This window comes from Sphingobacterium sp. UBA5789 (assembly GCF_002418355.1).
GTDB lineage: Bacteria > Bacteroidota > Bacteroidia > Sphingobacteriales > Sphingobacteriaceae > Sphingobacterium.
In genome coordinates, this window is the sequence record NZ_DIDX01000003.1 from 365,044 (window position 1) to 480,386 (window position 115,343).

General features: G+C 41.2%; 90 protein-coding genes (1 of these 90 running past the window's edge). 71 read left to right on the plus strand and 19 right to left on the minus strand.

Annotation, left to right across the window (positions count from 1 at the left end):
- Positions 1–209 precede the first annotated feature (209 nt).
- The 36 genes from B4B65_RS07925 (at position 210) to B4B65_RS08100 (ending at position 36,574) form a co-directional block, all read left to right on the plus strand.
- Complete coding sequence (locus B4B65_RS07925; protein WP_293914902.1) at positions 210–1,349, plus strand: acyltransferase family protein; 1,140 nt, start codon at positions 210–212, stop codon at positions 1,347–1,349.
- A 206-nt stretch (positions 1,350–1,555) separates the two neighbouring features.
- Positions 1,556–2,212, plus strand: a complete 657-nt coding sequence (locus B4B65_RS07930) for a hypothetical protein (protein WP_293914904.1) — start codon at positions 1,556–1,558, stop codon at positions 2,210–2,212.
- A 288-nt stretch (positions 2,213–2,500) separates the two neighbouring features.
- On the plus strand, positions 2,501–3,556 hold the full coding sequence (locus tag B4B65_RS07935) for a S66 family peptidase (RefSeq protein WP_201680224.1): 1,056 nt from the start codon (positions 2,501–2,503) through the stop codon (positions 3,554–3,556).
- 150 nt (positions 3,557–3,706) lie between these two features.
- Positions 3,707–4,090: a hypothetical protein gene (locus B4B65_RS07940; RefSeq protein ID WP_293914907.1), complete on the plus strand. Its 384-nt coding sequence runs from the start codon at positions 3,707–3,709 to the stop codon at positions 4,088–4,090.
- A 121-nt stretch (positions 4,091–4,211) separates the two neighbouring features.
- A complete protein-coding gene (locus B4B65_RS07945) occupies positions 4,212–5,750 on the plus strand; it encodes a sulfatase (protein WP_293914909.1) in 1,539 nt (512 codons plus the stop codon).
- Between the two features lie 109 nt (positions 5,751–5,859).
- Positions 5,860–6,471, plus strand: coding sequence for a DNA alkylation repair protein (locus tag B4B65_RS07950; protein WP_293914911.1), 612 nt, complete (start codon positions 5,860–5,862; stop codon positions 6,469–6,471).
- Between the two features lie 244 nt (positions 6,472–6,715).
- On the plus strand, positions 6,716–7,414 hold the full coding sequence (locus tag B4B65_RS07955; RefSeq protein WP_293914913.1) for a response regulator transcription factor: 699 nt from the start codon (positions 6,716–6,718) through the stop codon (positions 7,412–7,414).
- Positions 7,398–8,780: a sensor histidine kinase gene (locus B4B65_RS07960; RefSeq protein WP_293914915.1), complete on the plus strand. Its 1,383-nt coding sequence runs from the start codon at positions 7,398–7,400 to the stop codon at positions 8,778–8,780. The genes B4B65_RS07955 and B4B65_RS07960 overlap by 17 nt, the downstream gene beginning before the upstream one ends.
- Positions 8,781–8,859: 79 nt before the next feature.
- On the plus strand, positions 8,860–10,062 hold the full coding sequence (locus tag B4B65_RS07965) for a porin (RefSeq protein WP_293914917.1): 1,203 nt from the start codon (positions 8,860–8,862) through the stop codon (positions 10,060–10,062).
- Positions 10,063–10,108: 46 nt separating this feature from the next.
- The gene (gene ureA / locus B4B65_RS07970) at positions 10,109–10,411 is read left to right on the plus strand and encodes an urease subunit gamma (protein ID WP_003010203.1); all 303 of its coding nucleotides are present in this window, start codon (positions 10,109–10,111) and stop codon (positions 10,409–10,411) included.
- 18 nt (positions 10,412–10,429) lie between these two features.
- Complete coding sequence (gene ureB / locus B4B65_RS07975) at positions 10,430–10,801, plus strand: urease subunit beta (protein WP_236582259.1); 372 nt, start codon at positions 10,430–10,432, stop codon at positions 10,799–10,801.
- A 19-nt stretch (positions 10,802–10,820) separates the two neighbouring features.
- On the plus strand, positions 10,821–12,677 hold the full coding sequence (gene ureC, locus B4B65_RS07980) for an urease subunit alpha (RefSeq protein ID WP_293914921.1): 1,857 nt from the start codon (positions 10,821–10,823) through the stop codon (positions 12,675–12,677).
- Positions 12,677–13,207 (plus strand): urease accessory protein UreE, encoded by a 531-nt coding sequence (locus tag B4B65_RS07985; protein ID WP_293914923.1) that lies wholly within the window; start codon positions 12,677–12,679, stop codon positions 13,205–13,207. The genes ureC and B4B65_RS07985 overlap by 1 nt, the downstream gene beginning before the upstream one ends.
- The gene (locus tag B4B65_RS07990; protein WP_201680216.1) at positions 13,173–13,859 is read left to right on the plus strand and encodes an urease accessory protein UreF; all 687 of its coding nucleotides are present in this window, start codon (positions 13,173–13,175) and stop codon (positions 13,857–13,859) included. Before B4B65_RS07985 ends, B4B65_RS07990 begins: the two co-directional genes overlap by 35 nt.
- Before the next feature lie 11 nt (positions 13,860–13,870).
- Entirely contained in the window at positions 13,871–14,482 is a 612-nt protein-coding gene (gene ureG, locus B4B65_RS07995; protein WP_002993342.1) for an urease accessory protein UreG, read from the plus strand.
- Positions 14,483–14,489: 7 nt separating this feature from the next.
- Positions 14,490–15,401 carry an urease accessory protein UreD gene (locus B4B65_RS08000; protein ID WP_293914927.1) on the plus strand — a complete coding sequence of 304 codons (912 nt, stop codon included), beginning with the start codon at positions 14,490–14,492 and terminating at the stop codon, positions 15,399–15,401.
- A gap of 10 nt (positions 15,402–15,411) precedes the next feature.
- Positions 15,412–15,765, plus strand: coding sequence for a hydrogenase maturation nickel metallochaperone HypA (locus tag B4B65_RS08005; protein WP_293914929.1), 354 nt, complete (start codon positions 15,412–15,414; stop codon positions 15,763–15,765).
- Positions 15,758–16,474, plus strand: coding sequence for a hydrogenase nickel incorporation protein HypB (gene hypB / locus B4B65_RS08010; RefSeq protein ID WP_293914931.1), 717 nt, complete (start codon positions 15,758–15,760; stop codon positions 16,472–16,474). The genes B4B65_RS08005 and hypB overlap by 8 nt, the downstream gene beginning before the upstream one ends.
- Positions 16,475–16,479: 5 nt before the next feature.
- The gene (locus B4B65_RS08015) at positions 16,480–16,938 is read left to right on the plus strand and encodes an urease accessory protein UreE (RefSeq protein ID WP_293914933.1); all 459 of its coding nucleotides are present in this window, start codon (positions 16,480–16,482) and stop codon (positions 16,936–16,938) included.
- Positions 16,935–17,954, plus strand: a complete 1,020-nt coding sequence (locus B4B65_RS08020) for an ABC transporter substrate-binding protein (protein ID WP_293914935.1) — start codon at positions 16,935–16,937, stop codon at positions 17,952–17,954. Before B4B65_RS08015 ends, B4B65_RS08020 begins: the two co-directional genes overlap by 4 nt.
- Positions 17,936–18,961: a FecCD family ABC transporter permease gene (locus tag B4B65_RS08025; protein WP_293914937.1), complete on the plus strand. Its 1,026-nt coding sequence runs from the start codon at positions 17,936–17,938 to the stop codon at positions 18,959–18,961. Before B4B65_RS08020 ends, B4B65_RS08025 begins: the two co-directional genes overlap by 19 nt.
- The gene (locus tag B4B65_RS08030) at positions 18,961–19,740 is read left to right on the plus strand and encodes an ABC transporter ATP-binding protein (RefSeq protein WP_293914939.1); all 780 of its coding nucleotides are present in this window, start codon (positions 18,961–18,963) and stop codon (positions 19,738–19,740) included. The genes B4B65_RS08025 and B4B65_RS08030 overlap by 1 nt, the downstream gene beginning before the upstream one ends.
- The gene (locus B4B65_RS08035; protein ID WP_293914941.1) at positions 19,733–20,236 is read left to right on the plus strand and encodes a GNAT family N-acetyltransferase; all 504 of its coding nucleotides are present in this window, start codon (positions 19,733–19,735) and stop codon (positions 20,234–20,236) included. Before B4B65_RS08030 ends, B4B65_RS08035 begins: the two co-directional genes overlap by 8 nt.
- Positions 20,237–20,278: 42 nt before the next feature.
- Positions 20,279–22,714: a TonB-dependent receptor gene (locus tag B4B65_RS08040; protein ID WP_293914943.1), complete on the plus strand. Its 2,436-nt coding sequence runs from the start codon at positions 20,279–20,281 to the stop codon at positions 22,712–22,714.
- A 169-nt stretch (positions 22,715–22,883) separates the two neighbouring features.
- Positions 22,884–24,113: a hypothetical protein gene (locus B4B65_RS08045; RefSeq protein WP_293914945.1), complete on the plus strand. Its 1,230-nt coding sequence runs from the start codon at positions 22,884–22,886 to the stop codon at positions 24,111–24,113.
- A 119-nt stretch (positions 24,114–24,232) separates the two neighbouring features.
- Positions 24,233–25,147, plus strand: coding sequence for an alpha/beta hydrolase (locus B4B65_RS08050; protein ID WP_293914947.1), 915 nt, complete (start codon positions 24,233–24,235; stop codon positions 25,145–25,147).
- Positions 25,148–25,323: 176 nt separating this feature from the next.
- Positions 25,324–26,694, plus strand: coding sequence for a phosphatidylinositol-specific phospholipase C domain-containing protein (locus B4B65_RS08055; protein WP_293914949.1), 1,371 nt, complete (start codon positions 25,324–25,326; stop codon positions 26,692–26,694).
- Between the two features lie 226 nt (positions 26,695–26,920).
- Positions 26,921–27,325, plus strand: a complete 405-nt coding sequence (locus tag B4B65_RS08060; protein WP_293914951.1) for an HYC_CC_PP family protein — start codon at positions 26,921–26,923, stop codon at positions 27,323–27,325.
- A 163-nt stretch (positions 27,326–27,488) separates the two neighbouring features.
- Positions 27,489–27,839, plus strand: a complete 351-nt coding sequence (locus B4B65_RS08065; protein ID WP_293914953.1) for a heavy-metal-associated domain-containing protein — start codon at positions 27,489–27,491, stop codon at positions 27,837–27,839.
- Between the two features lie 169 nt (positions 27,840–28,008).
- Positions 28,009–29,316, plus strand: a complete 1,308-nt coding sequence (locus B4B65_RS08070; RefSeq protein ID WP_293914955.1) for an efflux RND transporter permease subunit — start codon at positions 28,009–28,011, stop codon at positions 29,314–29,316.
- Between the two features lie 111 nt (positions 29,317–29,427).
- Positions 29,428–31,365, plus strand: coding sequence for an efflux RND transporter permease subunit (locus B4B65_RS08075; RefSeq protein WP_293914957.1), 1,938 nt, complete (start codon positions 29,428–29,430; stop codon positions 31,363–31,365).
- A gap of 181 nt (positions 31,366–31,546) precedes the next feature.
- A complete protein-coding gene (locus B4B65_RS08080; protein ID WP_293914958.1) occupies positions 31,547–32,815 on the plus strand; it encodes a TolC family protein in 1,269 nt (422 codons plus the stop codon).
- Positions 32,793–34,148, plus strand: coding sequence for an efflux RND transporter periplasmic adaptor subunit (locus B4B65_RS08085; RefSeq protein WP_293914959.1), 1,356 nt, complete (start codon positions 32,793–32,795; stop codon positions 34,146–34,148). Before B4B65_RS08080 ends, B4B65_RS08085 begins: the two co-directional genes overlap by 23 nt.
- Positions 34,149–34,176: 28 nt before the next feature.
- The gene (locus tag B4B65_RS08090) at positions 34,177–35,385 is read left to right on the plus strand and encodes an efflux RND transporter periplasmic adaptor subunit (protein WP_293914960.1); all 1,209 of its coding nucleotides are present in this window, start codon (positions 34,177–34,179) and stop codon (positions 35,383–35,385) included.
- A 127-nt stretch (positions 35,386–35,512) separates the two neighbouring features.
- Positions 35,513–36,052, plus strand: a complete 540-nt coding sequence (locus B4B65_RS08095; protein WP_293914961.1) for a DUF3347 domain-containing protein — start codon at positions 35,513–35,515, stop codon at positions 36,050–36,052.
- 132 nt (positions 36,053–36,184) lie between these two features.
- The gene (locus B4B65_RS08100) at positions 36,185–36,574 is read left to right on the plus strand and encodes a DUF1398 domain-containing protein (protein ID WP_293914962.1); all 390 of its coding nucleotides are present in this window, start codon (positions 36,185–36,187) and stop codon (positions 36,572–36,574) included.
- A gap of 36 nt (positions 36,575–36,610) precedes the next feature.
- Here B4B65_RS08100 and B4B65_RS08105 read toward each other — a convergent pair whose 3' ends face one another.
- Positions 36,611–37,060, minus strand: coding sequence for an acetyltransferase (locus B4B65_RS08105; protein ID WP_293914963.1), 450 nt, complete (start codon positions 37,058–37,060; stop codon positions 36,611–36,613).
- Between the two features lie 209 nt (positions 37,061–37,269).
- Here B4B65_RS08105 and B4B65_RS08110 point away from each other — a divergent pair, with 209 nt between their 5' ends.
- The 3 genes from B4B65_RS08110 to B4B65_RS08120 are packed head-to-tail and all read left to right on the plus strand — an operon-like array spanning position 37,270 to position 40,152.
- Positions 37,270–38,070, plus strand: a complete 801-nt coding sequence (locus tag B4B65_RS08110; protein ID WP_293914964.1) for an alpha/beta hydrolase — start codon at positions 37,270–37,272, stop codon at positions 38,068–38,070.
- Position 38,071: 1 nt separating this feature from the next.
- Positions 38,072–39,253, plus strand: coding sequence for a copper amine oxidase (locus tag B4B65_RS08115; protein ID WP_293914965.1), 1,182 nt, complete (start codon positions 38,072–38,074; stop codon positions 39,251–39,253).
- 17 nt (positions 39,254–39,270) lie between these two features.
- Complete coding sequence (locus tag B4B65_RS08120) at positions 39,271–40,152, plus strand: hypothetical protein (protein ID WP_293914966.1); 882 nt, start codon at positions 39,271–39,273, stop codon at positions 40,150–40,152.
- On the opposite strand, the gene B4B65_RS08125 is transcribed toward B4B65_RS08120, so the two are convergent.
- Entirely contained in the window at positions 40,146–41,387 is a 1,242-nt protein-coding gene (locus B4B65_RS08125) for an ROK family protein (protein ID WP_293914967.1), read from the minus strand. The two genes, B4B65_RS08120 and B4B65_RS08125, sit on opposite strands and share 7 nt — an antisense overlap.
- 155 nt (positions 41,388–41,542) lie before the next feature.
- Here B4B65_RS08125 and B4B65_RS08130 point away from each other — a divergent pair, with 155 nt between their 5' ends.
- The 11 genes from B4B65_RS08130 to B4B65_RS08180 all read left to right on the plus strand — a co-directional run bounded on the left by B4B65_RS08130 (position 41,543) and on the right by B4B65_RS08180 (position 57,548).
- Positions 41,543–43,372 carry an FAD-dependent oxidoreductase gene (locus B4B65_RS08130; protein WP_293914968.1) on the plus strand — a complete coding sequence of 610 codons (1,830 nt, stop codon included), beginning with the start codon at positions 41,543–41,545 and terminating at the stop codon, positions 43,370–43,372.
- A gap of 122 nt (positions 43,373–43,494) precedes the next feature.
- Positions 43,495–46,692 (plus strand): SusC/RagA family TonB-linked outer membrane protein, encoded by a 3,198-nt coding sequence (locus B4B65_RS08135; RefSeq protein WP_293914969.1) that lies wholly within the window; start codon positions 43,495–43,497, stop codon positions 46,690–46,692.
- Between the two features lie 23 nt (positions 46,693–46,715).
- Positions 46,716–48,554, plus strand: coding sequence for a RagB/SusD family nutrient uptake outer membrane protein (locus B4B65_RS08140; RefSeq protein ID WP_293914970.1), 1,839 nt, complete (start codon positions 46,716–46,718; stop codon positions 48,552–48,554).
- Positions 48,555–48,569: 15 nt separating this feature from the next.
- Positions 48,570–49,508 (plus strand): DUF5017 domain-containing protein, encoded by a 939-nt coding sequence (locus B4B65_RS08145; RefSeq protein WP_201680195.1) that lies wholly within the window; start codon positions 48,570–48,572, stop codon positions 49,506–49,508.
- A gap of 1 nt (position 49,509) precedes the next feature.
- Entirely contained in the window at positions 49,510–50,895 is a 1,386-nt protein-coding gene (locus tag B4B65_RS08150; RefSeq protein WP_293914971.1) for a DUF5009 domain-containing protein, read from the plus strand.
- A 33-nt stretch (positions 50,896–50,928) separates the two neighbouring features.
- Positions 50,929–52,761 carry a sodium:solute symporter family protein gene (locus B4B65_RS08155; RefSeq protein WP_293914972.1) on the plus strand — a complete coding sequence of 611 codons (1,833 nt, stop codon included), beginning with the start codon at positions 50,929–50,931 and terminating at the stop codon, positions 52,759–52,761.
- 3 nt (positions 52,762–52,764) lie between these two features.
- Positions 52,765–53,451, plus strand: a complete 687-nt coding sequence (locus tag B4B65_RS08160) for a GDSL-type esterase/lipase family protein (protein ID WP_293914973.1) — start codon at positions 52,765–52,767, stop codon at positions 53,449–53,451.
- A 2-nt stretch (positions 53,452–53,453) separates the two neighbouring features.
- Complete coding sequence (locus B4B65_RS08165) at positions 53,454–54,122, plus strand: GDSL-type esterase/lipase family protein (RefSeq protein WP_293914974.1); 669 nt, start codon at positions 53,454–53,456, stop codon at positions 54,120–54,122.
- Positions 54,123–54,156: 34 nt separating this feature from the next.
- Complete coding sequence (locus B4B65_RS08170) at positions 54,157–55,095, plus strand: DUF4434 domain-containing protein (protein WP_293914975.1); 939 nt, start codon at positions 54,157–54,159, stop codon at positions 55,093–55,095.
- Positions 55,096–55,111: 16 nt separating this feature from the next.
- Complete coding sequence (locus B4B65_RS08175; protein WP_201680189.1) at positions 55,112–56,260, plus strand: AGE family epimerase/isomerase; 1,149 nt, start codon at positions 55,112–55,114, stop codon at positions 56,258–56,260.
- Between the two features lie 28 nt (positions 56,261–56,288).
- Entirely contained in the window at positions 56,289–57,548 is a 1,260-nt protein-coding gene (locus tag B4B65_RS08180; RefSeq protein WP_293914976.1) for an MFS transporter, read from the plus strand.
- Positions 57,549–57,631: 83 nt separating this feature from the next.
- On the opposite strand, the gene B4B65_RS08185 is transcribed toward B4B65_RS08180, so the two are convergent.
- Positions 57,632–58,738 (minus strand): YARHG domain-containing protein, encoded by a 1,107-nt coding sequence (locus B4B65_RS08185; protein ID WP_293914977.1) that lies wholly within the window; start codon positions 58,736–58,738, stop codon positions 57,632–57,634.
- 112 nt (positions 58,739–58,850) lie between these two features.
- Here B4B65_RS08185 and B4B65_RS08190 point away from each other — a divergent pair, with 112 nt between their 5' ends.
- The 4 genes from B4B65_RS08190 to B4B65_RS08205 all read left to right on the plus strand — a co-directional run bounded on the left by B4B65_RS08190 (position 58,851) and on the right by B4B65_RS08205 (position 65,874).
- Positions 58,851–60,188: a dihydroorotase gene (locus B4B65_RS08190; RefSeq protein WP_293914978.1), complete on the plus strand. Its 1,338-nt coding sequence runs from the start codon at positions 58,851–58,853 to the stop codon at positions 60,186–60,188.
- A gap of 24 nt (positions 60,189–60,212) precedes the next feature.
- Entirely contained in the window at positions 60,213–61,268 is a 1,056-nt protein-coding gene (locus B4B65_RS08195) for a S66 peptidase family protein (protein ID WP_293914979.1), read from the plus strand.
- On the plus strand, positions 61,269–62,732 hold the full coding sequence (locus B4B65_RS08200) for a M14 family zinc carboxypeptidase (RefSeq protein WP_293914980.1): 1,464 nt from the start codon (positions 61,269–61,271) through the stop codon (positions 62,730–62,732). It abuts the gene before it with no gap.
- A gap of 163 nt (positions 62,733–62,895) precedes the next feature.
- Entirely contained in the window at positions 62,896–65,874 is a 2,979-nt protein-coding gene (locus B4B65_RS08205; protein WP_293914981.1) for a glycoside hydrolase domain-containing protein, read from the plus strand.
- A 73-nt stretch (positions 65,875–65,947) separates the two neighbouring features.
- Here the strand turns inward: B4B65_RS08205 and B4B65_RS08210 are convergent, their stop codons facing one another.
- The 4 genes from B4B65_RS08210 to B4B65_RS08225 form a co-directional block, all read right to left on the minus strand.
- On the minus strand, positions 65,948–67,414 hold the full coding sequence (locus tag B4B65_RS08210) for a RagB/SusD family nutrient uptake outer membrane protein (RefSeq protein WP_201680182.1): 1,467 nt from the start codon (positions 67,412–67,414) through the stop codon (positions 65,948–65,950).
- A gap of 17 nt (positions 67,415–67,431) precedes the next feature.
- On the minus strand, positions 67,432–70,638 hold the full coding sequence (locus tag B4B65_RS08215; protein WP_293914982.1) for a SusC/RagA family TonB-linked outer membrane protein: 3,207 nt from the start codon (positions 70,636–70,638) through the stop codon (positions 67,432–67,434).
- Positions 70,639–70,704: 66 nt separating this feature from the next.
- Positions 70,705–71,760 carry a dipeptide epimerase gene (locus B4B65_RS08220; RefSeq protein ID WP_293914983.1) on the minus strand — a complete coding sequence of 352 codons (1,056 nt, stop codon included), beginning with the start codon at positions 71,758–71,760 and terminating at the stop codon, positions 70,705–70,707.
- Positions 71,761–71,821: 61 nt separating this feature from the next.
- Positions 71,822–73,051, minus strand: a complete 1,230-nt coding sequence (locus B4B65_RS08225) for a C40 family peptidase (protein WP_293914984.1) — start codon at positions 73,049–73,051, stop codon at positions 71,822–71,824.
- 322 nt (positions 73,052–73,373) lie between these two features.
- Here B4B65_RS08225 and B4B65_RS08230 point away from each other — a divergent pair, with 322 nt between their 5' ends.
- The 6 genes from B4B65_RS08230 (at position 73,374) to B4B65_RS08255 (ending at position 82,560) form a co-directional block, all read left to right on the plus strand.
- On the plus strand, positions 73,374–74,396 hold the full coding sequence (locus B4B65_RS08230; RefSeq protein ID WP_293914985.1) for a N(4)-(beta-N-acetylglucosaminyl)-L-asparaginase: 1,023 nt from the start codon (positions 73,374–73,376) through the stop codon (positions 74,394–74,396).
- 141 nt (positions 74,397–74,537) lie between these two features.
- Positions 74,538–75,053, plus strand: coding sequence for a peptide-methionine (S)-S-oxide reductase MsrA (msrA, locus tag B4B65_RS08235; RefSeq protein WP_293914986.1), 516 nt, complete (start codon positions 74,538–74,540; stop codon positions 75,051–75,053).
- Positions 75,054–75,753: 700 nt separating this feature from the next.
- Entirely contained in the window at positions 75,754–76,311 is a 558-nt protein-coding gene (locus tag B4B65_RS08240; protein WP_201680176.1) for an RNA polymerase sigma factor, read from the plus strand.
- Positions 76,312–76,406: 95 nt separating this feature from the next.
- Positions 76,407–77,489 carry a FecR family protein gene (locus B4B65_RS08245; RefSeq protein WP_293914987.1) on the plus strand — a complete coding sequence of 361 codons (1,083 nt, stop codon included), beginning with the start codon at positions 76,407–76,409 and terminating at the stop codon, positions 77,487–77,489.
- Positions 77,490–77,644: 155 nt separating this feature from the next.
- Complete coding sequence (locus B4B65_RS08250; protein WP_293914988.1) at positions 77,645–80,947, plus strand: SusC/RagA family TonB-linked outer membrane protein; 3,303 nt, start codon at positions 77,645–77,647, stop codon at positions 80,945–80,947.
- A 14-nt stretch (positions 80,948–80,961) separates the two neighbouring features.
- On the plus strand, positions 80,962–82,560 hold the full coding sequence (locus tag B4B65_RS08255) for a SusD/RagB family nutrient-binding outer membrane lipoprotein (RefSeq protein WP_293914989.1): 1,599 nt from the start codon (positions 80,962–80,964) through the stop codon (positions 82,558–82,560).
- An 87-nt stretch (positions 82,561–82,647) separates the two neighbouring features.
- On the opposite strand, the gene B4B65_RS08260 is transcribed toward B4B65_RS08255, so the two are convergent.
- Positions 82,648–85,371 carry a DNA gyrase/topoisomerase IV subunit A gene (locus B4B65_RS08260; RefSeq protein WP_293914990.1) on the minus strand — a complete coding sequence of 908 codons (2,724 nt, stop codon included), beginning with the start codon at positions 85,369–85,371 and terminating at the stop codon, positions 82,648–82,650.
- Between the two features lie 263 nt (positions 85,372–85,634).
- Here B4B65_RS08260 and B4B65_RS08265 point away from each other — a divergent pair, with 263 nt between their 5' ends.
- Genes B4B65_RS08265 through B4B65_RS08275 form a run of 3 tightly spaced genes read left to right on the plus strand, consistent with a single transcriptional unit; the run spans position 85,635 to position 91,375 of the window.
- Positions 85,635–86,783 (plus strand): efflux RND transporter periplasmic adaptor subunit, encoded by a 1,149-nt coding sequence (locus B4B65_RS08265; RefSeq protein ID WP_293914991.1) that lies wholly within the window; start codon positions 85,635–85,637, stop codon positions 86,781–86,783.
- 21 nt (positions 86,784–86,804) lie between these two features.
- Complete coding sequence (locus B4B65_RS08270) at positions 86,805–89,963, plus strand: efflux RND transporter permease subunit (RefSeq protein ID WP_293914992.1); 3,159 nt, start codon at positions 86,805–86,807, stop codon at positions 89,961–89,963.
- Positions 89,963–91,375, plus strand: a complete 1,413-nt coding sequence (locus B4B65_RS08275; RefSeq protein ID WP_293914993.1) for an efflux transporter outer membrane subunit — start codon at positions 89,963–89,965, stop codon at positions 91,373–91,375. Before B4B65_RS08270 ends, B4B65_RS08275 begins: the two co-directional genes overlap by 1 nt.
- A 155-nt stretch (positions 91,376–91,530) precedes the next feature.
- Here B4B65_RS08275 and B4B65_RS08280 read toward each other — a convergent pair whose 3' ends face one another.
- Positions 91,531–92,286: a LytR/AlgR family response regulator transcription factor gene (locus tag B4B65_RS08280; RefSeq protein WP_293914994.1), complete on the minus strand. Its 756-nt coding sequence runs from the start codon at positions 92,284–92,286 to the stop codon at positions 91,531–91,533.
- Positions 92,276–93,412, minus strand: a complete 1,137-nt coding sequence (locus tag B4B65_RS08285; protein ID WP_293914996.1) for a sensor histidine kinase — start codon at positions 93,410–93,412, stop codon at positions 92,276–92,278. Before B4B65_RS08285 ends, B4B65_RS08280 begins: the two co-directional genes overlap by 11 nt.
- Before the next feature lie 255 nt (positions 93,413–93,667).
- Here B4B65_RS08285 and dinB point away from each other — a divergent pair, with 255 nt between their 5' ends.
- Both dinB and B4B65_RS08295 read left to right on the plus strand, forming a co-directional pair.
- Positions 93,668–94,849 (plus strand): DNA polymerase IV, encoded by a 1,182-nt coding sequence (gene dinB / locus B4B65_RS08290; protein ID WP_293914998.1) that lies wholly within the window; start codon positions 93,668–93,670, stop codon positions 94,847–94,849.
- Entirely contained in the window at positions 94,849–97,767 is a 2,919-nt protein-coding gene (locus tag B4B65_RS08295; protein WP_293915000.1) for a DNA polymerase III subunit alpha, read from the plus strand. Before dinB ends, B4B65_RS08295 begins: the two co-directional genes overlap by 1 nt.
- 35 nt (positions 97,768–97,802) lie before the next feature.
- Here B4B65_RS08295 and B4B65_RS08300 read toward each other — a convergent pair whose 3' ends face one another.
- From B4B65_RS08300 to B4B65_RS08310, 3 genes are read right to left on the minus strand one after another with little or no spacing between them, the layout of a single operon-like run.
- On the minus strand, positions 97,803–98,993 hold the full coding sequence (locus tag B4B65_RS08300; RefSeq protein WP_293915002.1) for an AI-2E family transporter: 1,191 nt from the start codon (positions 98,991–98,993) through the stop codon (positions 97,803–97,805).
- Between the two features lie 39 nt (positions 98,994–99,032).
- The gene (locus B4B65_RS08305; protein ID WP_293915004.1) at positions 99,033–100,223 is read right to left on the minus strand and encodes an MFS transporter; all 1,191 of its coding nucleotides are present in this window, start codon (positions 100,221–100,223) and stop codon (positions 99,033–99,035) included.
- A complete protein-coding gene (locus B4B65_RS08310) occupies positions 100,220–100,972 on the minus strand; it encodes a TrmH family RNA methyltransferase (protein ID WP_293915006.1) in 753 nt (250 codons plus the stop codon). Before B4B65_RS08310 ends, B4B65_RS08305 begins: the two co-directional genes overlap by 4 nt.
- Positions 100,973–100,977: 5 nt before the next feature.
- Here B4B65_RS08310 and B4B65_RS08315 point away from each other — a divergent pair, with 5 nt between their 5' ends.
- Entirely contained in the window at positions 100,978–103,326 is a 2,349-nt protein-coding gene (locus B4B65_RS08315) for a BamA/TamA family outer membrane protein (RefSeq protein ID WP_293915008.1), read from the plus strand.
- On the opposite strand, the gene B4B65_RS08320 is transcribed toward B4B65_RS08315, so the two are convergent.
- Positions 103,323–103,820, minus strand: coding sequence for a hypothetical protein (locus B4B65_RS08320; RefSeq protein WP_293915010.1), 498 nt, complete (start codon positions 103,818–103,820; stop codon positions 103,323–103,325). The genes B4B65_RS08315 and B4B65_RS08320 overlap by 4 nt on opposite strands.
- Positions 103,821–104,006: 186 nt before the next feature.
- Between B4B65_RS08320 and B4B65_RS08325 the strand changes: the two genes are divergently transcribed.
- Complete coding sequence (locus B4B65_RS08325; RefSeq protein ID WP_002993473.1) at positions 104,007–104,240, plus strand: hypothetical protein; 234 nt, start codon at positions 104,007–104,009, stop codon at positions 104,238–104,240.
- Positions 104,241–104,451: 211 nt separating this feature from the next.
- Here the strand turns inward: B4B65_RS08325 and B4B65_RS08330 are convergent, their stop codons facing one another.
- The 3 genes from B4B65_RS08330 to B4B65_RS08340 form a co-directional block, all read right to left on the minus strand.
- Positions 104,452–104,865 carry a hypothetical protein gene (locus tag B4B65_RS08330; RefSeq protein ID WP_201680160.1) on the minus strand — a complete coding sequence of 138 codons (414 nt, stop codon included), beginning with the start codon at positions 104,863–104,865 and terminating at the stop codon, positions 104,452–104,454.
- A gap of 100 nt (positions 104,866–104,965) precedes the next feature.
- Positions 104,966–106,624 (minus strand): M28 family metallopeptidase, encoded by a 1,659-nt coding sequence (locus tag B4B65_RS08335; RefSeq protein WP_293915014.1) that lies wholly within the window; start codon positions 106,622–106,624, stop codon positions 104,966–104,968.
- 41 nt (positions 106,625–106,665) lie between these two features.
- Positions 106,666–107,289, minus strand: coding sequence for a SprT-like domain-containing protein (locus tag B4B65_RS08340; protein WP_293915016.1), 624 nt, complete (start codon positions 107,287–107,289; stop codon positions 106,666–106,668).
- Positions 107,290–107,449: 160 nt separating this feature from the next.
- Between B4B65_RS08340 and B4B65_RS08345 the strand changes: the two genes are divergently transcribed.
- The gene (locus B4B65_RS08345; RefSeq protein ID WP_293915018.1) at positions 107,450–108,310 is read left to right on the plus strand and encodes a DUF4835 family protein; all 861 of its coding nucleotides are present in this window, start codon (positions 107,450–107,452) and stop codon (positions 108,308–108,310) included.
- An 87-nt stretch (positions 108,311–108,397) separates the two neighbouring features.
- Positions 108,398–110,059 carry a DNA repair protein RecN gene (recN, locus tag B4B65_RS08350; protein WP_293915020.1) on the plus strand — a complete coding sequence of 554 codons (1,662 nt, stop codon included), beginning with the start codon at positions 108,398–108,400 and terminating at the stop codon, positions 110,057–110,059.
- Positions 110,060–110,145: 86 nt separating this feature from the next.
- On the opposite strand, the gene B4B65_RS08355 is transcribed toward recN, so the two are convergent.
- A complete protein-coding gene (locus tag B4B65_RS08355) occupies positions 110,146–110,559 on the minus strand; it encodes a hypothetical protein (RefSeq protein ID WP_293915022.1) in 414 nt (137 codons plus the stop codon).
- Between the two features lie 147 nt (positions 110,560–110,706).
- Positions 110,707–113,256 (minus strand): ATP-dependent Clp protease ATP-binding subunit, encoded by a 2,550-nt coding sequence (locus tag B4B65_RS08360; RefSeq protein WP_003010490.1) that lies wholly within the window; start codon positions 113,254–113,256, stop codon positions 110,707–110,709.
- A 187-nt stretch (positions 113,257–113,443) separates the two neighbouring features.
- On the opposite strand from B4B65_RS08360, the gene ettA reads away from it, so the two are divergent.
- Positions 113,444–115,126, plus strand: a complete 1,683-nt coding sequence (ettA, locus tag B4B65_RS08365) for an energy-dependent translational throttle protein EttA (protein WP_293915026.1) — start codon at positions 113,444–113,446, stop codon at positions 115,124–115,126.
- A 6-nt stretch (positions 115,127–115,132) separates the two neighbouring features.
- A protein-coding gene (locus tag B4B65_RS08370) for a PAS domain-containing sensor histidine kinase (protein WP_201680151.1) crosses the window boundary here: on the plus strand, positions 115,133–115,343 show its beginning. Its footprint extends 974 nt past the window's final position; 211 of the gene's 1,185 nt are visible here — the first part of the coding sequence; the start codon lies at positions 115,133–115,135; the stop codon falls past the right edge of the window.

Consider the following 115,343-nt stretch of genomic DNA (forward strand, 5'->3'; position numbering starts at 1 on the left):
CACAAGCACCGCTATGCTAATGCTTGCGCTAGAAGTGGGCAGCAACATACGCAGCTAGCGCATTTGCCTTCATCCTCTACTCTTAGGAGCAAGTGTCCGCTTGTAACATAAACATATTAATGGGATAAAGACTATATTGTCATTTGGTGGGTTGGTTTTAAATAATTAATTTTCAGTGTTATATACTTTCAAAATAATCAACCTTTTGTATGGCCAGCATAAATCGTTATTACAAACCCGAATTAGATGTACTTCGTTTTTTTGCATTTCTTTCTGTATTCTTTGTTCACAGATTAGATCTGGCGCCTGTAGATCCTGAAAAGTATTACTGGGGGTATCACCTTAGCCTCGTAGGTAATTACGGAGTACCTTTATTCTTCTTTTTAAGTGCGTTTTTAATTACTGAATTACTGACAAGAGAGCAACAGCAATTTGGGAAAATCAATGTCAGATCGTTTTATATGCGGCGTATTTTACGTATCTGGCCACTCTATTTCACATTCTTTTTCGGAATGGTTTTATTGACATCGACAACGGATCAGTTTGGTGCAAAGATTCCTTCGGATGCACAGTTGGCATTTACATTTTTCTCAGGAAATTGGTATATTACTTTTAACGAATGGCAATCCTATTGCATTAACCCCTTATGGAGTGTATCTGTCGAAGAGCAGCTCTATATTTTGCTTCCTTTGGTTTTGTTCTTTACCGGCAGGAATGGACTTAAGGCAGGCTCTTATGTAGCACTGGCAGGAGCTTATGCGACCATTGTTTATTATGCTTTGCAACCAACAGAGGGGTTTAACGGTCAGTGGACTAACAGCTTTGTACAATTTCAATTCTTTGCGGCCGGCATTCTTTTATCTGTTTATTTAAAAGGCTGGCAACCCGATTGGGGTTTCATTCCCAGAATCGGATTATTTATTGCAGGATATGCTTGTTGGTTGACCGCATCCATGGCCTGCAAAGTCACAGCAGATGCACCGCATCTGACAACCGTTTCGGAATCGATAACCGGCTGGTTGCTGATATTGACGGGTGTTATGTGTTTTTTCTTTTCCTTGTACGGTGCTTCTCCTAGATTCATGCCCAAGCCATTCGTGTATCTGGGGAGGATCTCCTATGGAATGTATGTCTTTCATATTACTGTTTATTGGATTATCTATACTATATTCAAAGAAGAACTTGCTTTTTTTAGTGAAAGGATTGGTTTGCCGGAATGGAAAAATAATGTGGGTGCAATCGTTGCTTTTATTGTTACGGTAACAATTGCTGCTCTCTCGTACAGGTTCTTTGAAAAACCTTTTCTGCGGTTGAAAAAGAGATTTACATTTATTCCATCGAGAGACTAATAAAAGCACAACCTGTAGTCGAAGATCGTAAGGATAACTGAGAGGTTAGCTGAAGTTTACCCTCTTTTAAACAAGTATCCGCTTGTGATCTCAAGGAAAAGCACAAGCACCGCTACGCTAAAGCTTGCGCTGGAAGTGGTTGTTTAGTTATCTTTAATGTAATAAAATATCGCTATATTCGGTTTTGTTAATTTTTATTTTTAATTATGGCTTTTAAATCTTTGTCGAACAGTAGAAAATTTTTGTATTACGTTGCTGTCGTTTTTGTATTTCTATCAAGTTGTTCTAAGGATACGGTAAAACCCGAAACTGATGAAAAGGATACCGATATTCACAAATATGAAGTTCAGAAACTCACCTATTTCCTGGCAGAAAATGATAAAATAGATACTGTAAGAGTAGGCTTTGCTGCTGAAGAGTTTAGTAATCCGTCTGCAGCACTTATAAATGTTCAGCACAAAGAAATATTTGAGGATCTTATCAAAACTTCCGTTTTTCAATTTGATAAAAATGGAAAAGAACTTCCCAAGGATTTTGAAAAAGCATATCTTGAAGTGAGTATACCCGAAATCTATTATGGTGATGGTAGATTTAGTTACTACGAAGATCAGTTTTCACTGACGGATAGTTTACTAACAAAACCGTACAACCACCGGATGTCATATACTATGGGACTTAATATCCCCGCAAAATCAAAACTGATTCTTGAAAAAACCATTGACAAGTATACTATGACCTGTTCCTTTGAATTAATTGCGCGAAATAAAAATACAGGTCAGCTATTTACTTTAAATGGTAAATGGAAGGGTGTTTTGCGTTACACAAATGAAAGTTTTAAAGTCAGTCAGAAAGATTTAGATTAATAAAAGTTTTTTGGTTTTATTCCTCCGGCATAAACATCAGTTTGTGACATAAGCACAGCATCGCTACGCTAAAGCTTGCGCTAGGGTATAGAATAGACTAAGCTAAAAGAATATCACATAGCCTGCGTCGGTTGGCGTCCCCGCCAACTGCTAACAGATACGGATGAGGTACTGGTGAATTCGCATAGTTACACAGATCACTAAAAGGATTGAAAACTAATTTTGGGCAATCTCTTGCGCTTAAATTATAGTAACTTTACCGTTCATCACCTGCAAATTTCATGTTGTATGCTTAATAATACAGATCTTATTGAACTAATTGTTCCGAAAGCGTTGTCAAAAGGAGATAAAGTTGCCACTATTTCTATGTCGTGGGGTGCTGCCGGCGAATTACCATACCGCTATCTGAAAGGAAAGGAACGCCTGAGCCAAATTTTTAATCTTGAGGTCACTGAAACCAGACATGCGCTACATTCTGCAGAATGGATCTATAATAATCCGGAAGCCCGGGCTAACGATTTAATGGAAGCCTTTTCAGACTCTTCTATCAAGGCTGTTATCTCCAATATTGGCGGAGATGACAGTGTACGGATGCTAAAGTATATCGATCTGAATATTATTAAAAACAATCCTAAGATATTTCTGGGATTTTCAGACAGTACCATTACTCATTTTATCTGTCTTAAAGCCGGTTTAAGTTCGTTCTATGGTACATCGCTGTTAGTCGGTTTTGCAGAAAATCAGGCTATGCATGATTACCAGATCAATGATATCAGGAAAACATTATTTTCCCCTGTAGCCATTGGACAAATTATTCCAAATAATGAAGGCTGGACTACCGAATTTCTGGACTGGTTTGATATTACTCTGCAGGATGTAAAGAGAACCTTATCACCTGTTGATAACTGGAATTTTATAAGAGGAAATACTCGTGTACAGGGACGCTTGATCGGAGGCTGTATGGAAGTGCTGGAAATGCTCAAAGGAACAGATTACTGGCCTGCTCCTGAAGTCTGGAGAGATAGCATTCTGTTTTTCGAAACTTCGGAAGACAAACCTAAGCCGGCGTATATCAGATGGTGGTTAAGAAATTATGCAGCAACGGGAATACTCCAGAGTGCTAAAGGAATTATCTTTGGAAGACCTTATGACAATATGTATACAGAGCAGTATGAAGCTGAAATTTTGAAAGTGCTGGATGAAGAAGGCCTGTATGATTTGCCGGTTATTACACGTATGGATTTTGGTCATACCTGTCCTACTTTTACTATTCCATACGGAAGATTAGCGGAAATCAACTGTGTAAATAAAACATTTTCGATACTGGAAAACGGAGTGAACTGATCTTTGAGAAAGTGGAAGAATATAGTAAAGATAAAGAGTTGTCCCATTTCCTCTAATTTAGTACTGCTTTAAGAATGTTTTTTCTTTAATTTAGCAGACTTAGTCAACACAAATGTGTTCATACCAAGACAAAATTACCTGAAATAAAAAATGAAATTCAAACCGTTCTCACAGACTAAATACGTGTGGATAATACTCATCCTGCTTGCTATAATTTCGATCATATTTAAATCAAGTTACAGACAATATATTTATACAAACCAGATCAATGATTTCGGAGTTGCTGACGCTTCACCGAATTTCTTTGCAGGGCTTATTCTGGTGATCTTCTATTTTACTCAATACCAGAAGATAAGTTTACAGAAGCACGCTCTATTTACTGCGGTAGGACTCTTAGGATATGAGTTAATACAAGGCACAGTTTTCAAAAACAACTACTTTGATTATAAAGATATAATTGCGTCCATTCTGGGTGCCTTTGCAGGATATCTTGTATGTTCAAAATTTAAATCATTCATGGCGAATGAAAAGTAGCTTTTAATCTCATGCTTTAGACTGAGAAAGACCAGTCCTCATTGGAGAAATAAATGTATCTTGCATATTGAAGTTCGGAGTATCCATTCATTACCAATATCTGATCTAGATTTCACTACTTATGATAAAATCTTACAGCACAAAATTAGCCTGGACTATTATTTTTTTAGTGTTGGCCTGGAAAGCAGAAGCTCAATCAGCACCACCTAATATTGTCGTATTTTTTGTCGATGATCTGGGTTGGCAGGATATGTCTGAGCCTTTCTATAAAGAAATTACTCCTATAAACAGGAAATTTCATACTCCAAATCTGGAAAAACTGGCCAGAGAGTCCGTAAAATTTACGAATGCCTATGCTACTCCTGTGTGTACGCCATCACGTGTCAGTTTTCTGACCGGTTTGAATGCGGCACGTCATCGGGTAACTAACTGGACGCATCCTGTAGCCAACCGTCCGACAGACAATAAGGATGAAATCTTGTCTCCACCAGACTGGAATATTAATGGTTTAAGCCCTGTGCCTGATATTGAACATACGGTGTTTGCGACTCCCTTACCTAAGTTGTTACGTGATCAAGGTTATTTTACCATTCACGTCGGTAAAGCACATTGGGGATCAGCCGGTACACCAGGTGCCAGCCCGTTAAATCTGGGATTTATGGTAAATATTGCGGGACACTCCGCAGGACATCCGCAAAGCTATTATGGCGAACAAAACTATGGCAACCTTCCCGGCAAAACGAGCTATCAGGCCGTTCCTGACCTGATGGAATATTATGGAACATCTACATTTCTCACAGAAGCACTTACCAGAGATGCCTTAAAGTCGCTGGAAGAACCTCTGAAAAGAAAGCAGCCCGTCTTTTTGAATTTTTCCAATTATGCCGTTCATGTTCCTATTCAGGCAGACCCTCGCTTTGTACAACGCTATCTCGATGCGGGGCTGGATAGTACAGAAGCAGCATATGCTTCTTTGATAGAAGGATACGATAAGAGTATTGGTGATATTGTCCGGTATTTAAAGGATCATGATGCCTATGATAATACTGTCATCTTATTTGTCAGTGATAATGGAGGATTAAGTCTTACTCCTGCGCGTTCGGGTGAAATGCATACTCAGAATCTACCTTTACGCGCAGGGAAAGGATCTGTTTATGAAGGTGGTATCAGAGTACCCTTGCTGATCAAAAATGTAAAGAGCCGTAAACCGAAAGTGGAAGATACACCCGTTATTATGGAAGATCTGTTTCCGACAATACTGGAGATCGCAGGCGTTCGGAATAGCAATATGGAACAAAAACAGATCGACGGACATAGTGTATGCGTTTTGCTGGAAGGAAAGGCTGATGATTCGTGGAACAGCAGAAGCCTGATCTGGCATGTGCCTAATAAATGGATCAATACAGACGGACCCGGAATCAATTTTTTCTCTGCCATCCGGAAAGGGGATTATAAACTTCTCTATGATATGAAACGAGGGAAACTGGAACTCTATAATATAACGGAAGATATAGGCGAAAAAAACGATCTGAACTTAAAGATGAGATCTAAAACCATTGAATTGAGTAAGCTGCTATCGGATGAGCTGCGGAGTCGGGAGGCCCAGATGCCAACGGACAAACGGACAGGTCAGTCAATAAAATACCCAGATCAACTGTGAGTCATAAACTGTTCCATACGCTAAATTTTAATTAACCTGCCGGAGTAAGATGACGGTGCAGCTGGCTCCGTTTTTTTTATAATTTTCCAATAGTAAAAGGAGAACAAAGATGAAAGAGTTTGACTTTATACAAAGAATAATAAAAACAGAACATGGATTTAAACCCTTTGAAGAAGAGGCCTCCAGGATATTTCGGTCTTACTCCTTAGAGGATTCTAAAAAGATAGCTCTCGAACTTTTGCGTCATGATTTTTATCAGGTCCGTTCGGTAGGAATCTTTATCCTCGGATATATCGCTTCGGAAGATAAGACGGTTCTTTCTGTGCTAAAGGAAATTGCCCGCAACGATGAAAGCTGGCAGGTACAGGAGATCATAGCAAAGGCCTTTGATCAGTTTTGCCGGGACAACAGTTATGAACATTCATTACCCGAAATCAAACAATGGTTAGACGAAAAGCACCCGAATATTTGCAGGGCAGTTACAGAGGGATTAAGAATCTGGACAAGTCGTCCTTACTTTAAAGAGCATCCGCAAGAAGCAATCCGATTGATTAGTCTGCACAAGGCAAGTGACAGTGAATATCTTCGTAAATCGGTTGGAAATTCTTTACGGGATATCCGTAAAAAACACCCTGAGTATGTTGAAAGTGAGATTTCTCAATGGGATTTGTCAGATGACAGGATTGCACATACATATAAGTCTGTTCTCAAAAAGCCGTAAGAATTGAACTGGAATTTTCCGGTTTAATTGCAACGTATATTTATCTGTTTTTGATCATTATCGCGTCATATTGAATGAAAAATTATTTCGTTTAAACTGATTAATAAAATTAAATTACAATATTTGTGATTGAGGAAATTTTTCACCCGGAGAATCCTGCGACAACATTTTGTAAACAAAATGTTCATTACTGCATAGCACACATAACTGTTATACTCTGGGCTTTCATTTTAATTAAGAAGATTTGGAAATATTATTGGTAGAGGATGACAGCGCTGTAGTTTCGCTAATTCGTCGGGGGTTATCCGAATTGAATTTCAACATTTCAGTAGCGCTCAACGGTCTTACAGGACTGGAAATGGCTGTTTCGGGTAGTTATGATCTGATTATTCTTGATGTTATGCTTCCGGGGATGGACGGATTAAAAGTCTGCCGTAATATCCGCCAGAAAAAGAAAAATGTTCCTATTCTTATCCTCTCAGCTCTTGATCAGCCCGAAGATATAGTTGACGGATTCAAAAGCGATGCAGATGACTACCTGACCAAGCCCTTCAATATGGAAGAGCTAAAAGCCCGTGTCAGTAGATTCTCCAGAAAAATAAGTCATACAGGAATAGTCGAAGAAAATACCAACTTACAGTTTGCAGATCTTACTCTGGATTACAGCAGCAAGATCGCAAAACGTCAGGATGCGGATATCGCTCTTACTGCTACCGAATTCCGCCTGCTTGAATTTCTTATGAAAAACCAAAAGCGGGTAGTATCCAGAATAGATATCCTGGAAGGTGTATGGGGGATGGATTTCAATCTCAGCACCAATGTAGTGGATGTGTATGTCAATTACCTGCGTAATAAAATTGATAAAGGGTATAACAAAAAGTTGTTACACACGGTTGTAGGTATGGGCTATGTCTTAAGAGATGTTGATGAGATTAAGAACTAAAATAATCCTTCTTTTTAACCTGATCTGCTGGACGCTCATCATTGGGTTTGCTCTCTATATATCATATTTCACACGTGATAGTTTACAGACCAAATTTTTCCACCGGCTGGAAGAGAATGCCAAAATTGTGGGAAAGCATACTATTGAAAAAGCCGAACACATAAATGAGTTATACTATGAGGTGATGCGCCCTTATCTTCGTCAGCTGACAGAAGGAAAGGATTACATCATACGGATAGATAAAGGTGAAAAACAAATCTATTCCAAGCCTGATCTCCCTGTGCCTGGCGATTTTTATAAGGAAGTAATTTCCTCCGGGCAGGCGCAGTATATGGATAAAGATACTGCATATTTTGCACTCTATTTTCATGGCCCGCCTGCTGAGAAAGATCTTATTATTGTTTCTTCAGGACGCGATGATTACGGATTGGGAGAGCAGGTCAGTCTGGACAGGACACTGATAAATGCAGGTTTGTTCAGCATTGTGATTGTAGCCCTTATTTCCTATCTCTTTGCCCGGCATATTATTAAACCTATTGCTACGATTAATAAAGAAATTGATAAAATCAGTATTTCTAACTTAAATCTCAGACTTGACAAACCTAATCAGGTCAATGATGAGGTCTCCATGCTTGTGGATAGCTTTAACGATATGATAAGTCGTCTGGAGTTATCTGTCAAGTCCCAAAAAAGTTTTATTGCCAATGCTTCTCATTCTTTTCGTACCCCACTTACTATTATAAAAGGAGAGGCTGAACTTACTTTGCGTGACAAGAGTCTGGGTGATGAATCGGTAAAGTCTTTGAAAAATATAATTGCAGAGACAGACAGCATTATCAGTATGATTAACAATCTGCTGATGATTGCACGATCCGGTTTGGAAGACAGCAAAAAGGATTACCATACTGTGCGTATGGATGAAGTGTTGTTCAAGGTAATCAGTTCCGAAAGACAGGCAGAAGATTATCAGTCCATTCACCTGGATTTTGAAGCTATGCCGGAGGACAGTTCGCTCATGGAAGTATATGGCAATGCGAATCTGTTGTTTATTGCGCTTAGTAATATAGTATCCAATGCCTGTAAATACGGCAAGGATCTCGATGTGCGTATATCCTTAAGTTCTGTAAGAAACAATGTGGTCATCAATATTCAGGATCAGGGAATAGGGATTCCGGATCAGGAACAGAAATTTGTGTATGATTCCTTTTACAGAGCATCCAATGTACAGAATATACATGGTACAGGATTAGGATTATTGCTTGCCAAAAATATTATTGATCTTCATGACGGAGATCTGATACTTCAATCTAAAGAAGGAGAAGGGACACACGTACGTGTAGTGTTACCCGGGAATAAAATATTCTAAGACTATTCTAATCTCATTCTTATGAGTTTCTAAATCGGTAGAGGTATCCTTGTTAAAATCAAGGTATCTCACTTCATTTATGAAACGTATAACATTTACATTTCTTCTTACAGGGCTAATTCATGTGGTTTGCGCACAGCAAAATCGTAGTTCTTTGTTAAATCCTTCTGGTCAGGCAGTAAGTAAAGACGATTCTTTGCAAAATGAGCTCGATCGGGCTCAACTTTTCAAGTTTGATGTCTTGCTACGTACGGCTTTTGATGCCGATAATCTGGGAAAAGAAGAGGCTTTAAGCCGCTTTAATCTGGAAGAAGCACGCCTTTACTTATATGGTGATTATAATGATCGTCTGTCTTATAAAGTAAGATTCCGGCTCAACAGGTCGTTTTCGCCTTTAGGTCTGGACAATTCTTCCCAAGCTTTGGACTATGCTGCCATAGAGTACAAATTCGGTAAAAAGCGAGACTGGTCTGTCACACTTGGAAAACAGAGTGCTATGGTAGGCTCCTACGAATTTGAAAACAATCCCATTTACGAATTTATGTTTACCGACTATGTAGACCGTATATTAAATCTGTTTGTGGTCGGAGGTAAACTTGCTTATAATGTAAATCCGGATCACAGTTTTCATATACAATTATACAATACAGTCAACAATACTTTTGATACTCATCTGGCCAATAATGGTTTTGTAATGGGGGATCTGAAACGAGCTAAAGCTCCTATAGGCGGGTATTTTACCTGGGTAGGTTCATTTGCCGACAAGCGTTTTCAGACCAAATGGTCTTATAATCTGGCACAGTTTGCAGAAGGAAGAGCTACTCAGGCGGTTTCACTGGCCAATAAATACAAGACAGATAAACAGATGATCTATCTGGATCTGCAATACTCTCATATGGGTGCGGATCATGCGCTTATTGGATCCAGAGCTATCAATGATTTCTATGCCCGGACAGGTGATCAGCGTCAGCTCGCAAAAAACGTGGTATACAAATCAGCGGTATTGCGTTATGATCAGTTTCTGGATGATAAATGGGAAGTAGCACTTAAAGGTGCTGTAGAAACTGCCGGAAGTAAGGATGATGAAACTGTCGGTAATAATTTCAGAACAAACTATACCTATTTCGCCGCATTACAACACAAGCCCTTCAAAAAACAGGATTTACGATTCTATGTAGGATATGTGGGCAATAGTGTGAGATATGCCGACCGGATGGCTATGGACAAAACACAGTTCAACAGATTGACTGTCGGAGGATACTTTACCATTCCTGTTTATTAGGTAATCAACAACTAAAAGAAGGTCTTATTTTAATATTCAAAACAGCATGCATTTAACACCAAGAGAAACAGAAAAGTTAATGTTGCATCTAGCAGGAGAACTAGCAGCAAAGCGATTAAAACGAGGAGTGAAACTTAATTATCCGGAGAGTATTGCATACATCAGTGCCGAACTAATGGAGAAAGCACGGGATGGGAAAAGTGTTGCGGAACTGATGGAATGGGGTACTAAATTACTGAAAAGAAAACAGGTGATGGAAGGTGTTCCGGAGATGATACACGATGTACAGATTGAAGTTACATTTCCGGATGGTACCAAACTGGTGACCGTTCATAATCCTATCCGATAACATTTAAAAAACAAATTTATGGTACCTGGAGAATACTTTTTGAAAGCCGGAGATATTAAAGCGAATGCCGGCTATAAGACAATACATGTGGTGGTTGCCAATACGGGCGATCGTCCGATACAGATCGGATCACACTATCATTTTTTCGAAGTGAATAAAGCTTTGGAGTTCGACCGTGAAAAAACCTTTGGTATGCGCCTGAATATTCCGGCCAGTACAGCGGTAAGGTTCGAACCCGGAGAAAAGAAAGAAGTCATTTTGGTAGAGATTGGCGGAGATAAGGAAATACACGGTTTCAATGGTCTGACCAATGGAAAGTATACCAGTGAAAAGGTTAAATCTGCCGCAATTTCTAAAATGAAAAAACAACAGTTTAAATCATCTCAATAACTTTTTAAAAGAACGTATTATGAGTGAATGGAATAGAAGAGACTGGATTAAGATCGTAGGTCTGGCTTCCGCAAGTATTGCAACGACTAAACTTAATGCCTTAGGTCTCGAAAAATTAGGACTTGATAAATCATCTATCCGTTATGATGAAGATGGCGGACTGTATATACCCCGCCATAAATATGCTTCACTTTTCGGACCAACGACAGGCGATAAAGTACGTCTGGCTGATACCGAACTGATGATCGAAATCGAAAAAGACTACGCGGTATACGGAGAAGAGAATAAGTTTGGTGGTGGTAAAACTATCCGTGATGGTATGGGACAGTCTGCGCGCGCCTTACGGGACGAAGATGTTCTGGATTTCTGTATCAACAATGTCATTATAATTGATCATTGGGGTATTGTAAAGGCCGATGTCGGTATCAAAGACGGTAAGATTGTAGGTGTTGGTAAAGCCGGTAATCCGGATGTACAGGATGGAGTTACCAAAGGAATGATCATTGGCCCGTCCACTGAAGTACACGGAGGAGCTGGTATGATCATGACAGCAGGAGGTATCGATACCCACATTCATTTTATCAGTCCTACACAAATCGAAACGGCTCTCTATAGCGGTGTGACTACCTTTATCGGAGGAGGAACCGGACCTGCTGATGGTACCAATGCTACTACAGTTACTTCCGGAAAGTGGTTTATCCATAAAATGCTGGAAGCATTCGAAAATCTTCCGATCAATGTCGGTTTCTTTGGTAAAGGGAACGTGTCTACAACCAGACCTATTGAAGAACAGATTGAAGCAGGCGCATTAGGTGTTAAGATACACGAAGATTGGGGAGCTACACCCTCTACTATTGATGCAGCTCTGAAAGTGGCTGACAAGTATGATGTACAGGTGGCGATCCATACCGATACCCTGAATGAGGCAGGTTTTCTTGAAGACACAGTAGCCGCTATCGATGGTCGTGTGATTCACACATTCCATACTGAAGGTGCCGGTGGAGGACATGCTCCTGATATTATCAAGATTGCGATGTATCCTAACATTCTTCCGGCATCCACCAATCCCACAAAGCCGTTTACAGTCAATACTGCAGAAGAACATCTTGACATGCTGATGGTATGCCACCATCTGGACAAGAATGTGAAAGAAGATCTTGCCTTTGCTGATTCCCGTATACGTCCGCAGACCATTGCTGCCGAAGATATTCTACAGGACATGGGTGTCTTTTCCATTATGAGTTCAGACAGTCAGGCTATGGGACGTGTAGGTGAAGTTATCTCCCGTACCTTCCAGACTGCGCATAAAATGAAAGTACAACGTGGTCCGCTGGATCGTGACAGCGGTACAGGTAATGACAATTTCCGTGTAAAAAGATACATTTCCAAATTTACGATCAATCCGGCCAAAGCCCATGGTATCGATAAATATGTTGGTTCTATTGAACCCGGAAAATATGCCGATCTCATTCTTTGGAAACCTGAATTGTTTGGAGTCAAACCCGAAATGATAATCAAAGCCGGAATGGTTCTGGGAGCAAAAATGGGAGATGCCAATGCATCTATCCCTACACCGCAGCCCATTATATACCGCCAGATGTTCGGTAATTTCGGAAAGGCTGTGTCTAATATTTGTTTCAACTTTGTGTCTAAAGTCTCTATTGAAAACGGAACGATCGATTCACTCAAACTGGCCAGAAAAAGCCTGCCGGTAGAAGGGTGTCGTAAAGTGATGAAGAAGGACATGGTACATAATGATGCGACCCCGAATATTGTGGTGGATCCTGAAACATATGATGTAACAGTAGATGGCGTATTAGCTACATGTGAGCCTATGGGTGAACTTCCAATGGCACAACGCTACTTCCTGTTCTAATGATTCGTTCACATAACATAGCAGGCAATATCTATCGTTCATCCGAATCGTTTCAAGAACTTGAAAAAGATTATCTGGAACTGGAATGGTATGAAACAGACAAAGGTATTTTACGTCGGTTTACAACCGGAGGACGTGAGATTGGCTTTCGTAATCAGACGGCCCAATCCCTGGAGAATGGTGATGTTATCTTCAGGGACACGTCCTTGTGTGTGGCGATCCGGATTTTGCCTTGTTTATGTTTAGTGATACATCCGGTAAATATGCTGGAAATGGCAAATGTTTGTTTCGAAATAGGAAACCGGCATTTGCCTGTTTCTATCCGCTCCTCATCCGAGGTAGTGATTGCTTATGAGGACCCATTATACCGGTTACTTGTAAAGCAGGGCTATCATACTGTAATTGAAGACCGGGTATTACAGCAGACACAGACGTTGCGTATCCATGAATGGACGCAGAAAACAAAATTTAAAATAACATTAGCAAGTAAGATAAATGAATCCTTTGTTGACCCTGCTGCAGATCAATGATTCTGTATTTCCAATCGGGAGTTTTACACATTCCTATGGCTTGGAAACGTATATACACGAACGTATCGTACACAACAGTGTGACGGCACAGGAATATGCAGAATCCATGCTGAGACATAGTGTGTTTTATAATGATGCTGCATTTTTTCATCAGGCCTGGACCTTGTGTGAAGGTAAGTTTAGTAAAACAGCATTGCTGAAGCTGGATAATCTGGTTACTTCTCTCAAATCTCCTGCTGAAATCAGAGAGGCAAGCCGTAAGCTGGCTATTCGTTTTCTAAAGGTGGTAGAGAGTTTTAAGTCCGTAAAACGATGCCGGACTTATCTGGAGGCGATACAATCAGGAGAGGCCGGAGGACATTATGCAATTGCACTGGCGATGTATGCACAGTCCCAGCAAATAGCATATTCCGATGCGTTAAGTGCATTTTATTACAATACCCTCAATGGTATGGTCACCAACTGCGCCAAACTCGTTCCTATCAGTCAGATGGACGGACAGAAAATGATGTTTAATCTTCAGGGATTGATACAGGAGCTCGTCGGAAAACAAAAAGATATGGATCCTGATATGCTTGGCAACTGTTGCGTGGCACAGGATGTACGCTGTATGCAGCATGAGAAACTTTATACCAGGATTTACATTTCATAAGAATAACAGACATGGATAGAAAATATGTGAAAATAGGAGTGGCCGGACCTGTAGGTTCAGGTAAGACCGCTTTAATAGAAAGACTGACCAGACAGATGGCTACGGATTACAGCATCTGTGTAGTGACCAATGATATATACACCCGTGAAGATGCACAGTTTCTGCAAAAAAACTCTACTCTTCCTGCAGAACGTATTTCAGGTGTAGAGACAGGAGGTTGTCCGCATACAGCAATACGGGAAGATGCTTCTATGAACATTGAAGCAGTAGAAGAGCTGGTTCAGCGTTTTCCGGATACGGAAATCGTATTTGTGGAAAGTGGAGGAGATAATCTTACCGCAACATTTAGCCCTGATCTGGCAGACATTACCATCTTCGTAATCGATGTGGCAGAGGGAGAAAAAATTCCACGTAAAGGTGGCCCGGGGATTACCCGCTCGGATCTGCTGCTGATCAATAAAATAGATCTTGCGCCTTATGTGCATGCAGATCTGTCTGTCATGGAGCGTGATGCAAAACGTATGCGCGGAGAAAGACCATTCATCTTTACCAATCTGATGACATTAGAAGGACTGGAAGATGTAAAAAGCTGGATAAAAAAATATGCACTGTTAGAAAACTAGACCCGGAATGGAAAGTAGTATTAAGATCAATGTCGAAAGAGAAGGTACCTATAGTGTGTTGAAGGAAAGTTATCATAATGCTCCTTACAAACTGACACATTATGGCGCTCCGCGGGCACAGGAACATCTGGAGATGATCATTATGAGTGCCTCGCCCGGTATTATGGACGAAGATCATTTGGCTATTGATATCCGTGTAAAGAAAGATGCCCGTTTCAAACTGTTTACGCAGTCTTTTAATAAACTGCATCCCATGAAAAAGGGAGCAACTCAGGATACGGTAATCAAACTGGAAGCAAACAGTATACTGCAGTACGTCCCGCATCCTGTTACTCCTTTCAAAGATGCCATCTTTCGTGCAACCAATCGTATTGATATGCACGAGACGGCAACATTGATTTGGGGAGATATTATCAGTGCCGGCAGAATTTATATGAATGAAGCTTTCCAGTTTCAGAAAGTACACAGCCGTACAACATTGTACAGAGACGGGAAACTGATCTACACAGACAATCAATGCCTGATGCCACATGAGCAACCTGTAAGGAAGTTATTATTCTTTGAAAACTATACCCATCAGGCCGCTTTTATCTATTCAGGTCCGTTTGCCAAATTGATGAAGGAAGAGTTTGATGAGATACTGGCGGGATCATATGAAGATATTACTTTCGGTTTTACATACTGTGCTGATAACAGCATTTTGTTGCGGGCACTCGGACATGATGGTGAATTATTGTACAGCTTTCTGACGATGCTGTCGCAAATGTGCTGGGAGTTTACCCTGCATCAGCAGCAATTGTTGATGAACGAAAGTGTATTGCCAGCACAAGAGAACCAGGAGGCTGGAGATACAGAAATTCCGGAGCCTAAAGCTCCTGCTGCAAAGAGAAAGAAAAGTAGAAAACAAGCAGCTGCTTAACATTACGACTATGCACGAAACCGGAATAATACAAGAGATATTTGAGACCCTGCGGGAAGAATACCCCGACCGATATCAGGAAATCGTGAAAATCAGACTGGAAGCAGGACTATTAAGTAATATTCAGCCTATTCTGATACAGAATGCTTTTGAAGCCTACATTACAGATGATGCGTGGTTTCGCGATACAGAGCTCGAGGTAAAGGTGCTACCCATACTGGCCTTTTGCGATAACTGTAAAAAGTCTTTTGAGGTCGTTTTTCACCGGTTTGTCTGTAATTGCGGTATCACATCCGACAAAGTAGTTCAGGGAGAAGAGTTAAGAATAACACAGGTTACATTTAAAAATAAGGAACATGAGTAATACAGCAATACCTAAAAGCAATCAAATGCCGGTAGGATCGGTACAATGCGAAAATACATCATTAAATCTACTAAAGGCCAATGATTTTGTGGCAAAAGCTATCCGTGAGCGATTGGCAGATATTTGTATCATCAATATCTGTTCCTCCCCGGGTAGTGGTAAAACTACGTTAATGCAGGAGACTGGCAAACGTCTGGGAAAGCAGCTGAATATCGCTGTACTGGTCGGAGATCCGGAAACGGAAAGAGATGCCGTACGTATGCGTGAAGTAGGAATAAATGCTTTACAGATCGTGACGGGAGGAATGTGTCATATAGAAGCGCAGATGATTCTGCAGGCATTAGATCATATCAATCTGGATAATGTGGATCTACTGTTTATAGAGAATGTAGGCAATCTGGTATGCCCTGCAGCCTTTGATCTGGGAGAAGACTATCGTGTAACTTTGCTTGCTGCAACAGAAGGAGACGACAAGCCCAAGAAATATGCACGGATGTTTTTGACCAGCGAACTGATGGTCGTTTCAAAAGCAGATCTTTTGCCCCATGTGCCCTTTTCAATTGATGCTGTAACTAAAGATGCACAGGAAGTCAATCCAAAGCTGGAAGTCCTTACGATCAGCAGTCTGAATGGGGATGGTATGGATGAATGGTGTGCATGGCTAAATAGTAAAGTCGAAGAAAAGAAAGCCTCCAAAATAAAGCAGTAGCCAGAATGCTTTATATTTCAGACAATAACTATACAGCTATACCGCAGGGTATAGCTGAAGAATTTGTATACATGGAATGGTATGAAGTACGAAAGACGGTGTTGGAACGGGAAACTTCAGCAGGAAGATTGGTCCGTCTGCAGCGTGAATATGGTGAGCAGCTCCATGATGGTCAGGTCGTGCATCTGAATGATAACTATGCAATCAGATTGTATATCAAACCTTGTGATTGCATTATACTGCATGCAAAGGATGCACAGATGGCAGGACAATTCAGTTTTGATGTCGGCAACCGACACTTACCTGTCTTCTGCCTGAATGACCAATCCTTTGCTGTGGCTTATGACGGCAGGTTGTACAGTGCATTATCCGCCAAATATGCCGGATATATCGAGCTGACCTCAGCTCGATTATTGCCTGATCAGGCATTGCATATGTTCCGGAAAAATAAAGTTACAATATGACAAATAGAAGAAAAACAACTTGGCGATGGGTCAGTAGTTTCATTCTTCTGATGTTGATCATTGCCTGCAGTAATTCCGGTGAAAAAAAACAAACGGTTGAAAAAATTTCAGCAACAGATGCACGTGGTAAAGAGATCACACTGGAAACGTATGCACAACGTGTTGTTGTTCTGTTTGAACCGTTTGTCGATCAGATATACATGCTTAATGCCGGAGACAAGCTGGTCGGTATTCCGCAGCAGATTTATCAGAACCCTTCTACCTATCATTTTCTGTCTTTACTCGATACGCGTATTGCCCGTAAGCAGATTGTGACACCCACTTTCGGAGGTCGGTCTACGCACGTAGAGACACTGGTGGCCTTAGAAGCAGATCTTGCCATCGTATATGAGCATGATAAAGAGACGATCGCTCAACTTGAAGATCTTCATATTCCTGTGTATGTCGTATCCAGCAGAGATAAAGAGCATATCTATAATGAACTTGTCGACGTAGGGACATTATTAGGTCAGGAAGAGCGTGCTCAGGAGATTGTGGGGTATGTGGAGAAGGAAGTAGAGAAAATGAAGCTTCACGAAGATATAGAACGGAAAAAGGTATACTATGCATGGTCTAAAGGACGTGTTTTTTCTACATCATGTAAGGGTTCCCTTGTAGATCTGTCCATGGAGGTTTCAGGTGCCGAAAATGCGTGTCCGCTTAATCTCGAAGCCCCGAATATCAGTGCGGAATCTCTTTACAAGTGGAATCCTGATCTTATCGTATTGTGGAATTCAAAATTACAGGATGTCTACAGTTTAAAAGAACTTGAAGCGCTGCCGGCAGTAATCGATAAGCAAGTGTATAGCATGGAACCCACTTTTTACTACGATCCGCATACTGTTAAATTTCTTTTGTTTGCCAAACAGCTGCGGCAATGGTGCTATCCAAGCTATTCTGAACAACAATTTAAAACAGATCTGCAGCAGACTCTGGAGTTTCTGTACAGTGAAAAAATATGGGAAGACGAAATATGAAATTTTGGAAATTAAGCTTACTCATCTGTCTGCCTTTATTTGTCCTGTTTTTCTCTCTTGCGTTAGGGAATACAGGATTTCTCCGTTTATCTGAACTGGCAAATCTGATATATGCCGGTCTTGCTTCCTCGTTAGGGTGGGAAGTTGCTGTGGTCGATTCCAGTATGGAGACCATTGTCTGGCAGGTCAGACTTCCGCGTGTGTTGCTGACCTTTAGTGTCGGAGCTTCACTGGCTGTGGCCGGAGGAGTGCTGCAGGCTGTATTTCGTAATCCTATTGTGGATCCGTTTTCTTTAGGGATTTCTTCAGGAGCAGCCTTTGGAGCTGCCTTATCAATGCTGGTATCTCTGATTCCACTCAACCTCTCTGCTTTTTTATTTGGAGTGCTGGCCGTTGCTATTACATACTTTGTATCCTACAGCGGCGCCAAAGGATCATTAGTGACCATGGTACTGGCCGGTATGATTATTTCAGGCGTATTTACGGCATTCCTTACCATTTTGCAGTATCTGAGTGATCCGTACAAGTTGCAGGCCATAGTCCAGTGGACTATGGGAAATCTGCATACCGCTTCCTGGTCAAAATTAAAGGTTGCCATTCTACCCATATTACTGGGGCTTGGAATAATTATTCTGTTCCGCTGGAAGCTCAATCTTCTTGCTCTGGGTGATCAGGAAGCGCTGGCTGTAGGTGTCAATCCCAAAATCATCAAACTTATTATGATAGGTGCAGCCACCATGATCACCGCTTCTGCGGTCGCTGCGGTTGGCATGATCAGTCTCTTCGGACTTATTGTACCTCATATCAGCCGGATGCTCTTCGGGCCGAGCAACAGTATAGGAGTATGGGCCAATATCAGTATTGGAGGTACTTTTCTGTTACTGATTGATGATTTCTCACGTACACTGCTCCCTTTTGAAATTCCCGTAGGTGTATTTACCATGATGCTGGGCACGCCGCTATTTATTTACCTGATGCGTAAAAACGCTATAAACTGGAACGGATAATGGAAGCAATAGAAATCAGAAATTTAGCCTTTCACTACGGAAAACAAACTGTACTTGACGGACTTCGGGCTACCTTCTACAAAGGGGAGATGTCCGTTATTCTGGGGCGAAACGGAAGCGGAAAATCTACCCTGTTTAATATTCTGGCTGGAGTCCAACGAGAATATCAGGGACAGATACATATCAATGGAGTGGAACGAAGGGCCGTTAAAATCGGAAACGCCAATGGAATCAGACTCGGTTTTATGACTCAGTTTCACCAGACCAATTTTCCATTTTCCGTATATGATGTGGTGATGACAGGCCGGGCCTCTTTTTCCCGCTTTTCACCAAAAGAAGAAGACACAGAGCAGGTTCGGAAAGTATTAAAAAGGTTTGATCTCTGGAAATACAAAGATAAGCCATATACCCGGCTTTCGGGAGGTGAACGGCAATTGGTGCTTTTGTGCCGGGTATTAGTGCAGGATCCGGATATTATCTTATTGGATGAACCGACGAATCATCTGGATCTGCACTATCAGGTAGCAGTGCTGGATAATCTTAAAAAATTAGTTGAAGCTGGTAAAACCGTGATTTGTATTATGCATGATCCTAATCTGGCATTTCTCTACGGGGATCGTTTTTTTCTGATGCAGCAGCAAATCCTCACCAGTCTGGAAGGACAAAATACAGATAGCATTCATCATTTATTAGAACAGGCTTATCAGGTACGTCTGCAGCAGATTCCGCACCGTGGCAAAATAATAATTTTACCCGATCCTCAACACCATTATGAATAAAGATTTGATTATAAAACGTGTTTCGGAACAGGATGTACCTGAGCTGATCACTTATGTATCAGATGCTCGTAAGTTACTTTTTCCCATGCTGGACCATCATAAAATGCCATATGATCTGCAGCATTTTGCACAGACCTATATTCATGCCCGGATTGGTACATTTCTGGAAGCACGCGACCAATCGGGTAATCTGATTGCTGTGATTGGAATGTTGGCTTATGATCAACGGTTTTCTTTTCTCCGTTTAGAGCAGGAAAATACAGTAGAAGTCGTACGCTTATATGTGAATCCTAAAGGACGGAGAAAAGGAGTGGCTACCGCTCTGTTTCAGGAATTAGTGGAAGTTGCAAAGGCACAGGCTATATCAACCTTATACCTGCATACTCATCCGTTTCTCACAGGCGCCTACGAATTTTGGTTACAATGCGGTTTCAAAACACTTATCCGGAAGGATCATAGTGGTTTTGAAACTATACATATGAAGTGTGAGCTATAATATTACACCATCAGGCCACTGAAGTTATAAAAACAGTTAGATATGCATATATTAAAATATACTTTTTACATCTCCATCTTTTTATTCTGTATACTCAACGGGCAGGTGTATGCACAGACGGAGCCTGTGATCTTCGGAAAAGTAACCGACACAGAAGGAAAGGGACTCAGAGGTATTACCATTATCCTTAAATCGAAAGAACTGATACAGACGAATAGTGATGGTACCTTCCGGCTTCCGGCAACAGTAAAGCTTCCGGCAATACTTTCTTTCCGTGCGGTTGGTTATAAGACACTTTCCGTGTCAGTAGATCAGTTAAACTGGAATAACAAAAAGGGACTCAATGTTCAGTTGTTTCCAGCCAGTGTAGAAGTAGATGAAGTGCTGGTTACCGGCAGACGCAACAATTCGTACCTTATTAATACGACCGAACTTGGAGGTAAATTTTCAGGTTCACTCAAGGATTTGCCACAATCCATATCTCTTGTCAGCAAGGAGTTTATGGAAGATAAACAGGCCTTTGTGATTACAGATGTTGTACAGGATCTGGCAGGTGTCAATCAGGCTTCTGCCTATGATGATCTGACTATTCGTGGATTTAACAGCGGTTATACCAGCGGTATGCGTCTGGTAAACGGTATGCGTTCAGGATATGGATACGGTACGAGTTTCTGGCGTACGCCACTTACGGTCAATCTGGAAAGTGTAGAAGTTCTGAAAGGGCCCGGAGCATCCCTGTTTGGAGATATTACTCCCGGCGGAACCATTAATATGGTTACCAAGAAACCATTAGAAAAGAAACATGCAAGTGTTAATTTTGCAATTGGAAGTTTCCAGACCTACCGTACTACTCTCGATATTGGCGGGCCACTGGATTCTGCTAAAAGAGTACTTTACAGACTGAATGTAGGTTATGAAAATTCCAGAACGTTCAGAGATGTTAATCAGCGTAAAAACATACTTGTTGCACCTTCATTCAGTTTTCGTCCGGCAGAAGGAACCGCGATTGATGTTGATCTGACCTATGACAATTTTGATGGTTATCTGGATCGTGGATTAGGTATACGCAACAATGATTTCTATGCACAGTCCCGATCCTTCAATGTGAGCCAGCCAACCGACTTCTTTAAGACAAATTTCCTTACACTATCTGCCCGGCTAAATCAGCAACTCACAGAAGATTTGTCTCTTCATGTGAACTATATGAAGTCGATCTATAAGGAAAAATTAAATGAATTTCGCACATTGAATACCTACGCTAATCCGCCACAGAATACCGTAATGAATATGCGCTTCCAGTCAAAGCAAATTACAGATTACACGGACAATCTGGTGAGTTATCTTCGTTACGCATTGGATAGACCCGGGCATCAGCATAGGTTGGTATTGGGTGTTGATTATGCACAATACCGAGGTGATAAAGATAATATTCTGCGCGAGTCCCGTAGCCGGATGCTGAACGGCAAAGAAGTACCGCTGACCATTGATCTGGAAAATCCTAATCGGGAAGTCATAGATATTTCTTCCTATATCTGGCGTCCGCAGGCGGAATTCCCTTTCCTTAATCCTTACCAAAGTATGGGATTCTACATACAGGATCAGGTGAGTGTAGGAGAACGTCTGCACGTAGTATTGGGATTACGTCATGAATATTACCGCTCCAGCAGTGCGGATCTCAAAGAGTCTTTCAAAACCAAACAGAATGCATGGTTACCACGATTGGGATTGACCTATAAGATTAATGAGCAGGTTAACTATTTTGCCAGCTATTCGCAAGGCTATGTTCCGGTAGGGGCAGATTTTATTTATAATTATGAAAACTATGGAGCGGATCGTCCTTTTAATCCTGAGCGGAGCTTTCAGGTAGAGACAGGATTAAAGACAGGTTTTTTTAAGAATAATCTGCAAACGGAGTTGTCTGTATTTCATATAGGGAGAGAGAATATGCTGATTGCAACGGGAGGTATATCCGAGAGCGGACTGCCGGTTTATCGTCAATCCGGACAGGTTATCTCCAGGGGAGTAGAGCTTGATTTCAGAGGACAGATAAACAAGGAATTTCAGGTGATGGCCAACTATAGTTTTAACCATACGGAAGTGAAATCATCTTCATTAGCAGGTGAAGAAGGACTGGCTTTGAGCAATGCTCCTAAAAATATGGCAGGGATGTGGCTGAAGTATATATTTTCCCGATATGCGGTCAAAGGTCTGGGCTTTGGGGCCGGTGTCTATTATGTTGATGAGCGGCGAATGGATAATGCTGCACGTAAAGATCAGAATGGGAATGGTGTATGGGATATGTGGCCATCGTATACAACAGTCAATACGGCTGTATATTATCACCTGAAAGGGATGCGTTTTACGGCGAATATCAATAATGTATTTGATAAATATTATTATCTGGGAGGATTTGACTATACAAGAGGATTTGTAGGTACTCCCCGTAACTTTATGCTCTCGGTAGGATTTAATTTGTAAGTTTTTAACTCCTTAAAAGGAGAGAAAAACAGTTCGCTAAATATCTCCCTCTCTTTTTGAAGGAGAGGGGCGGGGTGAGGTTCTACATTTGTGGATTAAGAGGATGTTTGTATATTTAGGATACATTGCTAATTCAGATGATTAACAATGTAAGATCAAACTATATAAAATGAAATCATATTACACTATACTATCCTGCATATTACTCACGATATTCTGCACAAAGACAAATGCGCAAGAAAAACGGACCTATTGGAAATCCGAAAACGTAACAAAAGTGAATAATAAATCCATGTGGGGAATTACGCTTGCGTATATGGATATGATTGCTGAAATGCGGATTCATATTTCTGAAAGTAATGATTCACTGTACTTTTCCTATCCTTTTGAAAAGAAAATTAAAATCTCAGATCTCCGGTCGTTAACGGATTGCAGATTAAAAAATACGGGAGAATTGCTGGATAGTGTATATGAAGTCACTATTGAAAAAGACACGTTAAAGATCAAATTTAATTACATCGGTACAGCAGAGAAGGATAATCGTTTTTCACTTAATCTTATTCCTGTAAAAAAGGATGTATATGCCAAAGAAGTTGAGGGGCTAAAAAAAGATAAACAGCAGATTCTTGCAAAGATCAAAACAATAGATTTATCTTCTCTTAATCTGCCGGTTACCACACCAGATTATGTCAAAGTAAAAGAACTTTCGGATTTAAATCCGGTGCAATTAGCAGAGGACTTGGCAGATGTAAGGAATGGATTTAAAGTAACCTCCAATAAACTGGTATTGGCAAAGGAGAAAAATAAAACAGAATACAGCATTTCAGGCGTTGAAAACATGAACCGTCTAGACTTACCTGCTGCAAGCATCAATGCTGTACATTTTGATAATATAGAACTTGTCAGTAATGCTGTCAATAGTAAAGTGGAAGCAATTATAGTTTATCAAAATAATATGGATAAGTCTGTAATCAGCAATCTGTTTGATGCTATTTCCGACAAACTTACCGGAGATTCATTAGCACAATTCGGTCTTCCCATGATTTACGATGATAAAACTTCCCTTGGTATACATAGTTTTTTTGCAGTCAGCTGGACAGGGAAAGATAAGGTTGTGCGGCTGGCTATAGATGATGTGCCCGATGATTTGTTTGATAAGGAAATTGATAAGAATATTGGGCTTCCGGAAACATACAATGCAACTGATATAAGCAAAGTATTTAAGCATTACCTCGAACTGATACCACAATCACGTGTAAGAGTATATGTGCTATCAAAAGAATTTGATAAGACGCTGAATTTAAAAGAAAACAGAAGCGAAGGATTAACGAGTGGAAATCTAAAAGACCATGTTTTTAGATGGAAATATGACTTTGAACCATGGGATGATGAGGAATAATTTTCTTTGTGGCTGCTAATTCTCAACCCATTAAGGACTTTTTAAATTTTGTAAGCACTATCTAATAAAATAAGCATATTTGTGCCTTTTCAGCAATTTTAAGAAAACCATTTTTCACAATGAAATATCTACTTCTTCTTCTGTTATCTGTATATCTTTTACCTGTAGTGGCAGCACAGGAAATCTACAGCAAAGCTTATGGCGTGCAAAGTAATCCGGCGATCATATTTATACACGGAGGACCAAGCGGTAACTCGAATTTATTTGAAGGCACAACAGCACAGTCGCTTGCAGACGAAGGGTTTTATGTGATCGTTTATGACAGAAGAGGAGAGGGACGTTCCAAAGATGAACAGGCGACAATGACCTATAAAGAAAGTTTTGCCGATCTGTTACAATTGTACAAAGCCTATAACATAGAAAAAGCAAATATCATCGGACATAGTTTTGGTGGTATTATTGCCACCTTATTTACCGATCAATATCCGGAAAAGGTGAGTTCTTTGCTTCTTGCAGGCGCATTATGTGTGCAGCAGCAAACCTACGATCATATCCTTACAGAGGCTAAGCAGATCTTCCGACAGGATGATGGCAAGCTGCAGGAAATACAGGGTATCCAAAAGCTTGATAAACACAGTGCTGACTATAGAAAGAAAACCTATAACATAGCGAGTGAACTGCATCACTTTACTATGCCACGACCTACTCCAGAAAGTATACGTCTTCGTAAACAGTATGAGGAAAGTGAATTTAACAAAAGTAATTTCCGTAATCATGAATCGCCCTTCAGGTTCTACAAGAATGAAAAGAATAATAATGTAGACAACAGACCGGCCCTGAAACGAATTAAAGATAAAAAGATTCCTATCTATGCCATCTACGGAAAGGAAGATGGTATTTTCAGCCCTAAACAAATAACGGACATACAAAAAATAACAGGAGCTGAGAATATGCAGATAGTTGACAACTGTTCTCATTATTTGTTTGTAGATCAACAAACAGCTTTTATTGCATTTGTAAAAGGAAAGCTTTAGTATGTAGTTCTAAAGGTTGCATGGCTGCTAACAAAACCTATAATCTTATGTATCTGTAATAACCTGTGCAGCTATGACCTGGTAAGCTTCTTCCTTGTCCGTTTATTGTCCGCCTAAATAGAGTACTAATTATTCCTGTTTATAGGATCTTTATTCAAGATCAAAAACTATAAAAAATGGAAAAATTAACACAAACATGGATGAGTCAGCTTGATGATAATAAGCTGCTGTCCGAAATAACCATACCGGGCACACATGACTCCGGAACTTACACACTCGGAGATGGCCCTATTGATAGTGCTGCAAAATGTCAGACGCAGAGTATTACAGAACAATTAAATAATGGTATTCGTTTTCTGGATATACGATTGGCAAGAGGAACGAGTGACGACGGTGTTCTCTGGTTGTACCACGGAGGCAGTCGGGCGATTAGTGTGGCGTTGGATCTGACATTTGAACAAGTCATCAACGACTGTATCCGCTTTTTGGATAAAAATCCTCAGGAAACGATTGTTATGTCGGTCAAGAAAGAATTTGGTGAAGAGATTCACGATTGGGTAAAGAACACTATTGAAAAGCGAACAGACTGGAATCAAAGATGGTGGTTATCGAATAATAAGAATCCTGCGTTGAAACAGATTCGTGGCAAGATTGTGTTATTCCGCAGATTTGATATGGCCGATTTTGGTTTGGATACACAAGGAGGCTGGCCGGTCGATGGTGAGGGACCTTTAAGTCATCATAATATTAATTTCTATGTGCAGGATGTGTATAGCTCATGGTCAGATGATGATGACCGAAAAGAAAAGTTTAATGTACATGTTAAAAATTGTCTGATCAAAGCTTCCGAAGATAATAAGAACATAATTTATATCAATTTTGCAAGTGCTACGGGTTTCCTTGGTGGCTTGTTACCCCTTACTACTAATCCCCGTGACATGGCGGATACTGTACTTCCGCTTTTTCACCAATACCTGTCCGAAACTACTCCTGCACGATACGGTATTATCCCGATGGATTTTCCTGAAATCGGCTCCAATCTCACGAAGCTGCTGATCAACTGCAATAAAGCGAATGTACACGCTCCTGTTTCAGGCTCCGTAGTGGAAATATGTACTACATTAGGACTTTTTAAGGACGGGTATGATTTCTGTATGGATGTAAAAGGAGGTGACAGTCAGGACGGCGCTCCTGTTATTGTTTACGAAGCCAAACGGTCAAACAACCAAAAATGGAAGCTGACAGATGCCGGAGATGGATTTTACTATCTGGAACCCCAGCATGCAACAGGCAAAGTACTTGACGCAGACTACAGAAGTGGTAATGAAACAAAAGTGGCCATACGAAGCAGAAACGGAAGTGACAGTCAGAAATGGAAAATTACGACTACAGGTGATTATCCTGTTCAGTATACGATCTCTCCAAAGAGTACACAGGGATCGTGTCTGGATATAAAGGGAGGAATTTGCAAAAATGGTTCAGAAATTATTTTATTTCCGAAGCACGGTGGCGATAATCAACTCTGGTATATTAATAAGATTGGTTAATCCTGTCATATATTTTTAGCGGGAATATCAAGTGTTCAATATGTAAATAGATGCTGAGATTCTTGTGTGTATTTTTAAACAGCGTGCATTTTGTATCGCTGTTTTTTTATAAAAGAAATTCTGATTAAGAAGTTTATGAAAATAAATTAACGTATTTATTGTAATTTTGTAACGTATTTCGAAAATTATATAAACTATATTTTGTTTTTTTTGCAAAATTTGTTTTATGATGAAGAGGTTACTTGTTGCTTTTATAGCTGTTTTCTATCTGGCGATTGCCAGTGGGACGGGAGTGCATCTTCATTATTGTATGGGCCAACTGGTCAATTGGAGTCTGATAGAAGATCAATCCGACGCTTGTGGTTTTTGTGGAATGGAGAAGAAACAGACGGAAGAAAAGAGCTGTTGTCAGGATGTACATTATGAAGCAGATGTGGACAAGGCGCAAAACTCAACTGTAAACAGTTATAAGTTTGAACAACTCGCTTCTGCAATATTACAGCCTGTTCCTCCAGAAATGTCTCCGTCATCTTCAGTTTGGGTAGATGCTTTATCACTCGTGTATAGCAATGCACCGCCTTCTGGACAACAGATTCCTGTTTTTATAAAAAATTGTACCTACCGAATATAGTATCCTCTTTCTTTTTTCATTTTGGGGCTTCAGGTTATTTACTTATTCCGATCAATTCCCCAAAGGCTTATTAGCTGTATCAATTCAAAAAATATTTTCCACTAACTCGTTGTGAGTAAAGACTTCTCTAAGTTTTTAGTAGCAACACTAAAATTAAATCTTTATGAAATCATTTAGAATGATCGCCATTGTGGCATTTACAATGTTTGGAACTGCTGCACTGGCACAAACCAAAACAGAAAAAATTAAAGTATTGGGTAACTGCGGCATGTGCAAAAAAAGAATAGAAGCATCTTTACAAGATGAAGCTATCAGCAGTGCCGACTGGGACAAAACAAGTAAGATGTTGACCATTAGTTACGACAGCGGCAAAATTAACAATCGTACAATTCAGCAAAAAATAGCTAACGCAGGTCATGATACACCTGATGTAAAAGCTAAAAATGAAGTGTACGAAAAGTTACCGGGTTGCTGTAAATATGATCGTACAGGCAAAGCTGCAAAATCACACTAATTTTTTATGCCATTTTCAGGGAGGGAGATAAGCTTTTGAATATGAGGTGCTCAATTGCTTTCCTGGTTGCTTTACTTTTTTCCTGATTTCGGGGCCGGCTATTTTAAATCTGTTGAGCCGGCTTCCGAAATGGCATATTACTTAAGTTAAGAAGGAGGATAATTTTAAAATGGTACATCAAATTATAGAATGGTCCATGCGCAACAGGTTTATCGTGTTGGTATTGGCCACAGGGATATTTATTTGGGGTATTTTTGCGGTTAAAAAAAATCCGATAGATGCTATTCCAGACTTGTCTGAAAACCAGGTAATTGTCTTTACGGAATGGATGGGGCGATCTCCGCAACTGATAGAGGACCAGATAACCTATCCGTTAGTTACAAACTTACAGGGTATTCCGAAAATCAAGTATGTCCGCGGCTCTTCCATGTTTGGTATGAGTTTTATCTACGTCATTTTTGAGGATGAGGTAGATGTGTATTGGGCGCGGGAAAGGGTGATGGAGCGTATCAGTACCATCTCCAATACCTTGCCTCAGGGAGCTACTCCTCAACTGGGACCTGATGGTACTGGGGTGGGGCACGTACTGTGGTATACATTGGATGCTCCGGATACTGACCTTGGAGAGCAGAGAGCCATACAAGACTGGTACGTGAAATTTGCTTTACAGAATGTACCTGGAGTAAGTGAAATTGCCTCATTTGGAGGTTTTCAGAAGCAATATCAAATTGCTATAGACCCCAACAAACTATTGTACTATAAGCTCACCGTCCCGCAGGTTATTTCAGCTGTACGTAGTAACAACAACGAAGCCGGCGGACGCAAATTCGAGATGAGTGATATCGGCTACATCATCAAAACGTCCGGCTACTTGAAATCTATAGATGAAATAGCTAATATCCAGATCAAAACTCAAAATGGTACACCTATCCGTATATCGGACATTGCTGTAGTACAGATGACCGGCGAAACAAGGTTAGGAATTTTTGATCAGGACGGAACAGGGGAGCGGGTGGGAGGTATAGTCGTAATGCGCTATGGTGAAAATGCTGCAGAGGTAATCGATGATGTAAAAGCCAAGATGAAGGAAGTCGCCAAAGGATTACCGGAAGGAATGAAATTCGATATTGTTTACGACCGGGGAGAACTGATTAAAGAATCGGTAGACTCGATCAGGCATACACTGATCGAAGAAATGATTGTGGTATCGTTAATTGTTATCATCTTTCTTTTTCATTGGCGCAGCGCCTTCAGTATTGTTATACAGATACCGATAACAATTGCAGCCAGTTTTATTCTTTTAAATGCTTTTGGAATATCATCCAATATTATGTCCCTGACTGGTATTGCGCTTGCGATAGGAGTAATCGTGGATAATGGTATTATTATGAGTGAAAATGCTTACAAACATCTTGCAGAGCGGTATGCTCAAGTCGTCGGAGTGAGCCATTCGAAAGAAAGCAATTCAGATAGTTGATGTGTCTGTTATGAAAGGAATGAGTACCCAAAACAGGTTTGTAGCAAGAGTTAATCTGCAACAACCTGTTTCCGAAAACGATCAGGTAAAAATGAAAATTAAGAGAATGCCATGAAAAATTGGTTTAAAAATAAATTTCGCAAAACACCAGCGTGGATTAGCGAAGAAGAGCGGCTGGAGATTATCACCAGGTCAAGTAAGCAGGTTTCCAGAGGTGTATTTTTTGCTACGGTGATCATTATAACCTCATTTTTGCCAGTGTTTATGCTTACCGGGCAAGAAGGTAAATTATTTCATCCTCTGGCTTATACCAAGACGTTTATCATGATTGTAGACGCTCTTTTGGTGATCACCCTGGCACCGGTGCTCATATCTTTCTTTATGAAAGGTAAATTTAAACCGGATACAGCTAATCCGGTCAACAGATTCCTGGAAAAGGTCTATGAGCCAATTATACGGGTAGTCTTAAAGTGGAGAAAAACTACTATTGCCATTAATGTAATTGCATTACTGATTACAATTCCGTTGCTGAAAAAATTAGGTACAGAATTTATTCCCCCACTGGATGAACAGAGTATCTTGTTTATGCCGGTCACCTTGCCGGATGTGTCAAATGCTGAGATTAAGCGGATTTTGCAGGTGCAGGACAAGATCATCAAAACTATACCAGAGGTAGATAAAGTGTTGGGTAAAGCAGGCCGGGCCAATACAGCTACGGATAACTCGCCTATCAGTATGATAGAGACCATTATTACGCTGAAACCTAAAGATCAATGGAGAGAGGGTATTACCAAAAAGGATATTGTAACCGAGCTGGACGCTAAGTTGCAGATTCCCGGTGTGGTAAATGGATGGACGCAGCCCATTATTAATCGTATCAATATGCTGGCAACAGGTATTCGTACTGATGTCGGGATAAAAGTGTTTGGACAGAATCTGGATACAATTGCAGCCGTTTCTGAAAAAGTAAAAGTAGCTTTAGAAGGTACCCCAGGCGTAAGTGACTTGTTTGTAGAGCCCATTACCGGTGGGAAATATCTTGCAATTGATATAAAAAGAGAAGAACTGTCTCGTTACGGGCTCAATATTGATGATGTAAATCAGGTGGTAGAAACGGCTTTGGGTGGAGCTAGCATTGGTAATACTATTGAAGGCAGGCAGCGGTTTTCGATTAGCGTCCGTCTGGCACAGCAGTATCGTAACAGTCTGGCCCAGATAGAACGTATCCCGTTACAGTCTCAGGGCTTTGGTGAAATTCCTTTATCCGCTGTCGCCGATGTGAAGTTTGAGGATGGGCCGCCGATGATCAGTTCGGATAATGCCATTTTGCGTGGAGCAGTCATGTTTAATATAAGAGACAGGGATCTTGGAAGTACAGTGAAGGAAGCTATGGAACGGCTGAATAAAGAAGATGGTATATTGCCGGAAGGATACTTTTTGGAGTGGAGCGGGCAGTATGAAAATCTGATCAGAGGTCAGCAGACGTTGATGTGGATTGCTCCGGTAGTTCTGGTTATTATTTTCTTCTCGTTGTATTTTGCATTTCATTCTGTGAGAGAAGCTTTTCTAAGTCTTATCACTGTTCCTTTTGCCCTGATCGGAGGTGCCTATATGATCTATTTCTGGGGTGTCAACCTCTCTGTAGGAGTGGCGGTAGGATTTATTGCTTTGTTTGGTATAGCGGTGGAGACGGGTATTGTAATGGTGATCTACCTTAATGATGCCATGCAGCAACTTGTCAAACTAAGAGGTAATTCCAGTGAAACGATCAGTAAAGAAGAATTAAGAGAATATGTTATTCACGGAGCAGCTAAGCGGCTTCGACCCAAGTTAATGACCGTCTGTGTGTCGTTATTTGGTTTGATACCTGTACTGTGGGCAACCGGAGTAGGTGTCGATGTCATGCAGCCTATTGTTTTGCCAATGATCGGAGGAGTACTGACCTCGTCGACACACATTTTACTGGTCACTCCGCTGATCTTTCTGATGTCAAAAGAATATGAATTAAGAAAATACGGAAAACTGGAGGTGCACAATGTACAGCACTAAAACACTCAGATTTTGCGCGTTGGATAATAATATCCAACCTCCAAAACAGATTAAGAATTGTGATCTGGATTGTTTGGGCCTTATGATAAAAAATGATGTAATAACTGAATTTTCAACTTTTAAAGGCTTGAATATCTTTACATCTGACTGCTTATCCGTTCATTTGAAGATTCTTTATTCTGTGTTTTCAGATACATGCTATAAGATCGTTTCATTTTTGCTGATTGTGTTCTTTGCTTGGTGCATTGATGCGGGTGCGCAGGAAAAACAGGTACTTTCGCTTGATACTATTTTGCAAAGAATAGATCAGCACAATTTGCTTCTCAAAACCTATGGACTAAAAGCAGAAAGCTTTCAGCATACCGCAAATGCGGCTACCGCCTGGATGGCACCCATGGTAGGAGTGGGTACTTTTATGACACCATATCCGGGGCAGATGATAATGGATGGACGCGACAGAGGATCCCTGATGATACAACTGGAACAGGATATACCAAATTTTGCAAAACTGAATGCGGATAAAAAGTATATCCGTTCACAGGCTAATGTAGAGCGGGCAACCCGTGATGTCACATTGAACGATCTGAGAACAATAGCCCGAAAACAGTATTTTACCTGGCTGGTTGCTACCCTTAAACTTGCTGTATTGGAGGAAAGCACGAAGATCATGCAGACTATGCGGAAATTGGAAGAAGTAAGATATCCCTTTAATCAATCCAGACTGGGAGCAGTTTATCAAACTTCTGCTAAACTTGAAGAAACGGAAAATATGAAGCGTATGCAGGAAGGAGAAATCGGAAGAGCTATGGCTACACTTAATGGTATGATGAACCAGCCAGGCAATACAGCTTTTACTATTGATACTACATATGTGCCACAATTTATTGTTGCAGGATCGCTGGATACAGCGAGTCTGGCGACTGTAAGAAAAGATATTGTAAAAATGGATCATAACATCCAGTCTATGCAGTTGAATATCAGCGCTATGAAAAAGCAAAGTAATCCTGAATTCAGATTTCGTTTTGATCACATGTCCCCTTTTGGAAGTGGTATGGCTAAGGCTTACAGTGTAATGGGCATGGTGAGTATTCCGATAGCTCCCTGGTCATCCAAGATGTATAAATCGGAAATAAAAGGTATGCAGTACGAAATACAAGCCATGGAGATGGAGAAAGCTGCTATGCTGCAGGAAACACAGGGAATGCTATATGGAATGCAGTATCAGATCAAAACCATGCAGCAGCAGATACAGGCTATGGAAAAAACAATTGTGCCTACTTTGCGAAAAACATTAGAAGTCAATGTGTTGAGCTATCGCGAAAATAAAATCCAGCTGCCGGAAGTTATTACAGCCTGGGAAGCATATAACATGATGCAAAACAATGTGCTGGATGAAAAATTGAAACTATACTTAATGATTGCAGACTATGAAAAAGAACTATATCGTTAAGGGTAAACAATACGTAGATCCAGTATGTAATGCCCCGGCTCAGCTCTGGTACGGAAGAAACAGAATACCCTCTTCTGGGAAAAATAAGGCATTAATCAACATAAAATTTGCCAGAGTAACACTGCCTGTCGCTGTATCGGGACTCATCATGTTATTACTGTCAATTGCTTTTACTTCCTGCAGACCGGAACAAAAGAAAGAACATCATGATGTTGGAAAAATAACGATTGACAGTAGTCTGAGCGTATTGTTACAACCTTCCAACAAACAGGTGGTCGGTAATATGGCTGTTGTTAATGCAATCTATCAATCTAAGATTATGTTGGCCGAAGTACAGGGAATTGTAAATTATGACAACAGAGCTGAGACCGGAGTCGCAAGCCGAGTCGGCGGACGCCTGGAAAAGATTAATATTAAATACAATTATCAGCCCGTTCGTAAAGGGCAGTTACTCTTTGAGATCTACGCTCCGGATCTTGCAGCTGCACAGCAGGATCTGCTATATCTTTCCCAAAATGGAGAAGAGCAACTAATGTCACAAGCCCGGCAACGTTTACTGCTGCTGGGGATGACTGATCAGGATATTCAACAGGTATTGCTGTCCAAAAGAGTCAATTACCGTATTCCGGTTTATAGCCCTACGGATGGTTTTATACTGGAGAAATCCGTAGCAAATGCCATTGCAGCTTCGGCTCCGTCTGTATCCTCTGCCGGAAGTGGGGGGGGGATGAGTGAAATGGGGGGTATGAGCACAGGAAGCGAAAGTACAACTCCGTCGGCCCCTGCTGCTGCTGTGCAAAGCACATCCGTCATGCTGAGAGAAGGACAATATGTGAGTGCAGGGCAGAGTCTTTTTACGATTTATAAGTCGGATCAGTTGCTGGCAGAATTTGCTCTAAAACCCATGCTGGCAGCTTATGTAAACAAAGGATACAAACTTGGTTTTTATAAAACCGCAGACAGAGAGGGCTCTTTTCAGACCTCCACTATCGGGTTGATACAACCCATGATTAAGTCCGGAGAGAATTTTACACTGGCGAGAGTATATCTGGCTAAAGGGAAGTTTAAAGCAGGTGAAATTCTGACAGCCAAAATACCTGTACGCATTGAAGGCAGTTACTGGCTGCCGGCATCAGCTATACTGAGTGCGGGTGCGCAAAGCATTGTATTCAAAAAGGAAAATAATGTTTTTAAACCAGTAAGTGTAAAGACAGGCTTAAGAATAGAGGGTATGATACAGATTAAACAGGATATTTCTCTATGGGAATTTGCCAGAGATGCTGCTTATATGGTGGACAGTGAAAGTTTTATAAAAGCAGGAGAAGAGGACTGAGCAATGTTAACAAAATAAGAATCATAAAATGAATAGATCGGTAACAAAAATAGGGATACTCCTTAGTGTAGTGATCCTGCTTTGGGGTTGTACCGGTACTTCGGAAAAGAAAAGTGAGGCAACAACCGAAGAAGCCAGACAGACATATACCTGCCCTATGCATCCACAGGTAATCAAACATGAAATGAGCACCTGTCCTATATGTGGGATGGAGCTGGTGCCTTTTGAGAAAAACAGTGCAGATAAGAGTGTCAAGCTGGATGAGCAGCGTCAGCTGTTAGCCAATATCGCAACTATACGCGTCAGCAGTGAAGGTATTGTACTGCCGCAGAAAGCATTAAACGGCAGATTGGTGTTAAATCCGGAACATAGTAATTACATATCTGCAAAAATTGCTGGAAGGATTGAACAGTTGTACATCCGCGAAACCGGAGTTGCAGTAAAAAAGGGAGAACCTTTATATGTACTTTATTCTGAGCAACTGGCCACTCTGCAACAGGAATACCTGATGATCGCGGCTCAACAGCAGCAGTTTGCAGGTGATAAACTGGAGCAACAACTGTTGGCTTCTGCCAGACAAAAACTGTTGCTGTATGGCCAGACAGAGCAGCAGATACAGCAACTTGCCAAAACAAGGCAAAAAAGCCCGCTTGTAACGGTGCTCGCACCGCAAAGTGGAACAGTGGCTGAGCTGAGTATTACACAGGGTCAATATGTAGCAGAAGGGGGTTCGATAATGCGTTTGGAAAACTATGGACAATTATGGGTTGAAGCGGATTTATATCCTAATGAGGCCAAACAGATTAGGAAAAGTCAGCGGCTAAAGATAATCATTACCGGATGGGAAGATCAGGAGCAATGGATGAAAGTCGACTTTATAAATCCATCGCTGCAAAGTGGTACACAGCTTACACAAATAAGAGGTAGTATACCCAATCCTAAACAACAATGGCAACCAGGACTGCAGGTACAGGTGCTGTTGACAAATGTTCAGGAAAGTGCTGAAGAAATAATTTTGCCTGTAGATGCCGTTATAAATGACGCAAAAGGACAACATGTCTGGATAAAAACAGGAACAGATAGTTTTGAACCGAAACCCGTGGTTACAGGTGTCACCAACCAGGACCAGGTGAGCATTACATCAGGGCTGGAAGCTGGGGAAGAAGTGGTCATCACAGGAGCATACCTGTTATTTAGTGAATATGTGCTCAAAAGAGGTATGCATCCTTTGGGATAAGAAAAAAGAAAAATATATAGACAAATAAAGAAATGTATATGAAAATATCCATGTAGTACAGACTGCACAAACGCAAATGAATATAGTTTGGATATTCCATATGACCATTGAAAATCAAATTAAACATATGAAAACAGGATTTTTTAATAGCTGTGTTCTGGGTATAGCGGCCCTGCTCTTGACAGCATGTAATAGTACAACCAAATCAGCTGATACAGCTGCAACTCAACAAAAAGCGGTAACAGAGGTTAAAGAGAATGCCGTTGGTATAAAAGATGATGCACTTAATGTGGTTTATCAGCAATATCTGCTCCTTAGTGAAGCGTTGATCAATTCGGATATGGCTGCGGCGAAGGAAGCAGGTCTGGCTTTAGAATTGGCAGCAAAGGCTGTAAGCAATAGCAGTCAACTTGTTAAACTTGCTTCAACAATCACCGCTGTCTCTGATATCGAAAAGCAAAGAGCCGTATTTTCAGAGCTGAGCAATGAGCTGATGAACAGAATAAAAGAGACAGGCCTGAAAGAAGGTGAGATATACCTTGATTACTGCCCTATGGCATTGGATGATACAGGAGCTGTTTGGTTAAGTAATCAAAAGAATATACGAAATCCGTACTTTGGAGACAAGATGATGGAATGTGGTGAAGTGAAAGAAACATTAAAGTAAGAGTCTTTTATATACTTTAAATGAAATTTTCATTATAAGGCATACAATACATGATATTTTGCCTGTGTCAGATTAATCTTTTCGTCAGTATGGTAGAATTCTTTTATATTTAGTTATTCTTAAATAGCTTATATGTTTACAATAGAACAAATCAGACAGGCACATGCCAAAGTGAAATCCGGAGCGGATTTTCCAGCCTATATGCGCGAAATTAGAGCACTTGGTGTGTTGGGCTATGATGCCTATGTAGCAGATGGACGTATAGATTATTTTGGTGCAGAAGGATATACTACATCGGCTCCAGCAAAGTATGACCGAATGGATGTGGCAGGTCAGAGTGATATCGTACAGTTTAGAAAAGATCTTAAAGATCATCAGCAAGGTCTTACCGATTACCTGACCTTCTGCAGAGATTGTGCGCGCTCGGGAGTGGAAAAATGGATTATTGATATGGATCGGATGACCTGTGCCTATTATGATAAAGCTGGAAATGAGCTTCTCATTGAAAATATTCCGCAATAATCGGGGGATAATTAGTAAATAGCTTAAGAAGCAGCCTTATCGGGCTGCTTCTTTTAGTTGCAGCTGTAAATGCAATATAGGGTAAGGTTTCCCGGAACCGTCTTGAGCCGATCTTCCAGTCTGTTCAAATCCCATTTTGAAGTAAAATCCTACAGCCTGTTCATTCTGTTCGTTTACGTCTACGTAGCGAACCCCCAACTGCTCAACAGCATAGTTCAACAAAATTTTGCCATATCCTTTACCCCGGGAGTCCGCATGTACAAACAGCATTTCAAGGTGCTGCTCTGCCACTGCTATATAACCCATTGCCCGTTCCTGATCATACAGGATATAGGTCGTAAGTTGCGGCAGATAATCTCTGGGAATAGCTTCTTTGAAAAATAAAAAATCCTCTTCCTTTAGAAAATCATGTGTAGCCCTTACTGCAGATTCCCATATCTGCATGATTGTCTTATAATCTTCAGGTGTTGCCTGCTGTATATTCATAGTATATTATTCATTTCCGGATGTTGCAGCATTATGGTCCACTACTACACCCTGCACATTAAAAAGTGTAAAGATAAGATATTCCTTTCAGGTGTGGGCTAAATGGATTAAGGTCAATATTTCATAAGTTTAGTTATTAATTTTTTTTAATAAATGATTATTATTTATTAAAATTTATTTTATATTTGAGTTCTTGAAATGATAAGCCTGTGAAAATTTACTTCTTTCTTCTTTTGTTTTTGTCATCCGGACTATGTTTTGCGCAAGAGACTGTGTTGATTACTTCTCAAAGTCTGCAGACTATAGATTCGGTGTATGTATATAAACCTGAAGGATACTCGAAGAAGAAACAATATCCTGTTGTTTATCTGCTGCATAGTCATGGAGCTAACTATCGTACATTTTCCAGGATATTGGATCTGCAACGGCTGTCCGACACCTATGGATTCCTGATTGTATGTCCGGATGGACTGAAAAGCAGTTGGTTTATGAATTCACCGTTGAAATCAGGTCTGCAATACGAAGATTTCTTTATCCGGGAGCTGATGCCGTATATCAATAAACATTTCGGAGGTCGTGCGGATGCTTCTTTTGTCACCGGAGCCAGTATGGGCGGACACGGAGCATTGTGGTTGTATGTAAACTATCCGGCTTCCTTTTTAAGTGCCGGAAGCAGCTCCGGAGTCGTTAATCTGAGGCACTCCGGGTTTAAAAAAACAACGATAGCAGAACATCTGGGTGAATACAGCGATACAAATGAAAACTTCGACCGTTATTCTGTGGTCACGAACATAAAGCGATTAAAAGATCTTTCCAAAACCTTCATTTTCGATTGTGGTACTGAAGATTACCTGTACAAAGCAAACAAAAGTCTGAGGGACAGCTGTGATCAGTGGAAGATCAAAGCTACCTATATCGCCCGGCCCGGAGCACATACCGGTACGTATTGGTCAGAGAGTCTGCCGGTACACTTTGAATATTTCAACACCTTACTAAAAACCAAATTATAACATGAATACTACACTGAAGAAAAGGGGGCTGTCGTTAGCATTGGGATTGCTTTGTGCATCTGCTCTATATGCACAGCAGGTACCTCAGCATATTGCAGCGCAATTGAAAAATACCAGGCAAGGGGAAATTGTCAGACTGGAAAACTTTCTGACGGAGAGTTTTGATAAAATGAATTACGATAAAGTGATCTGGCCGGGACCGCAATATATGATTTCGGACGATCCGGAATATATTCGTATTCCGGAAGGAATTGCGCTGAAGGAAAAAGTAGAACCCGGCACAGTGCGACTGTATGTCTATAATGTAAACGGTGTCAAAGAACCAAAAACAGACCGAAAGATAACGGCTGTTATCAAGAATACCGGTAAAGGTAATATGCGCCTGAAAATGCTTAAATATTCTTCACAAAAACCGAGTACAAACTATTTCAAAGTTGGTAAGGAAGGATTATACGACTACTTCAATTCACAGGGGCTGGCAAAAGAACGTATTATAAAACCGGGACAGACCGTCGCTGTCGATGAAGTGCTGGAGCGCAACGTAGTCAAGTATGATGAACTGGTACATGGCATATATGAATTTCTGATCGATGAACCGGGCGAAGTAGCCGTATTACAGACTGCTCCTGGGACAAGTGGCCCAAAGGCTTATGAAACAATAGGTTCTGTAATTCCGACCAATAAGAAAAATGCAGGAAGAGGATTATTTGGGGTAAGCAATTATAAAGTATTTAATGAAGCTGTGCTGGACACAGATAAAGGTGTCACACAGCTCGTGGTGGCAGATGGTAAAGATGATGCCTGGGTAAAAGGTATAGAAGGGGAAAGTAATACTGTATCTACATTAGCCGGCAATTACGGTGTGATGTATAATATTGAACTCAAATGGAAAAGTAATGATGGAAAGGGACTGGCTCTGCTGACCTGGAATTCCAGATCAGACAATCAATGGTGTAGCGCTATGGCTGCCAGTGTAGTCGTGAGTGATGGTGTATATAAAGGAGGTGTAGTGCAGTTACCTGCTGAGCGTCTCAATACGAAAGGAAGTCCGGAAGCTGTGCTGATTCAGATCTTTAAACCGGAGCAGATTGGTAAAGAACAGGTCCTTAAATTGACATATTCCCCTCCGGGAGCATCCTGTCTGCCGACACCACTTGTTTTTGTCCCTATAGATCTTAATTAATTCGTATGCGGATAGTTATGTATAAATATATTATAACCGGAATCGGAATTTTGTTAGCAGGATGTGGATCAATCAAAAAAAATACTAAGCCTTTAGAAAATGCAGGTATTACATCTTCTGAGGTACGGTTTTTTAAAGGTGAGATCAGGCCGGAACCGGCAAAAGCCTGTTTTGAAGGTGCTTATTACAGAAAATTAGTCTCCAGTGAAGATAATTGGGTAGGTATAGAAGGAAAGGTACTACTGCCTCAGATAGCATTTGATAAAACCCGCATCAATCCTAAGAAATCGCTGCAATATCTGGATAATCCATCTGTCTATCTTGGTGGCTGTATGGATAGACAGGAAACAGATATTGGTCTGAGCTGGGAGGTGATAAAAGATGAACGGGGAGTGGTTAGCGAAGAGCGTAAAGCTTTCCGTCCTTTCATGCGTCGTACCGGTCATGGTACGGAGCAGGCAGCTGTATTCGTCAATGCCCCTGCTATCAAAGACTATTACTGGTATCCCGGTGAAGAAGTGCATATGTCCGTTGTATTGATACGGGACGGATTGCTTCGCTTTGTCGTGGAAGGAGCTGGCAAAAAGTTTGAATATGACTTTGAATGTGCTGGATATGCCTTTGGCCGCAAAGGAGAGTTTAAGCGTGTAAATGCAATTGATCAGATGTCTAATGAAGGAAAACCTGCACAGGCTACAACGACAAAAGTAAAAGGCTCCAGATGGTCTTACACCAATCTGATCCGTTATGAAAAAGGAGCATTATTATCAGTTCCTTTTCATGAAGAACGTTACACTGAAATGGCTTGTCCTAAAGCAGAATACTTTGATATTGTATCTGCTAAAGAATGGACTGCAAAGGGTGGAGAAGAGATTTCAATAAGCGGTGCGGCTTATTGATAATCCTTGTTCAGGAGTCTGTTTCTGACCAGAAAACAGGCTCCTAATACTCCGGCTTTCTCGCCCAGAACTGCCGAAATAATCTTAGTATCGTTATTGACCAGACTCAGTGAAAACTTATTGATCGCACTCTTAATCGGTAAAGTGATATATTCTCCGGTCTCCGATAATATCCCTCCCAGGATCACCAGCTCAGGATTAAATACATTGATCAGCAAAGCGATTGCTCTTCCTATTTTTTCACCTACTTCAGCGATCAGTTCTATTGCAAGTACATCATCCGCTTTTGCAGCAGCAATGATATCCTTTAATTTGATATCTGCGATTGTTTTTGGTGAAGTTTTGACCGGATGGGAGAGGATAATAGATGAAGAACCTTCCTTTAGTTTTTCCTGAAATAAGCGTGTCAGGGCCCATCCTGAAGCTTCCGTTTCCAGGCATCCTTTTTTACCACAGTTACATATGATCTCATTATTAAAAATAGGAATGTGACCAAATTCACCTGCAAATCCGGATTTACCATAGTATAATGAACTGTTGATCATCACACCCATCCCGAGACCATAGTCCAGATTAAGAAAAATGACATTTTTCTCCGTTTTGATAGCTTCAGAGTTGAATTCACCATAAGCCATGGCCCGGGAATCATTCTCCAGAAATGTCTTAATTCCCAGTTCATTCTCCAGAATTTTGGATAGAGGCTCTTCATGAAAATGGAAAAAACTGTAACTATAGCCTGTAGAGTAGTTGATCCGGCCCGAAAGGTTAATGCCCATGCCCAGAATCTTTTCCTTAGGAATATTGAATGTTTTTAGTGAACTGTGGATCAGTTGTATTAATTCTTCCAGAGAAGCTGTGCTGTTGCTCAGCGTAAACGGAAGGTGTTCTTTTATATAGACCAGTTCATTTTGCAGGTTCGTAATCCCGATATTAATATGGTTCTGTTTGACATCTACTCCTAAAAAGAATACGGAGTCAGCGATCAGCCCGTATAAATTGGGTCTTCTACCACCATTCGTGTTGATTTTTCCCAGATCCTGTACCAGTTCTTCCTGAATCAGTTCGTTAATCAGGTTAGTGACTTTAGGGACGCTTAGGTTTAATTCCTTGCACAGATCAGCGATTGTGGCGCTGTTGTGCGCACAAAAGAATGAAATGATATTTTTCTTTAACTGTATGTTTTTGTAGGCAACACCCGAAAAATTATCGCCATTAAGCTCTTCAAGGAATGTCATTGTTATATGATTTTTTTTAAAATCAAATGTATGAAATATATTGATAAATACTAAATGCTTTTAAATGGTAGTCAATTAATAAAAAAAATTAATAATTGTTGTGTTTATTTTAAATATATTATATATTAGTGGTCTGTAAACCATATTATGATAAAATGAAAATCTACCTAGTATTCGTCACCTTATTCTTTACCTGTTTAATTCATGCTGAGGGTGCTTCTCCTGTCCGTGTCGATGTACTTATCATCGGTGGGGGAGCCAGTGGTACCACGGCAGCTATACAAGCCTCCCGTCTCGGGGTGAAAACACTGGTCATTGAAGAAACACAATGGCTGGGTGGAATGCTTACGGCTGCCGGGGTTTCTGCTATAGACGGCAATCATCAGATGCCGGCGGGGCTTTGGGGCGAATTCAGAAGTCATTTATATAAGTATTATGGAGGCCCTGCCGCTGTAGAGACGGGATGGGTAAGTAATACGCTCTTTGAACCTTCCGTCGGAAATAAAATTCTGAAAACCATGATTGCCGCAGAAAAAAACGTGGAAGTCTGGTATTCTACACAATGGAAGAAAATAACTAAAACGGCACAGGGCTGGGAGGTCGAGATAGATAAGAAAGGGAAGAAAATACAGGTGTCGGCCAGAATTGTAATCGATGCAACGGAGCTTGGAGATCTGCTGCCGGCAGTGGGAGCATCCTATAAGATCGGTATGGATAGCCATCAGGATACAAAAGAGGAATATGCTCCCGAAAAAGCAAACGATATTATTCAGGATCTGACTTATGTAGCAGTGTTGAAAGATTACGGTCCCGGAGCAGATAAGACGATCAGGAAACCAAAGGGGTATGATCCAAAGGTGTTTGAGCATGCCTGTGATGTAGCCGATCCGGCATCCCATGATAATACGCCTAAGATTGACTGTTCACAAATGATCACGTACGGAAAACTTCCGAACGGGAAATATATGATCAACTGGCCAAAGGATGGCAATGATATTTATCTTAATATAATCGAGAAATCACCGGAAGAACGTAAGAAAGCGTTGCAGGAGGCCAAAGATCATACCTTGCGTTTTATCTACCACCTGCAGACTGTACTTGGATTTAAACATCTGGGACTTGCGGATGACGAGTTTGATACAGCAGATAAACTGCCTTTTATTCCTTACCATCGGGAATCCAGAAGAGTAACAGGGATTGCGGCGTTGACATTGCCTTATGTTCAAAAGCCGTATGAACAGGATGTACCCTTATACAGAGCAGGAGGTATTGTAGGGGACTATACCATAGATCATCATCACCTGAAAAACCCGGATGCTCCGAAAATTGATTTTGTGAAAATCAAAGTGCCTTCTTACAATGTGCCTCTTGGGGCCCTTATTCCGAAAGGTGTAGATAATTTTATTGTTGCAGAAAAGAGCATCAGTGTGAGTAATATCGTAGCAGGAGCGACACGTCTTCAACCGGTAGTATTGGGTATCGGTCAGGCAGCCGGTGCACTGGCGGCTCTGGCTGTAAAAGAAGGCCGTAGTCCTCAGCATCTACAGGTAAGAACTGTGCAGCAAACGTTGCTTGAAAATGACGCTTATCTGATGCCTTTTATAGATGTCAAACCACAGGATCGCTATTTCGAAGCAGTACAACGCATTGGTGCAACCGGCATACTTAAGGGAAAAGGAATCGCTTATAAGTGGGCCAACCAGACCTGGTTTTATCCTGAACACCGTATCAGTGAATATGATCTCACCGAAGGATTAAGAACCTATTATCCACAGCTACGGGACGTACAGGCTTCCGGGAAAGATCTGGAAATTGATTTTTTGGCTACACTGATTCATAGCATTGATCCGAAAAAAGGCAAAGAAGAAATTATAAACGCATACAGCGGCAACAAGTATCTGACACGCGCTGAGGCGGCGGTGCTTATCGATCAGTACCTGAACCCTTTTGCGCAAAATATAGATTTTCAGGGTCGGCTGAAATAATAAATGCAGTCAACCCAATCGATTAAAGAGAATATATCTTATGAAAACAATATAGCTCATCTTTGAAGGAGCTATAGAACAAACCGAGTAACCAACATTTTATAAACAACCTAAATAATGCTATGAACAACATGAATGAGCTTAGTAGGTGGAAGGACAGTCCTGTGTGGCGTATCCTTACATTAATGATTCTGTTGATTTTTTCATCACACACGGCCAGTAGTCAGACCCGGCAGGTACAGGGAACAGTCCTGGATCAGGACGGGAAACCTTTGGCAGGTGTGTCTGTGAGCGTGGTAGAATCTCAGAAACAAACGTTTTCCGATGGGAAAGGTAATTTTAGTATTGCTGTGAAACCCTCGGACAAATCCTTAACATTTAGTTATGTCGGCTATGAAGGCAAGATCGTGGCGCTGGGTGATCGTACGCAGTTACAGGTGTCACTTGCAGTGTCTACCTCACAGATGGATGAAGTGGTCGTCATCGGATATGGTACTGCGCAACGTAAGGACCTGACCGGATCTGTGGGATCGGTAAAAATTGAAGATCTGCAGAAGGCCCCGGTTAAAACTTTTGATGAAGCACTTGCCGGACGAGTGGCAGGGGTACAGGTCAGTTCGGCAGAAGGACAGCCGGGTTCGGGTATTGATATTACCATTCGTGGAAATAACTCGATCACACAAAGTAACTTTCCGCTGTTTGTAATAGATGGTTTTCCATTTGAAAGTGCGGGAGACCAGTCTATCAATCCCATAAATACAATTGATCCGGGAGATATCGAATCTATTGATGTGCTGAAAGATGCTTCGGCTACTGCTATCTACGGAGCACGGGGAGCCAATGGGGTTATTATTGTTACGACCAAAAGAGGGAAGGTAGGAAAACCGGTATTGACATTTAATACATACTACGGGCTGCAGGAAAATAATAAAAGACTACAATCTCTGAATCCTTACGAATTTGTGCGTCTGCAAAATGAGATTGATTCTGTTCGTACCAGAACCTTGTATTTTCAGGATGGCCGTAATCTGGACTATTACCGTACAGTAAAGGGAATCAACTGGGAAGATGAGATTACACGCATCGCACCGATGCAGAATCACTATTTTAACATGTCAGGAGGAACCGAAAAAACCAAGTATTCTACCACATTGTCGTATACCGGGCAAGATGGAGTACTAATTAATTCGGGTTTCAAACGTATACTGGGTAAGATGGTGCTGGATCAGCAGGTCAATGATAAACTGAAAGTGGGTTTAAATGCCGGTTATTCTTACATCAAAACCTTTGGTACACCGACTTCAGCATCGGGCTATGTCAATGAGACGAATATGCTTTTCAGCGTATGGTCATTCAGACCTTTGTCCATTGATCCGACATTGGATCTGATCAATGAGCCGGTCGATCCGGAAGTTGAACAGGGAAATAATAATACCTTCAATCCTATACTGACAGCCCGAAATGAGCTTCGGGAAAATTATGGTGGTAGTCTGAATACAAATGCTTATCTGGAATACGAAATCAATAAATATCTGAAACTTCGTCTGGCTGGTGGTTACAATCAGGGTCAGCGTGAATATGATGTCTTCAACGGACGATTCTCAAGATCCGGTTTTATTTCCAACTTTGCGGTCAGCGGGTCCAAATCTATCTTTATGAGTTCAGGCTGGCAAAATGCCAATACGCTGACGTATGCACGGAGATTAAATAAGAATCATTACTTTGATCTGATGGTCGGTTTCTCTGCCGAATCCGGCAAAAGCAGACTGTTCAACGGAAGTGCTATTCTTCTGCCAAATGAAAGTCTGGGCCTGAATGGCCTGGGAGAAGGGATCCCAAATGCGGTAGGAGCAGGCTCTTCTGAATGGGCATTAGCTTCCTTTATGGGAAGATTAAACTATAAGCTGCTGGATCGTTTTATTTTTACAACTACCTTACGTGTAGACGGTTCTTCCCGTTTCCTTGGAGACAATATCTGGGGTTACTTTCCTTCAGCTGCTGCGGCATGGCAGATGGATAAAGAAGAGTGGCTTAAATCGGTTCCGGCAATTTCGACCTCCAAACTTCGCGTATCATGGGGAGTCACCGGTAACAATGCTGTCAGCAACTTTGCTGCTTATCCGGCTATGGCTGCAGTCAATACAGATGCCGGTAATTTCTACAATAATTTTCCGGGATATACTTTTGGTGGAGGTTATTCCAATGGACTGGCAAATATCAGTATCGGAAATCCAAACCTGAAGTGGGAGTCAACCAGTCAGATCGATATCGGATATAATCTGGGATTATTCAAAGATAAGCTCACCGTAGAAGTAGATGTATACGATAAGAAAACATCCAATCTGTTGCTGAATGCCGATATGTCTCCGAACACCGGATATTACAGATCTATCAAGAATATCGGTAAAGTGGGTAACAGAGGACTGGAAGTCACACTTAGCTATTCACCTATTGTCAAAAAGGACTTTAGCTGGAATACATCTTTTAATATTGCTTTTAACAGAAATAAAGTCTTGTCACTGGCTGAGAATCAAAACTATCTGCTGACCAGTCAGGGATGGGGTGATGACTGGAAAAATATTCCGGGATATGTGGCCAAGATAGGTGAGCCTATCGGCATGTTCTATGGATATATCTATGAAGGTGTATATAAGTATGATGATTTTAATAAGGTCGGGGATAATTATGTGCTGAAGGACAATGTGACTTCTAATAATGCTTCAGGCACTTCCGTTCAGCCAGGAGATATCAAATACCGTGATCTGAACGGCGACTACATTATCAATGAAGCAGATAAGACAGTGATCGGTAATCCTAATCCTGTTCACATAGGAGGTTTTTCCAATAACTTTTCATATAAAGGTTTTGACCTGAATGTCTTTTTACAATGGTCCTACGGCAATGATATTCTGAATGCCAATCGTATTGTATTTGAATCGGCCTATAAGTATGGTTATAACCAATGGGCTACCTATGCGGACCGATGGTCTCCCGAAAATCCGGATTCAGATATCCCGGGCGTAGCAGCAATCAAAGGAAATGCTTCCAAAGCATATTCAACACGGGTAGTGGAGGACGGTTCATTTCTGAGGCTGAAGACAGTAGCTCTGGGCTATAATTTCAAAAGGGAGTTTTTGCAGGGTATCAAACTGAAGACACTGAGGATATATGCCTCCACTCAGAATCTCGTGACCTGGACTAAATATTCAGGCTATGATCCGGAAGTCTCCGTGAGGAGATCTGCTTTGACTCCGGGTTTTGACTTTTCTGCTTACCCGAGAGCCAGAACGATAACTGTGGGTTTGAATACAACATTTTAAAAGGATTATAACAGCATATAATTATGAAAAAAATACTGATATCTTTAGTCATTGGAGCAGCTGCATTGACATCCTGCAACAAATTTCTGGAAATATTGCCGACCAGTACTGTTGCTCCTCAGAATTTCTTCCGGAATGAGGCAGAAGCAGAAATGGCACTGACGGGAGTATATGATATTCTGGCCAAATCCGGAACATACGGTCGTACGATCTATTTTGAGCTTGATATCGCTGACGATAGTTTTGTCGCACTTTCTTCCTGGACACAGGATCTTGCCTTATTTAATTACAACCCTTCGGATACAAAAGTTACAGACCTGTGGAATTATCTCTATACAGGAATCAACAGAGCCAACACCTTGCTTGATAATATTGACCGCGTAGATATGGATGCTACCAAAAGAAAAGCAATTGAAGGGCAGGCTTTATTCTTAAGAGCGTATTACTACTTTATATTGACCAACTACTGGGGCAATATTCCTGTACGTACTACTGCAACCTCTTCAGTGACTGATAATGACCTGGAGTTTACTCCTTACAGTGAGGTGTATAAAATGATTGTTGCAGATATGGAAAAGGCAGCGGATATGGTCAATCCTGCGTCTGCTTACGGACATGCAGGACGGGTTACCAAACAGACTGTATGGGGTATTCTTGCACGTGTCAATCTCAAGATGGGCGGAGCCCCTTTGCATGATCAGTCCCGCTATGCGGAAGCAAAAAAATGGGCGGAAAAGGTAATCCTCGGCGGAGGAAATGCATTGAACCCGGATTTCAGAGAGGTTTTCAAAAATATGAGTAAAGGAACTTATGATGTGAAAGAATCTATGTGGGAAGTTGAATTTAACCGGTACAATGGCACACAGAATGAAGAAGGTTCACTTGGTTCCATCAATGGTATAGCTGCTTCGGCTACCACACCGTGGGGATTCAGTTATGGTGCAAAGCATGCCATCCCGTATTACTTTAATATGTTTGAAAATTATCCGATGACGATCAATGGGGTAAGTCAGATCCTTTCTCCCGATATGCGGAGAGACTGGACAATCGGATCGTATTACTACTCCGGTAATCTGAAAGCCGGCTATAACGGTACACAGATATACAACCGGATGGATGCAAAGTGGAGAAGAGAATATGAACCTACTGATCCTAAATTTAACGGTACCACTACCATCAACTTTCCTTTGTTAAGATATTCTGATGTCCTGCTGATGTATGCCGAAGCTGACAATGAGATCAACGGGCCACAAAGTCAGGCTGTTGAATATGTAAATCAGGTGAGACGAAGAGCATATGGTAAAACGTTGGGCAATGGGGTATACTATGTGACTGTCGATAACGGCGGAACAGGATATACACAGGAGCCACAGGTCAATGTCGTGGGTGGCGGAGGTTACGATGCGGAGGCGAGAGCTGTAATATCTGCAGGGAAAGTGACAAGTATCATGCTTCTCAATCCCGGGCAGGGATTCACTTCTGTACCCAATGTGGTCATTGCAGGAAACGGAACAGGAGCCACGGCTACGGCTACTTTAGATCCACGCGCTACAGTCAATGCTGATCTGAAAACCAATGAAATTCTTGATAAAGTAGCGTTTCGTCTGGCTGTCCGCAGAGAGCGGGCATTAGAGCTAGGCTATGAAGGTTTGAGAAGATTTGATCTGGTACGCTGGGGAGATTACATCAGCACGATGAAAAATGTTGCTGTTCATATCAAGAGTACTGCAACAGGTACATCTGCTACTTATGCATATGCCTCCCGTCACGGAGATAATATCTCACAGCGTGATACAGTGCTGGCTATTCCTTCGCGGGAGATCCAGATGAACAAAAAGGCTAAACAAAATAATGGTTGGTAAGTAATCATAATGAAAATGAAAAAGATTTGGATCAATACAATAGCTATACTTAGCATTTTTTATATGAATTCCTGTCAGAAAGATATTCCTGAAAAAGTATCTTTCGAGGCTAATCCTGACCGTATGGAAATCGGCCTGCAGGATTCTGTAACCTTTACCTATACCGGATATGCAGATGTTATATCTTTCTATTCGGGAGAAAAAGGCCGGGAATATCAATACCGGGATCGTACCGAAATGGAGGGATTGAGCATGGAACTGTCCATTGCCTCGCGTGTGTTATACGGTTCGCAGGAGAAAAATGTGAAACTGATGTATTCGACATCATTCTCCGGAAATTATTCGGCAGCAGGAATCAAGGAGGAAGAATGGACGGATATCAGTGATAAATTTACCTGGTCTACAGCGGCTGTTCCTAACGGAATCGCTGCCACGACTACAGCTTCCGGTCCTGCAGACCTTTCTTCTTTACTGGTACCAGGTAAGCCTATCTATTTTGCTTACCGGTATGAAAGTCAGGCGGCTACCTCTGCCGCTACCGGCGGAAGATCATGGAGACTGCCTGTATTTGATCTGGCCACTAAAACACCGGAGGGCACACGTGCTGTACTGGCTACTGTGCGGACAGCAGGATGGAAGATTGTGCCTGTACTCACAGGAGTCAACAAGGCCAGTTACTGGACCATCAGCTCTTCAGACCCGTATCTGTTCTTTACACCTAACAGTACACTGGAGCCACATATCCACTGGGTAATCACAGCTCCGTTTGCACCAACAAGTGTCAAGCCAGATAAACCATTGGTTCAGAAAGCAATGATAGATCCGATGCCACAACGCCTGACCTACAAGTTCACGACTCCGGGTACATATAAAGTAACATTTGTTGCGCAGAATGTAAATTACAAAGGAGAGGAAACTGCAGTGAAACAGTTTGATATCAAAGTGAATCCATAACATGCAGGTCAAAAGAAATAATAGTCTGGACACCTTACGCGGAATTGCTATTCTTCTGATGGTCTTGTCGGCCAGCATTGCTTTTGGAGTCATGCCAGGCTGGATGTATCATGCGCAGGTACCGCCACCCGATCATCAGTTTAACCCGGCCATTGCTGGTATTACCTGGGTGGATCTGGTATTTCCTTTCTTCCTGTTTTCAATGGGGGCGGCTATTCCTTTGTCTATGCAAAATAAGTTGACCAAGTTATCCTCCTGGCAGATTTTGCTCTCTGTAGCAAAGCGGTTTATACTGTTGGTCTTCTTTGCTTTATTCACGATGCATGCAAGGGCATGGGTGCTTAGTGACAGTCCCGGCACAACAGAATATGTGCTGTCAATATTGTCATTCGGTCTCTTGTTTCTGATCTATGTTGATCTGGAGCAGAAGATTGGTAAACGTAATGACTGGATCGTAAAAATCATATCCTATCTGGCCTGTGCTGCCATTGTGTTTATGGGTAAGGATCAGGATAAAACCTTTAACATCCACAATCCGGATATTATTATTCTGGTACTGGCCGACATGGCTCTTTTCGGCACGTTGATATGGTGGCTGACTGCCAGAAACATCTGGATCAGGATGGGAATTCTTCCGTTGATAATGGCTGTATTCCTGGCATCTAAAAACGAAGGATCTATTAATTATTACCTCTACAACTGGACTCCGGCCGACTGGCTGTATAAGTTTTACTACCTCAAATATCTGTTTATTATTCTGCCGGCTACACTGGTTGGAGAATGGATCATTGCAGAACAGAAGTCACCGTCGGATTGGAAAATCTGCAAATCTTCTTATCTGATGGTAGGAATGATAGGGTTTCTGTTGTTGTTGGCTAATGTAATTCTGCTGTATAGCCGGGAGCTGGTTCTTAACTTTTTCTTGTCTGTGGTATTGATGTTAGCTGCTGTATATCTGATCCGCAAGATCGGAACGGTCAATATTATATCCAGACTGGTGTATACAGGAAGTTATCTGCTGTTGCTTGGTCTGTTGCTGGAGTCGTATGAAGGAGGGATCAAGAAAGATTTTTCCACATACAGTTATTACTTCGTGTGTTCTGGACTTGCCTTTTTCACAATGTCCTCCCTGTATGTACTGGAAGTATACGGATTATTCAGCAGAATGACCCGGATACTGGCTTCAGTCGGTAAAAACCCAATGGTAGCCTACACTGCGGGCAACTTGCTGCTGATTCCGGTATTGCGTCTTTCCGGACTGGAGGAATACCTCAACCGGTTGAATCACGGATTGGGGGATGGCACCCTGAGAGGTATTATTTTTACAGGTATTGTCGCCTTATTTACGATCTGGACCACAGAGAAAAAGTGGTTTTGGAAATCATAGTTTATCAAATTTTATAATTATAGCGTTTAATCAATGAGTCTAAGTTTAGTCGATATAAGCATCATATTTGTTTATATCATTGGTATAATAGGATTGGGATTTTATATCTCTACAAAAGCATCTAAAGATCTGCAATCTTATTTTTTAGGGGGCAATACGATGAAATGGTATTACCTGGGGCTGAGTAACGCGTCCGGAATGTTTGATACATCCGGTACGATGTGGACCGTCAGTATACTTTTCATTTATGGACTCAAGAGTGCCTGGATTCCCTGGCTGTGGCCGGTCTGGAATCAGGTTTTTGTCTTTGTCTATCTGGCCATATGGATGCGCCGGTCGGGGGTAATGACAGGGGCACAATGGATTACTTTTCGTTTTGGTGACGGCAAAGGTTCCAAGTTGTCACATATTATCATTGTGGCATTTGCGGTAATAAGTGTGATTGGCTTTATAGCCTATTTCTTTGAAGGCATCGGTAAGTTTTGTACTTCCATTCTTCCGTGGGATCTGAGTGTGGATATACTCGGCTATCATTTGTCTTCAGCCCGCTCATATGCCTTGATTATCTGTGCGCTGACGACCTTATATACAGTTAAAGGCGGTATGTACAGTGTAGTAGCGACAGAGGTGCTGCAGTTTTTTATTATGACGCTGGCTTGTTTTGCCATAGGGTATATTGCATATAATGCTGTGACTGCTGAGCAGATTCGTGCAGCCATACCGGATGGATGGCTTGATATGTCATTTGGCTGGACACTTGATCTGGATTGGAGCAAGACACAGGTTCCCAATGCAAACGATAAAATACTATCCGACGGATTCGGGATGTTTGGAGCTTTGTTTATGATGATGGTATTCAAAGGAATATTTGCCTCAATTGCCGGACCTGTACCGAGTTACGATATGCAGCGCGTATTGTCTTCACGTACTCCGTCTGATGCAGCAAAGATGAGTGTGAGTTCCATCTTTGTGATGTATATACCTCGTTATCTGATGGTGGCGTCATTCGCCGTGCTGGGACTGGTATATCTTGGGCCGGAAATGGGGCAGATGGGAGCCAATATTGATTTCGAAAAAGTGCTTCCCGAAGCGGTCAACCGCTTTGTACCGATAGGGCTTAAAGGATTGATCCTCGCCGGGTTTCTTTCCGCTTTCATGGGGACGTTCTCCGCATTTGTCAATGCTGCCCCGGCATACATTGTCAACGATATCTATAAAAAGTATGTAAACCCGAATGCCTCCAATGCAAAATATATACGCCTGAGTATTATATCCTCAGTGCTGCTGGTTATTATCGGTATTATATTTGGCTTCAATGCAGCTTCACTTAATAAGATTACACTATGGATTACTTCTGCCTTATATGGAGGTTATGTGGCTGCGAACGTGTTGAAATGGGTTTGGTGGCGTTTTTCAGGAGACGGTTATTTCTGGGGTATGCTTTTCGGCCTTATAGCTTCTACGCTCAAATTATTCCTGTTTCCGGAGATTGTCGATATTTATATCTTCCCTATTATTTTCCTTTTCTCACTTCTGGGATGTATTATCGGGACTTACCTCAAGCCCCTGGAAAATCGTGAAACAGTCAAAGAATTCTACAAGAAAACAAAGCCCTGGGGTTTTTGGGGCCCTATAAAGAAAGAGGTTGAAATGGAAGATCCTTCTTTTGTCGCCAACAGCGGATTCAAGAGAGATATGTTCAATGTTGTGATCGGGATTGTATGGCAGATGGCACAGGTCGTTATACCGATTTACTTTATGGTAAGAGAAAATACCAAGATGGTGATCTGGTGTGCGGTGCTGATCCTTACCAGTATTCTGTTGAAAAAATTCTGGTGGAATAAACTCCCTGAAGCAGATAAATAACATATGGAGAAGAAGCGTATTTATATGATCCTGATCATGTGTCTGCAGATGATAACAGGATTATTTGCACAGGAAGCAGTAATAGACAGTAGCTATGCGAACAGTTATTATCAGAAGCGTCAGGCTTATTACGATCAGTTGCCTAAAGTGAAGAATGCCATTGTCTTTCTGGGGAACAGTATCACAGAAGCAGGTCAATGGTATGAAATCGCACAGGTACCTCATATTATCAACAGAGGTATCAGCGGAGATGTGACGTACGGTATATTGAACAGGTTGTCTTCCGTTACTGCCCTGCACCCGAAAAAAATCTTTATGACAGTAGGAATTAACGATGTCAAAAGAGGTATTCCTCCGGAATATACAGTACAGAATATAGAACGGATTATTAAAAGAGTACGTAAAGACTCCCCGAAAACAAAATTACTGATTCAGAGTGTACTGCCGGTTCGGGAATCTATGTTTACAGATGGTTACCAGCGTGTGACCAATCAAAAAGTAGTGCTGCTTAACGAACAGATCAAAACGCTGTGTCAGCAGTATAATGTTCCTTTTATAGATGTCCATCAGGCTATATTCATGGATAAGGAAGGACGCCTGAAACAAGAGCTGACAACAGATGGGATACATCTCCGGGCAGAAGCTTATATACAATGGATCGAATACCTGAAAACTAAGAAATATTTATAACCATGCATAAGAATTTAATCGCATTGATAGCTGTGCTGTGCAGCATACATGTACAGGCACAAAAAATTGACTCCAGTTATAACAACACGTATTATCAGGGACGGATGGAATTATTCAATTCTCTTCATATTCCGCATTCAGCCATTGTCTTTCTGGGTAACAGTATTACCGAGAGAGGAATGTGGCATGAACTACTGAGCGGAAAGCCCATTGTCAACAGAGGTATCGGCGGAGATAATACGTTTGGAGTATTGGCGAGGATACAGCCTGTCATAGACGCCAAGCCTAAGAAAGTATTCTTGTTGATCGGTGTCAATGACATCTCACGGAATCTTCCTGTAGAGGTAACAGCAGCCAATTATGAAAAGATTATTCAGCGCTTCAAAAAGGGAAGTCCCAAGACTACCTTGTATGTACAGAGTGTATTGCCTGTAAATGATGCCATACTGAAAGCAGAATATATCAAGAACAAAGGTCATCTGATTATCGAATTGAACAAGCGGATAAAAGCATTAGCTGCTCAGTACAATGTTCCGTTTATTGAATTATATTCTTTATTCAATGATGGTCAGGGTAATCTGTTGCCTGAAATGACTAACGACGGTATACATCTGAGACCTGCGGCCTATGTGAAATGGGTTGATTTTCTGAAGCGTAACAAGTATTTATAACATTAGCTAACCTTACTATAAAAAACAAAATCAAGTGAAGATTACAGGGACATTTATCGACGAAATATCGCATGATATTCCGCATCAGAACTGGGGTGCGGAAGAATGGGACAGGGATTTTGCATATATGAAAGCCGTAGGTATTGATACGGTGATTATGATCCGCAGCGGATACCGCAATTTTATTACTTATCCGTCAGCATACCTGATGAGCAAGCACGGTTGTTATCGTCCTTCTATGGACCTGGTAGAGCTGTATCTTACGCTCGCTGACAAGTATGAAATGAAATTTTACTTCGGACTCTATGACAGCGGGGTGTATTGGGATACCGGAAATCTGCAGTTTGAAATCGATGCCAACAGGTTTGTGATTGATGAAGTATGGCAGAAGTACGGGCATTATAAGAGTTTTGGCGGATGGTATATCAGTACGGAGATAAGCCGAAGAACAAAAGGTGCCACAGAGGCTTTTTATACCCTGGGAAAACAGTGTAAAGATGTAAGCAATGGTCTGCCGACATTTATTTCTCCCTGGATAGATGGCAAAAAAGCAGTGATGGCTTCCAGCGCATCCCTCAGTAAAGAAGATGCTGTGTCTGTCAAGGAACATGAACAGGAGTGGGGTGAAATCTTTGATGGAATTTCCGGAGCAATAGATGCAGTTGCTTTTCAGGACGGACATATTGATTATCATGAGCTGCCGGCATTTTTTGAGATCAATAAGAAACTTGCTGATCGCTACGGACTGGAGTGCTGGACCAATGCCGAATCCTTTGACCGGGATATGCCGATCAAATTTCTGCCTATTAAGTTTGATAAGCTGAGATTAAAGCTCGAAGCTGCCCATGCTGCGGGCTACGATAAAGCAATAACATTTGAATTTTCACATTTTATGAGTCCGCAGTCGGCTTATCTGCAGGCAGGACATTTATACAACAGATATAAGGAATACATCAATACATCAGGATTTTAAGCAGATACAACACGTTATGAAGATATACAGTGATATATATAAGAATGAACTATTAGAAAAGGTGATTCCATTTTGGGAAAAATATTCCATAGACCGGGAGTGCGGAGGGTATTTCACATGTCTGGATCGGCAGGGTAACGTCTTTGATCAGGATAAATTTATGTGGTTGCAGGGACGTCAGGTCTGGATGTTTTCATTCCTTTACCAGCATTGTGAACAAAAACAGGAGTGGCTGGATATTGCCCTGCACGGTGCTTCATTTATGGAGCAATACGGAAGAGATGCAGAAGGCAACTGGTATTTTTCACTCAACAGAGAAGGGAAACCACTTGTACAACCTTATAATATCTTTTCGGATTGCTTTGCAACAATGGGATTCAGTGCACTATACAGAGCTACTGGGAATACGACATACAGTGCTATCGCCAAACAGACTTTTGAGCAGATACTGAAGAGGAGATCCAATACCAAAGGCGTATACAATAAAATATATCCCGGAACACGGGACCTGCGTAACTTTTCCCTTCCCATGATCCTGAGTAATCTGGCTTTAGAAATGGAAGAGCTGTTAGATAAACAAGTGGTGGAACAATTGCTGGATGAGATCATTCATGAGGTAATGGAAGTGTTTTATAATGAAGAGCGGGGTATTATTTTCGAAAATGTCAATCCGGACGGTAGCTTCAGCAATAGTTTTGAAGGCCGGCTGCTCAATCCCGGACATACGTTAGAGGCCATGTGGTTTATTATGGATCTGGCCGTTCGGAAAGGAGATCGTCCCCTTATTGATAAAGCATTAGAAATAGCCCTGAATGCATTGGAATATGGCTGGGATAAAGAATATGAGGGCATATTTTATTTTCTGGATAGTGAGGGACATCCTCCTCAACAGCTGGAATGGGATCAAAAACTCTGGTGGGTACATCTGGAAGCTCTGGTATGTATGGCTAAAGCCTGGAAGCTGACCGGAGATGAACGTGCTAAAGCCTGGTTTGTGAAATTACATGATTACAGCTGGGAAAAATTCAGAGATGCCGAATACGGGGAATGGTTCGGTTATCTGAACAGAAGAGGAGAGGTGCTGCTTCCTCTCAAAGGAGGAAAATGGAAAGGGTGCTTCCATGCTCCGCGTGCACTCTGGCAGATTCATCAAACCTTAGCTTAAGTATATAACCAATTATAAAGCCTTTATTATGAATGTAATGAGTAGTCCATCCGCTACTGTGGATAATCCAAAAATACTTAACGCTGCTGTTATTGTGGCAGCGTTGGGTTATTTTGTAGATATATATGACCTGCTGCTTTTCAGCATTGTCCGTGTTCCCAGCCTGCAGGCCTTGGGGTATAGCGGGGAGCAGTTAACTAATCATGGTATTTTTCTGTTAAATATACAGATGATTGGTATGCTTGTCGGCGGTATTTTTTGGGGCATTCTGGGGGATAAGAAGGGACGGTTGTCTGTATTGTTCGGATCGATCTGTCTGTACTCCATCGCGAATATTGCCAATGGTTTTGTAACGACAATTGAAGGCTACAGTTTGTGGCGTTTGGTTGCAGGAATAGGTCTGGCCGGCGAATTAGGAGCGGGTATTACCCTTGTCACGGAAATTATGCCGAAAGAAAAACGAGGGCTGGCGACCACAATTGTTGCCTCGGTCGGAGTCAGCGGAGCGGTAGTTGCTTATTTTGTAGCACAGTTCTTCTCCTGGGAAGTATGTTATTTTATCGGTGGAGGATTGGGACTTTCTTTACTGGCACTGCGCATAGGTGTCAGGGAATCTGCCATGTTCGCTAAGACACTCCATCAGAAACACGCTTCGAGAGGTGATTTTTTGTCTCTGTTTAAAGATACCGGGCGCTTTTTGAAGTATCTGAAATGTATAATTATAGGTGTCCCGTTATGGTTTGTGGTAGGGATTCTGATTACCTTATCACCGGAGTTTGGTAAAGTGCTTGGCGTACAGGGAGAGGTAAGTGCAGGTGCTGCTGTAGCCTGTTGTTACGGAGGGTTAGTTGTAGGTGATATCCTGAGCGGATTTCTCAGCCAAATACTCAAAAGCCGTAAAAAAGTCGTGTATGTATTCCTTTCGTTGGCAGTTATCAGTGTTTCCGCTTATTTCTCGCTGACAGGATTGTCTGTGACAGCATTCTACTTTATTTGCTTTTTCCTTGGGCTTTCAGTAGGCTATTGGGTAATCTTTATGACCATTGCAGCAGAGCAATTCGGTACCAATATCCGGGCCACAGTTACGACTACAGTGCCTAACTTTGTGAGAGGGGCGGTTGTACCCCTGACGATTTTGTTTCAGTTTCTCTATACTTCATTTGACAATCTGATTTATGCTGGTATCTGTGTAGGCTTGCTGTGTCTGCTGTTAGCTTTTTGGGCAATCAGAGGCATGCAGGAGACTTTTTCAAAAGATCTCAATTACCTGGAAGAAGAAGGAAAATAACGGAAGTATTTTTTACTTTATAAAACACATGTGCCGCCTGAACCATATCCGGGCGGCACATATGTTTTATTTTGAATAGCTTACTATTTCAGTTCCTTCAGCCATTTCTGCTCCTCCGGAGTCAGATTTTTAGGTTCAGGTATATATTTCGGATCCGCTGTATACCAATCTATATTACTGTAATAATCCTTTAAGTCTTTGGACTTAAAAACATATCCCCGTCTTGCAAACGGAAGATTACGTAATATTTTTTTGCTTGTTTCATCCTTGGCCTTAAGAATGCGATTCTGTGCATATGCCGCAAAGGGCAGAATATCTGTTTTGGAATCAAAAGATTCTTCCGGAGGAAAGTAGTTTTCAGCAGAGAGATAAAGTTCACCTGCAGGAGCAAAATTGGTCTTATGAAAAACTAATGTGCCTTGACGGATAGTAAACCGGATCTGATCCGACTCATGTACAGAAGAAGGAAGCACTTTTACATCTTTTGTTTTTCCCCAGCCTTTAATCTGCCAGTCTTCCTTTTGATCAAAAAATGTTTTATGGATATTGAATTCCGTTACATCTCCCATATCTACAATCAAAGTGAAGTCGTCGATCTGCTTATTTGCCCATCGCTTTGCTGCTGTCAGTACATATTCCAGATAGTATTGATAATCTATAGAACCGGAAAGGTCATAGGTGTAGGTATGCTGGATACTGTTTTTACCTTTTCTGAAGGGAGCATCAAAATAATACACATAGTTAAAACCAACCTCATTAACATTATCAATCTCCTTCTTGATTTTATCCAATGGTTCAGATAAAATTTTGCCGTTATTGACATAGAGCGAATCATATACGTAGGCAACTTTATACGGAAGATCCTGATTGTTCAGTTTTACTGTAAAATCTCTCATATAGGGATGAAAGCCATTTTTTGGCGTACCATCTACATCTCCGGATGGAGACATCGCTTCAAATCCGACCGTAATTCTTTTATCCTGAACAGGATTTTCAAATTCATAATATACGGTGATATGTACCTGTCGGTCTCCTGCCTTTCTGATAGTCAGGATTTCCTTTCTGACACTGATGTCCGTTTCGTTGATCGGTACAAGTTGATTCCCTCTAGCAAAGAATGCACCATCATTGGCATGGCTGTAAGCTGTGAAGCACAGTAAAAGCGATAATATCAATAGGAAATTTTTCATCAGTATAGCATATTTATAATCATAAATATACACATCCCGTGCAATATATGAATTGCCGGATTATTTAATTTGGTATTGCGTATATTTGTTCTAAAGCAAATACAATCACTCCATGTCTTCAATACTTATCAAATCTGCACATATTGTCAATGAAGGGACAACCACAGTAGCAGATGTTTATATCCGTAACGGACGAATCGAAAAAATAGGAAGCGAACTTCAGGTCAAAGCAGATAAAGAAATAGATGCGACCGGGCTGCATCTTCTTCCGGGACTGATCGATGATCAGGTTCATTTCCGTGAACCCGGTCTGACACATAAAGCCGATATCTGGCATGAAAGCCGTGCAGCCGTAGCCGGAGGCACTACCTCTTTCATGGAAATGCCCAATACAGTTCCCAATACATTGACACAGGAACTGTTGCAGGATAAATATGATATAGCAGCTAAAAACGCATTAGCCAATTACTCCTTTTTTATGGGAGCTGCCAATGATAACCTGGAGGAAGTTCTCAAGACAGATCCGCGAAAAGTATGTGGGATCAAAGTCTTTATGGGATCTTCAACAGGAAATATGCTGGTCGATAATGAAAAAGCCCTGGAAGGAATCTTTGCCAACGCTCCTACATTAGTAGCTACGCATTGTGAAGATGAAGCAACAATAAAAGCTAACCTTGCGATTTTCAAAGAACAATATGGCGAGGAAGGTCTGACTATACAGATGCATCCGCTTATCCGTTCGGAAGAAGCGTGCTATCTGTCTTCTTCAAAAGCAGTTGAACTGGCTAAGAAAAATAATACCCGTTTGCATATTCTGCATATTTCCACAGGAAAAGAAACCGCATTGTTTCGCAATGATATCCCTTTGGAACAAAAGCGAATCACTGCAGAAGCCTGTATCCACCATATGTGGTTTTCTGATCAGGACTATGCTGCCAAAGGTAATTTTATCAAATGGAATCCGGCAGTCAAGACCGCTTCCGATAGGGATCAGATTGTTAAAGCATTGTTGGACGGGCATATTGATGTGATCGCTACGGATCATGCTCCACATACGATCGAAGAAAAGTTACAGCCTTATCATGCCGCTCCGTCAGGAGGACCTCTAGTGCAACATGCACTGCAGGCTCTGCTGGATATGGTCAGTCAGGGAAGAATGACGCTGGAACAGCTGGTACAGAAATCTGCACATAATACGGCGATCTGTTTTCAGATCGAAGACCGGGGATTTATCCGTGAAGGATACTGGGCCGATCTGGTACTGGTGGATCTCCATAAACCGTATACCGTTTCAAAATCCAATATCCTGTCTAAATGTGGCTGGTCACCGTTTGAAGGACATACTTTTACCTCTACTGTAGAACATACAATTGTCTCGGGACAATTGGCTTATACAGGTGGTTCACTCATTGAATACGGAGCAGGACAGCGCTTGCTGTTCAATCGCTAAGCCTTACCTAAATCTACCTATACGATGAACAAAAGAGATTTTATCAAATCGATTACATGGGCTGCTGCGGCAGTTCCTCTTACTGGATTCGCGCGCGACAGCGAGAAGGCAGCAGCCTGGGTCAAACAAGGGCAACTGTTAGCTCAGAAGTTGAAAAAAGGAGATACGATCGGGTTGATAGCTCCGGCAGGTGTTCTGGACGATGAAGAATCGATCAGCATAGCCAGAGAAATCTTTCAGACACTGGGTTTCAACGTAAAGGAAGGTGCTCATATACGCAATCGGTACGGACAGTTGGCAGGTACAGATGAAGAGCGCATAGCCGATATTCATACAATGTTTGAAGACCGGCAGGTAAAAGCTATTGTCTGCGTTCGTGGCGGTACAGGTACATCACGGCTTCTGGACCGTCTGGATTATAAACTGATTGGCCGTAACCCCAAGATATTATTAGGCTACAGCGATATTACAGCTTTACTGCTGGCGCTCTACAGCAAGACCGGGCTGATCGGTTTCCATGGAGCGGTGGGGATCAGTACCTGGACCAATAAAGTCGCAAGGGCATTTGAAAGTCAGTTGGTCGAGAATAAGCTTCCTTTATTTACTAATCCTACAGATAAAGGTGATCACGTAGTTCAGTATAAAGAGCGGATCACGACACTTCATCCGGGGAAAGCAGAGGGCATATTGCTGGGCGGAAATATGACAGTACTTACAGGACTCTGCGGAACACCTTATCTGCCGGACTTTAAAGACGCTATTTTATTTCTGGAAGAGGTCGATGAAAAAGTAGAACGCGTAGACCGGATGTTCTGTCAGCTGAAACTGTCCGGAATATTAGCTGTAATCAAAGGTTTTGTATTTGGTAAGTGTACAGGCTGCGGCCCTTCAGGAGGTTATGGTTCACTCACACTGCAACAGGTTATGAACGATTACATAAAGCCTCTGGGGATACCGGCATACAGCGGTGCTATGATTGGTCATATTGCGGATCAGTATATATTGCCTGTAGGGGCAGCAGTCCGGATAGATGCGGATAAAGGCACTATAGAATTAGTACAACCTGCTTTGAAAGATTAAATGAATAAGCTCTTAATTATCTGTTTACTTATGCTTCTTGGAAAAGATTCGTTTTCTCAGTCACTAGTATTGAGCAAAACGCAATTAGATAAGGCCCACATGGCCTATAAAGAGTCTGCTTTGAAACATCGCCGATTCAAACATTCCGATGTGGAACAACTCATCCTGCGTCATCAGCAGCAACATGCGCTGGATGTACAGCAGATCGGATCATCGGTAGAGCAGCGGAGTATCTATGAACTTCGCTTCGGAGTCGGAAAAAAGGTCGTGATGCTGTGGTCACAAATGCATGGAGATGAGCCTACAGCGACCATGGCGCTATTTGACCTTTTTAATTTTCTGGAAGGAAAGGAAGATGATTTTGAAGAAGTAAGATCCCTACTCAAGGCACATCTGGCTATCCACTTTATTCCTATGCTCAATCCGGATGGTGCAGAACGCTATACCAGACGCAATGCGCAGAAGATAGACCTGAACCGCGATGCCCGCAATACCGCGACTCCGGAAGGAAAGCTTTTGCGTGCACGTGCGGAGAGTCTGAAACCACAATACGGTTTCAATCTGCATGACCAGAATATTTATTATAATGTTCCAGGTACGCAGACACCCGTGACTATTTCTTTATTGGCTCCGGCCTATAATATGGAGCGGGATATCAATGAGGTGAGAGGCAATGCAATGAAAATCATCGTCGGAATGGAAAAACTCCTGCAGGACTATATTCCCGGAGCAGTGGCTAAATATGATGATGAACATTCACCGAGAGCTTTTGGTGATAATTTTCAAAAATGGGGAGCCAGTACCGTTCTGATTGAATCAGGAGCCTTCAAAGGTGATCCCGAAAAACAGGAAATCCGTAAACTGAATTTTGCTATTATACTGAATGCTTTGGTACAGATCGCACAGGGATCTTATGAACAATATGATATAAAAGATTACGAACGTATTCCATTTAATGCTTCACAACTGCACGATGTCGTACTCCGCAATGTGAGTACAGTGTCGGCCGGATTACCCCTGCAGGTAGATGTTGCAATCCGGCGTGATGAGATTACCTCGGGAGATGACTATTACAGCAAAGGATATGTAGAAGATCTGGGTGATCTGAAAGAGTTCTATGGATATGACGATCTGGATGCCACTGGTCTGTCGCTTTCTTATGGACAAATCTATCCCACAACATTCCGTCATTACAGTGAACTTACAGCTGATGTCATTTTTGGCCTGCTAAAGCAAGGATATTCCACTGTAATTGTAAGGGAGCAGGAGCAGCAAAAAACATTGCGGCTGCCGGTCAGAATAGTACATCAGCCTACAGAACAACGTCATGCCACAGGACTGTCACTCGGTCAGGAAGCTACATTTTTTCTAAAAAAAGATAATGAATTCCGTTACGCCATTATTAATGGATATCTGATAGACCTGAGCGGAAATCTTCCGGATGCTTTTAACGGGATAAAATAGATCATATTTATTTTCTTCTGTTAAAGACAGGAGAAGTCAGGGTGACAAGGAGTTCTTGTATAAATGCTGTTACTCAAAGGTTTGCGTAATTTATATTATTGCTTTATCATACGTATTGGACAAAAACAATACTTTAACTTGCAGAGCAATAATAACACTACAGATGATCAAACCAATTGCATTCCTTGGCAGCTTGTGTATGCTGACGGCATTACATGTACAGGCTCAGCATGAATATCCTCCACAAAAACCATTGTGGAATATCGACGAACTGGGTACACAACGTGCTGTATTGCGCGTAGAATCCGCATCAAAGCAGGTCACCGCGAGTATTCCCTGGCGTAATCGTAATGTACGCGCAGACCAGAAAATAATACTTGTAGACAGTGCGACACAACAAGTATTTTCACCTTCCCATTACGGTAATATCTCTGCTGTTTCAGGAGAATTTCAATTCGAACCCCGTTCAGGTAAGGGAATCTACTACGTTTACTTTCTGCCTTATAAATTGGTCGGGAGAAGTGAAAACTATCCGGATGTAGCCTATTTAAAGCAGGAAGATGAAAGAAACACATGGGATAAAACAGTAAAGGCACGTGCGAAACTGGTTCGTATCGAGGCTGCAGATACATTCAATCAGAATGATGCCATGGATGTGATCTCTACACCGCAGGAACAAACCGCATTTCTCAAAAAACACCGCAAATCCAGTTACTTTGTTTTTCCGGAAGACCGGGATCATCAGATCAAAATGGCTGATGATCTTCCTCAGCGATGGACAACCGGCAATGTGGAAGGACAAACGCTTCGCATCAAATCAGATAAAGGAGAACTGTTGGCTTTCCAGTTGGGACTCTATTCTGATAAGCAGGATTTGCAGGATATCAAAATTTCATTTTCGGACTTAAAGAGTCAAAACGGAAATACAATAGCTTCCGGACGGATCAATTGTATCAATACCGATGGGGTGAGTTACACCGGACAACCTGTTAAGTTTAATGTAACTGTACCTAAGCAAAAAGTACAGGCGCTGTGGTGCGGGATTGACGTTCCAAAAGAGACGGTAAGTGCTGTATACGAAGGTATAATCACCATCAAACCGGCTAATGCCGCGGCAAGGAATATTCCTGTGCGTCTGGAGGTGTCTGAACGCTCTGCTGTGAATCAGGGATATGATGAACCGTGGAAGCTGACACGTCTCAACTGGTTGAATTCGACATTGGCGCAGGAGAGTACTGTGATTGCTCCTTATATCCCCTTACAGATAGACGGCAATGAGATCAGTCTGTTGGGCAGATCAGTTTCACTGGATAAAAATGGATTTCCGGCGCAAATCCGTACATTTTTTACACAGGATATGTTGAGTATAGGGAAGCAGGGTAATGATCTGTTAACAGAAGCTATACATTTTCATTTCCGTAAGAATGCGAATCAGGATGTCGTTTTTGAATATAGTCCTGTCAAATTTGACCGTAAGGAACAAGGCTTAGTCAGTTGGTCCACAACAGGAAACTCCTCCGATCTGATTTTAAATATTAAAGGATCTCTGGAGTTTGATGGTTTTGTAGATTATACCGTACAGCTTATTGCCACGAAAGATATACACCTTTCGGATGTGCAGTTTCACATTCCGTTACAGGCCCAATATGCTAAATATTTTATGGGTCTGGGAGAAAAAGGAGGGTATCGTAAAGATGTCATCGACTGGAAATGGGATGTGGCAAATAAAAATCAGGATGGCGGATGGATTGGAAATGTAAATGCAGGACTGCAGTTTGCCTTCAGAGATCAGCATTATTCCAGACCATTAAATACTAACTTTTATCTTCAGAAACCTCTTGTATTGCCTGCCTCGTGGGGCAACGAAAATAAAGGTGGTATACAGGTCGGACAAAAAGGTAAATCCATATTAGTCGATAGCTACAGTGGCGAGCGGAATATGAAAGCCGGAGATACATTGTATTACAATTTTCACCTGATGATTACACCATTCCATACCATTAATACTGACTGGCAATGGGACAATCGTTTCTTTCATGCTTACAAACCCATTGAAGAAGTAAAGAGAAGCGGTGCAAATGTCATCAATATACACCATGGCAATAATCTGAATCCCTATATAAATTATCCCTTTGTGGCAACCAGAGAGATGAAAAGTTATATAGATTCCGCACATAGGGAAGGCTTAAAAGTCAAGATATACAACACCGTACGAGAAGTGTCTAACCGCATGTATGAAATCTACCCATTACGAAGTCTGGGACATGAAGTATTTTCTTCCGGCAAGGGCGGAGGCTACTCCTGGTTACAGGAGCATCTGAATAACGATTATATCGGTGCATGGTATGTTCCCCGGTTCAACGACGCAGCTATTATCAACAGTGGAATGAACCGCTGGCACAACTACTATGTAGAAGGTATGAACTGGCTGGTGGATCATATGGGAATAGATGGTATCTATCTGGACGATGTGGCTTTTGACCGGGTTACAATGAAGCGAATCAAAAGAGTGATGACAAAAAATAATCATCCGGGTATTATCGACCTTCATTCGGCCAATCAGTTTAACAAGAGCGATGGATTTAATAACAGTGCCAACCTCTACATGGAACATTTTCCATATATCAATCGTCTCTGGTTTGGCGAGTATTTTGACTACGAAAAAAATGATCCGGACTTCTTCTTGACTGAAGTAAGCGGTATTCCATTTGGATTAATGGGGGAAATGCTGCAGGATGGAGGTAACCCCTGGAGAGGAATGATCTACGGAATGACCAACCGGTACCCCTGGGAAAAGGCTAAGGATACCCGTGATATCTGGCGGGTATGGGATGAATTTGGTATCCGGCAATCGCGTATGATCGGCTATTGGGTCGATAATAATCCGGTGAAAACAGATAATAATAAAATCCTGACAACCGTATATCAAAAGGAGGGTAGTACGATGATCGCTCTGGCAAGTTGGGCAGCAACAGACACAAAGGTAAATCTGTTGATCGACTGGAAAGCATTAGGTCTGGATGCGACTAAAGTAAGTGTCACCGCTCCCGCAATCAAGAATGTACAGGAAGCGCACGTATTCAAACCGGGAGAACAGATTCCGGTAGAAAAGGGAAAAGGTTGGTTACTTCTGGTGAAGTAGACCAAAAAAAGCAGTTAAACAAAAAGAAGCAATCTGTTAAAATAGATTGCTTCTTTTTCTTATTGAGGAAATCTTAATATCCCGGGTTTTGCTGTCCCTGGATATCCGGATTTGCATTGATCTCATCCTGTGATATCGGCAATATAGTTCTGTAGAATGAGCGGTCTATTGAAGACGTACGGGTAGGTACGCTTATCCCGGCAAAAGCATCATCAAAATTGATAGTCTTATTCAGTCTCAACATATCAAAATAACGAATCCCTTCCCCGAAGAACTCTTTGCTTTTTTCCGCTAATATCAGATCTTCCGTTACACTGGATGCAGTAGCAGCAGCTAATGCCGGAGCACGTTTGCGGATAGCCTGCAGGTATTCCGCAGCTTTTGTAGGATTAGGAACAGTGGATTTCAAAGCTGCTTCTGCAGCTGTAAGATACATCTCGGATAAACGTATGACTTTGATGTTTACCGCTGTAAAATTAGAAGTTCCTTTATCACCGCTGAAGGTTACCGAACCGGAATACTTATAGCATGAACCTAATCGTGTTGTTGATGACTCATCACGCGCCATGACACCTTTTCTTACATCATTCGGATCTGCATTTAAAGCATTCAGGAATGGAGTACTGGCAAGAAAATTCCCTAAAGCACCTGTCTGATGATTTCTCCTCATCAAATAGAAAGCAAGAGAAGTACGTGCAAGATCTCCCTGATTAGGTTCGATCACAAATTCAAGAATAGATTCTGATCCAAACTGATTCGACCAGGAGGATACCCATTGCGCATTGCTGTACAGGCTGTAAACACCCGAATTAATAACTTCCTCCGAGGCTTTCAGTGCATTGTCATAATCTCCCATTGTCAGGTAGACTCTCGCTTGTATGGCTTTGTTGGCGTAATAGTTTACATAACCGTCTCTTTTCGTTTTGGGAAGACCTGCTTCCGCATCCTTAAGATCCTTGATAATCTGCGTGTAGTTTTCTGCTACTGTGGATCTTGCCGGCTGACTGTCGTATAATAATGTTTTGGTAATATTCGGTACGCCCCAGGCATTTTTATCATCTGTATACGACTTACCATATAATCTCACGAGATCAAAATAGGCTAATGCTCTGATCGTAAGTGCATCGGATTTGGCCAATGCAAAATTTTCCAGTGTACCCTGACTTTGTAGCTTTTCAATATTTTCCAGCAGGTTATTAGACTGATAAATAATATTATAAATAGAAGTCCAGAAACTGGAATAGCTATTGGCCTGGGCACTGTGATTAAACGTATAGAAAGGGTCTAATCCCCTTCCCTGAGAAAAGAGCGTAAAATCTCCCCCTTTGGCATCTCCGTAAATTATAAAATTACGTCCGTAGTAATTGGAGGAAGTCATCTGACGAAGAATTCCGTTGACCACGATCTGTGCGTCATTGGCTGTACGGATAGCCTTGTCATAGTCTACGGCATTGCTGGGCTCGACTTCCAGAAAATCTTTACACGAATATGCTGTACTAAGTACAGATGCTGCGAGTATTATTTTTATATATTTTTTCATGTCAATATCAATAAAAATTAGAAACTGAATTCTACACCGAAAGTATACGTTTTACCATATGGCGTTTCCCAGCCACGTGTTGAGTATTGGTTGACTTCCGGATCCGCAATTTTATATTTGGAGAACGTTAGCAGATTGGTTCCGTTAAAAAATACACGGGCATTGGAAATTTTAGCTTTGCTCAACCATGCCGCCGGCAATCTGTAAGCCAGGTTAATGTTTTTCAAACGAAGAAATGAAGCGTCATAAAGGTGGCGGCTGCTGTACTGAATAGCATCTGTCAAATCATTTCCGTCAATCTTTGGTTGACTCCCCTCCATATTGTCAGGAGACCACATATTTTCGTAATAATAAGCGGACCGGATTCTTTCCCAATAATAGCCGTCATCCATCACATCTTTCTCCGCACCATCATATAATTTGCCACCTATTTTATAACTGAAATTAAATCCCAGAGAGATGTTTTTGTATTCAAGATCCGTATTAATCCCACCAAATACATCCGCTACACCTGAACCGATAATTTTACGGTTTGCATTTCCAAAATTGTAAGTGGCCGAACGACCGTTATACTCAAAATCAGATTTATCATTATTGGTATACCATACATTCTTACCGTTGTTCTTATCTACACCTGCCCATTCATAACCATAAAAAGACAATACAGACTCTCCTTCACGGTAGATGAATTGTGCCCGGGCATCTCCTCCTGTAGGATCATTCCAGATAATATCTTTTCCACCGTTTAATCTTTTGACTTTTGAATCCAGGAAGGAAGCATTCACACGGGCTGTCCAACGGAAATTATCATTTTTAATGATATCTCCGCCCAGATCAATTTCTAAACCGCTGTTATTGATTACACCTACATTTCTCAGAATCGTGGTAAAACCCGTTGTTCCCGAAGTCGGTACATCCTGTAGCAAATCTTTGGAATCTCTGTTGAAATACTCCACAGATCCTGTCAGTCGGTTATTAAATAATCCAAATTCTAAAGCCAGGTCATAAGTTTTGTTCTCTTCCCAGCCCAGATTGAGATTTCCAAGCCCTCTGTCAATAAGCCCTGTAGAACCGTCACTTACAATACCTCCCGGATTACCTTTATAGTTATACTTGTAATACATAAGAGTTCTCCACGCAAAATCATCGGTTGGTAATGTTCCGTTGACACCATATGAACCTCTTAGTCTCAGAGTGGAAAGGGTTTCATTATTCTTCAGGAAATCTTCTTTGTGCAGACTCCAGGCTCCTGAAACCGACCAGAATGTACCCCAACGGTTTTCGGGGCTTAATCTGGATGAGCCGTCCCGGCGGATAGAAGCTCCAGCGAAGTATTTTTCATTATAATTATAGTCAATCCGGGATAGATACGACATCAGATTGTTTCCCCAGGTAAAGCTGTCTGCTTTAAAATTAGCACCTGTTCCGATGGATGTTAGAGCACTGGATCCGAGATTGATAGAATTGCTGTACTGGTAATCCGTTTTATTCTTTTCCGCCTCAAAACCGCCCAGGATATTCAGATTGTGCAGTCCAAAGCTTTTAGCATACGTAAGCGTATTAGAAGAAACATACTTACGGATGTTTGTTGACCATTTACTGGAACTACCTTTATCTGTAAGACCGTTAAAATGCAAAGCTGAGTAGAACAGATCATCTTTTACTTCTGTATTATCAAACGAGAAGATAGTCTTTGCTGTCAGGTTGGTGATGATTTCCCAGGAAAGAGATTGCACGGCTCCAAGTTTCAAGGTATTTGTATTGTTGTCCCATTCCTTGTTATAATAGTCCGAATTGTAAGCTAAACTTCCGTATTGCGCAGTCCATGGATTTCCCGTTTTGTAATCTGTAGGCCAGTAGAACGGAAATAGTAAGTTGCGGGCCTGAAAGAAATAATTCGAACCTGTACTTCTGGTATCATTAAATCCGGTTTTAGCTGTGCTGGCCACATTCAGATTGACATTGTACTCTACATTATTAAATACTTTCTGAGAGAGGTTTATCCGTCCTGAAATACGGTCATACTCATTGATAATAGCTCTGCCTTTATCTTTTGTATAGGATAGAGATGAATAATATTTCGTAGTCTCTGTGCCACCACTTAAAGACAGATCATTTGTTTGAAATACACCTGTTCTGAACAGATAATCTTCCCAGTCAAAGAATTTTCCTTCTCTGTTTTCGACACCGTCAGTCATCCCCAGAATTTTGACATTCGTCATTCTCAGGGGATTATCCACCTCAAATTTGTAACCATGGATATTAAAACGACGATTGATCTGACCAAGTGCATACGTACTTGCTTCCTGATCGGTATAGTTCACACCTGTAGCACTGTTTTTATTGGATGTACGGTAATCATGGAAGATCTGATACTCCATGTTGATCTGAGCCTGAGGATCAGCAATTTCATAATTGTCCGTTGCCCATGAAGGGGTGAGGCCGATTGACGTCCTGAAGTTAAGAGTAGGTTTGCCCGTTTTACCACGTTTGGTTGTAATAACCACCACGCCATTTGCGGCCCTCGAACCATAGAGTGAGGATGCTGCGGCATCTTTCAGAATGGTGATGGATTCAATATCTGCAGGATTTAGCGTACTCATTACATTGGATGTCGAATAAAGCTGTCCGCTGATTTGTCCGACATTACCAGATACGACCGGTACACCATCAATGACAAATAAGGGATCATTGGAGGCATTCATCGATCCTATACCCCGTATACGTATGCTGGATGTGGATCCTGCCTGTCCGGAAGCAGAGTTAATCTGTACACCTGCTACCCGGCCGCTCAATGCATTTTCAAATGAAGTAGTAGGTACATCTGCAATTTCTTTGGGACTCACCGTTGCTGCAGATCCGGTATACGTGCTCTTTCGGGCAGTTCCGTATGCTACGACCATGACCTCTTCCAAAGCCTGATCACTTGCTGTCAGACTGATCGTAAGAGAGGACCGGTTACCGACTTCCATTTCTGCAGTCTGATAACCTAAAGAGGAAAAGATTAAAGTGTTGGAAGAGGTGACTTCACTGAGAGAAAAAGAGCCTTTTTCATCTGAAGAAGTACTCTTGCTGCTGCCCTTAATGGTGATCGTGACACCAGGAATAGGTTTGCCTGTTGCGGCGTCTGTCACTTTACCGGTAACAGTACTTTGTTGTGCATGAGCATGAGATACCGCAAAGCAAAACATACAGCACAAGCATGCAAGTAAAAGTTGTTTCATAGTTAAGGGTTAGTTAATTTGTTAAAAAAAATATGGTTAGTATTCTGTTATTGATTAAAAATAAAGCTAAATTTTCAGTATTCCAATTCCCGGTCTTTCCGGCAGGATGCATTTCCCCTCTACAACCTGCATACCATCATAAATATCATTTGCGATCAATAAGGCTCCATCTAAATCAGCCCAATCCACAAGAGGGGCTAACTGTGCTGCTGCGGAGATCGCACAGGAAGTTTCCGTCATACAACCGATCATCACCTTCATTTCCAGTGCTCTTGCGAGTTCAGCCATCTTTTTTGCTTCCCGCATTCCGGTACATTTCATGAGTTTGATATTGATGCCCGTGTATACATCTTTCAATGCCGGTACATCAGCCAGTCGCTGACAGGCCTCATCTGCTATCGTCGGGATCGGACTGTGTTCGGTAAGCCAGGCATTGTCATCTATCTGTTCCTTAGGCATCGGTTGTTCCAGGAAAACCACATTGCGCTCAGCAAGCCAGTGAGCCATTTCCAATGCCTGTTCTCTGGATTTCCATCCCTGATTGACATCCGCACATAGCGGGCGATCGGTTACTTTACGAATGGTATCGATAATCATTTTATCCGTATCCAACCCGAGTTTTACTTTCAGGATCTTGAACTGATCCGCTTCAGCTACTTTCTGACGGATCATTTCTTCTGTATCGATACCGATGGTATAGGATGTAGGAGGGATAAGTGCCGCATCTAATCCCCATATCTTATAAAAGGGCTGTTGCAGGATTTTCCCCAGCAAATCATGCAGTGCAATATCTATCGCTGCTTTGGCTGCTGTGTTTTTGAGCATGGTCTGATCTACGTAGTGTAGGATTTCTTCGGTCTGGAAAGGGGAATTGAAACCGCTCAGATCAATCTGATTCAGAAAATTAATCACACTTTCCTGTGATTCGCCAAGATAGGGTGGCATACTGGCTTCTCCATATCCTATAATACCGTCATACTCCAGTTCTGTGAGGACTACAGGAGTCGTGCTGCGACTGAAAGATGCAACAGTAAATACATGACGTAGTTCTAACGTATAGGGGCGGTAACGCAATTTGAATGCACCGAAGTCTTTAGCTATCCAATCAGCTGCTGTACTCATAATAGTTTTTTTATGGTATTAAATTACTTGATATATTTTATTTTTCAGACACTTTCCGCCGTTACTTTCCGGCATTGTAATACGTGCTGTTCTCTACTTTTTGAAGGTTACTTTCATGTTCTCCAAGGTAACGTCTTGCCGCAACCACAGTTCTGGTCTGGAAGTCGTCATAGTCCGGAGAATCTTTAAGCATACTGTTTATCCGTACTGATCCTGCTGAATGAATGAAGGTCCCATTGCCGATATAAAGGGCTACATGTGTAACACGGGCATCGGGATTACTGTTTTTACCTGCCGCGAAAAACAGTAAGTCAGCAGGTTTTAAATTCTTTAAGGCCTTCTCAGGATCAAAGTGACCGTCTTTGTCCAGTATGTCAATTTTTTGACCTGTCAAAACCTGTTGTGAAGCATCACGCGGAATAATATAGCCATTCATAAAATAGGCTGTTTTGGTAAAACCACTGCAATCTACACCTTTAGTAGAGGTACCTCCCCAAAGGTAAGGCAGACCCAGCATCGTTTTAGCACTGCTGATAATATTTTCAGTGGTAGGCTTCCGTGATGTTAACCATTTCTCATAGGTCATGACCTGTTCTTTTCGGACATAAGCTTTTCTTTTGTCCGGGTAGGTTACTGCATAAAAATTGCCGCTTTCGCCATTCAGGATCAGCAAGTCTCCGTATACCAGGTCAGAGACCTGTTGTCCCTGAGTATTTGCTGTAGCATAAGACTTGCCGTATTCATCGGTAAAGATTATTTTCCTTGTTTTTTTCCAATCGTTCAGCTCTTCATTTGTCATGGCGACAACAGAGGATGTCGGCACCCAGGCAATATAGCCCTCAGCTGTACGTACACGATAGTCGCCTTTTATTTTTTGCAGGATGTCCACCTGAGCACCTAATAATACCTGACTTGCCATTTCTGCAGAATGTTCAGGTTTGGTGCGTAGATTGGCTACTGAAAGATTGACCACTCCTGCTGGCTTGTCCGAAACGGAAGCATCGGGAAGCAAGGTGACTGATACTTGAGCATTGATCCCTTTTAACTGGTGTTCAAGTTTATCTTTTGCTGTTTTTTCGGTTGTCTGGATTACATATACGTTTTTGGGGATATCAACAGATAAAAACTCTATAATTTTTAATCTTTTGTCCGGTGCAATTTCCGTTTTTACGGTTTCTTGCAGTTCTTTGATTCTGAAATAGGTTGTAGAGTCAATAACTTGCGCATTTACATGATTTATACTTGTAAATAAGGTAAATGCAAGAAATGAGTAAGTAATAAAAGTCTTCATGTTGGATAGTTTAAGTCTAAGTTACCATTAAAAATATGATAAAGCTATAATTATATTGTATGTTTTTGATTATTTGAACAAAAAAGTTGCACAAAAACGAATGGTAGTGGTCGTTAAGTAATAAATAGCATTGAGGGTAGTATAAATTTAGTACATGCACACGCGACACGCGTGCGCCAGCAAGGTAATATTAATTAAAAGCTTCGCTAGCGCACGCCTTTGGCGTGTGAAATACAAGCATACGCAACACGGCTAGCAAGCGTATCTAATCTACACGAATCATAAAGCTTTTTCGTAATATTGTGCTACAAATATTATTCGTATGCATTCAAGACGTAAATTTATAAAACAAGGAATCGTTGGTGCGGCTGCTTTAGGAAGTATAAGTACGCTTAGCGGTTTTGCTGAAGACAAAATACTGAAACCGGGTAAACCTATCGTAATCTCAACCTGGGACTTTGGGATAGCGGCGAACCAGGCTGCCTGGGAAGTGTTAAGTAAAAAAGGAAAAGCTATAGATGCTGTAGAGCAGGGTGTACGTGTGCCGGAAGCAGACCTGAAAAATATGACTGTAGGCAAGGGGGGATATCCGGACAGAGATGGAAATGTAACCTTAGATGCCTGTATCATGGATTCGGAAGGTAACTGTGGTTCCGTTGCAGCTCTGGAACATATTGCACATCCGATATCGGTGGCAAGACTAGTAATGGAAAAGACTCCTCATGTGATGCTGGTAGGTGAAGGAGCCTTACAATTCGCATTAGAGCAGGGACTTGAGAAGGAAAACCTGCTTACTCCGGAGGGAGAAAAAGCGTGGAAAGAATGGCTGAAAGAGAAAAAATATAAGCCAGTCATGAATATTGAGAACAAAGGTTTTGCTGCAGAGCGATTGCCTGGCAATCAATATAATCACGACACCATCGGAATGCTGGCTTTAGATAGCGACGGTAATCTTGCCGGAGCCTGTACGACAAGCGGAATGGCATTCAAAATGCACGGCAGGGTTGGTGACAGTCCGATTATAGGAGCAGGACTATATGTGGATAATGAAATAGGAGGAGCTACTTCGACCGGCGTAGGAGAAGAAGTAATCCGTACAGTAGGAAGTTTTCTGGTGGTCGAACTTATGCGCCAGGGTTATTCTCCTGAGGCAGCCTGTAAAGAAGCTGTAGAACGTATTATTAAAAAGAAACCACAGACAGCTAAAGAAATACAGGTTGGATTTCTTGCGCTTAATAAAAAGGGAGAATATGGCTCTTATGCGTTACAGAACGGATTTTCGTACGCTGTATGTACAGAAGAAAAACAAGATTTGCTGATCAAGGGTAAACATATCTTTAAATAACAGTTTTATATTCTGTATTTAACCATTGGCATGCTGACGGGATCTGCATCATAAGCGCGTTGTTTTTTGACGTTATCATTATAGAGCTCAGGTGACAAGTGGTTTATTATTGTTTAAATTTGAGTTTTTAATTTTATAATCATGCTAGTAACATTTGGAGGGGGATGCTTTTGGTGTACCGAAGTAATCTTTCAGAATACAGACGGAGTGAAATCAGTTTTACCGGGATACATGGGTGGCAAGAACGATCATCCCACTTATGAACAGGTATGTACAGGTACTACAGACCATGTAGAAGTTGTTCAATTGGATATTGACGAATCAAAAGTAAGTTTTGAGGATCTGCTTAAAATCTTTTTCAAGACTCATAATCCTACCACACTTAACAGACAAGGCAACGATGTCGGTACACAGTACCGTTCGGTTGTATTCTATCATAATGATGAGCAAAAGGAGAAAGCTGAACGCTTTATCCAGCAACTGGATGCGGAGCATGTATATGCAGACCCTGTTGTAACAGCTGTAGAACCGGCAAGTACATTCTGGGAAGCTGAAGATTATCACCATAATTATTTTAATTCGCATCCTGAGAATCCATTCTGTTCTGTTGTAATAGCACCAAAACTGCAGAAATTTCTAAAGGAATTTAAAGCATAAAAAAGGTGGAGATGATAATACATCTCCACCTTTTTTTTATAACCGATCTCAAATCCTGTATTTACCGTATCAGCAAAATCTTGCTGCCTCTGTTTCTTCACTTCCGATACGGATATTAAAAGAAGTAAAATAACGTTGTTTTCAAAATAATGCTTTACATTGTTTCTATATTTTTAAAAATTGTTTTCTTTAAAAATATGGAATTGCAATACTTATGTTTTGTTTGTATCTTTGTGTTTAATTTTTTTTCTTTTAAATTTTCACTAACTAAAATGTTTCTATATCTACATACCATTTCATACAATGGAATTGAAAAAAGATTTGAAAAGAAGAAAAGGTATAAGGATAAACTTAAATTTCAGGGAGATGCTAAAAAAGGGGTTTAAACTGATACTCATAACTTTTATAATTTGTACACTTTACAGCATACAGAGCTGTTCCGGTTCTAAGGACTTATGCTCTGCTTATGATAGTCACAAATCACACAGGAAGTCAAAAACTTCTATGGGTATGCATAGTGGTAAGAAGCAAAAATGGCAAAATGGAAAATAAGTGAATTATAAATTTTAAATAATATTAAACTTTTCAAGGTTCATAATACTAATATGATTACTTTTAACACTTTCCTTATCATTATAAAAAAGGTTACTGTGAAAGCATAGTTGTCCAAGAAAAATAACTGCAACTGCACGAATCATATATGAACAATAAACTGACCTATAGACTTCTTTGGGAACGGATGCGGAATGGAGATGAAGATGCTTTCTTTGATCTCTATAAAGCACTGTTTTATGAATTGGTCAATTTTGGTATACGTACTAGTGGAGACGCAGAGCTGTCCAGTGAGGCGACGGATCAGGTATTTGTGACATTATGGGAAAAAAGAGATAAACTGGAAAGAGTAGAGAATGTACAGGCTTACCTCATTACCTTTCTCAAACGCAAACTGCTCAGACTCGTAGAAAAGCAGAATAAAATAAATAAAGCACTACAAAATGTCAAGGCTGAGGATGACTGGTTTGAAATGCCATATGATGAGTTTATAATAAAAGTACAAACCAATGAGTGGATTCAGCACCGGTTGAAAGAGGCACTCGAAAAGCTTACCTTCAGGCAAAAACAACTTATCCATCTTAAGTTTTTCGAAGGACTTACCTACGAGCAGATAGCGGCTCAAACACAGCAAACCATCAAGACTGCTTATAATACCGTGTATGATGCCCTCAAAATATTACGACAAGAGCTAAAAGATTTTTAATTATTTGTATCTGATAATCAGACATTTGTGATTTTTTATTTTTTTTTCTTAGGCAATTCTTTCCATATAAGACACTATAAGGGAAAGAGGACCAAATGATAAACACCAGATACGAAAATGTTGAAGATTTTCTTATTGACGATACCTTTCAACAGTATTGTTCAGGAGAAAACCAGCAATGTATTCAATATTGGGAAACCTATTTACGCCATCATCCCGAACAACGTGAAAAAATACTGCAGGCGAAGAAGCTTTATACTATCCTCGTAGGAAATAAGAAGCCGCTAAATGTGCAGGTGAATAAACTGAAGGCTGATATGGAAGTAATTTCCCCTCCGGCCGAAAATAAAATAGCACGTTTTTCATTCTGGCTCAAAATAGCCGCTGCAGTAGTCGTACTTGCAGGCGGATTGTTCTGGAGTCTGCAGCGTTGGAATGTACAGGAAGAACCTTCTTCCACTTCCCGGATCAGCTATGTGACGGCCAATGGAGAGAAAAAAACTATTCAGCTTTCTGATGGAACTAAGGTTACATTAAATGCCGGAAGTAAGCTTTTTGTTGGCGATAGCTTCAATAAGAATGAACGAAATGTAACACTCATAGGAGAGGCTTTTTTTGATGTCAGTAAAAACAAAGACAAACCTTTTGTTCTTCATACACAAGACTTCGATATCCGGGTTTTGGGTACTGCTTTCAATGTAAAGGCCTATCCGGATGAAAAAACTTCTGAAGCCGTACTTATCCACGGTCTCATTGAAATGAAAAGTAAAAGAGGGAATGAGAACTCTCTGATATTAAAGCCAAATCAGAAAGTAATTATTTCTAAAACAGATAAAAAAGAAGAAGCTCTTCCGGAAACAGCAAAGAAAACCAAAAAATTGCCTCTTCAGGAAATCACGATTCAGGACTTGCAGCCGGTAAGTGCAGAAATACCTTTAGCGGATATTGCGTGGAAAGAAGGCCGCCTGGAGATCGTAGATCAGGACTTCTCATCGTTGGAACATATACTGGAACGCTGGTATGATGTGGATATCGAACTGGAAGGTCATCAGTTAAATGATTTTAGATTTACAGCCACCTTTAGTAAAGAAGATATTGAGCAGGTGCTCAGTTCATTACAAAAAGTAAACCCTTTTAAATATAAAATATATGGAAAAAAAATAACGATTTATGAATAATTAAAAAGGATGGTGAGCCAACACCATCCTCCTAAAAAATGATTAGTAAACCGGCAGCATAACTAAGCCAAAAAGTGCGCTGCCAAGTTTTAACTTTAACCAAGTACCAAAGTATGATTAAAAATTGCTTATTGCAAGTGCATAAGGTATGTTTTATGCGCTTTAGATTCATTATCTGGATGAAACTAACTTTGATTATGATGTTAATCGCCTGCCTCCATGTGTCGGCAGGTGTCTATTCTCAGCAAAAAGTTACCTTAGATGTTAACAAAACCAAACTGAGTAAAGTGTTGAAGATTATAGAACAAAATAGCGATTACTACTTTGTCTATAACTCGACAAACCAATTATTGAACAAAGAAATATCCTTATCTGTAAAAGAAACGAAGGTTGTCGATTTATTGGATAGACTTTTCAAAAGATCTGATCTTCAATATTCTGTTTCAGGTGACGGACTCGTGGTGATTACACCCAGACAACAATTAAAAGTAAGAGGAATAGTAACGGATGCACAGGGAGTAGCACTATCCGGAGCGACTGTACGCCTTAAAGGAACGGCTATCGGTAAAGCTACAGACCTGAATGGACGCTTTGAATTAGATGTAAATTCCGGTAGTGTACTGTTAATTTCTTTTGCCGGCTATCTGTCTCAGGAAGTAACGGTTCAAAACAACAATGAGATTAAAATCGCACTGCAGGAAGACAATCAGCTTTTAAATGAAGTCGTAGTCACAGCTCTGGGCGTGACCCGTGAGAAGCGTACGCTAGGTTATTCTGTAACCCAGATTAACGGGGAGACACTGACACAGGCTCGTGAAAACAATATTGCCAACTCTCTTGTCGGTAAAGTGGCCGGTCTTGATGTGAGTGCTACTTCCGGAGGTGTCGGGTCAGCGACCAGTGTGGTGATCAGAGGGGCATCCAGTCTGAGCCAGACGAATCAGCCTCTGTATGTTATCAATGGTGTTCCTATGGAAAATGCGCCGGTAGGATTCGGAAATACCAACCCTAACGGAAATAAAGGTAGTCAATGGGACAATGCGCCGGATATGGGAGATGCTATCGGTAACTTGAATCCTGATGACATCGAAAGTATATCTGTACTGAAAGGTGCAGCTGCATCAGCGCTTTATGGTTCACGTGCCAAAGCAGGGGTCATCCTGATCACAACCAAATCAGGAAAAGGTTCCGGGATTGATTTCAGTAGTAACTATGTCGTAGAACAGGTAATGGACCGCACCGACTGGCAATATGTATATGGTCAGGGAACCAATGGTGAAAAACCGATAAGTGCAGCTGCTGCTGCTCAGGTAGGCGGATCCAGCTGGGGAGCAAAATTGGACGGAAGCAGTGTGCCTCAGTTTGACGGGGTTTCCAGACCTTATGTTGCGCAGCAAAATAATATAAAAAACTTCTATAAAGACGGACATACCTGGACCAATTCTTTAGCCCTGAATAAATCATTTGACGGAGGTGCACTTCGTTTTTCTGTCAGTGATGTTTCAAATAAATCTATCATGCCTAATTCGGGTTTAGACAGACAATCTTTTAATCTGACAGGTACATTTGAACCTATCAAAAGACTGGCTATTGATGCACGGGCAAATTATATTATTGAAAAAGCAAAGAATCGTCCGATGCTTTCGGATGGTGCAGGTAGTGCCAATTACAATGCTGTATTTCTGCCAACAAGTCTGGATATCAGAGATCTGAAGCCCTGGAAAACAGATAAGGGAGCAGAAATACCTTACAATACTGGAAATACATGGGATACCAATCCCTGGTTTGCGGCTTATGAAATCCAGAATAATACAGACAGAAACCGGTTGATCAGTTCCATTTCTGCCCGCTATACGTTTGATAACGGCCTGTTTATACAAGGACGTGCAGGACAGGATTTTTATACCAATAGTTACCTGAGTGTACTCCCTCCGGGACTTGCATATGTACCGCCTAATAATTTGGTGTCACAGAAAATGCGTTTTTCAGATATAAATGCGGACGTATTAGTAGGTAAGTCCTTTAAAGTAAATGACGATATTTCCCTGACTCCTAATGTAGGTGCGAGTTACCGTAATACAAAGACAGATCTGACTATCAATCAGGGATCTGGAGTTCTGGTTCCGGGAGTATACAATATTGCAGGTTTAAAGAACAAATCTGTGGCTTATGCAGAGACAGAACAGGAAACGCAGTCTGTATATGGAACAATGGAATTTGCCTACAGAGATATTTTATATCTGACAGGTAGTGCACGTTCAGACTGGTTCTCTACACTCGCCGCACCTGGTAAGGATAATAAACTGAATGTGGTGTATCCTTCTATCAGTGGTTCCTTTGTTTTTACCGAATTTCTTAATTCTTCCACTATCAACTTCGGTAAATTAAGAGCCGGTTATGCTGTTGTCGGACAGGCTACACGGCCTTATCAGACAGCGTTGACCTATAGAGTGATGAGTGAATCCTTAAATGGTGCCTCTTTAGGCCTGATCAATAATCTGGAGATTCCAAATTCCGGATTAAAAGCATCTAAAGCCTCCGAACTAGAGATCGGTACTGATTTACGCTTTTTCAATAACCGTTTGAATGTCGATCTGACCTGGTATAAAAAACGTTCGGATGATGAGATTACCGCTGTGACTACATCAAGCACAGTAGGATATGACGGAGCGATTCTCAATTCAGGATCTATTGAAAATAAAGGGGTAGAAGCATTGATTACCGGAGTTATTATTAAAAAGGAAGATTTCAACTGGACTTCTTCTATTAATATGACTTACAATAAGAATACAGTTATCTCTCTTGCAGATGGTGTTCCTGAACAACTGATTGCGACATCTCGTTCCGGTGTAGGTTTTCTGAAGAATATTCCTGGAAAAGCTTTGGGTCAGATTGTAGCATACGACTATAAGTATGATGCAAACGGAGAGATTGTAAGACTGGCAGATGGTTCTCCTGACAGAGGCGAATTGAAAGATTATGGTTCTGCCTATAACAAATGGTTTGCCGGTTGGAACAACGACTTTACATACAAAAGATTCAACTTCGGATTCCTGATTGACGGTAAATTCGGAGGCAAACTGTTCTCCGGAACAGACTATCTGGGCTATATCAAAGGATTACACAAAGAGACTCTGGAAAATCGCGAGACATTGGGTAATACTGCACCCAAATTTTATGAAAATACAGCCAACAATACATCATTCCGTTTTGTGAATGATGCCAGTTTTATCAAATTCAGACAGTTGACTTTCGGTTACAGTTTCCCTGCGAAGATGTTTAATAATAAGATCAATAGTTTAAATGTCAGTCTGGTAGCCCGTAATCTGTTTATTCTGATGAAGAAAACAGATAATATAGATCCGGAGTCCAGCTACAATGCGACATTCCCTGGTCTGGAACTGGGAGGTATGCCGCCGGCTAGAACTTTTGGGGTAAACTTAAATGTTAAATTTTAATCAAGAAGAACAGTATGAAAAAGAACACAATAAAAATATATGGTCTTTTGGTTGTAGCCGGACTTTTGGGAATGACAGCCTGTACCAAAGATTTTGTGGATATTAATACGGATCCTGTCAATAGCGGGCCGACAACTTTTAATCCTAATTTCAATTTCACCACTTCACAGTTGACTTATACAGGAAGTACAGACTTTGCTTATGAGACCTGGCGTGGTAATCTTATCTACTCAGGTACCATGATACAGGGACTTTCATCAGTGGTCAGCTATTGGGCGGGAGATAAATACATGCTTACTCCCTGGTATACTTCGGCTTATTGGGAAAGGGCTTATGCTGAACAGGTAAAACCGATAGTGGATGTAATCGAACTGACTCGTGATAAACCACAATATAAGAATTTGCATAACGTAGCACGTATCTGGAAATCCCTTATTTTTGCCCGGATCACAGATCTGTATGGAGATGTTCCTTATTCTGAAGCCGGTAAGGGTTACTATCAGAATAATCTGTCTGCCAAATACGATAAGCAGCAGGAAATATATATGAGTATGCTGAAAGAAGTGGAAGAAGCTATGGCCGCATTAGACGCCAATGCAGATCAGGTAACAGGTGATGTGATCTATAAAAGTGATCTCGAAAAGTGGAAACGCTTTGGAAACTCCCTGATTTTACGATTAGCTATGCGTCTGACTAAAGTGGACGAGACCACTGCCAAAGCATACGCCGAGAAAGTGGTTGGTAAAACCCTTCAAAGCAATGCGGATAATGCTTTTTTGAAGCATGATGTCAGTGGTGCACGGGTAACGCAGAACCGTAATGCTCAGGTATTATTGGGAGATGGCGGACAGGAACATTATTATGTAAAATGGTCGGATACCTTTATCAATGCCTTGAAGAGTGCAAATGATCCGCGTATAAATGTAGCCGTTACTAAATTTTTCCTTACTCCAAATGAACTGGATGATAATGGAAATAAAAAACAAAACCCAAATTACGTGACCGACCCTGCGGTTCAGAAAGGTATGCCAAACGGGAAAGATCTGAATAGTAATCCTTTGTATGCGATCAGTTCGCATCCTTCCTACACCAGTTTTCCGGAATATTCGTCACCACATCCGGGAATGATTAAAAGAGATGGAATTACATTTATTCTGACCTATGCGGAGAGTGAGCTTTTGTTAGCTGAGGCTGCGCAGCGATGGGGGATAGGAGGTTCGGCTGCTACTCATTATAAAAATGCCGTAAAAGCCGGTATCACATTCTTAGGTCAGTATGATGCTGCATTAACAATAAGTGATGCGGATGCCGAGACCTATGCTACTTCACATCCGTTGACAGGAGGACTGGCTCAGATTGGTCAGCAATACTGGATTCATCAAAATACAGCACTGAATTTTTATGAATCATGGTTCAACTGGAGAAGAACCGGATATCCGAATCTGACACCGGTTGTGTATCCGGGAAATGCAACAGGCGGTACGATACCACGTCGTTTTCCTTATCCTGTAGCGGAAGAAGCGGGATCTAATAGTGCTTACTATAAAGCTGCGTCTGCTGCCGTTCCGGGAGGAGATAATCTATCCGGACGTGTATGGTGGGATAAACAATAAGGCATAAATCCTATGAAATAAAAAACGGGCTATTCTTAAAAAGATAGCCCGTTTTGCTTTTTACCGTGTATAGAAAAGATGTACAGATTAAAATAATCCCATCTGTCCCTTATCATCTATCTGTATATCATCCGGATTCGTAATCTCCAGTTTGATTCCGGAATCTGCAGACGTTCCTTTGTCGTCTGATGCCTCAACATTTCCGGATTCATCTGATTTAGCTTCTTCTCCGGTTGCTTGGGCAACGGCTTCGTTTGCCGCTTTTTCTTTTATTAAAGTCAGATCCTCTTCCGGTGTAATCAGCTCAATTTTCCTGATATTATGGAAGGATAATCTGTTACCCTGAGCTTTGATACCTTTTACATCGATAATCTCGGTAAGAGATTGTTCCAGTACTTCTTCTGTTTGTGATTTTCCTTTGAGGAGCTCCAGTTTGACAACCGGTACAGCAGCATTGGTCAATACGATCAGTTTAGATCCCGGCTCGTCATTGATCAGTGTCATACGTTTACCTATCGGAAGGTCATCGAATGTAAAACGTTTTACATAAGTAGTTCCACTTTTGCCGTCCTGATGAATCGCAGAATATACATGGTCAGGGTAGAACTTCTCAATACGAATCATCTTCTCATCAAAGTGATTACTCAGATCAAAGTTGGACAACTCATATGAGCCGTCTGATAGTACAACCAGTATTTTGTCGTCTCCGTCAAACTCACCCAGATATTTACCTCTTTCATCGACATTCAAACGTTTCAGGATTTCGTCGTACCAGATTTTACGTCCTGCCAGTGTCGATACACCAGCGCTTTTGAACGAAATCTTTTTGACGGGATATTTCGATACAATATTTCCCTGAGATGCCCTTCCTTTGATTGCAATTTCAGCCAGATCCAGATCAAATGTCAGCTTACGAAGCTTAGAATGTGGTTTTAACTGTACATTGATTACCTCAGCTTCACCATTAGGGTTAGCCGTGAAATATAATATTTTTGATCCTTTCGATCCTTTCGATACATCATACTCCTTGTCACGTGTCACTCCCACTACTGCAAATCGTTTTACATAGCTGGTACCTGTCCCACCTTCTTTGTATACCGCATTGTAGATGGTGCGCTCATCTCCTTTTTTGAAGACCGCCACGTGAATAATATCTTTACCGACAAAAACCTTGTCCTGAATCTTTGTGACCACATATTTGCCATCTCCGCGGAATACGATGATATCATCGATATCGGAACAGTCACTTACGAATTCATCTTTTTTCATGCCTGTACCGATAAATCCTTCTTCACGGTTGACATATAATTTCGCATTTGCCAGTGCTACCTGTGTCGCTTCTACCTTATCAAAAGCACGAAGTTCAGTCCGGCGCTCCCGGCCTTTACCATATTTATCACGCAGTCTTTCGAACCAGGCTATGGCATATTCCGTCAGTTGCCGAAGGTGACGTTTTACATTTTTGATTTCTTCCTCCAGTGCTGCCATCTGTTCGTCCGCTTTCTTTACGTCGAAACGGGTAATGCTACTCATCGGTTTGTCGATCAGACGCTTATAATCTTCCGGTTCGATAGGACGGTAAAAGAGGTGGAAAAAGGGTGTGAACAGTTCATTTAATACCTGAACAACGGTATCAAAATCCCCGGAGTTTTCATAATCAGGATGCTTGTACATGCCCTCCTGAATAAATATTTTCAATAGGGTACTGAAGAAAATCTTTTCATGCAGATCATGCAACTTAATCTCCAGCTCCTGTTTCAACAGGTTTTTTGTGTTTTTTGTATTTTCAATGAGTACATCGTTGACACTCATAAAATGAGGTCTGTCGTTTTTGATGACACATGTATTGGGAGAAATCGAAACTTCGCAGGCTGTGAATGCATACAGAGCGTCTATGGTCACATCCGGAGAAATTCCGGGAGCAAGGTGAACAATGATTTCTACATTTTCAGCTGTATTATCTTCGATTTTTTTAATCTTGATCTTTCCTTTGTCATTGGCCGCGACGACACTTTCAATAAGCCCTCCTGTAGTTGTACCAAACGGGATTTCTGTGATGGCAAGAGTTTTTTTGTCCCGTTCCTCAATTTTGGCACGTACCCGTATTTTACCTCCGCGTTGTCCCTCGTTATAAGCCGAACAATCTGCCATACCTCCTGTAAGGAAATCAGGCAATATATTGGGACGTTCCCCATTCAGGACCTGTATAGAACCATCGATCAGCTCGTTGAAATTGTGCGGCATGATCTTGGTCGCCAGACCTACTGCGATACCTTCAGCCCCCTGTGCCAGCAGCAATGGAAATTTGACCGGCAATGTGACCGGTTCTTTGTTACGACCGTCATAGCTGAGCTGCCATTCGGTAGTTTCGGGATTGAAAGCAACTTCAATAGCAAACTTCGATAGCCTTCCTTCTATATAACGCGGAGCTGCTGCCGAATCACCTGTAGTCGGATCACCCCAGTTACCCTGACAGTCGATCAGTAAATTTTTCTGACCCAATTGTACCATAGCATCTCCGATAGAAGCATCTCCGTGAGGATGGTACTTCATCGTATTACCTATGACATTGGCAGCCTTATTATACCGTCCGTCATCCATCTCTTTCAGCGAGTGAAGGATGCGTCGCTGTACAGGCTTGAAGCCGTCATTAATATGGGGAACCGCACGATCCAGGATCACATAAGAAGCATAATCCAAAAACCAGTTCTCATATAAACCGGTAATAGGAATCGTATTACTTGTCTGTTCGTTTTCTTGGGGTGTAAGTTCTTCCGGATTATCGTTGTTGTAATTCGTTTCGTCGCTCATTTACGGTACACTAATATCGTTAGACTTATTTGTATGGGTCTGATTTCTCAATCCGGGTAAAAATACAAAACGATTTTGGAATCTCCCAACGCTTCATGCCACTAGCCGTACAAAATAAAAGTGACGGGACAGAAAAGCCCTTTCTGATTCAGAAATCAATGTATTCGGTTCAGATACGATTTTCTACGGTTCAGTAATTTACTCCATTTATTATAGGTACGAACTCCGGTTCTTTGTGCTTGAAAAATTTTAATGATATCACAATGGTAAAGCAGGAATTTATTTTCAGAAGCACTTTTAATCGTTTGATCCCAATCGCTGCACTCATTTTTATATTAGGCTCTTGTACGGGTAATCAGCAAGAGGAAAACTATGGCGAGCAAGCTGTAGATGCCGATTTTATAACATTAGCAACAGGAACCACCAATCTTATCAAGACCTATCCGGGTACTATTGAAGGAACTGTTAATGTGGATGTGAGAGCACAGGTGTCCGGTTATCTGGAAACTATTTTTGTGCAGGAAGGAGATTATGTCAATAAAGGACAGGCTTTATTCAAAATAAAAGCAGATGTATTCAGTGAACAGGTCAATAATAGTGAGGCATCCTTAAAGGCAGCCATTGCTGCACAGGCGAATGCCAGAATCGAACTTGACAAAATCAGACCACTGGTACAGGGAAAAGTTGTTTCCGAATTACAGCTTCAGACTGCACAGGCGCAGTATGATGCAGCGACCGCACAGGTTGCACAGGCCAGATCGGCCTTGGGATCTTCCCGCATAAACGCAGACTTTGCAGTTATCAAAGCACCTGTGAGTGGTTATATCGGAAGGATTCCAAACAGAGTGGGTAATCTGGTAACACCTACAGATGCTTCTCCGTTAACGACCTTGTCTGAAATCAATAATGTATTTGTCTATTTCTCATTGAGTGAAGCTGAATTTATAGATTTTACAAAAGCCAGAAAGAATGATGAGGGTATGAATACTGTTGAAATCATCATGGCGGATGGTACAGTATACGGGCACAAAGGCAGAGTAGAGGTGGCGAGTGGTAATATCGATCGTGCGACAGGTTCCATTGCGCTGAAAGCTGTATTCCCCAATCCGGAAAAAGTACTTCGCTCAGGCGGTGCAGGCAGAATCGTACTTACCCGAAAGATAGACGAAGCGATAAGTGTACCTATGGCAAGTGTAAAAGATATACAGGATAGATTTTTTGTGTTTGCACTTACAGACAGCAGTAAGGTGGCTATGAGACCTATTGAGATTTCCGGTCGCTCAGGACAAAATTATATTGTCAGATCCGGTGTAAAACCCGGCGATAAAATAGCAGTCAATCGCATAGATATGCTTGCGGAAGGAGTTAAAGTAGCTCCTGTTAGTGTTGCAGCAGACTCGTTGGCTCATTAATAATTATTTCAAAAAGTAATCATGTTAAAAAAGATCATAGACAGGCCAGTAATGGCCACCGTAATTTCCGTAGTATTATTGATACTCGGTATTATCGGTTTATTAAGACTGCCCGTTACCCGTTTTCCGGATATTTCTCCACCCACCGTTATGGTGTCAGGAAGCTATCCCGGCGGAAACAGTGAGGCCGTGATCCGTTCGGTGGTGACCCCATTGGAAGAACAGATAAATGGTGTGGAAAATATGGAATACATTAAGTCCAGCGCCAGTAATGACGGATCATTTTCCATTTCTATTATTTTCAAACAAGGTGTTAATGCTGACCAGGCTGCGGTGAATGTACAAAACAGAGTGCAGCAGGCCACACCTATACTTCCTGAAGAGGTGATTCGTATGGGACTTACCACTTCCAAACAGCAAAACAGTATGATCATGATCTTCAACGTATATACCGAAGATAACAGTAAATACGATGAACTCTTTTTGCAAAATTATGTCAATATCAACGTACTTCCGCAGATTAAACGGGTGCCGGGGGTAGGACAGGCGCAAGTATTTGGTATCAAGGATTATTCTATGCGCGTATGGCTGAATCCACAAAAAATGGCGGCTTACGGATTGATCCCTGCGGATATCAATCAGGCAATTTCCAGCCAGAGTATAGAAGCTGCTCCCGGAAAATTAGGAGAAGAGTCTGATGCTGCTTTGGAATATGTAATGCGTTACAAAGGTAAAAAGAACCAGACGGAAGAATATGAGAATATTATTGTCAAAAGAAATGGGACAGAGCTTGTAAGGCTGAGAGATGTGGCCCGTATAGAATTCGGATCGATCAATTATAGTGGGAATTCAACATCTAACGGTAAAAATGCCGTGACGGTAGCCATTCTGCAGACGACCGGATCCAATGCCAATGATATTGAAATCGGTGTAAGAGATGTGCTTACCGATGCTTCGAAAACATTTCCTCCAGGAGTGAAATATGTGAATCTGATGAGTACAAAAGAGCGCCTGGATGAAGCTACAGGGCAGGTCAAATCAACACTGATCGAAGCCTTTATACTGGTATTTCTTGTCGTATTTCTATTTCTTCAGGATTTCAGATCTACTATTATTCCAGCTATTGCGGTACCGGTCGCTATTGTAGGGACATTCTTTTTCCTTCTTGTATTTGGATTTACGATCAATGTATTGACACTCTTTGCTCTGGTGCTCGCCATTGGTATTGTTGTCGATGATGCTATTGTGGTGGTCGAAGCGGTACACAGTAAGATGGAGGGAACTAATCTGACTGGTAAAGAAGCTACGCACAGTGCAATGGGTGAAATTACGGGTGCTGTTATCTCGATCACACTTGTGATGTCCGCAGTATTTATTCCGATTGGATTTATGACCGGTTCATCAGGTATATTTTATAAGCAGTTTGCATATACATTAGCGATTGCAATTATTATATCAGCAGTCAATGCATTGACCCTTACACCCGCCTTATGTGCATTATTGCTGAAAAATAATCATACAGAAGGACATTCGGAATCAACTGCAAAAGCCGGATTCAAAAAACGATTCTTTACAGCATTTAACGCCGGATTTGATAACCTTACCGGGAAATATATAAAAGGTCTGAAATTTCTGACGGCAAAAAAATGGCTGGGTGCAGGATTCATTGTACTTATCACTGCGGTAGCCGGATGGTTAATGATGAGTACGCCAAAAAGTTTTGTTCCGATGGAAGATGATGGATTTATCATCTATAATTTAAGTATGCCCCCGGGAACCGCTTTGGACAGAACCACAGCGACAGCTGAAAGAATAGATGCTATTCTGGAAAAAACAGAATCTGTCGAGACAAGCTCAACGATTACCGGATTTAACATCCTGTCCAATAGTGCCAGTCCGGCATATGCTATGGGATTTATCAAGCTGAAACCTAAGAAGGAACGTGGTCAGATACAAGATATAGATGAGATCATGGGCATCCTGTCCGGACAATTTGCAGCCATCAAAGAAGGTACAGTAATGGCCTTCAGAAGTCCGCCGGTTGACGGCTACGGTGTTACCGGAGGAGCAGAGATTGTTCTGCAGGACAAAGCTGGCAAATCTCCGGAAGCCCTCAAAAAGATGGCGGATCAGGTCATGGGAGAGATTATGCAACAACCGGGTGTTCAGTATGCTTATACCACGTTCAGAGCCGATTTTCCACAGTTGGAAATCGAAGTTGACGAAGATAAAGCACAGCAGGTGGGCGTACAGATCAATAGCATGATGAGTACGATACAATCTTATTTTGCAGGTGATCAGTCCCTGAATTTTACAAGATTCGGTAAATTCTATAGAGTCAATGTAAAAGCAGATGGCGTATTCAGAATGGACGAAGATGCCTTCAATGAAATATTTGTGCGTAATGACCAGAATCAGATGGTTCCGGTGAAAGCAATGGTGGTACTCAAAAAAGTATATGGTCCGGAATCTTTATCCAGATATAATCTCTTTAATGCACTGACCATTAGTGTCGTTCCTGTGCCGGGAGTAAGTAGCGGACAAGTTATGGACAATCTGGAAAAGGATGTACTCGGTAAACTGCCTACTGATTATGGATATGAATGGACAGGTCTGAGTCTGGAAGAGAAATCTGCCGGAAATCAAACTGTCATTATTCTGACCCTCTGTCTACTGTTTGTATATTTCCTGCTGGCAGCCCAATACGAAAGCTATCTTTTGCCACTATCTGTATTACTATCCATACCTACAGGTATTATAGGAGCCTTTGCTTCCATAAAAGCCATCGGACTGGATAACAATATCTATGTTCAGGTTGGTCTGATTATGTTGGTCGGACTTCTTGCCAAGAATGCTATTCTTATCGTCGAATTTGCCGTGCAAAGGAGAGCTGCGGGATCTTCTATCAAAGATTCTGCTATAGACGGTGCACGATCCAGGTTGAGACCGATAATCATGACATCACTGGCCTTTATAGTGGGAATGATTCCACTGATGGTAGCCACCGGAGGTTCAGCAATGGGTAACCGATCCATCAGTACCGGCGCAGCTATCGGGATGCTGACAGGAGTTATTTTCGGAGTATTCGTAATTCCATTGTTGTATATGCTGTTTCAATATCTGCAGGAAAAAGTTTCAGGGAAAAATAAAACAAACCAACAAGTACAAAATATAGAGTAATGAGATCAATCATCAATCATATCGCCATGTGCATAGGAACAGCAGTGTTGCTATCCTCCTGTGCGGTTGGTAAACCATATAGTCGTCCGGATCTGGCCACACCGGAAAATTACAGAGAACAGGTACAGGTGACAGGAGATACTGTTCTGTTGCCATGGAAGACCTTTTTTAAAGATCCTGATCTTGTCATATTGATAGAAAGGGCATTAGAAAAGAATAAAGATATTTCTGTTGCAATGCTGAATCTGCAACAACTGGATTTATCCTATAAGCAGGCTAAGCGGGGATTGCTGCCAACACTTAATCTTGCTGTAGGAGCATCCCGTGTCTATCAGTCCAAGAATTCCCTGAACGGATCTTTGAGTGAACAGTTTACAGGAGAAAAATACATGGATGATTTTTCTGCAACACTTACAGCATCATGGGAAGCAGATATCTGGGGAAAAGTGCGCCTGCAGAAAGAAGCTGCCAGAGCAAATTATCTGATGCAGCAGGAAAACCTGACCGCACTGAAAACCCGTATTATCGTGCAAGTTGCGCAAGCCTACTATAATCTGATCACATTAGATGAACAGCTGAAAATTGCAGCAAATAATATCGAGCTCAGTGAGGAGACATTGCAGATGATCAGACTTCAGTTTCAATCTGCCCAGGTTAATTCATTAGGAGTAGAACAGGCCGAAGCACAGAAAAAAACCGCTGAGTTACTGGTTCCTTTAGCCAAACAGAATATCGCCATACAGGAAAATGCGTTGAGTATTCTGTGCGGTGCATATCCGGATCGGATTGACCGTTCTGCAGGATTGGAAACATACAGCCTTGAAGAGAATTTTCCGGTAGGTGTACCTGCGCTGCTATTAAGCAGAAGACCTGATCTGAAAGTAGCAGAATATGCTGTCGTAGTGGCAAATGCCAATGTAGGACTGAACAAAGTGGCGATGTATCCTTCCATCAGTCTCACTCCTTCCATTGGAGCCAACTCCTTTAAGTTTAATAACTGGTTTGATCTTCCGGGATCATTGGTGAAGAATATTGCCGGAAATATTACGCAACCTATATTTCAGAAGAAAGAACTTCAAACAAACTACGAGCAGGCAAAAATAGAACAGCAGAAAACAGCCGAACAATTTCGCCAGTCTGTCATGAATGCTGTAGCTGAAGTATCAGATGCTATGGCCAAAACACAATATACAAACGAACGTGTAGGTCTGGTAAAACAACGGAAAGCCTCTTTGGAAAAGGCCGTAAACGATGCAATGCTGCTATATAAAAGTGGTATGGCAACCTACCTGGAAGTTATTACGGCACAGAATAATTCCTTACAGAATGATCTGGAAGCAATCAATATACAGAAAGAAAAATATGATGCCATGACAGAGCTATACAGAGCATTGGGTGGTGGTACAGAATAAATTTAGTGGGTGTTTATATTAAGGATCGGCTCTTTTCCGGAGCCGGTCTTATTTTTATATTACTCAATATCCTGATGCAATAGGAAAGTAGAGTAAAGACAATTTCCTGAACGCAACAGAAAAGAAAAACCTTGTTCTTCCGGAGATTGACACCATTAAGAGTCAAGCCATTCTTTGAATACGATAGCCTTTTCCCGGCTAACGATAACCTCCATATCGATACCGTTTAATATCACTTTAAGTTTACCGTTGAAGTAATTGACCACTTGCTGTACAGCATCAATATGGACAATAAACTGCCGGTTGGCTCTGAAAAACAGACGGGGATCAAGCTGTTGCTCCAGTTCCTCCATACTTTGCGAGAGTAAAATATCCGTTCCGTTTCGGAGACGGGCCTTTATCGCTTTCAGTTCCACATAGATACATTTGACGTCACTTACCAATACTGTTTTGTAGCCATCTCGGAAGGGAAGTAAAAATCTTGTTCTGTATTCTTTTGGCTGGATATAATGTAATAAGCGTTCTATCGAAAGATGGTTGGTATTGATGGAATTATACATTTCTGTTTTCCTGAAAGCTACTTCAAGTTCCTCCTGTTCGATTGGTTTGAGCAGGTAATCAACACTGTTATATTTAAAAGCCTGGACGGCATATTCGTCATAAGCAGTAGTGAAGATAATGAAGCAATCGATCTTCACCCGTTCAAAAATATCAAAGCTCACACCGTCAGACAGCCGGATGTCCATCATCACCAGATCCGGCATTCCGTTTTTAGAAAACCAGACTACCGCATCACTTACACTGTCCAATACGGCCAATACACAGGCATCGGGTCGTATGGTATGGATCAAACGCTTAAGGCGATCTGCATTGAGTTTTTCGTCTTCGACTATTACTATCTTATCGATCATACTCCATTAAATGAATAATTACTTTAAATGAATCCGTACTCGTCACAATTTCGGGAGGCTGTTTGGACAGAAGATTAAAGCGGCTGATAATATTAGTCAGTCCTATACCTGTCGAATATCCTTCAGGTTTCTCTATCAGTGATAAGGTGTTTTCTACCGTTAATATATGTTGTGTACTTGTGCGGATTGTTATTCTGAGCGGATTTTTACGATCCGTTTTATTATGCTTGAGGGCATTTTCTATAAGCAACTGGAGGGTGAGCGGAGGGATATACATATTTTTACTCTCTTCCTGGACGTCGATTTCAAAGTGCACCCCCTGTCCGATACGATGTTTGATCAGGAAAATATAAGAGTTCAGAAATTTAAGCTCTTCTTCCAGAAGGATCATATTCTTTTTAGAATTGACCAGCAGGAAACGATATACTTTGGAAAAACTCTCCGAATACGCATATCCGAGTTGCTGGTCTTCCAGTATAAGCTCGGAGAGTACACTCAGATTATTGAAGATAAAATGTGGGTTCAGCTGTAGTTTCAAGGCATTCAGTTCTGCTTCTACAGAAGCCTGTTTCCATTCCGCTGTACGCAATTTATGATTTGCGACCTGTGTCTCTGTGTTTACCCAGTTGTTGATCAGATAACTTCCTGTATTGATGGAGATAATCATAAACGAAATAATCATGCTGACAATAATAAGTTGCAGCAGGTTTCGGATTTCCTCCATAGATGGCTCGGATTGAGAGTATGCAGGGTCATCATAGATCAGGTAATAACATAACGAATTCAGAGCAATGAGAATCAGCACTACAAAAAAATTGAGACTGAGTTCCAGTATAAGTCTTTTTATTTTGTTTTTTGTCCATGAAGCATACTTATTCAGACGCGAATGAATAAAAATACTGGATTCCGAGATCAGAAAGCAAAAGATAAAGGAAATAGCTAACTCTTCAATGATTTCGAATACACCCCGTTTAAAATAACCCTGCCAGAATTCGGCATAAGGGTCTATAAGAAAAGAAACCAGATAAAATAACAGGAAGGCAAAAACAACTAATAAGATTCTCTTAACCTTATTTGTAGGAAGTTTTTTCTCTGTAATGATCACCTCTTTATTGTATGCTGTCAAACTTGAAAAAATTAGCGTATGAGCAATACGGTATATATATTGTAAGATACAAAATTGAGCTTTATTCTTTAAATAGCACATGTTTTTTAACTAAACCCTCAAATTTTATTTCTGAACAGGAATAAACAGGCGGTGAAACGGAGCATAATTATTTGGCCGATCTGAACAATCAAATATTTAATTCGATTAAAAATCTAAAAATATTAGCTTTAATACTAAAAATATTAGTAATTTTGATTGTTTTTAAAACTACTTATGATTTGGCAGGGAGATAAGCGTTTTGTAGCGCATCTTGATCTGGATACATTTTTTGTGAGTGTAGAACGGTTGAAGAATACGCAATTTGTGGGAAAGCCCTTGATTGTCGGGGGAATGAGTGATCGTGCCGTCGTATCCGCATGTAGTTATGAAACGCGGTTATATGGCGTGCATAGTGCTATGCCAATGAAACTTGCCCTGCGCCTTTGTCCTCAGGCCATTGTGATTCGCGGAGATATGGACAGCTACAGTTATTATTCCCGGATGGTGACCGATGTAGTGCGTGAGCATGTTCCGGTTATGGAAAAGGCAAGTATAGATGAATTTTATGCAGACCTCACCGGAGTAGATCGTTTTTTTGGCTGCAGTCAGTTTATGGCAGAGCTCAAGCAGAAGGTAAGAAAAGAAGTGGGACTTCCGATCAGTTATGCTTTAGCTTCCAATAAACTTATATCCAAAGTAGCAACGGAAGATGCCAAACCTGACGGAAAGCGGGAAGTAGAACATGGACTTGAAAAGGATTACCTCGCTCCGCTCCGGATAGAACGAATGCCAGGTATAGGTAACAAAACTTCCGGATTACTGCATCAGATGGGCGTTCGTACCATCAAGGTCTTGAGTGAAATTCCTGTTCCCATGATGCAGAATCTTCTGGGGAAGAACGGGGTAGATCTCTCCCGTAAAGCCAATGGGATCGATTTTACACCTATTGTTCCATATTCTGAACAAAAAAGTATAGGCACCGAAGAGACTTTTGAACAAGATACCATTGATATTTATTATCTGAAGAGCGAACTCATCCGAATGACGGAGAGAATGACGTTTCAGTTGCGGCAGCATCGCCGTCTTACAGGTTGCATTACCATTAAGCTTCGTTATTCCAATTTTGATACTGTGAGCAAACAAATGGTTATTCCCTATACTGCTTCAGATGCAGTATTGTTGGCCAAAGCCAAAGAACTTTTTGCGAAACTGTACGACAAGCGGCTATTGGTGCGGCTGCTTGGCGTACGTTTCAGCCATCTGGTACAGGGACAGTATCAGATTGATTTGTTTGAAGATACAGTGGAGAGTGTACGGCTCTATCAGGCAATGGATCATATCCGGCAACGCTATGGAGACGCGGTTGTCAAACGGGCAATATCAGTTCCCAAACCACCGGAAAAGGAGAGAAATTAATGTATTTGAATTGTAAAACATGGTTTAGTTACCATTACGGTACTTTTTCTTCCAAACAATTGGTGGAAGATGCAAAGGCACTGGATATCCGTACACTGGCGCTGACGAATATCAATAACACGGCAGATAGCTGGGATTTTGTGTTAAAATGCCGGGAACAGGGAATCAAGCCTATTCTGGGAACAGAAATCCGTAATGATCATGTATTCTGTTATATCCTATTAGCGCGTAATGAAACAGGTTTTTTTCAGATCAATGAGTTTTTATCTGCATACAATCAGCGTAAGGAAAACTTCCCGGCAGAACCTGAACTGTCAACCGAACATCTCTGGATTATTTACCGGTATGGACAGAAGTCCGTCAACGCACTCCGCGAAGGAGAGCTGATTGGTCTGCGTCCACAGGATCTGAATCGTTTGGAACTTCAACAGGAACTTGCTGCAGACCGTTTTGTGATGTTGAGTCCGGTAACATTTCAGGACAAGACTTACTTTAGTCTGCATCGCCTGTTGCGTGCAATAGCTAAAAATACGCTGTTATCTAAGCTTCTTCCCGAAGATATAGCCGGAAATGATGAAACACTACTGTCCGAAGTGGAATTGGTGCGTCAGTTTGCCCGCTTTCCTACAGTGATCTCCCGAACAATACAGGTTGCAGATAGCTGTCATATCACAATGGAGCTGAAGACTGATAAGAACCGAAAATATTTTACCACTACAGAAGAAGATGATCGTCATCTGTTGCGTAAACTGGCGATGGAAGGTTGCGTTATGCGTTATGGTACAGAACATAAGGAGGCTGTCGAACGTGTAGAAAAGGAACTAAAGATGATCGGCAAACAGGGCTTTAATGCCTATTTTCTGATTATATGGGATATATTGCGGTATGCACATGAACGCGGATTTTATCATGTAGGTAGGGGGAGCGGAGCTAATTCTATTGTCGCTTATTGCCTGCGGATCACAGATGTCGATCCGATCAAACTGGATCTGTATTTTGAACGCTTTCTTAATCCCGACCGGAGCTCACCCCCGGACTTTGATATTGATTTCAGCTGGAAAGACCGGGATGCGATCTTTGATTATATGTTCAAAAGGTACGGCCGGCAGCACGTATCACTACTGGGGATGTACAGCACCTTTAAACGACGTGCTATTATCCGGGAACTGGGCAAAGTATTCGGATTACCAAAGGCAGAGATCGATCAGCTTGTTTCACAGCGCGAATGGCGTACGGAAGATAAAATACAGCGTTGGATACATAAGTACGGAAAATTGCTCGAACACTTCCCTAACCACCTGAGCGTACATGCCGGCGGCGTACTCATCAGTGAAAAACCTATCTGCCACTATGCTGCTGTAGAACTTCCGCCCAAAGATTTTCAGACGATCCACATGGATATGTTTGAAGCCGAACGTGTCGGGTTATTCAAATTCGATATATTAAGCCAGAGAGGATTGGGCCATATCAAAGATGCTTTGCAACTGGTCAGAGAAAATACGGGAAAACATATTGATATTCATCAGGTGGAGCGTTTTTTTGAAGATCCGGTACTGGCAGAGAAGATCCGCTGCGGAGATACAATCGGCTGTTTCTATATCGAAAGTCCGGCAATGAGGCAACTGCTGGGGAAGCTGCAATGCTCTGATTATCTTACGCTGGTCGCTGCCAGTTCCATTATCAGGCCGGGAGTGGCGCAGTCCGGAATGATGAAACAGTATATAGAACGTTATCATGACCGGGATAAGGTTGTCTATCTTCATCCGAAGATGAAAGAGCTGCTGGAGGAGACATTTGGCGTGATGGTTTATCAGGAAGATGTTATCAAAGTTGCACATCATTTTGCGGGTATTTCTCTGGATCAGGCTGATATTCTGCGGAGAGCAATGAGCGGTAAATACCGTTCTGAAAATAAATTTGAAAAACTGCGGCAGACCTTTTTTGATAATTGCCGGGAAAGGGGATATGAAGAGCAGGTGACCAGCGAGGTGTGGCGGCAGATGGAAAGTTTCGGCGGATATTCTTTCGCCAAAGGGCATAGTGCATCTTTTGCCGTAGAAAGTTATCAAAGTCTATTTCTGAAGACCTATTATCCACGGGAATTTTACGTAGCCGTGATCAATAACTTTGGAGGATTTTACCGGACGGAATTTTACTTTCAGGAACTTTTTAAGACAGGTGCTCATGTACAGCTTCCTTGCATCAATCACAGTCATTACTATACCAATATAGTGAACGATACGGTATACGTTGGATTGATCCACTTACAAGGACTGGAAGAGAAATTTGCACATAATATCATTGCCGAACGCAGAAAAAACGGTATATATCTGGATCTGAATGATTTTATTGCCCGGTTGTCACCGGGTATGGAACAGTTGAATCTGCTGATTCGTATTGATGCATTTCGCTTTACCGGAAAGAATAAAAAGGCTCTTTTGTGGGAAGCTAATTTTATGACGACCCGTCAGCAAATTCTGGAAGTATCCCTTTTTGAAACTCCTGTGCTCGATTTTAAGTTGCCCGAATTCGAAGAAGAGCCTATGGAAGATTATAAAGATCAGCTGGAATTAATGGGATTTATCGTTGGCGATTTTTTCGATCTGCTGGATCCGAAATATCTGGTTGATACAGTCCATGTGAGAGATCTGGTACACTTATTAGATAAAGAAGTCTGTATGATAGGCCGCCTTGTAACGATTAAGGAAACATCGACGATCCGCAAGGAGAGGATGGTTTTCGGAACTTTTCTCGACTGTAATGCTGATTGGCTGGATACAGTACATTTTCCCGTGACATTACAATATTATCCTTTTCTCGGTAATGGATTCTATCAATTGACGGGTAAGGTTGTGGAAGAGTTTGGGGTATATTCGCTGGAAGTAAGCCGAATGAAGAAAATAGGCTATCGTTTTTAAATTGCATGGAGCCTGAGCCCCATGCAATTTAAATCTTATAAATTCTCTGTATTCTTATCGTCTTTGGGATTTGGGCTTTCCGCAACTTTTTTCTTTTTCAACCTTGACGGACGTACAATACCCCATTTAGTAAGCAGTTCCTGTGTTGAATTACGTTTGAGATGCCCTTTGTCAGGTTCTCCGATAAGGAAACCGATCGCCTGCATAGAAGGTATAGCGTCAAATATTACTTTCAGTGCAGCGGTCATCGGTAATGCCAGAATCAAGCCTGCCAATCCGAAGATCATACCTCCGATAAGAATAGCGATAATAGCCATCAATGGATTAATACTCACTTTGCCTCCCACAATATTTGGTGTAATGATATTTCCTTCCAGAAACTGTACCACCTGAAACCAGGCAATGACGCCAATAGCATACCAGGCACTGTCTTTTGTCGCCAATGCGAACAGAGCAGGCAGAATAGATCCGATAGCGATACCGATATAGGGAAGGAGCATCAGAAACGAAGCTAGGGATCCGAAAAACCAGGCATATTCTATTCCCATAATCATCAATCCTACCGTGTTCAGTACAGCCACTATACCCATAACGGTGACCAATCCTAAAAAGTAGCTTTGGATCACTTCGTAGATTCTGTTGAGTACCCCATGTACTTTCTGATTTTCCGTGTTTGGAAAAGCTTTAAAGAAAAACTCCTTGAAAAAATCCCGGTAATATAACAGGAAAAAGATAAAGATAGGTACCAGAACCAATCCTGCAAGTGTGCTTCCGATAGAACCAAATGCGGTAGATAAGTAACCACCAACATTATTTAGCATTTTGTTACTCTGTTCCTGAAATTGAGCAGCCATCTCACTGCGTTGCACACCAAAGCGACCTTCCACCCAGGTCTGGAAACTCTCCACCACAGACATGACCTTTTTCGTAATATCAGTCGCATCTTTACCAATAATGATACTTTCGTGAACAATAAACCAGATGAGGCCTCCGATGATCAGTATTGCTATAAGAACTGATACAATAGCTGCAAGAGAACGGACAAAATGAAGCTTTCTCTCTAAAAAGTTAGCAATAGGAAAGAGCGTGATCGAAATAATAATAGAAAATAACAACGGAACCAACACGCTTTGAGTGACATACATCAGTGCAATAATCAGCACCAAAGCAAAGAGACTTGAAGACAGAACGAGGGAATAAGGTTGTGAGCTTTTCTTTTCTTCCATATAGATTAGTATGATTTGTGATTTTGTTATCTAATAACATTAGATATGCCCTGTAGGTTTTATCTTTTTTGATTTTTCCCACCAAAACATATACGCCAATGCTACAAATAGGATGCCTGAATTGATAAGCATGATCTGAGGAATTCTGGAGATAATATCCTGATAGAAAAATCCGGCACATAATGCACCTAATCCAATGCCCGCTTCCAGTGCAATATACATGGTCGCTACAGCACGTCCCCGTTGTTGCGGATGGCTCAGGTCAATTGTCCACGCATTTACTGCCGGAGACAGAATACCGGTACCGATGCCATACACACTTGCTCCAAGCATAAGCCGGAAGAAAGAATCACCTTCGCTGATCAGATACAGCGATAATGCAACGATAACCAGGCCGACCATAATAACTTTAGTACGTCCGTATCTGTCAGAGACTTTACCCGAAATAAAACGGATCAGTATAGAAGTAATGGTATAAGCCGTAAAGAAAACACCTTTATTGCTCAGCCCCAGATGTTCACTCCAGTCCGGGATAAGCGTCAGGATCACGCCATAGGCAGAATAAGACAGAAAAGTAACGATACCTGCCGGTAAAGCTCCGATGTCAATAATATCCGAACGGGATATTTTGAACATGGAGATATGCAGTTTTTGCTTTGTTTTCAGCGTCTCCTTCATATTAATTACAATAACAATAGATAGCAATGCAAATACAGAAGAACTGTAAAACATGGTATTGATGCCATAAGATTGGAATATGGCACTCCCTATTGCAGGACCAATGGCACCCCCGATACTGAAACAAAGTCCGTGTAATCCTAAAGCTTCACCCCAGCGTTCACGGGGAATAATATCCGCTACATAAGCCGAAGTTGCTGTGGGTTTGAATCCTGTAGAAAATCCATGGATCAGCCGTAACATCAAAAATCCGGACACGGAAGTCAGTACAGGATAGAGAAAACCACAGAAAAAACAAACAACAGACCCGACAGCCATAATGGGTACACGCCCCCACTGATCGGTAAGCTTTCCGCTGAAAGGTCTGGATATACCAGCCGTAAGTGTAAATAATGCTATAATAAGTCCCTTATATTCTGCTCCGCCCATATTGCTCAGATAATTAGGCAATTCGGGTATAATCATATTAAAACTCGAGGAGAAGAGCAGAGAACTAAGACATAAAAGTGCAAATTGTAACGTGTAGATAGATTTTTGAGGAGACTCCGTCATTTTATAAAATTCATTCTCGCAATTTCATTGCAAAATATAGTGGTTGCCACTGCTACATTGAGCGATTCAGCCTGTCCTGTCCTCGGTATAGTGACAGGATGATCTATAAGATCTAATAGTTTTTCACTGATGCCGTTGCCCTCATTTCCCATAAGAATCAGTCCCTCTTTGCCCCATTGGGTTTCATAGATCGAAGAACCGTTCAGTAATGCCCCAAAAACAGGCAAGCGGACTTCACGAATAAAAGATTCCAGATCAGTGTAGTGAATCTGAGTCCGCGAAAGTGAACCCATGGTGGCCTGTACTACCTTAGGGTTATAGACGTCTACTGTGCCTGCTGAACATACAATATGCTTAAATCCAAACCATTCAGCAGTACGGATAATCGTACCCAGATTACCCGGATCCTGTACATCATCCAATACCAGTGTAAACTGATTGGAAAAATCCAGCTGCTCAGGTGTTTTATTCTCCGGTAAGGTGACCAGTGCTAATATTCCCTGTGGCGATTTGAGTTGACTGATTTTTGAGAATTCGTTATCAGTCAGTTCATAAGATTTTATATTGTGCGGTATTTTAACCACTTTTGTAGTCACATTTGCTGTGTAAAACAGTGCATGGACATCATATGCTGAAGATAAAAACTCGGTTACGGATTTTATTCCTTCTACAACAAACAGGCCATGCTGCTTACGGAACTTTTTGTGCTGTAGAGATGTAATAAGACTGATTTGCGCTTTTGATAACATTTTTAATGATTAAACAAACGACCCTTTTCGCATTTGCAAGTATAACGCTTTTGTTGTTAATTTTTACATCCTGCCGTTCAACAAAATACCTCGAAGACGATCATGCTTTGGTGACAAATGTAAGTGTCTCCGGTGTAAATGCCAGTCTGAAGGAACAATCTTCCCTTTATATTTCAAGTGAACTAAGACCAAATTCCAGAGTCAACTTGTTTATCTATAATGTATTCAATACCAAAGATGGCAGATACAAGAAAGCCGATATAAAAAATGTAGGAGAGGCTCCCAGTATTCTGGATTCAGCTCTGGTAGAACTTTCAGGACAACAGATACAGCGTTTCTTGCAGACTAAAGGGTATTTTAATGCAAAGGTACAACCTGAAGTGAAGATTGCAAAAAAGAGAGCACATATAGATTTTAAAGTAGAACCCGGAACACCTTATAAGATCAGAACCAAAACCTATACATTCGAAGATCCTAAGGTAAAAGAACTCTATGAATCGAAACTGAGTAGCAGTTCACCTGTCAAAGAAGGAGATATCTATGATGCCGGTAAACTATTGACAGAACGGGAACAGTTGTTTATCCTGATGAAAAATCAGGGTTACTACGACTATCTTCGTCAATATATGCGGGTAGGGGTTGACTCCAGTCTGCGCAATTATCAGACAGACCTTAAGATTGCCATCGAAAATCCTCCGCAACTGCAGGAGCATCCGGTTTATGAAATTAATAAGACTTCACTGAAGATCCGAAATCTGAACAATGTAGCGGGGAAAAGAGCAAAAAATTATGTGGATACCGGCTTTAATATCCATTTTCAGGATCAGACGGGTAATTTCAGACTCAAACCTATCGCCCGCTATATGTTTGTACGCTCGGGAGAAAAATACGATTTGAGTAAGGAAAATCTTTCCTATGACAGATTGTACGAAATGAACGGATTCAGAAGTGTTAAGATACAGTATGAAAAGGTAGATTCCAATAAACTGAATGTAAGTTACGAACTTATTCCCCGCCCGATCATGGGTAATCAGATTGAAGGTGAATATACGTTTGGGTCCGGTATGAGCGGATTTAATATAGCCAATACCTTCTCTCACCGGAATATTTTCGGAGGAGCAGAACAACTGGAAGTCAAGTTGCGTTATGGTGTATTGTTTGATCCCCGTATCAAAGGTGGGTTAGCCAATAAAATTTTCAATAATGACTTTCAGATTGGTGCTAATCTGTCCTTTCCCCGTTTGATGGTGCCATTTGGTATTTTTAACAGTATAGGAAAATATGGATTGCCCCGAACGACATTCTCTTCCAATCTGCAAATCTTTAATCAGGATAATACCTATTCCAACCGCTATCTGACGAACACATTGAACTATACTTGGTTTGAAACAGCTAATAAACAGCATAGTTTTACGCCTATCGTTTTAGAGTATCGCGTAGGGCGCCTGAATGAAGCGTTCAAACAACAGCTGATAAACGAAGGTTTTTTATTATATGTACAAAGTAATGATCGCCAGTATTTTGGTTTGGGATCTCAGTATGCTTACACCCTGAATGCACCAAAACTACTGAAGCTCGAAAATTTCAGTTATTTCCGGGGTGCCTTAGACCTGAGTGGTAATATACTCGGATTAGCCAGCAAATTGTTTAGCTTTCCGGAGAATGACGGACAGCGCACCCTTTTCAAAGTTCCGTATCTGCAATATGCCAAAATAGAACTGGATTACCGTCTTTACAGACATCTCGGGGGGAACCGTCAGTTTATATTCCGTATCAATCCGGGAATAGCTGTTCCTTATGGCAACAATTCCAGCTTGTTGATTTTCGAAAAGAATTTTTACAGTGGAGGAATGAATGGTATACGGGCATGGCAGGCACGTACACTCGGACCTGGTAATTACAATAGGGAAGGGCTTACCGAAGACCTCCGCCTGAGATTACGTAATTTGGATCAGCTGGGAGAAATAAAACTTGAAGGAAATGCCGAATATAGATTCCGAATATTGAACAAGCTTCTGGGAGCAAAACTGAATGGAGCAACCTTTGTGGATTTTGGTAATATATGGCGATTGAAAGAGAACGAACAGAATCCGGGAGGGGAATTCAAATTCAATAAATTCTTAGGCCAGATGGCAATTGGTTCAGGATTCGGATTACGTTTTGATTCCGACTACTTTGTCATCCGGATTGATGCAGGTGTCAAAGTCAAGGATCCGCAGTTTCAGGGCAGCGAGCAGTGGGTTATCCAACATCTGTTTAATCAAAAAGAATTCAAAGATGCTTTCAATGCCACACATGCACCGGACCGTTATAATTTTGTACAATATAATTTCGGGATAGGTTTCCCTTTTTAGAAGAAGCTCTTAATTCCTATAAATATACTTTCCAGAAGATTGGAAACACTAAGTCCCTGTGAATAATTGAAGAACACATAGACCAGAGCCAGAATAACAGCTGTCATCAGAAAACGGCGAAAAGTATAAGCAATCAGTAAGATGACACAAGGTACAACAAGCAGAATCAGCCCGCTGATCTTAATAGGATTCAGTCCTTTGTCTGATTTGAAAATATAATATAACTTACCCAGTGAATGTTCCTGATTTTTATGCTTAAAGAATACAAAAGTTGAAGATTCAATTGTATTAGTCGCTACAGCTACACCATTGTGAAAAATAAGGTCTTGTTTAAGTCCGTTTAAGCTAAAACTATAAGTGCCATTGATACGCTCATTAGCCTGCTCAGCGGTATCCAATGCTACTATCGCCAGTTTTCCATTCTGAGTCAGATTTTCTTTTATCGTAAAGTTTTCGATAGTATTTTGTTGCGCCACAGCAAGAAACGGCAACATAAATAATAGACAAATGATCAGGTACCTCTGCATAATACTTTATTTCCCTGCAATAATAGATAAAATCATTCATTTTTATAAATCATATTCAGGAAGCGCATAAAATGCTGACTATTTTGGAAATAAATTTTTTGTTTACTGCTATACTTTGTACATTTGTGCCGTAACATTCATTCAAATACAAACATGGAAAATACAGCAGCGCAAAGACAGCCGAAAAAGACAGATAATAACGCTAACCGTACAGAATATTATGTAACGTTAACAGTTGCTATTGTTATTGGTCTTGCAGGAGTATTTGTAAGATTTATTCAGGATTCATTTCTTTTTTCGGCTATTGCAAATATTTTGTTGATCATTGCGTCTGTTATCGCTTTCAAAACGGTTTTTTCAATCTTAGGATTCGGAAGCAAGAAATAAGTAAAAAAGAAACTTAAAATATAAAAATCCTGTCGCTCAACCGACGGGATTTTTTTTGTGCCTGATATTAAAGAAAATGGATAAGTGTAGCATCACAAAATACAAAGACAGTGTCAGTTGGTGTCCCCGCCAACTGTCTCTCTGACCAAAAAAAAGTAAGGCCTGCATATGAAATATGCAGGCCTTACTTGTATATATGGAATATATGGGACTAAACGAAAAATGACCAGGTAGACCATGGAATACGTGAAAGGATAAAGATAAGACCTAAGATAAAGAAGATCAATACCGTTTTATTTGCCTTTTTAGCATCCGTGATTCTTTTAGCTTTTGAATATCCGATAGTGATCAAGACGATCGCGATAATCATCGTCAACGGATGTTCAATAATTTTGAATCTCAAAGTAGGGTCTTTCATCACACTTCCAGAGATCATAGAAGGGTATTTTAAGACAAAGAATAGTACTAGACCTACAACTAATTGTAAGTGAGCAGAAATTAGTCCTATCAGCGCAATTTTACGATTGTAAGGCTTGTTGCCGGCAAAGTTGGCCAACGTAATAATTATCGATACCACCAATGCAAGTAGTAAGACAATCGCTAATGTTGAATGTAAGTGTAGCATATGAGTTCTCTTTTTTAATGTTCGGTCACAAACTTAGATAAATTTGCCTTTATGTGCAATTTAATTGACTGCATATAAAGGCAATTTGTTGATTTATATGCTATCTCTTATCCCCGATATTTTTAAATTCGGATGTTTCTTTCCATTTCGGGAAGTAGTTTTCCAGACTCATGGTGTAACCGATATCAAAAAACAACCTGATATCTGCCAGTATACCTCCGAAATCCCAGTTTTCATCCACCTGATCGGTTACATTATGATAACGTCCGGCCAAAGCCTTTGTCCGTTTGAGAATACGTGCAGAATCCGTTTCCAGATATTGCTTGCCACTTCCCATAAATATAGCAGGAACTCCTTTTTTGACAAAGCTAAAATGATCCGAACGGAAAAATCCGCCTGAAGAAGGATTCCCGGAATCATGAACTTCACGTCCGAATTTTGCTGCTGAACGAATAGCGTAATCTTCTACTTCCGATTGTCCCATACCTACAATGGATACATCTTTTGTCGCACCCATAGGACTAAAAGCATCCATATTCAGATTGGCTACAGTTTTTTTGAAGGGGTAGACAGGATTGGAAGCGTAGTAGGCTGACCCTAACAGCCCCTGTTCTTCTCCCGTGAGTGCCATAAATACAATTGTACGCTCTGGTTTAATCTTCGCCGCCTGGAATGCCTTTGCGATTTCAAAAAGAGCAGATACACCGGCAGCATTATCAATTGCACCGTTGTAAATAGAATCTCCGGCTATGGCTTCTCCAATACCCAGATGATCCCAGTGAGCCGAATAAATAATGACTTCATCCTTTCGGGAAGTTCCCTCTAACCGGGCAATAACATTATTGGACGTAGATTTTCTGAATTTGTTTTTAAGCGTCAGACTTGTTGTCAGACCCAGATCAACAGGCTTGAACCCGGGTTTTTTAGCTTTTTCAAATACAGCTTCTCCTGATCCGGAAAGAGCAAGCAATTTTTTGGCTGTAGCAGCAGAGATCCACCCTTCAAATAAACAGTTAGATGCTCCGTTATCCTTCGATACCAGATCCAGTTGCGCTCCGCTCCAGCTGGATTTGACAACATCCCAGTCATAGCTTGCTGCAGCTTTATCATGTATCAGCAATACACCGGCAGCACCCTGACGGGCTGCTTCCTCATACTTGTATGTCCAGCGACCGTAGTAAGTCATAGTATCCCCCTTAAACAAGGTCTTGTCATAGTGTCCGGGATCATTGACCATTACGATAACTGTTTTACCCTTTACATCCAGTCCTGCATAGTCATTCCAGTTGTACTCCGGTGCAATAATGCCGAATCCTGCGAAGACAAGTTTGGATTGATCAAGTTGTATTTGTTCCTTCAGCTGGCGGCTGCCTATAACGTAGTCTTCCAGATCTTTTACGGTAACGCTGCCTTTTGCTCCTGTGAAAGTCAATTGGGCAGGAGCTGTGCTGTTGATCTCTACCATGGGTACTTCCTGAAAATAGCTGTCCCCATTTCCGGGAGCCAGGCCAAGCTGTTCAAATTGCTCGCGGATATAGTTTACCGCCAGAGTGTCACCTTTCGTAAATGGTTTTCTGCCCATAAAACGATCGGATGAAAGTTCTTCTACATATTTTTTATAGCTGCCCTCTGAAATAGCATTCAGAGCAACAGAATCAAGTCCTGAGGTATGATGTTCAGATTTTTTTTCTGATTCTTTACTCTTGCAGGAAAACAATAGCACAGCAGAAAATAATAAAAGGAAGCCTGTTCTTTTCATAAATAGTAGTTTGAAGAATAAAAATACAAGAAATATTCTGATTATAGAGACGGATCGGGGATAGGATATATCTCTGCGATCGGATGAAAGAGATAAATCCGGTTGGTAGAGATTTCTACACATCTGTATCGTTTACGGATTCGTTCTTTTCGTTGAAATACACGTCCGTTTTTCATTGAAAACAGATCATCCTGATTGAGCATCTCCACCGTTATGATTGGAGATTGTGCACTGTCATATTCCTTTAAAGTCCTGAACAGATGCAGGTCGGTACAGCTGGAGGCTGCAGGATTATTGAGGTATTTGATAACAGCATGCAGTATTTTTTCCGGAAAAATATGCAGCTTCAGAAAAGGCTGCATCAGGAATTTGAAATTGTCTTTCCATTCCGTTCCGTGTGGTTTTACCTTATTCTTATGTTGTTGCCACGTTCGGAGATGTGCAAATTCGTGAATAGTGGTAATCAGAAAAGAATAAGGATTAAGATTGTTGTTAACGGAAATCTTATGGGATTCTCCGCGGTACGGAGCCTGATAATCACCCAATTTTGTAGCACGTGCACGGCTTATCTTAAAAGAACATTTAGAATCAATGATCCATTGAGAGATAATAGGAGCAGCCAGTTCCGGCATGTATTTTTGTAATTGTTTGGTATAATCAGGCATTAGGACAAAAATAAGCAATTCAGTCTGAAAAGAGAAGCCTTCCGCAAGGCAGATAAGTTGGGGACAGGTATATAGAAAACCTGTAAAATAATCCTATATTTGACTAAACGCTTTACTTATTAATCTTATGTATAAAATAGTCTGTATTCTTTTATTGAGTATGCTGATATCACGAAGTTTCGCACAGGAACTGAATATTCGTGTAGAAGTGCAGTCTCCACAGGTACAGAATACAAATAAACGTGCTCTGGAAGTTCTGCAGAAAGCAATTTCTGATTTTTTAAACAACAGAGCCTGGACCGGAAATAAAGTTCAGAACGAAGAACGTATTGATGGTGCACTGGTCATCACGATTACTTCCTGGGATGGTTCTAAAGAATTTAAGGGTACAGCACAGGTTTTCTCATCAAGACCTGTCTATGGTACAAATTACAACAGTCCTATATTGGCATTTAATGACAAGTATTTCAATTTCTCCTATATAGAAGGTGATATCCTCGATTATAATGAGAATCAGTATATGAGCAATCTGGCCTCTTTGCTGGGCTTTTATGCCAATGTAATTATCGGTATGGACGCAGATTCTTTTAAGTTGTACGGCGGAAATACATATTTCTCTGTAGCAAGGGATATTGTCAATTACTCCCAAAACGGCGACTATGTAGGTTGGCGCTCTATGGATGCTTTTGACAATCGATACTGGCTGATCACAAACCTCACCGATCGCCGTTATGTGGCATACCGCGATTTTGCCTATAATTACCATATAAACGGATTGGATAAAATGGCTGAAAATGAACCACAGGCACGTACGGAAATGGGAACACTTCTTCCTAAGCTTAAAGAAGTAGACAGAAACAATAGTGGAAATATTCTGACATCTGCATTTTACAGTGCTAAATCTAATGAGTTTGTAGGTATATTCAGCCGTATGCCGGGCAATGAAGGCGTAAAAGCCTATAATCTGCTGGTGGAGTTGGATCCTGCAAATTCAACTAAGTACGAAGAAATCCGAAAATAGATTAGAAAATCCTGGATAACGGACAACTAACATATGGTACTGTCTTCACAACATTAATTTTTTACTTTTGAATTTAGATTTATATATATGCTGAGCCGTCTTTATATTCGAAACTATGCACTGATCGATACGTTGGATATTTCCTTTGATAAAGGCTTAAATATTATCACCGGAGAAACAGGTGCCGGTAAGTCTATTATTATGGGTGCACTTTCTCTGATATTGGGAAGCCGTATCGAAGGTAAATACTTTTTCAATCAGGATCAAAAATGTATTATCGAAGGATATTTCAATATAGGAGCATATCATCTGCAATCTTTTTTTGATGAGCATGATATGGACTATGAAACCGAAACCATCATTCGGAGAGAAATCAGCGTAGACGGCAAATCACGTGCTTTTATCAATGATTCTCCTGTCAACCTGACCCTGTTGAAAAGCCTGGGAGAGCAACTGATTGATGTGCATTCTCAGCATGCTACATTGCAGATTAATACAGAAGCTTTCCAGTTATTGGTAATAGACAGTATCGCAGGCAATGCGGAATTAAAGGTAGCTTTTGAAAAGACATTTAAGGAATACAGAGCAACCAGAAAAAAACTGGAGGAACTTAAAGGAGCTATCAAAAATGCAAATGCGGAACTGGACTATCACCAATTCTTGTTTGATGAACTGGAACAGGCCAATCTGCAGGAAGGAGAACAGACCAGACTTGAAGAAGAACAGCAGCAGCTGGAGAATGCAGAAGAAATAAAAAGAGGATTGTTGAGCGCAGTTAACTACCTGACCGAACAGGAGGCTAATGCTGTGTCTTTGATTAAAGATGCACTGGGACAGCTGCAACATATTGAAAAATATATGCCGGCTTCAGAAGATCTTTTCACCAGACTGCAGAGCACGCATATTGAACTCAAGGATATCGTTAATGAAATCGAAGGACTGGAACAGACCGTTGTATTGGATGAGTCCCGTCTGGATTCGGTCAATGATCGCCTGAATATCATTTATACTCTTCAAAAGAAGCATCGTGTGGAAGAGGTTGGCGAACTCATAGCCTTACGTAATGATTTGGAGAGTAAGATCATATCGGCTTCTTCGCAGGAAGAATTGTTGATTACACTTGAAAAGCAGCTTACATCTGTTATGCAGGCATTAAAAGATCTTGCCGGTCAACTCTCTGCATCCAGAAAAGATGTATTACCACAGATTCAGGACCATGTGGCTGCAGTCCTGACAGAAGTCGGTATGCCACATGCAAGGTTGTATATTGACCTGCAATCCCTCGATGAGACACAATTTAAAGAATCCGGACAAGATAGTGTACAGTTTCTTTTTTCAGCTAATAAAGGGCAGGAATTACAACCCATACATAAAGTAGCATCCGGAGGAGAACTTTCGCGGGTGATGCTTGCCATTAAATCGTTAATTGCCCGTTCTACGGCATTGCCAACCATTATATTTGATGAGATAGATACGGGTATATCAGGAGAGGTGGCGCTGAAAGTGGGAGAGATTATGCAACGCCTGGCTTCACACATGCAAGTACTGGCAATCACACATTTGCCACAGATAGCTTCCAAAGGAAAAAGTCATTTTAAAGTATATAAGGAAGATAAAGAAGATAAGACCCAGTCAAATATTGTATTGTTAAATCATCAGGAGCGTGTTGTTGAGGTGGCTCAGATGCTGAGCGGAGCCAATCCCGGAGAAGCTGCAATCAAACATGCAACAGAACTGATTGAGGGTTGATGGAATATTTATTGAAAATAACTATAATAAAAAAATGCCTGCAATATAAGTATTGCAGGCATTTTTTTATTAGGAATCAGTAATTCTTAGTTACCGATTTCAGCATCTGTCAAAACAATTTTTACAAGCATATCGCCTGGAGGAACTATAGTTGAATTAGTTCCAACTTCTGTCGCTTCAATTTCAACGCTACCTACCCGGTAACTTGCTTCATAGCTATAATTACGAATTACCGCAGGAATAAGTTTATAGGATGTTTTGTCGTTATCGTAAGATATAGCTACACTCACGTCTCCATCCTCAAAATATCTTGAATCTAACTGAGGCATAGAGATAGTAGTTTTATATCTGTCTGTTCCACTTTGCAACTGCCAGTCTCCTTGTTTAACGGCTAAAACATAACTCACTCCTGGCAGAGAGTTGGTAATATACTCTTTTGTACAGCTGGACAAACCAATTGTCGTGCCGATCACTAATAGGGCTAATAGAATTCTTTTCATGTTATGTGAGTTTTAAAATTAATATTTGTTATCTATGTTATTAAGACAATGAAATGTTAAAAAAGTTTAAAGTGTTTAAGCAAAAATTTGGCCACAATAGAAAAGCACCGCGTATTTCGGTGCTTTTCTAATTATTTAGTAATAATCTTAATTATCTTTTGATACATCAGATTCTTTTGGCTTGTCTTTGCCTCCCTTCGGAGATTCGCCTTTAACTGTAATTTCACTTTTCTCCTTATCCAGATCTACCGTTAACGTAGCCCCGCTCTGAAGTTCTCCTTTCAGGATTTCTTCAGCAATCGGATCTTCCAGATATTTTTGAATAGCACGTTTCAACGGACGAGCTCCAAAATTGGTATCATAGCCTTTTTCTGCAATGAATTCTTTAGCAGTATCAGTCAACTGAATTTTATAACCCAATCCTTCTATACGTGTGAACAGTGATCTCAGTTCAATATCAATGATTTTGAAAATGTTTTCTTTTGTTAACGAATTGAAAACAATGACATCATCGATACGGTTTAAGAATTCAGGAGCAAATGCACGTTTCAAGGCTGTCTCGATCACACCTCTTGAATGTGAATCTGCCTGATTGCTTTTTGCAGCAGTAGTAAAACCTACTCCCTGTCCGAATTCTTTCAACTGACGGGCTCCGATATTGGAAGTCATAATAATAATCGTATTACGGAAGTCTACACGACGTCCCAGACTATCTGTCAACTGACCTTCATCCAATACCTGTAACAATAAGTTGAATACATCCGGGTGAGCTTTTTCAATCTCATCCAGTAAGACTACAGCATAAGGTTTACGACGTACTTTTTCCGTAAGCTGACCACCTTCTTCGTAACCTACATATCCCGGAGGCGCTCCCACTAATCGGGATACTGCAAATTTCTCCATATACTCACTCATGTCAATCTGGATCAGTGAATCTTCAGAATCAAACATAAATCGAGCAAGTTCTTTTGCAAGCTCTGTCTTACCTACACCTGTAGGACCCAAGAAGATAAAGGAACCGATAGGTTTCTTAGGATCTTTCAGTCCTGCACGCGTACGTTGGATAGCTTTAACCAGTTTTTGTACCGCATCGTCTTGTCCGATAATACGGCCTTTCATCGATTCACCCATATTTAATAGCTTCTGGCTATCTGTCTGGCTTACCCGTTGTACAGGAATACCGGTCATCATGGATACGACTTCAGCTACATTATCTTCCGTAACAACGTAGCGTTTCGTTTTGGTTTCTGCTTCCCAGGCCGTTTTTTCACGTTCTAACTCTTCGAGTAATTTTTTCTCCGAATCACGAAGTTTTGCAGCCTCTTCGTATTTCTGACTGCGTACCACTTTGTTTTTCTCGATTTTCACTTCTTCAATCTTCTGTTCGATATCGATAATGGATTGCGGAACATGGATATTGTTTAAGTGAACACGTGATCCAGCTTCATCCAGTGCATCGATAGCTTTATCCGGAAGAAAACGGTCTGTGATATATCTCGTTGTCAGAGACACACAGGCTTCGATAGCTTCAGGAGTATAGTTTACATTGTGATGCTCTTCGTATTTTTCTTTGATACGGTTCAGAATCTCTACTGTCTCATCATGAGTTGCTGGTTCGATAGTGACACGTTGAAAACGACGGTCTAAAGCACCATCTTTCTCGATGTACTGACGATATTCATCAAGAGTAGTCGCACCGATACATTGAATCTCACCTCTTGCCAGGGCTGGTTTGAACATATTGGACGCATCCAGTGAACCGGACGCTCCTCCTGCACCGACTATGGTGTGGATCTCATCGATAAACAAGATCACGTCAGGTGATTTTTCCAGTTCATTCATGACCGCTTTCATACGTTCTTCAAACTGTCCGCGATATTTAGTACCGGCTACCAATGATGCCAGATCTAAAGTAACGACACGTTTGTTGAAGAGAACACGGGATACTTTACGTTGAATAATACGGAGTGCCAGACCTTCTGCGATAGCAGATTTACCGACACCCGGCTCACCGATCAGCAACGGATTGTTCTTTTTACGGCGTGATAAAATCTGCGAAACACGTTCGATCTCTTTTTCACGGCCTACAATCGGATCCAGACGACCTTCTTCTGCAGCTTTTGTAAGGTCACGTCCGAAATTGTCCAATACCGGAGTTTTGGATTTGATATCGGATACCTTTTTAGGCTGATTGAATTGTTCCTCTTCAGGATATTCATCCTCGCCACCTGCAGATGATCCCGGTGCTTCATCTGTAATCGTGGTTTTATTCTGTTCCACTTCACTTTTGAAGACATCATATGATATCTGATATTGCTGAAGAATCTGCGAAGCGATATTTTCATCATCGCGCAGAATTGCCAGCATCAGATGCTCCGTTCCGATGATATCACTTTTAAATATTTTTGCTTCTAAGTATGTGATCTTAAGTACTTTTTCTGCTTGTTTGGTTAATGGCATATTGCCAATGGGTGCACGCGACACCGAAGAACCCTTTACTGCATCCTCAATAGACTGACGCAAGGCTGCAGTATCGATACCGATATTTTTCAAAATCTTAATCGCCACTCCATCTCCCTCACGAATCAGACCAAGCAAAAGATGCTCCGTGCCAATATAATCATGACGAAGGCGTAATGCTTCTTCTCGACTGTAGGAAATCACATCCTTTACGCGTGGTGAAAATTTTGCTTCCATGTAGTTTTACCTTTCTGTTTTGGGGTTAGAATTAAGGATATTATAAATGTAGAAATATATATCCAAAAATCTTACGCTAATTTTAATATTCTTATCAACAATTACGCCATATGCCTAAATGTAGCAAAATGTCAGTTTATCGGCCGGATTATTTATCTTTGTTTACAAAACAGTTACAAAAATCAATATGTCTGACGAAAAAATTATCTTTTCGATGGCTGGTGTAAACAAGATTTACCCACCTCAAAAACAAGTTTTAAAAAATATATACTTATCCTTCTTTTACGGTGCCAAAATCGGTGTTATCGGTCTTAATGGATCCGGAAAATCTTCACTCTTAAAAATCATTGCCGGTCTTGACAAATCCTTTCAGGGTGAGGTAGTTTTCTCACCGGGCTATTCTGTAGGCTATCTTGCTCAGGAACCCGAATTGGATACGGAAAAGACTGTTCGTGAAATCGTTGAAGAGGGTGTAGCTGAGATTACAGCCATATTAAAGGAATACGAAGAAATCAATGATAAATTTGGTCTGCCTGAGGTATATGAAAATGCAGATGAAATGGATAAACTTCTGGCAAGACAGGGAGAATTGCAGGATAAAATCGATGCGACAAATGCCTGGGAACTGGATTCCAGACTGGAGCGTGCCATGGATGCACTCCGTTGTCCGGAACCGGAAGCTAAAATTGTCAATTTGTCAGGAGGGGAGCGCAGAAGAGTGGCACTATGTCGCTTATTACTGCAGGAACCGGACGTATTATTACTGGATGAGCCAACCAATCACCTCGATGCAGAGTCTATTGACTGGCTGGAACAACACTTACAACAATACAAAGGTACCGTTATAGCGGTAACGCACGACCGTTACTTTCTGGATAATGTTGCCGGATGGATTCTGGAACTGGACCGTGGAGAGGGTATTCCATGGAAGGGAAATTATTCTTCATGGCTGGATCAGAAAGCTAAACGTCTTTCACAGGAAGAAAAAACAGAATCTAAACGTCAGAAAACATTGGAGCGTGAATTGGAATGGGTACGTATGGCTCCCAAAGCCCGTCATGCTAAATCTAAAGCCCGTCTTCATAATTATGAAAAACTGGCTTCTGAAGAAACAAAAGAGCGCGAAGAAAAACTGGAGCTTTTTATTCCTCCGGGACCGCGTCTTGGAAATGTCGTTATAGAAGCAAACAATATCTCCAAATCTTACGGCGACCGTATTTTATTTGAAAACCTGAGTTTCTCACTACCTCCTGCAGGTATTGTAGGGATTATCGGGCCAAACGGAGTTGGTAAAACCACTTTATTCAGATTAATCACAGGACAGGAGAGTCCGGATACAGGTACATTCAAAGTAGGAGAGACAGTTGTTTTGGGTTATGTGGATCAGATGCACAATGATCTGGATCCTAATAAATCGGTATGGGAAAATATTACAGACGGAAATGATAATATTTTATTGGGCAATCGTCCGGTAAACTCGCGTGCCTATGTTTCCAAATTCAATTTTAACGGTGCAGATCAGCAGAAAAACGTTGGCGTGCTATCCGGAGGTGAGCGTAACCGCGTGCATCTGGCTATTACATTAAAGAAAAGCTCTAATGTACTGTTGCTCGATGAGCCTACCAATGATATCGATGTCAATACACTGCGTGCCCTGGAAGAAGGATTGGAAAATTTTGGTGGCTGTGCTGTTGTTATTTCCCACGACAGATGGTTCCTGGATCGTATTTGTACACATATTCTTGCTTTTGAAGGAGACTCCCAGGCTTACTTCTTTGAAGGTAACTACAGCGAATATGAAGAGAATCGTAAGAAAAGACTGGGAGATGTCGCTCCGAAACGTGTGAAATATAAAAAGTTGGTAAAATAAAGACAAGTGGAAGCAGCAAAGTTATTAAAAGCAATCATTGATCATGCCATTGATGGTATTATTACGATTGATAATAAAGGGATAGTAGAAAGTATTAATCCTGCAGCTTCCAGTCTGTTTGGTTATTCGCCGGAAGAGGTGATCGGGCATAATATCTCTATACTTATGCCTGAGCCGGACCGCAGTAAGCATGACAGCTATATTCATAATTATAAAG

What these genes read in the sequence shown, in the direction of transcription:
- B4B65_RS07925 (WP_293914902.1), top strand. Translation starts at nt 210, where the DNA reads ATGGCCAGCATAAATCGTTATTACAAACCCGAATTAGATGTACTTCGT.
- B4B65_RS07930 (WP_293914904.1), top strand. Translation starts at nt 1,556, where the DNA reads ATGGCTTTTAAATCTTTGTCGAACAGTAGAAAATTTTTGTATTACGTT.
- B4B65_RS07935 (WP_201680224.1), top strand. Translation starts at nt 2,501, where the DNA reads ATGCTTAATAATACAGATCTTATTGAACTAATTGTTCCGAAAGCGTTG.
- B4B65_RS07940 (WP_293914907.1), top strand. Translation starts at nt 3,707, where the DNA reads ATGAAATTCAAACCGTTCTCACAGACTAAATACGTGTGGATAATACTC.
- B4B65_RS07945 (WP_293914909.1), top strand. Translation starts at nt 4,212, where the DNA reads ATGATAAAATCTTACAGCACAAAATTAGCCTGGACTATTATTTTTTTA.
- B4B65_RS07950 (WP_293914911.1), top strand. Translation starts at nt 5,860, where the DNA reads ATGAAAGAGTTTGACTTTATACAAAGAATAATAAAAACAGAACATGGA.
- B4B65_RS07960 (WP_293914915.1), top strand. Translation starts at nt 7,398, where the DNA reads ATGAGATTAAGAACTAAAATAATCCTTCTTTTTAACCTGATCTGCTGG.
- B4B65_RS07965 (WP_293914917.1), top strand. Translation starts at nt 8,860, where the DNA reads ATGAAACGTATAACATTTACATTTCTTCTTACAGGGCTAATTCATGTG.
- ureA (WP_003010203.1), top strand. Translation starts at nt 10,109, where the DNA reads ATGCATTTAACACCAAGAGAAACAGAAAAGTTAATGTTGCATCTAGCA.
- ureB (WP_236582259.1), top strand. Translation starts at nt 10,430, where the DNA reads ATGGTACCTGGAGAATACTTTTTGAAAGCCGGAGATATTAAAGCGAAT.
- ureC (WP_293914921.1), top strand. Translation starts at nt 10,821, where the DNA reads ATGAGTGAATGGAATAGAAGAGACTGGATTAAGATCGTAGGTCTGGCT.
- B4B65_RS07985 (WP_293914923.1), top strand. Translation starts at nt 12,677, where the DNA reads ATGATTCGTTCACATAACATAGCAGGCAATATCTATCGTTCATCCGAA.
- B4B65_RS07990 (WP_201680216.1), top strand. Translation starts at nt 13,173, where the DNA reads ATGAATCCTTTGTTGACCCTGCTGCAGATCAATGATTCTGTATTTCCA.
- ureG (WP_002993342.1), top strand. Translation starts at nt 13,871, where the DNA reads ATGGATAGAAAATATGTGAAAATAGGAGTGGCCGGACCTGTAGGTTCA.
- B4B65_RS08000 (WP_293914927.1), top strand. Translation starts at nt 14,490, where the DNA reads ATGGAAAGTAGTATTAAGATCAATGTCGAAAGAGAAGGTACCTATAGT.
- B4B65_RS08005 (WP_293914929.1), top strand. Translation starts at nt 15,412, where the DNA reads ATGCACGAAACCGGAATAATACAAGAGATATTTGAGACCCTGCGGGAA.
- hypB (WP_293914931.1), top strand. Translation starts at nt 15,758, where the DNA reads ATGAGTAATACAGCAATACCTAAAAGCAATCAAATGCCGGTAGGATCG.
- B4B65_RS08015 (WP_293914933.1), top strand. Translation starts at nt 16,480, where the DNA reads ATGCTTTATATTTCAGACAATAACTATACAGCTATACCGCAGGGTATA.
- B4B65_RS08020 (WP_293914935.1), top strand. Translation starts at nt 16,935, where the DNA reads ATGACAAATAGAAGAAAAACAACTTGGCGATGGGTCAGTAGTTTCATT.
- B4B65_RS08025 (WP_293914937.1), top strand. Translation starts at nt 17,936, where the DNA reads ATGGGAAGACGAAATATGAAATTTTGGAAATTAAGCTTACTCATCTGT.
- B4B65_RS08030 (WP_293914939.1), top strand. Translation starts at nt 18,961, where the DNA reads ATGGAAGCAATAGAAATCAGAAATTTAGCCTTTCACTACGGAAAACAA.
- B4B65_RS08035 (WP_293914941.1), top strand. Translation starts at nt 19,733, where the DNA reads ATGAATAAAGATTTGATTATAAAACGTGTTTCGGAACAGGATGTACCT.
- B4B65_RS08040 (WP_293914943.1), top strand. Translation starts at nt 20,279, where the DNA reads ATGCATATATTAAAATATACTTTTTACATCTCCATCTTTTTATTCTGT.
- B4B65_RS08045 (WP_293914945.1), top strand. Translation starts at nt 22,884, where the DNA reads ATGAAATCATATTACACTATACTATCCTGCATATTACTCACGATATTC.
- B4B65_RS08050 (WP_293914947.1), top strand. Translation starts at nt 24,233, where the DNA reads ATGAAATATCTACTTCTTCTTCTGTTATCTGTATATCTTTTACCTGTA.
- B4B65_RS08055 (WP_293914949.1), top strand. Translation starts at nt 25,324, where the DNA reads ATGGAAAAATTAACACAAACATGGATGAGTCAGCTTGATGATAATAAG.
- B4B65_RS08060 (WP_293914951.1), top strand. Translation starts at nt 26,921, where the DNA reads ATGATGAAGAGGTTACTTGTTGCTTTTATAGCTGTTTTCTATCTGGCG.
- B4B65_RS08065 (WP_293914953.1), top strand. Translation starts at nt 27,489, where the DNA reads ATGAAATCATTTAGAATGATCGCCATTGTGGCATTTACAATGTTTGGA.
- B4B65_RS08070 (WP_293914955.1), top strand. Translation starts at nt 28,009, where the DNA reads ATGGTACATCAAATTATAGAATGGTCCATGCGCAACAGGTTTATCGTG.
- B4B65_RS08075 (WP_293914957.1), top strand. Translation starts at nt 29,428, where the DNA reads ATGAAAAATTGGTTTAAAAATAAATTTCGCAAAACACCAGCGTGGATT.
- B4B65_RS08085 (WP_293914959.1), top strand. Translation starts at nt 32,793, where the DNA reads ATGAAAAAGAACTATATCGTTAAGGGTAAACAATACGTAGATCCAGTA.
- B4B65_RS08090 (WP_293914960.1), top strand. Translation starts at nt 34,177, where the DNA reads ATGAATAGATCGGTAACAAAAATAGGGATACTCCTTAGTGTAGTGATC.
- B4B65_RS08095 (WP_293914961.1), top strand. Translation starts at nt 35,513, where the DNA reads ATGAAAACAGGATTTTTTAATAGCTGTGTTCTGGGTATAGCGGCCCTG.
- B4B65_RS08100 (WP_293914962.1), top strand. Translation starts at nt 36,185, where the DNA reads ATGTTTACAATAGAACAAATCAGACAGGCACATGCCAAAGTGAAATCC.
- B4B65_RS08105 (WP_293914963.1), bottom strand. Translation starts at nt 37,060, where the DNA reads ATGAATATACAGCAGGCAACACCTGAAGATTATAAGACAATCATGCAG.
- B4B65_RS08115 (WP_293914965.1), top strand. Translation starts at nt 38,072, where the DNA reads ATGAATACTACACTGAAGAAAAGGGGGCTGTCGTTAGCATTGGGATTG.
- B4B65_RS08120 (WP_293914966.1), top strand. Translation starts at nt 39,271, where the DNA reads ATGTATAAATATATTATAACCGGAATCGGAATTTTGTTAGCAGGATGT.
- B4B65_RS08125 (WP_293914967.1), bottom strand. Translation starts at nt 41,387, where the DNA reads ATGACATTCCTTGAAGAGCTTAATGGCGATAATTTTTCGGGTGTTGCC.
- B4B65_RS08130 (WP_293914968.1), top strand. Translation starts at nt 41,543, where the DNA reads ATGAAAATCTACCTAGTATTCGTCACCTTATTCTTTACCTGTTTAATT.
- B4B65_RS08135 (WP_293914969.1), top strand. Translation starts at nt 43,495, where the DNA reads ATGAACAACATGAATGAGCTTAGTAGGTGGAAGGACAGTCCTGTGTGG.
- B4B65_RS08140 (WP_293914970.1), top strand. Translation starts at nt 46,716, where the DNA reads ATGAAAAAAATACTGATATCTTTAGTCATTGGAGCAGCTGCATTGACA.
- B4B65_RS08145 (WP_201680195.1), top strand. Translation starts at nt 48,570, where the DNA reads ATGAAAAAGATTTGGATCAATACAATAGCTATACTTAGCATTTTTTAT.
- B4B65_RS08150 (WP_293914971.1), top strand. Translation starts at nt 49,510, where the DNA reads ATGCAGGTCAAAAGAAATAATAGTCTGGACACCTTACGCGGAATTGCT.
- B4B65_RS08155 (WP_293914972.1), top strand. Translation starts at nt 50,929, where the DNA reads ATGAGTCTAAGTTTAGTCGATATAAGCATCATATTTGTTTATATCATT.
- B4B65_RS08160 (WP_293914973.1), top strand. Translation starts at nt 52,765, where the DNA reads ATGGAGAAGAAGCGTATTTATATGATCCTGATCATGTGTCTGCAGATG.
- B4B65_RS08165 (WP_293914974.1), top strand. Translation starts at nt 53,454, where the DNA reads ATGCATAAGAATTTAATCGCATTGATAGCTGTGCTGTGCAGCATACAT.
- B4B65_RS08175 (WP_201680189.1), top strand. Translation starts at nt 55,112, where the DNA reads ATGAAGATATACAGTGATATATATAAGAATGAACTATTAGAAAAGGTG.
- B4B65_RS08180 (WP_293914976.1), top strand. Translation starts at nt 56,289, where the DNA reads ATGAATGTAATGAGTAGTCCATCCGCTACTGTGGATAATCCAAAAATA.
- B4B65_RS08185 (WP_293914977.1), bottom strand. Translation starts at nt 58,738, where the DNA reads ATGAAAAATTTCCTATTGATATTATCGCTTTTACTGTGCTTCACAGCT.
- B4B65_RS08190 (WP_293914978.1), top strand. Translation starts at nt 58,851, where the DNA reads ATGTCTTCAATACTTATCAAATCTGCACATATTGTCAATGAAGGGACA.
- B4B65_RS08195 (WP_293914979.1), top strand. Translation starts at nt 60,213, where the DNA reads ATGAACAAAAGAGATTTTATCAAATCGATTACATGGGCTGCTGCGGCA.
- B4B65_RS08200 (WP_293914980.1), top strand. Translation starts at nt 61,269, where the DNA reads ATGAATAAGCTCTTAATTATCTGTTTACTTATGCTTCTTGGAAAAGAT.
- B4B65_RS08205 (WP_293914981.1), top strand. Translation starts at nt 62,896, where the DNA reads ATGATCAAACCAATTGCATTCCTTGGCAGCTTGTGTATGCTGACGGCA.
- B4B65_RS08210 (WP_201680182.1), bottom strand. Translation starts at nt 67,414, where the DNA reads ATGAAAAAATATATAAAAATAATACTCGCAGCATCTGTACTTAGTACA.
- B4B65_RS08215 (WP_293914982.1), bottom strand. Translation starts at nt 70,638, where the DNA reads ATGAAACAACTTTTACTTGCATGCTTGTGCTGTATGTTTTGCTTTGCG.
- B4B65_RS08220 (WP_293914983.1), bottom strand. Translation starts at nt 71,760, where the DNA reads ATGAGTACAGCAGCTGATTGGATAGCTAAAGACTTCGGTGCATTCAAA.
- B4B65_RS08225 (WP_293914984.1), bottom strand. Translation starts at nt 73,051, where the DNA reads ATGAAGACTTTTATTACTTACTCATTTCTTGCATTTACCTTATTTACA.
- B4B65_RS08230 (WP_293914985.1), top strand. Translation starts at nt 73,374, where the DNA reads ATGCATTCAAGACGTAAATTTATAAAACAAGGAATCGTTGGTGCGGCT.
- msrA (WP_293914986.1), top strand. Translation starts at nt 74,538, where the DNA reads ATGCTAGTAACATTTGGAGGGGGATGCTTTTGGTGTACCGAAGTAATC.
- B4B65_RS08240 (WP_201680176.1), top strand. Translation starts at nt 75,754, where the DNA reads ATGAACAATAAACTGACCTATAGACTTCTTTGGGAACGGATGCGGAAT.
- B4B65_RS08245 (WP_293914987.1), top strand. Translation starts at nt 76,407, where the DNA reads ATGATAAACACCAGATACGAAAATGTTGAAGATTTTCTTATTGACGAT.
- B4B65_RS08250 (WP_293914988.1), top strand. Translation starts at nt 77,645, where the DNA reads ATGCGCTTTAGATTCATTATCTGGATGAAACTAACTTTGATTATGATG.
- B4B65_RS08255 (WP_293914989.1), top strand. Translation starts at nt 80,962, where the DNA reads ATGAAAAAGAACACAATAAAAATATATGGTCTTTTGGTTGTAGCCGGA.
- B4B65_RS08260 (WP_293914990.1), bottom strand. Translation starts at nt 85,371, where the DNA reads ATGAGCGACGAAACGAATTACAACAACGATAATCCGGAAGAACTTACA.
- B4B65_RS08265 (WP_293914991.1), top strand. Translation starts at nt 85,635, where the DNA reads ATGGTAAAGCAGGAATTTATTTTCAGAAGCACTTTTAATCGTTTGATC.
- B4B65_RS08270 (WP_293914992.1), top strand. Translation starts at nt 86,805, where the DNA reads ATGTTAAAAAAGATCATAGACAGGCCAGTAATGGCCACCGTAATTTCC.
- B4B65_RS08275 (WP_293914993.1), top strand. Translation starts at nt 89,963, where the DNA reads ATGAGATCAATCATCAATCATATCGCCATGTGCATAGGAACAGCAGTG.
- B4B65_RS08280 (WP_293914994.1), bottom strand. Translation starts at nt 92,286, where the DNA reads ATGATCGATAAGATAGTAATAGTCGAAGACGAAAAACTCAATGCAGAT.
- dinB (WP_293914998.1), top strand. Translation starts at nt 93,668, where the DNA reads ATGATTTGGCAGGGAGATAAGCGTTTTGTAGCGCATCTTGATCTGGAT.
- B4B65_RS08295 (WP_293915000.1), top strand. Translation starts at nt 94,849, where the DNA reads ATGTATTTGAATTGTAAAACATGGTTTAGTTACCATTACGGTACTTTT.
- B4B65_RS08300 (WP_293915002.1), bottom strand. Translation starts at nt 98,993, where the DNA reads ATGGAAGAAAAGAAAAGCTCACAACCTTATTCCCTCGTTCTGTCTTCA.
- B4B65_RS08305 (WP_293915004.1), bottom strand. Translation starts at nt 100,223, where the DNA reads ATGACGGAGTCTCCTCAAAAATCTATCTACACGTTACAATTTGCACTT.
- B4B65_RS08310 (WP_293915006.1), bottom strand. Translation starts at nt 100,972, where the DNA reads ATGTTATCAAAAGCGCAAATCAGTCTTATTACATCTCTACAGCACAAA.
- B4B65_RS08315 (WP_293915008.1), top strand. Translation starts at nt 100,978, where the DNA reads ATGATTAAACAAACGACCCTTTTCGCATTTGCAAGTATAACGCTTTTG.
- B4B65_RS08320 (WP_293915010.1), bottom strand. Translation starts at nt 103,820, where the DNA reads ATGTTGCCGTTTCTTGCTGTGGCGCAACAAAATACTATCGAAAACTTT.
- B4B65_RS08325 (WP_002993473.1), top strand. Translation starts at nt 104,007, where the DNA reads ATGGAAAATACAGCAGCGCAAAGACAGCCGAAAAAGACAGATAATAAC.
- B4B65_RS08330 (WP_201680160.1), bottom strand. Translation starts at nt 104,865, where the DNA reads ATGCTACACTTACATTCAACATTAGCGATTGTCTTACTACTTGCATTG.
- B4B65_RS08335 (WP_293915014.1), bottom strand. Translation starts at nt 106,624, where the DNA reads ATGAAAAGAACAGGCTTCCTTTTATTATTTTCTGCTGTGCTATTGTTT.
- B4B65_RS08340 (WP_293915016.1), bottom strand. Translation starts at nt 107,289, where the DNA reads ATGCCTGATTATACCAAACAATTACAAAAATACATGCCGGAACTGGCT.
- B4B65_RS08345 (WP_293915018.1), top strand. Translation starts at nt 107,450, where the DNA reads ATGCTGATATCACGAAGTTTCGCACAGGAACTGAATATTCGTGTAGAA.
- recN (WP_293915020.1), top strand. Translation starts at nt 108,398, where the DNA reads ATGCTGAGCCGTCTTTATATTCGAAACTATGCACTGATCGATACGTTG.
- B4B65_RS08355 (WP_293915022.1), bottom strand. Translation starts at nt 110,559, where the DNA reads ATGAAAAGAATTCTATTAGCCCTATTAGTGATCGGCACGACAATTGGT.
- B4B65_RS08360 (WP_003010490.1), bottom strand. Translation starts at nt 113,256, where the DNA reads ATGGAAGCAAAATTTTCACCACGCGTAAAGGATGTGATTTCCTACAGT.
- ettA (WP_293915026.1), top strand. Translation starts at nt 113,444, where the DNA reads ATGTCTGACGAAAAAATTATCTTTTCGATGGCTGGTGTAAACAAGATT.